70 protein-coding genes, 3 tRNA genes and 1 pseudogene (1 of these 74 running past the window's edge) are annotated in these 83275 nt (G+C 52.7%); 59 read left to right on the top strand and 15 right to left on the bottom strand.

Annotation, left to right across the window (positions count from 1 at the left end; all coding sequences use genetic code 11):
* Window positions 1–265 precede the first annotated feature (265 nt).
* From nagB to OCV69_RS04725, 5 genes are all read left to right on the top strand, one after another.
* Window positions 266–1018, top strand: coding sequence for a glucosamine-6-phosphate deaminase (nagB, locus tag OCV69_RS04745; protein ID WP_158357859.1), 753 nt, complete (start codon window positions 266–268; stop codon window positions 1016–1018).
* A complete protein-coding gene (gene nagA, locus OCV69_RS04740) occupies window positions 1009–2145 on the top strand; it encodes an N-acetylglucosamine-6-phosphate deacetylase (RefSeq protein ID WP_158357861.1) in 1137 nt (378 codons plus the stop codon). Before nagB ends, nagA begins: the two co-directional genes overlap by 10 nt.
* A 258-nt stretch (window positions 2146–2403) precedes the next feature.
* Window positions 2404–2616: a cold-shock protein gene (locus OCV69_RS04735; RefSeq protein WP_022274068.1), complete on the top strand. Its 213-nt coding sequence runs from the start codon at window positions 2404–2406 to the stop codon at window positions 2614–2616.
* Between the two features lie 172 nt (window positions 2617–2788).
* Window positions 2789–3223, top strand: coding sequence for a MarR family winged helix-turn-helix transcriptional regulator (locus OCV69_RS04730; RefSeq protein ID WP_158357863.1), 435 nt, complete (start codon window positions 2789–2791; stop codon window positions 3221–3223).
* 79 nt (window positions 3224–3302) lie between these two features.
* On the top strand, window positions 3303–3923 hold the full coding sequence (locus tag OCV69_RS04725; RefSeq protein ID WP_158357865.1) for a DUF6198 family protein: 621 nt from the start codon (window positions 3303–3305) through the stop codon (window positions 3921–3923).
* Window positions 3924–4202: 279 nt separating this feature from the next.
* Here the strand turns inward: OCV69_RS04725 and OCV69_RS04720 are convergent, their stop codons facing one another.
* On the bottom strand, window positions 4203–4775 hold the full coding sequence (locus OCV69_RS04720) for a chromate transporter (RefSeq protein ID WP_158357867.1): 573 nt from the start codon (window positions 4773–4775) through the stop codon (window positions 4203–4205).
* Entirely contained in the window at window positions 4772–5332 is a 561-nt protein-coding gene (locus OCV69_RS04715) for a chromate transporter (RefSeq protein ID WP_158357869.1), read from the bottom strand. The genes OCV69_RS04720 and OCV69_RS04715 overlap by 4 nt, the downstream gene beginning before the upstream one ends.
* A gap of 113 nt (window positions 5333–5445) precedes the next feature.
* Here OCV69_RS04715 and OCV69_RS04710 point away from each other — a divergent pair, with 113 nt between their 5' ends.
* From OCV69_RS04710 to OCV69_RS04625, 18 genes and pseudogenes are all read left to right on the top strand, one after another.
* Window positions 5446–6309, top strand: a complete 864-nt coding sequence (locus OCV69_RS04710; RefSeq protein WP_262427713.1) for a LysR family transcriptional regulator — start codon at window positions 5446–5448, stop codon at window positions 6307–6309.
* Between the two features lie 163 nt (window positions 6310–6472).
* Entirely contained in the window at window positions 6473–7555 is a 1083-nt protein-coding gene (gene uxuA, locus OCV69_RS04705; protein ID WP_158357873.1) for a mannonate dehydratase, read from the top strand.
* Window positions 7542–9176 (top strand): mannitol dehydrogenase family protein, encoded by a 1635-nt coding sequence (locus OCV69_RS04700; RefSeq protein WP_158357875.1) that lies wholly within the window; start codon window positions 7542–7544, stop codon window positions 9174–9176. The genes uxuA and OCV69_RS04700 overlap by 14 nt, the downstream gene beginning before the upstream one ends.
* A 4-nt stretch (window positions 9177–9180) precedes the next feature.
* Window positions 9181–10611, top strand: a complete 1431-nt coding sequence (gene uxaC, locus OCV69_RS04695) for a glucuronate isomerase (protein ID WP_158357877.1) — start codon at window positions 9181–9183, stop codon at window positions 10609–10611.
* The gene (locus OCV69_RS04690; protein ID WP_158357879.1) at window positions 10608–11645 is read left to right on the top strand and encodes a TRAP transporter substrate-binding protein; all 1038 of its coding nucleotides are present in this window, start codon (window positions 10608–10610) and stop codon (window positions 11643–11645) included. Before uxaC ends, OCV69_RS04690 begins: the two co-directional genes overlap by 4 nt.
* 9 nt (window positions 11646–11654) lie before the next feature.
* Window positions 11655–12131 carry a TRAP transporter small permease gene (locus OCV69_RS04685; protein ID WP_158357881.1) on the top strand — a complete coding sequence of 159 codons (477 nt, stop codon included), beginning with the start codon at window positions 11655–11657 and terminating at the stop codon, window positions 12129–12131.
* A 3-nt stretch (window positions 12132–12134) separates the two neighbouring features.
* Complete coding sequence (locus OCV69_RS04680; RefSeq protein ID WP_158357883.1) at window positions 12135–13439, top strand: TRAP transporter large permease; 1305 nt, start codon at window positions 12135–12137, stop codon at window positions 13437–13439.
* A gap of 121 nt (window positions 13440–13560) precedes the next feature.
* On the top strand, window positions 13561–13977 hold the full coding sequence (locus tag OCV69_RS04675) for a hypothetical protein (protein ID WP_262563002.1): 417 nt from the start codon (window positions 13561–13563) through the stop codon (window positions 13975–13977).
* Window positions 13978–13990: 13 nt separating this feature from the next.
* Complete coding sequence (locus OCV69_RS04670) at window positions 13991–19171, top strand: DUF4132 domain-containing protein (RefSeq protein ID WP_158357885.1); 5181 nt, start codon at window positions 13991–13993, stop codon at window positions 19169–19171.
* A 120-nt stretch (window positions 19172–19291) separates the two neighbouring features.
* Window positions 19292–20572: a DUF1576 domain-containing protein gene (locus tag OCV69_RS04665; RefSeq protein ID WP_022274083.1), complete on the top strand. Its 1281-nt coding sequence runs from the start codon at window positions 19292–19294 to the stop codon at window positions 20570–20572.
* Window positions 20573–20591: 19 nt separating this feature from the next.
* Window positions 20592–21029, top strand: a pseudogene (locus OCV69_RS16960) (VanZ family protein); the annotation flags it as partial.
* A 120-nt stretch (window positions 21030–21149) separates the two neighbouring features.
* On the top strand, window positions 21150–21602 hold the full coding sequence (locus OCV69_RS16955; protein WP_262563005.1) for a QueT transporter family protein: 453 nt from the start codon (window positions 21150–21152) through the stop codon (window positions 21600–21602).
* 144 nt (window positions 21603–21746) lie between these two features.
* Window positions 21747–23129 (top strand): UDP-N-acetylmuramate--L-alanine ligase, encoded by a 1383-nt coding sequence (murC, locus tag OCV69_RS04650; RefSeq protein ID WP_022274085.1) that lies wholly within the window; start codon window positions 21747–21749, stop codon window positions 23127–23129.
* Between the two features lie 270 nt (window positions 23130–23399).
* A complete protein-coding gene (locus tag OCV69_RS04645) occupies window positions 23400–24443 on the top strand; it encodes a DnaD domain protein (protein ID WP_262563001.1) in 1044 nt (347 codons plus the stop codon).
* Window positions 24430–25428 (top strand): ATP-binding protein, encoded by a 999-nt coding sequence (locus OCV69_RS04640; protein ID WP_022274086.1) that lies wholly within the window; start codon window positions 24430–24432, stop codon window positions 25426–25428. The genes OCV69_RS04645 and OCV69_RS04640 overlap by 14 nt, the downstream gene beginning before the upstream one ends.
* A 57-nt stretch (window positions 25429–25485) precedes the next feature.
* Complete coding sequence (locus OCV69_RS04635; RefSeq protein ID WP_022274087.1) at window positions 25486–26664, top strand: ribose-phosphate pyrophosphokinase; 1179 nt, start codon at window positions 25486–25488, stop codon at window positions 26662–26664.
* A gap of 19 nt (window positions 26665–26683) precedes the next feature.
* Window positions 26684–28012, top strand: a complete 1329-nt coding sequence (rpoN, locus tag OCV69_RS04630; RefSeq protein ID WP_158357889.1) for an RNA polymerase factor sigma-54 — start codon at window positions 26684–26686, stop codon at window positions 28010–28012.
* Between the two features lie 23 nt (window positions 28013–28035).
* The gene (locus OCV69_RS04625) at window positions 28036–29064 is read left to right on the top strand and encodes a 3-deoxy-7-phosphoheptulonate synthase (protein WP_158357891.1); all 1029 of its coding nucleotides are present in this window, start codon (window positions 28036–28038) and stop codon (window positions 29062–29064) included.
* 90 nt (window positions 29065–29154) lie between these two features.
* Here the strand turns inward: OCV69_RS04625 and OCV69_RS04620 are convergent, their stop codons facing one another.
* The 4 genes from OCV69_RS04620 to OCV69_RS04605 are packed head-to-tail and all read right to left on the bottom strand — an operon-like array spanning window position 29155 to window position 34007.
* A complete protein-coding gene (locus OCV69_RS04620) occupies window positions 29155–29463 on the bottom strand; it encodes a hypothetical protein (RefSeq protein WP_158357893.1) in 309 nt (102 codons plus the stop codon).
* Window positions 29464–29483: 20 nt separating this feature from the next.
* Complete coding sequence (locus OCV69_RS04615) at window positions 29484–30890, bottom strand: HAMP domain-containing sensor histidine kinase (protein ID WP_158357895.1); 1407 nt, start codon at window positions 30888–30890, stop codon at window positions 29484–29486.
* Window positions 30887–31597: a response regulator transcription factor gene (locus OCV69_RS04610; RefSeq protein ID WP_022274091.1), complete on the bottom strand. Its 711-nt coding sequence runs from the start codon at window positions 31595–31597 to the stop codon at window positions 30887–30889. Before OCV69_RS04610 ends, OCV69_RS04615 begins: the two co-directional genes overlap by 4 nt.
* Before the next feature lie 22 nt (window positions 31598–31619).
* Window positions 31620–34007 (bottom strand): endonuclease MutS2, encoded by a 2388-nt coding sequence (locus OCV69_RS04605; protein WP_158357897.1) that lies wholly within the window; start codon window positions 34005–34007, stop codon window positions 31620–31622.
* Window positions 34008–34150: 143 nt separating this feature from the next.
* On the opposite strand from OCV69_RS04605, the gene OCV69_RS04600 reads away from it, so the two are divergent.
* The 8 genes from OCV69_RS04600 to OCV69_RS04565 all read left to right on the top strand — a co-directional run bounded on the left by OCV69_RS04600 (window position 34151) and on the right by OCV69_RS04565 (window position 39626).
* Complete coding sequence (locus OCV69_RS04600) at window positions 34151–35482, top strand: S1C family serine protease (protein WP_022274093.1); 1332 nt, start codon at window positions 34151–34153, stop codon at window positions 35480–35482.
* Window positions 35483–35600: 118 nt separating this feature from the next.
* Window positions 35601–36557, top strand: a complete 957-nt coding sequence (locus OCV69_RS04595; RefSeq protein WP_158357901.1) for a 3'-5' exoribonuclease YhaM family protein — start codon at window positions 35601–35603, stop codon at window positions 36555–36557.
* Between the two features lie 14 nt (window positions 36558–36571).
* Entirely contained in the window at window positions 36572–37984 is a 1413-nt protein-coding gene (rlmD, locus tag OCV69_RS04590; protein ID WP_158357903.1) for a 23S rRNA (uracil(1939)-C(5))-methyltransferase RlmD, read from the top strand.
* A gap of 205 nt (window positions 37985–38189) precedes the next feature.
* Window positions 38190–38262, top strand: a tRNA-Asn gene (locus OCV69_RS04585).
* An 80-nt stretch (window positions 38263–38342) separates the two neighbouring features.
* Window positions 38343–38414 (top strand) — tRNA-Glu (locus OCV69_RS04580).
* Between the two features lie 41 nt (window positions 38415–38455).
* A tRNA-Cys gene (locus OCV69_RS04575) sits at window positions 38456–38526 on the top strand.
* Window positions 38527–38893: 367 nt separating this feature from the next.
* Window positions 38894–39235, top strand: a complete 342-nt coding sequence (locus tag OCV69_RS04570) for a nucleotidyltransferase domain-containing protein (protein WP_262563004.1) — start codon at window positions 38894–38896, stop codon at window positions 39233–39235.
* On the top strand, window positions 39222–39626 hold the full coding sequence (locus OCV69_RS04565; RefSeq protein ID WP_158357905.1) for a HEPN domain-containing protein: 405 nt from the start codon (window positions 39222–39224) through the stop codon (window positions 39624–39626). The genes OCV69_RS04570 and OCV69_RS04565 overlap by 14 nt, the downstream gene beginning before the upstream one ends.
* A gap of 220 nt (window positions 39627–39846) precedes the next feature.
* Here OCV69_RS04565 and OCV69_RS04560 read toward each other — a convergent pair whose 3' ends face one another.
* The gene (locus OCV69_RS04560; RefSeq protein ID WP_158357907.1) at window positions 39847–40713 is read right to left on the bottom strand and encodes a MurR/RpiR family transcriptional regulator; all 867 of its coding nucleotides are present in this window, start codon (window positions 40711–40713) and stop codon (window positions 39847–39849) included.
* An 848-nt stretch (window positions 40714–41561) separates the two neighbouring features.
* On the opposite strand from OCV69_RS04560, the gene OCV69_RS04555 reads away from it, so the two are divergent.
* The 9 genes from OCV69_RS04555 (at window position 41562) to OCV69_RS04515 (ending at window position 51887) form a co-directional block, all read left to right on the top strand.
* Window positions 41562–43025 (top strand): ABC transporter substrate-binding protein, encoded by a 1464-nt coding sequence (locus OCV69_RS04555; protein ID WP_262563000.1) that lies wholly within the window; start codon window positions 41562–41564, stop codon window positions 43023–43025.
* A 75-nt stretch (window positions 43026–43100) separates the two neighbouring features.
* A complete protein-coding gene (locus OCV69_RS04550) occupies window positions 43101–44093 on the top strand; it encodes an ABC transporter permease (RefSeq protein WP_158357911.1) in 993 nt (330 codons plus the stop codon).
* Window positions 44086–44955 carry an ABC transporter permease gene (locus OCV69_RS04545; protein WP_158357913.1) on the top strand — a complete coding sequence of 290 codons (870 nt, stop codon included), beginning with the start codon at window positions 44086–44088 and terminating at the stop codon, window positions 44953–44955. The genes OCV69_RS04550 and OCV69_RS04545 overlap by 8 nt, the downstream gene beginning before the upstream one ends.
* 13 nt (window positions 44956–44968) lie before the next feature.
* Window positions 44969–45952 carry an ABC transporter ATP-binding protein gene (locus tag OCV69_RS04540; RefSeq protein ID WP_158357915.1) on the top strand — a complete coding sequence of 328 codons (984 nt, stop codon included), beginning with the start codon at window positions 44969–44971 and terminating at the stop codon, window positions 45950–45952.
* A 1-nt stretch (window position 45953) separates the two neighbouring features.
* On the top strand, window positions 45954–46937 hold the full coding sequence (locus tag OCV69_RS04535; RefSeq protein WP_158357917.1) for an ABC transporter ATP-binding protein: 984 nt from the start codon (window positions 45954–45956) through the stop codon (window positions 46935–46937).
* Window positions 46934–47659 (top strand): gamma-glutamyl-gamma-aminobutyrate hydrolase family protein, encoded by a 726-nt coding sequence (locus tag OCV69_RS04530; protein WP_262562999.1) that lies wholly within the window; start codon window positions 46934–46936, stop codon window positions 47657–47659. Before OCV69_RS04535 ends, OCV69_RS04530 begins: the two co-directional genes overlap by 4 nt.
* Before the next feature lie 95 nt (window positions 47660–47754).
* Entirely contained in the window at window positions 47755–49227 is a 1473-nt protein-coding gene (locus tag OCV69_RS04525; RefSeq protein WP_158357921.1) for an MATE family efflux transporter, read from the top strand.
* Window positions 49228–49373: 146 nt separating this feature from the next.
* Window positions 49374–50873 (top strand): 4-alpha-glucanotransferase, encoded by a 1500-nt coding sequence (gene malQ / locus OCV69_RS04520; RefSeq protein WP_158357923.1) that lies wholly within the window; start codon window positions 49374–49376, stop codon window positions 50871–50873.
* A gap of 189 nt (window positions 50874–51062) precedes the next feature.
* Window positions 51063–51887, top strand: coding sequence for a hypothetical protein (locus OCV69_RS04515; RefSeq protein ID WP_158357925.1), 825 nt, complete (start codon window positions 51063–51065; stop codon window positions 51885–51887).
* 169 nt (window positions 51888–52056) lie between these two features.
* Here the strand turns inward: OCV69_RS04515 and OCV69_RS04510 are convergent, their stop codons facing one another.
* The 3 genes from OCV69_RS04510 to OCV69_RS04500 form a co-directional block, all read right to left on the bottom strand.
* Window positions 52057–53382 carry a sodium/glutamate symporter gene (locus tag OCV69_RS04510; RefSeq protein ID WP_158357927.1) on the bottom strand — a complete coding sequence of 442 codons (1326 nt, stop codon included), beginning with the start codon at window positions 53380–53382 and terminating at the stop codon, window positions 52057–52059.
* A 57-nt stretch (window positions 53383–53439) separates the two neighbouring features.
* Window positions 53440–54468: a hydroxyacid dehydrogenase gene (locus tag OCV69_RS04505; RefSeq protein WP_158357929.1), complete on the bottom strand. Its 1029-nt coding sequence runs from the start codon at window positions 54466–54468 to the stop codon at window positions 53440–53442.
* A gap of 219 nt (window positions 54469–54687) precedes the next feature.
* Window positions 54688–55641, bottom strand: coding sequence for a LysR family transcriptional regulator (locus tag OCV69_RS04500; protein WP_158357931.1), 954 nt, complete (start codon window positions 55639–55641; stop codon window positions 54688–54690).
* A gap of 201 nt (window positions 55642–55842) precedes the next feature.
* Here OCV69_RS04500 and OCV69_RS04495 point away from each other — a divergent pair, with 201 nt between their 5' ends.
* From OCV69_RS04495 to OCV69_RS04470, 6 genes are all read left to right on the top strand, one after another.
* On the top strand, window positions 55843–56544 hold the full coding sequence (locus OCV69_RS04495; protein WP_158358042.1) for an RraA family protein: 702 nt from the start codon (window positions 55843–55845) through the stop codon (window positions 56542–56544).
* A 209-nt stretch (window positions 56545–56753) separates the two neighbouring features.
* Complete coding sequence (feoB, locus tag OCV69_RS04490) at window positions 56754–59084, top strand: ferrous iron transport protein B (RefSeq protein WP_158357933.1); 2331 nt, start codon at window positions 56754–56756, stop codon at window positions 59082–59084.
* 295 nt (window positions 59085–59379) lie between these two features.
* Window positions 59380–60258, top strand: coding sequence for an SseB family protein (locus tag OCV69_RS04485; protein WP_158357935.1), 879 nt, complete (start codon window positions 59380–59382; stop codon window positions 60256–60258).
* Between the two features lie 24 nt (window positions 60259–60282).
* Window positions 60283–61686 (top strand): L,D-transpeptidase family protein, encoded by a 1404-nt coding sequence (locus tag OCV69_RS04480; protein ID WP_262562998.1) that lies wholly within the window; start codon window positions 60283–60285, stop codon window positions 61684–61686.
* Between the two features lie 113 nt (window positions 61687–61799).
* A complete protein-coding gene (locus OCV69_RS04475) occupies window positions 61800–63806 on the top strand; it encodes a M28 family peptidase (protein ID WP_262562997.1) in 2007 nt (668 codons plus the stop codon).
* Between the two features lie 9 nt (window positions 63807–63815).
* Window positions 63816–64457, top strand: a complete 642-nt coding sequence (locus tag OCV69_RS04470; RefSeq protein WP_158357939.1) for a GNAT family N-acetyltransferase — start codon at window positions 63816–63818, stop codon at window positions 64455–64457.
* Between the two features lie 140 nt (window positions 64458–64597).
* Here the strand turns inward: OCV69_RS04470 and OCV69_RS04465 are convergent, their stop codons facing one another.
* The gene (locus tag OCV69_RS04465) at window positions 64598–65623 is read right to left on the bottom strand and encodes a sugar kinase (protein ID WP_158357941.1); all 1026 of its coding nucleotides are present in this window, start codon (window positions 65621–65623) and stop codon (window positions 64598–64600) included.
* A gap of 14 nt (window positions 65624–65637) precedes the next feature.
* Window positions 65638–66597, bottom strand: coding sequence for a bifunctional 4-hydroxy-2-oxoglutarate aldolase/2-dehydro-3-deoxy-phosphogluconate aldolase (locus OCV69_RS04460; protein WP_158357943.1), 960 nt, complete (start codon window positions 66595–66597; stop codon window positions 65638–65640).
* 353 nt (window positions 66598–66950) lie between these two features.
* Here OCV69_RS04460 and OCV69_RS04455 point away from each other — a divergent pair, with 353 nt between their 5' ends.
* The 5 genes from OCV69_RS04455 (at window position 66951) to OCV69_RS04435 (ending at window position 70946) form a co-directional block, all read left to right on the top strand.
* Complete coding sequence (locus OCV69_RS04455; protein ID WP_158357945.1) at window positions 66951–67895, top strand: DUF2156 domain-containing protein; 945 nt, start codon at window positions 66951–66953, stop codon at window positions 67893–67895.
* Window positions 67892–68917: a GNAT family N-acetyltransferase gene (locus tag OCV69_RS04450; protein WP_158357947.1), complete on the top strand. Its 1026-nt coding sequence runs from the start codon at window positions 67892–67894 to the stop codon at window positions 68915–68917. Before OCV69_RS04455 ends, OCV69_RS04450 begins: the two co-directional genes overlap by 4 nt.
* A gap of 62 nt (window positions 68918–68979) precedes the next feature.
* Window positions 68980–69702, top strand: coding sequence for an NAD-dependent protein deacylase (locus tag OCV69_RS04445; RefSeq protein ID WP_158357949.1), 723 nt, complete (start codon window positions 68980–68982; stop codon window positions 69700–69702).
* Window positions 69703–69730: 28 nt separating this feature from the next.
* Window positions 69731–70723 (top strand): aldo/keto reductase, encoded by a 993-nt coding sequence (locus OCV69_RS04440; protein WP_158357951.1) that lies wholly within the window; start codon window positions 69731–69733, stop codon window positions 70721–70723.
* A 31-nt stretch (window positions 70724–70754) separates the two neighbouring features.
* Window positions 70755–70946, top strand: a complete 192-nt coding sequence (locus OCV69_RS04435; RefSeq protein WP_262562996.1) for a DUF951 domain-containing protein — start codon at window positions 70755–70757, stop codon at window positions 70944–70946.
* Between the two features lie 55 nt (window positions 70947–71001).
* On the opposite strand, the gene OCV69_RS04430 is transcribed toward OCV69_RS04435, so the two are convergent.
* From OCV69_RS04430 to OCV69_RS04420, 3 genes are read right to left on the bottom strand one after another with little or no spacing between them, the layout of a single operon-like run.
* Window positions 71002–71715 (bottom strand): hypothetical protein, encoded by a 714-nt coding sequence (locus OCV69_RS04430; protein ID WP_022272793.1) that lies wholly within the window; start codon window positions 71713–71715, stop codon window positions 71002–71004.
* Between the two features lie 17 nt (window positions 71716–71732).
* Window positions 71733–72452 carry a DUF5058 family protein gene (locus OCV69_RS04425; RefSeq protein ID WP_158357953.1) on the bottom strand — a complete coding sequence of 240 codons (720 nt, stop codon included), beginning with the start codon at window positions 72450–72452 and terminating at the stop codon, window positions 71733–71735.
* 16 nt (window positions 72453–72468) lie between these two features.
* Window positions 72469–73902, bottom strand: coding sequence for an amidohydrolase (locus tag OCV69_RS04420; RefSeq protein ID WP_158357955.1), 1434 nt, complete (start codon window positions 73900–73902; stop codon window positions 72469–72471).
* A 173-nt stretch (window positions 73903–74075) separates the two neighbouring features.
* On the opposite strand from OCV69_RS04420, the gene OCV69_RS04415 reads away from it, so the two are divergent.
* The 8 genes from OCV69_RS04415 to OCV69_RS04380 form a co-directional block, all read left to right on the top strand.
* Complete coding sequence (locus OCV69_RS04415) at window positions 74076–74990, top strand: LysR family transcriptional regulator (RefSeq protein WP_158357956.1); 915 nt, start codon at window positions 74076–74078, stop codon at window positions 74988–74990.
* Window positions 74991–74992: 2 nt separating this feature from the next.
* The gene (locus OCV69_RS04410; RefSeq protein WP_158357958.1) at window positions 74993–77002 is read left to right on the top strand and encodes a sigma-54 interaction domain-containing protein; all 2010 of its coding nucleotides are present in this window, start codon (window positions 74993–74995) and stop codon (window positions 77000–77002) included.
* A gap of 83 nt (window positions 77003–77085) precedes the next feature.
* Window positions 77086–78675: a Na+/H+ antiporter NhaC gene (gene nhaC, locus OCV69_RS04405; RefSeq protein WP_158357960.1), complete on the top strand. Its 1590-nt coding sequence runs from the start codon at window positions 77086–77088 to the stop codon at window positions 78673–78675.
* 18 nt (window positions 78676–78693) lie between these two features.
* The gene (locus OCV69_RS04400) at window positions 78694–80064 is read left to right on the top strand and encodes an amidohydrolase (RefSeq protein WP_158357962.1); all 1371 of its coding nucleotides are present in this window, start codon (window positions 78694–78696) and stop codon (window positions 80062–80064) included.
* Window positions 80065–81879: an FAD-binding protein gene (locus OCV69_RS04395; RefSeq protein WP_158357964.1), complete on the top strand. Its 1815-nt coding sequence runs from the start codon at window positions 80065–80067 to the stop codon at window positions 81877–81879.
* Window positions 81880–82188 carry a 2Fe-2S iron-sulfur cluster-binding protein gene (locus tag OCV69_RS04390; protein ID WP_158357966.1) on the top strand — a complete coding sequence of 103 codons (309 nt, stop codon included), beginning with the start codon at window positions 81880–81882 and terminating at the stop codon, window positions 82186–82188.
* Window positions 82189–82207: 19 nt separating this feature from the next.
* Window positions 82208–83041: an L-2-amino-thiazoline-4-carboxylic acid hydrolase gene (locus OCV69_RS04385; protein WP_158357968.1), complete on the top strand. Its 834-nt coding sequence runs from the start codon at window positions 82208–82210 to the stop codon at window positions 83039–83041.
* Window positions 83038–83275, top strand: the start of a protein-coding gene (locus OCV69_RS04380; protein WP_262426586.1) for an L-2-amino-thiazoline-4-carboxylic acid hydrolase. The gene runs 674 nt beyond the window's last position; only the first 238 of its 912 coding nucleotides appear in the window; its start codon is at window positions 83038–83040; its stop codon lies off the right edge, out of view. The genes OCV69_RS04385 and OCV69_RS04380 overlap by 4 nt, the downstream gene beginning before the upstream one ends.

Raw genomic sequence — 83275 nt, 5'->3', positions numbered from 1 at the left:
CTCACTGAAAAAGAAATCAACAATCTTTTTCAGAACTGTATCCTCCTGGACTCCTGAGTACTATGTTTTGAGAGAAACGACGGAAGTCAGGTAACATAATGGGACGTGCTTGTCACTGGCTTCATAAGAAAATGTGAGGTTTAGAATTGTTATGAAAGTGCCGGCCTGTTTCTGATGACACAGGGGTAAAAATGTGATACAATCCTTTATGAAAAACATCCTGTATAGGGATGGAGTATGTATAAGGAAAGGAGACTGAAAAATTATGAGAATATACCGTGAAAAGGACTACGACGCCATGAGCCGTCGTGCAGCGAACATTATTTCTGCTGAGGTGATCCGTCGTCCGGACTGCGTTCTGGGCCTGGCAACCGGTTCTACACCCATTGGAACATACAAACAGCTTGCAGCATGGAACCAGAGAGGGGATTTCAGCTTTAAGGAAGTACACTCCGTGAACCTGGATGAGTATAAGGGACTTTCCGGAGACCACGACCAGAGCTACCGCTATTTCATGCAGAAAAATCTGTTTGACCATATTGATATCCTCCCGGAGAATACATATGTGCCCAGCGGCCTGGCAGAGGATCCGGAGGAGGAGTGCAGAAGGTATGATGAGCTGGTAAAATCCTTTGGATATGCAGATCTTCAGCTTCTGGGACTTGGCAGAAACGGCCATATCGGATTCAATGAGCCATCCGATCATTTTGTAAAGGAAACCCATGTGGTGGATCTGACAGAGAGCACCATCGAAGCCAACGCCCGGTTTTTCGCCAGCGCTGACGATGTGCCGAAGCAGGCCCTGACCATGGGCATCGGCTGCATTATGGCTGCCCGCCGTATTCTTCTGATCGCCAGCGGTGCAGATAAGGCTGACGCGATCTATAAGACTGTATGCGGCCCCATCACACCGGAGTGTCCGGCTTCGATCCTTCAGCTCCATCCGGATGTTGTCCTGGTATGTGACGAGGCGGCTCTCTCCAAACTGGAGGGAACGGGGGTAGAAATATGCGGATAACCGGCGGAAGCGTGTTCGACCTGGAACACGGTTTTTGTGAAAAGGATCTTTGCACAGACGGCTCTGTATTTGCGGGGACCAGCAGCGACGGGGAAATTGTGGATGCCTCCGGCTGCTATGTGATCCCGGGGCTGGTGGACGTTCATTTCCATGGATGCGTCGGTGAGGATTTCAGCGATGCGACTCCGGAGGGACTCCAGGCCATGGCAGATTATGAGCTGTCCGAGGGCGTGGCGTATATCTGCCCGGCAGGAATGACCCTGGGCGAGGACCAGCTTTCCCTGATCTGTAAGAATGCCGCAGCCCATAAGGAGAAAAACAGCGGCGGTGCAGAGCTGGTGGGCGTCCATCTGGAAGGACCGTTCCTTTCCAGCGCAAAAAAGGGAGCCCAGAACAGTGACTTCCTGCATGATCCCGATGTGCCCATGTTAAAAAGACTCCAGGCAGACGCCAGAGGTCTTGTGAAGCTGGTGACTCTGGCTCCGGAACAGCCGGGTTCCATGGAATTCATCCAGGCTGCGGCTGAGGAAGGGATCCATGTTTCCATTGGCCATACAGTTGCCGATTACGAAACCGCCAGCGCGGCCTTTGCGGCGGGAGCTGACCATGCCACTCATCTTTATAACGGCATGCCGTCCCTTCATCACCGGGAGCCGGCAGTCATTGGAGCGGCCTTTGATAATAAGAAGGTCATGCCCGAGATCATCTGCGACGGGATCCATGTCCACGGCAGTGTGATCCGTGCCACCTTCGCCATGTTCGGGGCAGAACGCATGATCCTGATCTCCGATTCCCTGCGGGCCACAGGAATGCCCGACGGGGAATATCCCTTCGGCGGCCAGATGATCGAGGTCCATGGAAACCGTGCAACGCTTCTGGGCCATCCGGAGACGCTGGCAGGTTCTGTGACCAGCCTTATGGGATGTCTTCGCCAGGCTGTGAAGTTTGGGATCCCGGTGGCGGATGCGGTGCGTGCGGCTTCTTATAACCCGGCCAGATCCATTGGAATGGAGGACCGGATCGGAAGCCTGACAGAGGGAAAGGAAGCTACGTTTGTCCTGCTGGATAAGGAAACGCTTGAAACAAAGAGGATTGTATTCAAGGGAAAGACGGTAAGCCAGGCGTAAAAAGCCCGTAAAAACAGACTGGCTGAGGCCTGTAAAAAACTCTGGAAAATTACAGGAAAATATAATTGACAGGCAGACGGATTTGTGATATTGTTACAGTAATTCCGATGCATTATTGAACTCACATGCAATTTTGTAAGTCATTTGCACGTTAAATGAATTACAGATGCATGTGAGTTTTCTTGAATAAAGGCCGACAGAAATGTAAGGGGATTTATTGAGGGCAGTGCGGAAAATTTTATTTATGGAGGTACCAAAATGAATAACGGTACAGTTAAGTGGTTCAATTCTGAGAAAGGCTACGGATTTATTTCCAACGACAACGGCGGCGACGATGTATTCGTTCACTTCTCCGCTATCGTAGGCGAGGGCTTCAAGACTCTGGAAGAGGGTCAGAAAGTTACCTTCGATACTGAGCAGGATCCGAAGAACAGCAAGAAGCTGCGCGCTGTAAACGTAGTTAAGTGCTAATTTACCAATGAGAAAAGGCCGCTTTGTCAGGAAACTGACGGGCGGCCTTTTTAGTGGCACGAATGCGTTCTCACAGGCGGAAAGAGGGAACTGTTCCAGGGGCTTGACATTTCTATATAGTTAAGCTATAATAATTATTATGGCTAAAACAAATGAAAAATGGGGGTAGATAATGGAACTGAGAAGGGCACTGGATTCTTTTTATTACAGCACCGCCTTATGCGATCTGCGCCTGATGAACCGGCAGTTCATCGACGAAAATATTACCTACAACAGTCTTCTGTACCTGGAGCTGATCTACGCTATGGACGGACGGCTGACGGCGTCCAAGATCGCGGAGATGCTGTGCGTATCAAAACCAGCAGTAACGCTAAAGATCAATGAGCTGATCCGCCAGGGGCTGGTGGTCAAAACGCCGGATCCCAAAGACCGGCGCCAGAATCTGTTGTCCATCAATGAGGAGGCAGTTCCCAACTACAAAATATATAAAAAACAGGATAGCCTGGCGGTAAAGAAGATCGCAGAAATGTTTTCAGAGGAAGATATTGAAAAGTTCTGCCAGATGCTGAATGTGTTGTCCGACGTGAATTTTTCGGTCCTCGGGTAATGAGGGCGGGCCGTCGTGTCGGAAAGGACCAGGCCGGACGGATCACGGCGGACAGAGATCGTTGTAAAGAAAGGATATTATGGTTTCAAAGAAAAAAATTCAATTAGACAGAAGAAAAATAGCACTGTGTATGATCGGCAGCAGTATCATGGCGTTTGGCCTTTATAACGTCCATTCGCTTTCCGGCGTTACGGAGGGCGGGATCCTGGGAATGACACTGCTGTTAAACTATTGGCTGGATCTTTCTCCTGCCATTACCGGTTTTATTATGAATGCGGCCTGCTATCTGGTGGGCTGGAAGCTTCTGGGCTGGTCGTTTATTCTTTATTCCACCATTGCCGGGTTTACGTTTTCCGCTTCCTATGCGGTGTTTGAGCAGTTCCCGAGACTCTGGCCGGGCTTAGCGGATATGCCGCTGACGGCAGCCATCGTGGGAGCGCTGTTCATCGGTATCGGCGCGGGACTCTGCGTGAGGGCCGGCGGAGCCCCCAGCGGCGACGACGCCCTGGCCATGAGTATCTGCCGTGTTACAAAGAGCGATATCCGGATCCCGTACTTGGCCAGCGACCTGCTGGTGCTGGCGCTGTCCTTATCCTATCTGGATCTGAAGCGCATCGCCGTATCCCTTTTAACGGTGGTGCTGTCGGGCCAGCTGATCGGATTCGTTCAGAATGCGCGGATGCCCCAGGCGGAGGGATAAAGCGGGCAGAGAGAACCACGGCCTGGATATTTTCCCCCAGTACCCAGAACTTTTCAAGTTTGTGGGTGCTGGGGGGATTTTTTTGGCTCTGGCATCCAAAGTCTTTGTATTTTCTTGATTTTTCATGAAAAAAATCCAGGAGATCCGGGCATGGGAGAAAAAGGATACGGATGTGCTCAGAGAGGGAACAGAGAATTATAGATCAGAAACAAAAATCGCTCAGGCCGTGCGGCCGGGGCGATTTTTTGCCTGTTGGCGGGCTTTTTTTCATATCCACATCTACACTGGCAGCCCCAGCCCATAACCAGCGCAGATCCCGATGACGGCTGACAGGCAGATCAGAAGGATCGGATGGACTTTTTTGAAGGCCAGTACGGTCATCAGAAGGAAGATGGCCAGGGAGATGTAAAAGCTCATGCCGCCCAGGACGTCTGTGGAGAAGCCCTGGGGGAAGAAAACGGTCTTTCCAACGGAGAGGACGGCAGTGCCGATGAGGCCGATGACAGCGGGCTTTAGACCAGCCATGCAGCCGCTTACGATCCGGCTGTTCCGGAAGGCCTCAAAGCACCGGGCCACCAAAAGGATGATCAGGAAGGACGGGAGGACCACGCCTAGGGTAGCAAAGATCCCTCCGGGGATCCCGGCCAGCTCCGTTCCCACATAGGTGGAAATATTTACAGCAAAGGGACCGGGGGTGCTTTCGCTGACCGCCACGAAGTTCACAAGGTCAGCGGAGGCCATCCAGCCATGGGATTCCACCTCGGCCTGGATCAGGGGCAGCATGGCGTAGCCGCCGCCGAAGGTGAATGCGCCGATCTTAAAAAATGTCCAGAAAAGCTCCAGATAGATCATGATTCAGCCCTCCTTAAGGAAATGGTGGATGCAAGAAAGCCTGCGGCGGCACAGAGGATCAGCACCAGAAGCACGTTGACGTTCAGGATGGCCGCCAGGATGAAGGAACCGGCCGCAATGGCATAGGAAACCGGATTCTTCGGACACTGGCGGTACATGGACCACAGGGCCTTCAGGATCAGGGCCAGGACTCCGGCGCGGATCCCGAAGAAGGCGTACTGGACCACCTTCATGGACTGGAATTCCCGGAGCACAAAGGCGATGGCTGTGATGACCAGGAAGGACGGGAGGACGACGCCCAGAGTGGCGCAGAGGGCTCCGGTGAAGCCGCAGACCCGGTAGCCCACAAAGGTGGCCGAGTTGACGGCAATGGGACCGGGAGTAGATTCCGCTATGGCAACGATCTCCAGGATATCCCTGTCAGAGATCCAGCCGTGTTTTTCCACTGTTTCCTTCTGGATCAGCGGGATCATGGCGTAGCCGCCGCCGAAGGTGAATGCGCCGATTCTTAGGAAGGTCAGGAATATTTCCAGAAGAGTTTTGTTTCGATTCTCCATACATATCTCCTTTTCGTTGTGTTCCCTATTGTTATAACGGTTTTCTTGACATAAATCAATATATATATTAAAATAAAATATATAAATATTTATTTATGAAAGGAAGAACCAGTATGACGGTCCGCCATATGTACATTTTTAAGACCGTGTGTGAATGCCAGAGCATTACTGCGGCTGCCGGGAAGCTGAATATGACCCAGCCGGCAGTCAGTGTTGCTATAAAGGAGCTGGAAAGCTTTTACCAGGTGAAGCTGTTTGAGCGTATGAACCGCACCATCTATCTGACGGAGGCGGGAAATACCTTAAGGGAATATGCGGATTCTATCCTGGATCAGTTTGAGGAAGCGGAGGCGGTGCTGCGGGACGGAACCTCCATGGCCAGATGCCGTATGGGAGTCAATGTATCAGTGGGAGAAACGTTTCTCCCAGGGATGCTGAAGCTTTTGGAAGAAAAAATACCTGGGATCCATATGGAGGTGCTGGTGGGGAACACCGTGACCATTGAAGAGAAGCTGAATGAGAATGAGATCGATTTTGCGGTGGTGGATGGGCTGAAGGACCAGACCAGGCGGGTGATCCAGCCCTTATTCCGGGGAGAGATGGCGGCGGTCTGCGCCCCCTCCTACGGCCCCCATGGGCCGGTGACTGTGAAGGAGCTGGCGGGGTACCGGCTGCTCCTGCGGGAAAAGGGAAGCGGGAACCGGGTCTGCATTGACGCCATGTTTGAGTCCCACGGATGCAGCGCCAGGCCGGTGGTGGACAGCATCAGCGATCTGAGTCTTTTAAAGCTGGCGGAGGAGGGCTTCGGCATTACGATCCTCCCCAGGGAGCTGGCGGCGGAGCAGCTCGCCGCTGGGCGGCTTAAGGAGGTGAAGCTGACGGACGATACTCTGGAACGTCAGTATTTTATTGCATATAATAAGAAGAAATACCTGACTGGACGGATGAAAGAGGTACTCCAGGTATTGAAGCTGTAAAAATGGCTCCGGGCTCAGGCCCGGGGCTTTATTCTGTTATAAGAAAGAACGTCCTATGATATAAAAACACTCCGCGGGTCTGTGTGCCTGCACATATTTTCTTTCCCAGGCGGCATACTAATCCCAAAGCATATGAATTTTTCAAAAAGCGAGGTTGTATGGGATGGAAATGACACTGCGGTGGTATGGGACAGGGTTTGATACGGTTACTTTAAAGGAGATCCGCCAGATCCCCGGCGTGACCGGGGTCATCACGACGCTTTACGATACGAAGCCGGGAGAAGTGTGGAGCCGGCAGCGGATCCGGGCGCTGAAACAGGAGGTGGAGGCCGCCGGGCTCCATATTTCCGGGATCGAGAGCGTCAATGTCCATGACGCCATTAAAACAGGGGCGGCAGACAGGGATGTGTATATCGGCCGCTATATAGAGACACTGGAAAACCTGGGCCAGGAGGACATTCATCTGGTGTGCTACAACTTTATGCCAGTGTTTGACTGGACCAGGACGGAGCTGGCCCGGCTGCGCCCTGATGGGTCTACGGTGCTGGCCTACACCCAGGAGGCGGTGGACCGGCTGGACCCGGAGACCATGTTTTCCTCCATTGCCGGGGATATGAACGGCACGGTCCTGCCGGGCTGGGAGCCGGAGCGCATGGCCCGGGTAAAGGAGCTGTTTGCCATGTACCGGGACGTGGATGAGGAACGGCTGTTTGAAAATCTCCGGTATTTTCTGGAGCAGATCATGCCCATATGCCGGAAATACGACATCCGGATGGCCATTCATCCCGACGACCCGGCCTGGAGCGTGTTCGGGCTGCCGCGGATCATGACCAATAAAGAAAACGTGCTCCGGATCATGGACATGGTGGACGATCCCCATAATGGTGTGGCCTTCTGTACCGGTTCCTTCGGCACCAGCCGCGCCAACGATCTGCCGGACATGATCCGCGCCCTGAAGGGCAGGATCCATTTTGCCCATGTGCGGAACCTTAAGTTCAATTCCCCCACGGATTTTGAGGAGGCGGCTCATCTGTCCTCAGACGGCAGCTTTGATATGTACCAGATCATGAAGGCCCTTTATGACACCGGCTTTTCCGGTCCCATACGGCCGGACCACGGGCGGATGATCTGGGGAGAGGAGGCCATGCCCGGGTACGGGCTTTATGACAGGGCCCTGGGAGCGGCCTATTTAAACGGCCTTTGGGAGGCCATTGAAAAGGGGGAAAAGGTGAATGGAGCTCAATGAGAAAGGTTTAAGAGAGCGGAAGTGGTGGACGGAGCGGGGATATAAGCTGCCGGAGTTTGACCGGAAGGCCGTCCGGGAGGCCACCGGGCGGGGACCGGTCTGGGTCCATTTTGGTGCCGGAAATATTTTCCGGGCATTTCCGGCCAGGGCAGTCCAGGAGCTTTTGGACCAGGGGATCATGGACCGGGGGCTTGTGGCCGCCGAGGGCTACGATACGGAGATCCTGGAAAGGGTGAACCGGCCCCACGATGAATATTCGGTCCTGGTCACCTTAAAGGCCGACGGAACGGTGGAAAAGACGGTGGTGGGAAGCGTCCTGGCCTCTTACGGCCTGGACGGATTAAAGGAGATCTTCACCATGGACTCGCTGCAGATCGCGTCCTTTACCATCACAGAAAAGGGATATGGCGTTTCCGGAGCTGAGGAGGACTTTAAAAACGGGCCGGACCGGGCCAAAACCTATATGGGACAGGTGGCGGGGCTTCTGTACCGGCGGTTCCTTGCGGGGAGAAAGCCCATTGCCATGGTCAGCATGGACAACTGCTCCCACAACGGGGACCGGCTTTTGGAGGCCATGGAGACGTTTGCCGGAAAATGGTGTGAAAACGGGCTGGCAGACCGGGGCTTCCTGGAATATGTGACAGACCGGAGCCGGGTGGCTTTTCCGTGGACCATGATCGATAAGATCACCCCCAGACCAGGGCAGGATGTGCTTAAGATCCTGGAGGAGGACGGATTAACGGGCATGGAGCCTGTGGTGACGGCAAAAAATACGTATGCGGCTCCCTTTGTAAACGCAGAGGAATGTGAGTATCTGGTGATCGAGGATGATTTTCCCAATGGACGTCCGGCGCTGGAAAAGGCCGGTTTTTTATTCACAGACCGGGAAACTGTGGAAAAAGCAGAGAAAATGAAGGTATGTACCTGTCTGAACCCGCTTCACACGGCGCTGGCGGTATTCGGCTGTCTCCTGGGGTATAAGAAGATCTCCGAGGAGATGAAGGACAGGGATCTGGCCTCCCTTTTAAGGCGGATCGGGTATGAGGAGGGGCTGCCGGCTGTCACAGATCCGGGGATCCTGGATCCCAGGGAATTTCTGGATACAGTGCTTACAGTCCGGTTTCCCAACCCGTTCCTGCCGGATTCTCCCCAGCGTATCGCCACAGACACGTCCCAGAAGCTTTTTGTGCGGTTCGGGGAGACAATAAAGGCGTATATGGAGTCTCCGGATCTGGATATGGACCGGCTCCGGGGGATCCCTCTGGTGCTGGCCGGATGGCTCCGGTACCGGATGGCCGTGGACGATGATGGCAGGCTCATGGAGCTGAGTCCGGATCCCATGGCGGAAAGGCTGGGACGGCGGCTGGAACGGATACAGCTGGGAGGCTGTCTTCAGATGGAGCATATCCGGGGATCGGAGCATGTTCTCCGGCCAGAAGGTGTGCCGGGACCAGAGATCAGGGAAGCTCTCCGGCCGGTCCTGTCGGATGCGGCGGTCTTTGGAGTGGATCTTTTTAAGGCCGGACTGGCAGACCGGGTGACAGAGTATTTCACGGAAATGGCAGCGGGGCCGGGCATGGTCAGAAGGACTCTGCACGCCCTGGGGAAAGGGGAGAAGTGAGACCATGAAGCCGTTTATGGATGAAGAATTTCTTTTGGATACGGACGCGGCCAGGCGGCTGTATCATACGTATGCTGAGCCCATGCCCATCGCCGATTACCACTGTCACATAGACGCCAGGGAGATCTTTGAGGACCGGAGATTTGAAAATCTCACCCAGGCGTGGCTGGGCGGGGATCATTATAAGTGGAGGCTGATGCGGGCCGGCGGGGCGCCGGAGGAACTGGTCACCGGAAATGGAGGCGACTGGGAAAAATTCCAGAAATGGGCCGGGGTCCTGGAACTGGCGGCGGGCAGTCCGCTGTACCATTGGAGCCATCTGGAGCTGAGGCGGTATTTCGGGTACGGCGGAGTCCTCAATGAAAGGACAGCAGAAGAGGTCTGGGCGCTGACCCGGGAGAAGCTTAAGGAGCCGTCCATGGGAGCCAGGGGGCTGATCCGCCAGTCGGGAGTGAAGGTTTTATGTACCACTGACGATCCGGCCGATCCTCTGGAATGGCACCGCAGGCTGGCAGAGGATCCGGGCTTTCCTGTACAGGTCCTTCCGGCCTGGAGACCGGACCGGGCCATGAGCCTGGAAAGAACCGATTATCCGGCGTATCTGGAACGGCTGGAAGCCGCCAGCGGACGGAAGATCCATGATTTTTCGTCTCTCCTGGACGCCCTGAGAGTACGCATGGACTTTTTTGATTCCATGGGCTGTGTGACCGCAGATCACGGCCTTCCATATGTCCCTTATGCGGAGGCGTCCCGGAAAGAGGTGGAAACGATCTTTTCCTGGCGGCTTGCGGGCCGGATGCCGGAAAAGAGGGAGATGGCGGCGTTCCGGACGGCATTTCTGGCTGTGATGGGCCGGGAATACCATAAAAGGGGCTGGGTGATGCAGCTGCATTTCGGCGTGAAAAGAGACAACAGCAGCCGTCTGTATGCGGGCCTTGGGCCGGATGCCGGCGCAGACTGTATCTTAAGCCCTCTGCGGTCCGGGCCGCTGGCGGATTATCTGAACGCCCTGGACCGGACCGGGGAGCTGCCAAAGACCATCCTTTATTCCCTGAATCCGGCGGACAATGCGGTCATCGGCACTCTCATTGGCTGCTTCCAGGGAGACGGTATCCTGGGAAAGGTACAGCAGGGAAGTGCCTGGTGGTTCAATGACCACAAGGATGGCATGGAGGCGCAGTTAAAGAGTCTGGCAAGCCTGGGCCTTCTGGGGAGCTTTGTTGGAATGCTGACGGATTCCAGGAGCCTTTTATCCTATCCCCGCCATGAATATTTCCGGCGGATCCTATGCGGTGTCCTGGGGCGCTGGGTGGAGAACGGGGAGTATCCGGCGGACTGGGAGGCCCTTTCCCGGATCGTCCGGGGGATCTCTTACGAAAATGCGGTGCGGTATTTTGGGTTTTCTGTACCGGGAGCGGAGGCAGTGCAGGTATGAAGAAAGAGAAGTCTGCAAAAAGGAGACTTACGGCGGGCGCGGTCCTGGCAGCCGGGCTTCTGGCGCTTTTAAGCGGCTGCGGGTCCCGGACCGATTCCCGCCGGATCGTCCGCATCGGCCACAACCAGTCGGTGAACCATCCGACCCATCTGGCGCTGACTGCCTTCCAGGAAATGATCGGGGAAAGGCTGGGGGACCGGTTCCGGGTGGAGGTGTATCCCAGCGAGCTCCTGGGCTCCCAGACGGATATGGTACAGCTGACCCAGACCGGGGCCATGGACTTCTGTGTGGCCAGCAACGCCATTCTGGAGACCTTCAGCAAGGATTATGAGCTTTTTAACCTCCCTTACCTGTTCCAGAGCACAGAGGCGTACCATGGGGCCATGGAGGATGAGAAAGTGACGGGGCCTGTTTTTTCAGCCACCAGACAGGCAGGCTTTACGGCGGTGGCCTGGCTGGATGCGGGAACGCGAAATTTTTATACAGTAAAAAAGCCTGTGGAACGGCCGGAGGATCTGCGGGGGCTAAAGATCCGGGTCCAGCAGTCCCCCACCAATATTGAAATGATGCGGCTTCTGGGCGGGTCGGCGACGCCCATGGGCTTTGGGGACGTTTATACGGCCCTTCAGTCCGGCGTCATCGACGGGGCAGAAAATAATGAGATGGCCCTGACGGACAATGGCCACGGGGATGTATGCCGGTATTACTCCTATGACATGCACCAGATGGTCCCGGATCTTCTGATCGGGAACTATGGGTTCCTGGAGAGCCTGACAGAAGAGGAAAGAGCCGTATTTGAGGAGGGCTTTGAAGAGCTGGAGCGGGTGCAGCAGGAGGAGTGGGGGAAGGCTGTGGAGGCGGCCAGGGAGAAGGCGGAAAAGGAGCAGAAGGTGACCTTTCTCTATCCGGACCGGGAACCGTTCGCAGCGGCGGTACTGCCGCTCCATGAGATGGTCCTTGAAAGAAATCCCGCCCTCCGGCCTTTATATGAGAGGATCCGGAAATACAATGAAATGTATGCGTCCGGCCAATAGGAGGAGATCATGGAGAAGATGAGAAACGTTCTGGACCACACCCTGGAGATCCTTTCCGGCGTCAGCTTCCTGGCTATGGTGGTCCTTACCTGCTGGCAGGTATTTACCAGGTATCTTTTAAAAAATCCGTCGTCCTGGTCCGAGGAGCTGGTGTCCTATATGTTCGGGTGGATGGCCTTTTTCGGGGCGTCCCTGGTGACTGGTGAAAGAGGGCACATGAATATCCCGCTGCTGACGGAACGGCTGGGGCCAGGGTTAAAAAAGGGACTGGCTGTTTTCTCTGAGACAGTGGCTCTTCTTTTTTCTGTGGTCATTCTTTTTTATGGAGGGATGAAGATCACAGACCTGGCCATGGGACAAATGACTTCATCCCTGGGGCTTCCTGTGGGCTTCTTTTATGCGGTTCTTCCGGTGAGCGGCGTACTTTGTGTGGTGTATACAGGATTGAATCTCTGGGAGATCCTGAAAACAGGAAGGGAGGGCTGACCCATGGCATGGAACGCACTTTGGACGATCTTAGGCGTGATGCTGGTTTTTCTGGCGCTGGGGGTGCCTATTTCCTATTCCATTGGAATTTCTTCCCTGGCGGCCATTCTGGCGACGGTCTCCGCGGATGCGGCGGTGGTGACGGCGGCCCAGAGGATCTTTGTGGGAATGAGCCGGTTCAGCCTTACGGCCATTCCGTTTTTTATCCTGGCCGGGAACCTTATGAACCAGGGAGGAATCGCCGGACGGCTGGTGGATCTTGTGCTGGCAGTCCTTGGAAGACTTCCCGGTTCTCTTCTGGTGGCAAATGTGGGGGCCAACGCCCTGTTCGGGGCTATTTCCGGGTCTGCGTCGGCAGCCGCTGCCGCCGTGGGAAGCATGGTGCGGGACGGAGAAGAGGAGCAGGGCTATGATCCGGCTCTCTGCGCGGCGTCCAACGGGGCTTCTGCGCCGTCGGGGCTTCTGATCCCGCCGTCCAACGCTCTGATCACATATTCTCTGGCGGCCGGAGGCGTTTCTGTGTCGGCTTTGTTCCTGGCGGGCTATGTGCCCGGTCTTCTGTGGGCCGCCTGCTGTATTGCCGTGGCGGTGGCGGCAGCGGGGAGAAAGGGATACAGGGGAGCCGCCGGAAAATATGACTGGAAGAATCTGGGAAGAGCCGCTCTGCGGGCCATTCCCTCTCTCACCCTTATCGTGGTGGTCATCGGAGGCATCATAGCCGGGATCTTCACGGCCACAGAAGGAGCAGCCATTGCCGTATTATACGCCCTGGTCCTGGGGATCTGCTACGGGAATATCACGGTCCGTTCGTTCTGGCGTATCGTCACCGACAGCGCCAGGATGAGCGGTATGGTGGTGTTTCTCATCGGAGTGTCCAATATCCTGGGCTGGGTCATGGCCTTCACACAGATCCCCCAGGCAGTTTCCGCCGCTCTTCTGGGATTTACATCCAGTCCGGCGGCCCTGCTCCTCATTATGAACGCCGTCCTTCTTCTGGCGGGCACCTTCATGGATGTGACCCCGGCCATTCTTATTTTCACCCCGCTGTTTCTTCCGGTGGTGGAGGCCTTTGGTATGCATCCGGTCCAGTTCGGCCTGATCCTGGTCTACAATCTATGTATTGGAAATATCACGCCTCCTGTGGGGAATACCCTGTTTGTCGCCATAAAGGTGGGAAAGACCTCGCTGTCTGAGGTCATGCCCTATATGCTCTGGTACTACGGAGCCATTCTGTCGGGACTTCTCCTGGTGACGTTTGTGCCGGCTGTCTCCCTGGGCCTGCCATGGCTGACTGGCGTATTAAAATAGAAGAAAAGCGCAGGGGGAACCAGCGGCACGTTATAAAAATGTAAGAAAATAGAACTGGAGTTCGATGAATGGAGTATGATATAATGGGAACATGATAGATCGCCGGAAGGGGGAGACGTGATTGTATACCATAAAAGTTCGGATGCGGAAGCTGGGGAAAAAGAACCAGGGAGCCGTGGAGCCTGTGGAGTTTCTTCTGGAATCCAGACCGGAAACTGTGAAGGAGCTGGTGGAAGGACTGGTATGCCTGGGGGTGCGCCAGTATAACGAGAGGAAGGATACGGGGCAGATCGTTCCCTGGCTGACCAGTAAGACGATCCAGGAGCAGGCTGTGACGGGAAAGATCTCCTTCGGCCTCAGAGGAGGGAACGATGCGGATGCGGACCAGGCGGTGGAGAATGCGGTCCAGTGTTTTGAAGACGGGATCTACCGGATCTTTGCTGATGACGAGGAACTGACGGAGCTGGGGCAGGTGCTCCCGTGGCACGATGGACTTGTATTTACCTTTGTACGGCTGACGATGCTGGCCGGATGGTAAAGGGAGGGAATGTATGGGAGGATTTACCTACGAAACGAGAAAGAAGCTGACGGAGCAGCGGATCCTGGAGGCGAAGGAAGCAGGAAAGGATCTGACCGGAATGGAGAAGAAGCTGCTTCCGGATCCGTATTACTCTGTAAAGACCGAGCCTCTCCAGTGGATGACCAGGGTTCTGGAAAACGGGGAGGCCGGGACATTAAGCGAGATTTATAAGAGGGAGCTGCCGGGCCTGGTGAGGGTCTGCGTCCCGGAGGGCCAGGAAGAGGAGTTTTATTATGCCCTGGACCAGATGAACCAGTTCCAGATGACGGCCGGATGGTACAGAAGGAGTCTGCGGACAAAAGAATATATTCCCTTTGTCCGGCAGAGCGTGAGTCTTTTATGGGCGTATTCCCAGCTTAAATTTTATAAGGCCAGTCTGGCAGAGATCCTGACGGGGAAGACGGATCCTGAGATCTATGACCATGCCAGGACGGAAAGCTGGCCCTATGCCGGGATACTGGCGGCCCAGATCGACCTGGGAAGGGAGGAGACGGTCCGTGCAGTCCGGGAGATCCTGTACGGAGAAAATAATACGGCAATGCTGAGCCACGAAATGATCCGCGGCATCGTCATGAGCAGAGATACCGGGCTTTATAAGGTGCTGGGGGATTTTCTTCTGGCGGCCAGGCTCCAGGAGGGGGCCCGGCAGGCGGTCTGTGAGACCATGGATGCCGGCCGTCCGGAGGCGTTCCTTTCCCTATTCCAGGTGATCGAGGATCATGACCTGATCCGTTTTTCCTCTGTAAAGCGGGCGGTGGGCACCTGGATCGGGATCTTTGATGAGAACAGTGCAGACCGGATCAGCAATAAGCTTCTGCATCTGATGGGAAAGTGCCTGCGGGAGCCGGAGTTCTGTGAGGAGCAGCTCCGCTCAAATGATTCGGTGGCCATCAGCTGCGCCCTCTGGGCCAAAGGCTTTTACGACGCCGGAGCCGGAGTAGAGGCAGTGCTGGAGCTGATAAAGAACGGAACGAAAAACCAGAAGCTGACTGCCTCTTATTTTAACCGCTCCCTGCAGGATCAGAGACTTAGCGCCCGGGCGGCCAGAGAGGTATTTCTTACATATCCGGAGGACCTGGAGCTGATGGCGTGCTATCTTCCAGGTTTTATGGGAAGCCTGTATTCCATCATGTCGGACCTGGTCTGGGGAAAGCGGACGGGATGGTTTTCTGTGGAGCGGGAGGAGGCCTCCGAGCCGGAAAAGCTTCCGGTGACTGCGTATGGACTGTTTGAGAACGAAGAAGAGGCCAGGAAGATCTACGGGATCTTTAAGAATGCCATAGAACGCATCCCCAAAAAGGGCCTGGACCTGGATCCGTGCATCTTCCCCTGGTACCGGGTGACCATGAGCCGGTCCGACCTGGCAGCGCGTATGTGTGTGATCGCCTGGATGCTCCAGGATGAAACGTATCTGGACGAGGCGGCGGCTCTGATCCCAGTGGTGGGCCAGGGCCAGGTATATGGGGCCAGCCGTGCCATGACCGCCCGGCTGCTTTTATACAGACCAGAGAGCCGCGCCAGGAGAGATATCCTGTTTGAGCTTCTCCATAACCCGGAGGAATATACGGTGTCCTCAGCCTTCTGTCTGGCAAAGGCCCTGGAGGATCTGGACGACAGGGATTACCGGAAGCTGGAAGCGAATCTGAAATATAAAAAGGGCCGCACGGAGACCCTTTCCCTGCTGCGCCGCCAGAGTCCGGAAAAGCTCCGGGAATGTGTGGCCAGGCTCCTGGGAGAAAAATCCGAGGAGTGCCATATGGGGGCCCTGGATCTGGCTCTGGGTATGAAGAAGGATGCTCCGGAGGCGTTTGAAGCCCTGCGTCCGGCCCTTGCGGCCTTCCAGAACCCCACGGGAAGGGAGCAGGTGCTTCTGGCCCAGCTGACCGGAAAGGACGGGGATGGAGAAGATATCCTGAAAAAACCAGGCTATGGCTTTTATGATACGAAAAAGGAGTTTGTCCTTCCAGAAATAAAGACGGATATCAAAAAGGCACCGGAGCTGTTTTCATATGGGGAAAAGGAATGCATCCGGGTGCTCAAGGCTTTAAACAGCCTTGTGGAAGCCAATCAGTTTAAGGAGTATACGACAGTCTGGGGAGAGGAAAAGACCCTGGGAGCAGAGCTTGGAAGATGCCGGTGGAGGAATGCGGAGGATCCTGAAATGGGGCCGTTGGACGAGTATCCCTTCCGGGAAATGTGGGAGGAGTTTTACAGAAAAGAGATCCGGTCCACAAAGCTTCTGACGGAGCTGTACCTGTATCAGGCCTGCCGCCAGAGGAAGGGAGATTACCGGAAAAATACGGAGCTTTACAAAAAGGTGTTTGGAAAGGGGCTTTTAAAGAAGCCGCCGTTTACGGAGCTGGTGGAAGGACTCCGGTTCGGAGCCCAGGCAAGGACGGTCATCGACTGCCTGTTTTTCCAATATGTGCCCCGGGAAGAGCTGGTATCGTCGGCGCTGCCTGCCGTTGGAAAGCTGGTTTCCGTTTTAAATGATGAAAATGAGAGCTATGAGGTACAGGAAAGCCGTTGGAATGGTGAAGTGGAACGTGTCTGGAAGCGCTCGGCCGATCTTCCGGTCTTTGCAGAGCTGATCTCCTGGCTGGGGATGGCCGGAGAAGAGGACTGGGGAACTGCGTTTGCCCTGCGGTTCCAGCTAAAGGCCCGGTATGATAAAAGAAGCGGTGAACGGGCTCTGGCCGGATACCAGAGCAGGAAAAATTCCTTCCTGGAGCTTTCGGACCTGGTCCAGTGCTATGTAAGAGGGATCTGGGACAAGGATCTGTTTTATAAGGCAGTGTTTGAATTCCTGGGGATCGGAAGCCTGCTCTCTCCCATCAGCCTCGTGGAACAGAAAGGCGCAGTGGCAGGACGGGACGCCAGGCCCGGGGATCTGGACCGGTTTTTTGGCCGGGGAAAAATAAGACCAGAGGACGGGAAATACCGTTTTGATACCATTGGAGAGGAAATGCCGGAAATGACCCTGGCCCATACGCTTTATAAAGAGATCGTCCCGGCAGTGCTCCAGGTGGAGCTAAAGCGGGGAGAACAGGAGACGCCCTTTTCCAGCTCCATAGGAAGCATCCGTGTGGTTTACGGGATCCCGGTGCTGGTGCAGATCTTAACGGCCCTGGGGAAGGATACGCTGGAGCGGAGCCAGTATTCTTATTATTCGGGCGGGTCCAGCCGCCGTTCTGTCCTGAGCCATCTTCTGAAGGTCTGCCGCCCGGCGCCGGAAGAAACGGCAGCAGATCTGGGCCGCGCGCTCCAGGGGACCGACATCACGAAAAAGCGTCTGGTGGAGATGGCCATGTATGCAGAGCAGTGGATCCCCATGGTGGAGGAATATTTAAACCTTCCGGGCTTTAAGAGCGGCTGCTATTATTTTATGGCCCATACCAGTGAATGGATGGATGAGTACGCCAGGTCTGTGATCGCCAGATATACGCCCTTATCCCCGGAAGAGCTGCGCGACGGAGCCTTTGATATCCACTGGTTTTTTGAGGCGTATGAAAAGCTGGGAGAGGAAAATTTTAAGCTGCTTTACGATGCGGCCAAATATTCCTCCTCCGGAACGGCCCATGGCCGTGCCAGAAAGTATGCGGATGCAGCCCTGGGAAATACCAGGTATGAGGCTCTGGTCCAGGAGATCCGGGAGAAAAGAAATAAGGACCTGCTGATGAGCCTGGGGCTCCTGCCGCTTCCCCAGGACCGGGCGGAGAAGGATAAGATCCTTTTTGAACGCTACCGCTTTATCCAGGAGTTTAAAAAGGAAAGCCGCCGGTTTGGCGCCCAGAGGCGTGCCAGCGAAGGCAGGGCGGCAGAGCTGGCTCTGCGGAATTTAAGCTCTAACGCCGGATTTTCGGATGTGACCCGCCTGGTGCTGCGTATGGAGGCCCATCTTGCAGAGGAATCCAGGGCGTTGTTTGAAGGAGACGTGCTGGAGGATGGAACAAAGATCCGCCTTTTTGTGGCTGAGGACGGGAAGAGCTCCATTGTCTGCGAAAAGGGAGGAAAGACATTGAAGTCTGTGCCCTCCAGGTTTAAAAAGAATGAGACAGTCCTGCGGTATCAGGAGGTCCATAAGCAGCTGAAGGACCAGTACAGCCGCACCAGGCAGATGATGGAGCAGGCCATGGAGGACCGGACGGTCTTTGAAGCCTGGGAGCTTCTGGAACTTCAGGAAAACCCGGTGGCAGGTCCCATTGTGACGCCTCTGGTACTTCTGAGAGCGGACCAGGCGGACAGGGAAGCTGGGCTTTCCGGGGAGCAGCAGGAGGCGGCGCTGGGGCTTCTGACCAGAGAAGGCCTGGTGGACTGGACAGGAGCCATTACCCCAGTCCAGGAGGACACAGGATTTCTCATTGCCCATCCCTGGGATCTTTATGAGAAGGGCTGCTGGCACCAGTACCAGAGGCTGTTATTTGAAAAACAGATCCGCCAGCCCTTTAAACAGGTGTTCCGGGAGCTGTATGTGAAGCTGGAGGAGGAACTGGAAAAGACAGAATCAGCCATGTTTGCGGGAAATCAGATCCAGCCGAAGAAAACGGCGGGGACCCTGCGGACCAGACGCTGGGTGGCCGATTATGAGGACGGCCTCCAGAAGGTCTATTACAGGGAAAATATCGTGGCCCGGATCTATGCCATGGCCGACTGGTTTTCTCCCAGCGATATTGAGGCTCCGACTCTGGAAGCTGTGGTATTTTATGACAGAAAGAGCATGAAGCCTCTGAGGATACGGGAGATTCCCGACGTCATATACAGTGAGGTGATGCGGGATGTGGATCTGGCTGTCAGTACGGCTCATGCAGGAGGCGTGGATCCGGAGACCAGCCGGTCCACGGTGGAGATGCGCAGCGCCATCATCCAGTGCAGCCTGGAGCTGTTCAGGCTGAAAAATGTCCGTCTGGAAAAGACCCATGCGTTCATTGACGGAAAGCTGGGGCAGTATACGGTCCATCTGGGCAGCGGAGTTGTCCATCAGATGGGAAACGCCATGGTATTTGTGGTGCCCGTCCACTCCCAGCACCGGGGACGGATCTTCCTTCCCTTTGTGGACGACGATCCGAAGACGGCGGAGATCCTGTCAAAGATCCTGCTGTTTGCAGAAGACGACCGGATCAAAGATCCCGGGATCCTGTCCCAGATCCGCTGACCGGAAGGCAGCTTCTGGCTGTCCTGTTCGTATTTTTCCTGGAAATTTTGCCCCCGCTGTTTACAGTGGGGGCGTTTTTATAGTAAAATAAACGGGAAATACAAAGAAAAAGGAGAATGTATGGGCAGAAACAGGATATATATACGTGCAGAAAAATTTGGTCTTCTGGCGCTGATCCCGCTGTATTTTATTGTGGTGGGACTGATGATCCAGCCTCTCTCGGACATCATACCAGGACTCTGGCGGATCATAAAAGAGCCGGATTTCCTGATCACCGATTATTTCCTCGTCGGGGGGATCGGAGCGGCGTTCATCAACGCGGGTATTCTTACCCTGGCTGCCATCGGAACCATCTATTTCCTGGGAATGGAGATGGACGGCCATACGATCACATCCAGCTGTCTGATGTTCGGATTTTCCCTGTTTGGAAAGAATCTGATGAATATATGGGCGATCTTACTGGGGGTGTATCTGTATTCCAAATACCATAAGACCCATATGTCCAGATATATTTACATCGGATTTTACGGTACCAGTCTGTCCCCGATCATTACCCAGATCATGTATATCACAGAGCTTCCATACCTGGCCAGGCTGCCATTAAGCATCCTGGTGGGGATCGCCATCGGCTTTGTGCTGCCGCCTCTGGCTACCCATGTCCACTATGCCCATAAGGGCTATTCTCTTTATAATGTAGGCTTTGCCTCCGGTATCATCGCCACAGTGGTGGTTTCGGTGATGAAATCCTTTGGAGTAACGACGGAATCCCGGCTCATCTGGTCCACGGGAAACAACCGGCTCTTTCTCTTTGTGCTCTGCGGCCTGTTCCTGTCCATGATGGGAGGAGCCCTGGTCCTTGGGGGAAAAGAGGTATTTGCCGCCTATGGCCGGATCCTGAAGACCACGGGAATTTCCGGCACCGATTATCTGAAAAGCGAGGGCGGGCCGGCGACCACCTTCAATATGGGGCTGTGCGGCCTGTTCGCCACCCTGTTCGTGGCGGCCGTGGGAGGAGATCTGAACGGCCCCACCATTGGCGGGATCTTTACCATCGTGGGCTTCTGCTCCACGGGAAAGCATCTGAGAAATATTGCCCCCATTATGTTTGGAGTGGTCCTGGGCGGTTTCACCAAGCACTGGCATGTGAACCAGCCGTCTCCTCTGCTGGCGCTTTTATTCTCCACGACCCTGGCTCCCGTAGCCGGGGAATTTGGCTGGATCGTGGGGATCCTGGCCGGCTTCCTCCACTCATCGGTGGCTTTAAATGTGGGCATCGTCTACGGAGGAATGAACCTGTATAACAACGGCTTTGCCGGAGGGATCGTGGCGATCTTTATGGTTCCGGTGATCCATTCCATTGAGGACCGGAGAGCCAGGGCCCGGGGTGAGATCTCCCTGTAAAATGTTTTAGAAAGAGAGTATGCGTATTATGAAAAAATATCTGGCATGGATCCCGGCGCTGGTGATCATGACAGCCATTTTCTGGTTTTCGGCCCAGCCGGCGGACGTGTCCACGGAAATGAGCGACAGCGTTACCAGAGCGCTTTTGTGGACGGCGGAGGCCGTGGGGCTTACGGACCGGCTGTCGCCGGAGCAGGTCCATGATCTGTGCGGTCTCCTGGCCACACCGGTAAGGAAGACTGCCCATATTACGGAATTTGCGGTGCTCCATCTGACTGTTTTATTCGCCCTGTTCCAGTGGGAGCTTCCCTGGAAGAAATGGCTGAAGGCCGCCCTGGCGGTGACCGTGGCTTATGCCTGCACCGATGAACTTCACCAGCTTTTTGTACCGGGCCGGGCGGGAATGGTCACAGACGTTCTGATCGACAGTACGGGAGCGGCCCTTATTACGGGGCTTTTATGGATCGTCGGAAGACGGCGGGAAGGAACGTCTGGGGAAGACGGAACGGTCTGGGCGGCAGGGAGGCCGGAGGACAGGAGCCGCCGGTTCCCGGGGCCGGACAGCCGCGTAAAGCAGATGGTCCAGGGAGCGGCCATCGCCGCGGTCTATGTGGTCCTGACCATGGCCTTCCGTCCCATCAGCTTCGGGCCGGTCCGGTTCCGGATCTCTGAGGCCCTGTGCGTCCTTCCATACTTTACCCCGGCGGCGGTGCCCGGGGTATTTTTGGGCTGCCTGATCTCCAATCTCCTGGGCGGGGCCGCAGCCCTGGACATGGTATTCGGGAGTCTTGCAACGCTGATGGGAGCCGTGGGCTCCCGGCTTTTCAGAAAAAACCGGTATCTGGTCTCCCTTCCCCCCATTGCAGCCAATACGCTGATCATTCCGTGGGTATTAAAATACGCCTATGGCTCTGGGGACATGGTATGGTTCATGATGATCACCGTGGGTGCCGGGGAGATCCTGGCCGTTGGGATCCTGGGCCAGATTCTTCTGGGAGCGCTGGAACCATACCGGGAGGAGCTGTTTTAGCGCCAAGAGGCATCCGCCCCGGGAGAGCGGAGGTTCCTGGCGGCAGAAGCGGCCTGAAGAGCAGGGATCCAGGGCCTGGATCCTATGGATTTTCTGCTTTTTATGTGCTATGATAAAGGTGAATATACCGAGAGGAGCAGATACATGTATCATATAGATTTTGAACGTCCCTGCCATGTGCATTTTATCGGCATTGGCGGGATCAGTATGAGCGGTCTGGCGGAGATCCTGCTGGAAAGGGGATTTACCGTATCCGGTTCCGACGCCAGGGAGTCGGAGCTCACAAAGAAGCTGGAGGCCCACGGAGCAAAGCTCTTTTACGGACAGAAAGCGGAGAATATTATGGAAGGGACCGACGTAGTGGTCTATACGGCCGCAGTCCATCCCGACAACCCGGAATATGCAGCCGCAGCGGGACGGTCCATCCCGATCCTTACCCGGGCGGAGCTTCTGGGCCAGATCATGAGAAATTATAACCAGTCGGTGGCCGTGGCGGGAACCCATGGAAAGACCACCACCACATCCATGCTGACGGAGATCCTGATGGAGGCACGGAAGGACCCCACCATTTCCGTAGGGGGGATGCTGGACGCCATCGGCGGCAATATCCGTGTGGGCGGCCCGGAGATGTTCGTGACCGAGGCCTGTGAATATACCAACAGCTTCCTGTCCTTTTTTCCCACCATGGAGATCATTCTGAACATCGAGGCGGACCATCTGGATTTCTTTAAGGATATCGACGATATCCGGAACTCCTTCAGGCGGTTTGCAGGGCTTCTGCCAGAGGATGGCATCCTGATCATAAACAGCGATATCCGGGAATATGAGGAGATCTGTAAAGGACTTCCGTGCCGGGTGATCACTGTGGGAAGCGATCCGGTAAGGAGCAGGTACAGCGCGGCCCATGTGGCCTTTGACGAAAGCGCCTGCGCGTCCTATGAGCTTCTGGAGAACGGGAAGAAGGTCTGCACGGTCGTCTTAGGCGTGCCGGGAATGCACAATGTGTATAACTCCCTGGCAGCCTTTGCCGCAGCCCGGGAGCTGGGCGTGGACGATGGGGATATCTGCGCCGGCCTTCTGGCTTACCGGGGCACCCACCGCCGGTTTGAGAAAAAGGGTGTATTGAACGGCGTTACCATCATCGACGATTACGCCCATCATCCCCAGGAGATCGCGGCCACCCTTTCCACGGCGGAGAATTATCCCCACCGGGAGCTGTGGTGCGTGTTCCAGCCCCATACGTATACCAGGACCAGGGCGCTGATGGATGATTTTGCCGAAGCCCTTTCTGCTGCGGATCATGTGGTCCTGGCAGACATTTATGCGGCCAGAGAGACCGATACCCTGGGGATCAGCTCCTCCATGCTGGCGGAAAAGATCGCCGGTCTTGGAACAGATGCCTGGTATTTCCCCAGCTTTTCAGAAATTGAAGAATTTCTTCTGGAAAAATGTGGATCCGGCGACCTGTTGATAACTATGGGGGCCGGAGATATAGTAAAAGTGGGGGAAAATCTCCTTAAGAAGTAAGTTATCCACAATATCCACAGAGTTTTCAACAGTTAGCCGAAGAAAACCCTGTGGATTTTTTTATTTACATAACTGGTAAGAGACAAATGTGGAAAAGTTAGGAAATACAAGGGATACGACAATTTTCGTGGAAATTCCCCAGGATTATGCCGCAGGCTTATCCACGTTATCCACAATATCCACAATCCAGATTGTGGATGATTCCGCCTATTTCCTTTTGGGTAGAGCTGTGTTATGATGGAAACAGGAAAGTTGTGAGGGTGAAGGATCATGAATTTAGGGATGAAAAACAAAATGGCATTCCAGGGGACTGTGGTATCCAATGCATTTATCGACACATATATGACGGCGGCCAATGGGGAATATGTGAAGGTATTCCTTTACCTGCTGCGCCATGAGGGGGAGGAGGTCACCGTGTCTGCCATTGCCGACGCCCTGGACCATACAGAGGCGGACGTGAAGCGTGCCCTGGCCTATTGGGAGGAAGCCGGCCTTCTGGAGCGGGAGGGAGACGGAGGCCGTCCGGAGTCCCGCCAGAGCGCGGAAAAGGAAGCGGCGGCGGCCAGGGATGTGGAGATCCCCGAGGAGGGAAACAGCTGCGACCGTATGGAGCGCCTTTCCGGGGATGAGGAGTTTACAGCCCTTTTATACGCGGTCCAGCAGTATCTGGGCAAGACCTTTACCCAGATCGAATGTGAAAAGTTTGCTTTTTTTTACGACGGCCTTAAGATGTCCGGGGATCTTCTGGAGTATCTGGCGGAGTACTGTGCCGGAGGCGGCCATTCCAGCATCCGGTATATTGAGAAGGTGGCCTTAAACTGGTATCAGATGGGGATCCATACCAGGGAGGAGGCCAGGGATTACACCATGCGGTATTCCCGGGACACATCGGCAGTAATGAAGGCCTTCGGGATCACAGGGCGGAGCCCGGCCACGGCGGAGACAGAATTTATGAAGCGGTGGTTTAAGGAGTTTGGCTTTGACTGTAAGCTGGTGACAGAGGCCTGCGGAAGGACCATAAAGGCCACAGGAACGGCCAGCTTTCCCTATGCCGACAAGATCCTCACTGGCTGGAAGGAAGCCGGGGTAAAGACCCTGGGGGACGTGGAGGAGCTGGACCGGAGGCGGCAGGCGTCGAAACGACAGGACCGGCGGGAGCCGGGAAACGGCAGAGGCCAGGAGACGGGAAGAAAGCCCGCCGGTTCCAACCGGTTTAAGAACTTTGAGGAACGGACCTATAATTATGAGGATTATGTATGGGAAGATATGAGAAGGAGACAGCAGAAGGGAGGAAGAATGGATGGCACTGAGTAATTCCCAGTTTGACGCCATCATGCGGGTGTACAACCAGCGCCAGTTTTTAAATAAGCGCCGTCAGGATGAGCGGATCCGGGAGGTGTATGAAAGGATCCCCCAGGTGGAGGCGCTGACGGATGAGATCGCCGCCGCCATGGCCCAGGCGGCCAGGAGAAAGCTTCAGGGGGACGAGGACGGGGCCAGGGCCTTCAAAGAGGAAGCCTCTCTTTTGAAGGAGCAGAAGAGAAAATACCTGCAGCGGGCGGGCTATCCGGACGACTATATGGAAATGCAGTACCACTGCCCCTGCTGCCGGGACACAGGCTTTGCAGACGGAAAAAAATGCCGCTGCTTCCGCCAGATGGAGATCCAGGTCCTTTATGACCAGTCCAATATCCGGGAAGTGCTGGAACGGGAGAATTTCGATACCCTTTCCATGGAATACTATGACAGGGAGCGGATCGACGGCCGGGTGGGAATGACGGTGTACGATTACATGTCCATGGTCATCGGCGAGTGCAGAGCCTATGTGGAAAACTTTGGCCGGGAAAAGGGAAGTATCCTGTTCACCGGGAGCACTGGCTGCGGAAAGACCTTCCTCAGCAACTGCATTGCCCGGGAGCTTTTAAGACAGTGCTATTCGGTGGTGTACCTGACGGCCACAGACATGTTCGATATCCTGTCGGAAAGCCGCTTCGGCGGCCGGGACGGGGAGGAGGTAAGGGACCGGGCGGCCTATATCCTGGACTGTGACCTTCTGATCATTGACGACCTGGGGACGGAGCTCATCAATACCTTTACGGCCTCCCAGCTCTTTTACTGCATCAACGAGCGGCTTACAAAAAAGCTGGGCACCATTATCTCCACCAATCTGGCCTTAAGCCGGATGCAGGACGAATTTACGGAACGGGTCACCTCCCGGATCATGAGCCAGTACAAGGTCCTGCCCCTTCTGGGCGAGGATCTCAGGCTTCTGCGGCGCGGTTATGGGAAACAAGGTTGACGAAACGGCGGATTTTGTTATAAAATGTAGTTCAGCGCAGAAAAATGGAGGAAAAATATGCTTTACGAAGAAAAACAGATAGAGACGATCCCGGTGGGCCCTCTGGGGCTGATCCCCTTAAAGAGCTGTGAGACCCTGGGAAAAAAGGTAGACGCCTGGCTGACCGGGTGGAGGAACGAGCGGGAAAGCGAGCATAAGTCCACCATCGCGTTTGCAGGCTACCAGAGGGATTCCTATATTGTCGGGGCCAGGACTCCCAGATTCGGATCCGGCGAGGGCAAGGGCGAGATCCTGGAATCCGTCCGCGGCGACGATCTTTATATCCTGGTGGACGTGTGTAATTACAGCCTGACGTATTCCTTAAGCGGGATCCAGAACCATATGTCCCCGGATGATCATTATCAGGACCTGAAGCGTGTGATCGCCTCCGTAGGCGGAAAGGCGAGACGGATCAACGTGATCATGCCGTTCCTTTATGAGAGCCGCCAGCACCGGAGAACGGGCCGCGAATCCTTAGACTGTGCCCTGGCGCTCCAGGAGCTGACCAGCATGGGCGTGGAGAATATCATTACCTTTGACGCCCACGATCCCCGGGTGCAGAATGCGATCCCCTTAAAGGGCTTTGAGACGGTGCAGCCCATTTACCAGTTCATCAAGCATCTGTTAAAGCATGAAAAGGACCTGCAGATCGACAGCGACCACATGATGGTCATCAGCCCCGACGAGGGAGGAATGGGACGGGCTGTGTTCTTTGCCAACGTGCTGGGACTGGATCTGGGCATGTTCTATAAGCGCCGCGATTACACAAAGATCATCAATGGCCGCAATCCCATCGTGGCCCATGAATTTTTAGGGGCCAGCGTGGAAGGAAAAGATGTGATCATCATTGACGATATGATCTCTTCCGGCGAGAGCATGCTGGACACAGCCAAGGAGCTGAAGCGGAGAAAGGCCAGAAAGGTTTTTATCTGCACCACCTTCGGACTTTTTACCAACGGCCTTAAGAAATTCGACGAATATTATGAAAACGGCGTCATCGACCGGGTGCTGACCACCAATCTGATCTATCAGACGCCGGAGCTTTTATCGAAGCCATATTATATCGATGTGGATATGAGCAAATATATCGCTCTCATTATTGACAACTTAAACCATGACTCCTCTTTGAGCGAGCTTTTAAATCCCACAAAGAGGATCAACCGGCTTCTGGAACGGTACCGGGCCGGGGAAAGATAAGACAGGAGAGAGGGTTACATTGGAGATCAAAACAGATATATCTTTGCAGACGAAACAGGTTTTATCCCAGGTACAGATGCAGTCCTTAAACATTCTCAGCATGTCCATGACGGAGCTGGAGGAATTTTTACAGAATGAGGAGATCGAAAATCCTCTGGTGGAATATTCCTCCGGCCGCCAGGAGGGGGAGCTGCCGGTGGCTTACCGGGAGTACGACCGGTTTTATAACGGCGCGTCCAGGGACGGAGATTCCCGTGGGGAGATCTATGAGGCCGACGATACGGAGCAGTCGGTGGAGCATATGATCATGATGCAGCTCCCCTGGAAGACGCTCACGGAGGAGCAGCACAGGATCGTGAAGTTCTGCATCCATTCCCTGGACCAGAACGGGTATCTCACGGTCCCGCCGTCAGAGATCGCAGAGGCTCTTAAAGCGGAGGTTTCTGAGGTGGAGTACATCGTTTCCAGGCTGAAGGAGCTGGAGCCGGTGGGAATCTTTGCCTCAAGTCTGGAAGAGTGTCTGGTCCTCCAGGTGCTGGGAATGGAGCAGGAGGCCGCTCTCTGCACCATTATCCGGAACCATCTGCAGGATGTGGCCGACGGAAAGGTCAGTACCATTTCCAGAAGACTGAAGCTTTCCTCTGTGGAGGTGCGGAAGCTGATCCATGTGATCCGGAACCTGAATCCCAGGCCTTTAAACGGCTACGGGGGCGACCGGGCCCAGTATGTGTTCCCGGATATCATTTTGAGCTATCAGGACGGCCAGTGGACCGTGAGCCTCAATGATAAGTGGGCCGGGAATATCAGCATCAATGAGTTCTATGTACATATGATGGAGACGGCCCAGGACGAGGAGTTAAAGAATTACTTTGAGGAGAAGCTGAAGCGGGCCAGGTTCATCATGAACGCCGTGGAGCAGCGCAGAAGGACCCTGGAGGGGATCACAGAAGGGATCCTAAAGCGCCAGGCCGGGTATTTCCTGGGAAAGGAGCCCTTAAAGCCCATGACCTTAGAGGAGATCGCCGCTGAGCGGGAGATCCACAAATCCACCGTCAGCCGGGCGATCCGGGATAAATATATCCTGACCCCCGCAGGCTGTCTGCTGATCCGGGATCTTTTTACCACCGGGATCTCCGGCGGAGGGAAGACCGGGGAGGATGTGAGCCGCAATACGGTGAAGTCCCGTCTGAAGGCCCTGGTGGACCAGGAGGACAAGAAGCACCCGTGCAGCGACGAACAGCTGGCAAAGCTCCTGGAAGCCGAGGGAATGGCCATTTCCAGGCGTACTGTGGCCAAATACAGGATGGAGCTGGGGATCGGAGGCGCGTTTTCACGCCGGGAAGAATAAAGAAACGGGAGGCAATGGCCATCATGGCATTTACGTTTAAAAGCCTGCTCCCTACACCGGAGCTGATCAAGGCAGAATTTCCCCTGTCTGACGAGGCAGTGGAGTTAAAAGAGAAAAGAGATAAAGAGATCGCGGCAGTATTTACTGGGGAAAGCGATAAATTCCTGGTGATCATCGGGCCGTGCTCGGCGGACCGGGAGGACTCTGTATGCGAATACATGGAGCGGCTGGCCCGGGTCAGCGAGAAGGTGGGCGACAAGCTGATCCTTATTCCCCGGGTCTATACCAACAAGCCCAGGACCACCGGAGGCGGCTATAAGGGGATGCTCCATCAGCCTAACCCCGAGAAAAAGCCCAATATGTACGAGGGCCTGGTGGCCATCCGGAAGCTCCACATGCGGGCGATCCAGGATTACGGCTTTTCCACGGCGGACGAGATGCTGTATCCGGAAAATTACAGCTATTTATCGGATGTGCTGTCCTATATCGCCATCGGCGCCCGGTCGGTGGAAAACCAGCAGCACCGGCTCACCTCCAGCGGCGTGGACGTGCCTGTGGGCATGAAGAACCCCACCGGCGGGGATCTGGGCGTTATGTTAAACGCCGTTTATGCGGCCCAGCACGGCCATGATTTCATCTACCGCACCATGGAGGTGACCACCGACGGGAATCCCCTGGCCCATACGATCCTCCGGGGAGCGGTCAGCAAGCACGGCCAGTGCATCCCCAACTACCACTACGAGGATCTGGAACTGCTTTTACAGCTTTACGGAGAGCGGGAGCTGGTGAACCCGGCCTGTATCGTGGACGCCAACCACTCCAACTCCAATAAGCGCTACGAGGAGCAGGTGCGGATCGTGAAGGAGGTCCTTCACAGCCGCCGCTATTCCCCGGATATCCATAAATTCGTAAAGGGCGTGATGATCGAAAGCTATCTGGAGCCGGGAAGCCAGAAGATCGGCGAGCACATTTACGGAAAATCCATCACCGACCCGTGCCTGGGCTGGGAGGAGTCCGAGCGGCTGCTTTACGACATTGCAGAAGAGATCTAGAAACGGCAGAGCGCCGTCCAGCCCCGCGTCTGATGCGCGATGGGCCGGGCGGCGCTTTTTTGTCCCGGGTGCCGGAGTCGCTGTCTGCGGCTATTTCATTATGAGCTTATAGATGCGGATGATCTGGAAAATCACGCAGAAGCCGGCCACGCCAGCCATGGCCCACTGGGACCTGGCACAGTTCTGCCAGAGGAGGAGCAGTCCGGCGGCCATGCCCAGGAGATTCCAGTGGATGATGATCGTGAGCGTCCTGTCTTCGCGGGACAGATAATAAAGACCGAGGACCGCCAGCGTATACAGAAGGAGAAACGCATGGTCCTCCAGGCCCTTGACAAAGAAGACGAAAACTGTGAACATTACGATCCATAGCGGCAGCATGGGATTGGAAAATTTCTTCATATAAACACCTTCGGTCCAGATCACAGATTCACAGCCCGCGGCAGGGTGAAGATGAATTCCGAGCCCACGCCGGCGGTGCTGATCACGTCGATGTTTTCCCCGTGGGCCTGGATGATCTCCTTTACGATGGAGAGGCCCAGCCCCGTGCCCTTTTTGTCCTTTCCTCTGGAAAGGTCGGATTTGTAGAAACGGTCCCAGATCTTTTTCAGGGAATCCTTGGGGATCCCCACGCCGGTGTCCTTGACGGAAACGAAGACCTTTTCGTACCGGGGCGCAGTCTGGATATAGATCACGGAGCCGTTGTGGCTGAACTTGATGGCATTGTCCAGGAGGTTATAAAGGACCTGCTGGATCTTTCCCAGATCCGCGTAGACCATCAGTACGTCGTCGGTAAAGGTCAGGTCCAGGACGATGTCTCTGGCGCTGCAGGTGCCCTCAAAGGAGGCCGCCGTGTCCTTGATGACCCGGTTGATGTCGAAATTGCTGCGGGACAGAAAGCCCTTGCTGTCTAAGGAGTTTAAGGTGAGCATTCCTTCGGTCAGCTTATTGAGCCGCTTCGTCTCAGAGATCACGATCCCCAGATATTTTTCCTCCAGCTCCGGCGGGATGGTGCCGTCTAAAATGGCTTCCAGATAGCCCTTGATGGAGGTCAGGGGGGAGCGGAAATCGTGGGATACGTTGGCGATGAAGGATTTCTGGTATTCCTCCATCTTTCCCAGCTCGCTGGACATATAGTTTAAGGTGTCGGCCAGATAGCCCATTTCATCATTGGTCTTTACTTTTATGGTGTGGTCCAGATTGCCGCCGGCGTATTCCATGGCTCCAGCGGTGATCTTTTTCAAAGGAAAATACACAGTTCTGGTGAATACTAAAAGGATGATCAGGGACAGGAAGAAGATAATGGCCGCAGTGATGTATACAATATTCAGGATCTGGTTCTGGCTGTCCAGGATCCGCTCCATGGGCATGTGGAGCACTACATAGCCGTATGTATTGAAATTTCCGGTGATGGGGGCCAGTACCGATAAGGTCTCGCCGGGGAACATGCCGAAGAAGTCCCCGATGATATAGGACTTGTTTCCTGTGACCGTGGGATCGAAGCCCTCGATGGTCTTTCCCGAATGGGAGGCGGGAGAGGTCTCGGCCACCACAGCGCCTTTATGGTCCAGGACCCAGGCAGAGGCCCCCAGATAGGTGGATACGGCCTCCAGCTGCGGGTTGGCCGTATCCAGGGAGATGGTCTTTCCCTGGTAAATATCGCTGTATGTGGAGGCCAGGAGGTTGGCTTCATCGTACATGGCATCGGACCGCTCCCGAACCAGATATTCATGGGTCATGTGGGAGGAAAAGGTGGCGATGAGGACAAAGCCCAGAAGGCCGAACAGGAGATAGCCCAGGACAAACTTGGTGTACAGGGAATGTGTCATCGTTTTACCTCGAATTTATAGCCGATCCCCCATACAGTGGAGAGGGACCAGTATTCGTTGTCCTTGATCTTCTCCCGGAGACGCTTGATGTGTACGTCCACCGTGCGGGTGTCCCCAATATATTCATACCCCCAGATATGGTCCAGGAGCTGCTCCCTGGTAAAGACCTGGTTGGGAGAGGACGCAAGGAAGTAAAGGAGCTCCAGCTCCTTGGGCGGCATGTCCACGGAACGGCCCTTATAGAGCACGGAATAATTGGTCAGGTTTACGACGAGATCCGGATATTCCACAAACTCTCCCTGCTGCTTCGGCACAGAGGAGACGGCGGAGGAACCGGCCTGGTAGCGGCGCAGGACGGCCTTTACCCGGGCCACCAGCTCCTTGGAGTCGAAGGGCTTTATCATATAGTCGTCGGCTCCCAGCTCCAGCCCCAGGACCTTGTCGAAGATCTCTCCCTTGGCCGAAAGCATGATGATGGGGACCTGGGAGACGGTGCGCAGCTCCCGGCATACCTGGTAGCCGTCGATCCCCGGGAGCATCAGATCCAGCAGCACCAGGTTTGGCTTAAAGGAAGGAAATTCCCGGAGCGCCGATTCCCCATCCCCCACGATCTTTGTTTCATAGCATTCCTTCATCAGGTACAGTGAGATCAGCTCCGCGATATTGGCATCGTCGTCCACGATCAGGATCCTCTGTTTATCAACCATTCCATGTTCCTCCCTGTCAGTTTTACTTAAATGTCACAATGGTAACTCCGGTATCGCCTTCTCCAAAATCGCCCAGCCGGAACTCCTTCACGTATTTCAGTTTTTTCAGATGCTTATGGACCCCGGCCTTTAAGGCGCCGGTCCCCCGTCCGTGGACCACACGCACCTTGGGAAGGTGGGCCAGGTAGGCATCGTCCAGGTACTTATCCAGTACGGGAATGGCCTCGTCCACGGTCATGCCGATCAGGTTCACCTCCGGGGAAACGGAGAAGGACTTGGACATCTTGATCTTTCCGCTGCCGGTATTGTTCTTTTTCATCAGATCCATACCGGGACCGGAAATGGCCGGCTCGTTTAAAAGCTCCAGGTCCTTGATGTTCACCAGAGACCGCAGGATCCCCATCTGCACATACAGATCGCCCTTGGCGTTGGGCAGGGAGCTGACGGTGCCGTTTAAGTTCATGGTCAGCACCTTGACCCCGTCCCCGATCTTTAATTTCTTTGGAGAAATGGTCTTTTTCGGGCCTTTTTCATTTTTAAGGCTCAGGTTTTTATCGACCTTGTCCAGCTTTTCCCGAAGCTTTGTGCGCTCTGCCTCCAGCTCCTTTCCCACGCCGGAGGACTGGGCCAGCTTATTGATCTGGCGGATGGTCTGGTCGGCAGTTTCCTTGGCCTCCCGGAGGATCCTCTGGGCCTCCTCGTTGGCGTTTCGGATCAGCTTGTCCTTCCGCTCGTCAAACCGCTCCTCCTTCTGCTCCAGACGGCTCTTTAACCGGGAGATCTCCGATTTATAGGAGGCGATCTCCTCCCGTTCCTTTTCGATGGTGACGCGGCTTTCCTCCAGGCTGGCCAGCAGGTCCTCAAAGGCCTCGTCGCCTTCCTCCAGACGGGACTTTGCATCCTGGATAATGAAATCGGGAAGCCCCAGCTTCTGGGAGATGGCAAAGGCGTTGCTCTTTCCCGGAATGCCGATGAGCAGACGGTAGGTGGGCCTTAAGGTCTCCACATCAAATTCACAGCAGGCGTTCTCCACGCCGGGAGTGGTCAGGGCATAGACCTTTAACTCACTGTAATGGGTGGTGGCCATGGTGCGGCATTTCATATTGTGGAGGAAGGACAGCACGGCAATAGCCAGAGCTGCGCCCTCGGTGGGGTCTGTTCCGGCCCCCAGCTCATCAAAGAGGCATAAGGAATGGCTGTCGGCCTTTTCCAGGATCCTCACGATATTGGTCATATGGGCGGAGAAGGTACTTAAGCTCTGCTCGATGCTCTGTTCGTCTCCGATGTCGGCAAATACTTCGTCAAATACAGCCAGCTCTGACCCGTCGAAGGCCGGGATCTGGAGGCCAGACTGGCCCATGAGGGTGAAAAGCCCCACGGTCTTTAAGAATACGGTCTTTCCGCCGGTATTGGGGCCGGTGACGATGAGCAGGTCAAAGTCCTTTCCCAGATACACGTTGATGGGGACCACTTTTTTCGGGTCCAGCAGCGGATGGCGGCCGTCCTTGATGTGAATATAGCCGTTCTTATTGAATTTCGGCATGGAGCAGTTATAATGTCTGGCCAGAGCGGCCCGGGCAAAGATAAAGTCCAGCTTTGTCAGAAGCTTCAGGTTTATGAGGATGGTCTCCACATAGGGGACCAGCTCCATGCTGAGGGCAGCCAGCACCATTTCGATCTCCTTCTGCTCCCGGATCTCCAGCTCCCGCAGCTCGTTGTTTAATTTAATGATGGCCATGGGCTCGATAAAAAGGGTGGAGCCGGTGGCAGACTGGTCGTGGACCATGCCCTGGAAGCTGCTTTTATATTCGGCCTTTACGGGCAGGCAGTAGCGGCCGTCCCGCATGGTGATCACCGGATCCTGGAGCATGGTGCGGCTGGAATTTAAGATGGCATTTAACTGGGTGTGGACCCGGTCTCCGGTGATCTTCATCTGGCGGCGTACATGGCGCAGTCCCGGGCTGGCATCGTCGGCCACCTCTTCTTCGGAAATGATGCAGCGGGTGATCTCGTTGTTTACGTTGGTCAGCGGCTCCAGGGAACGGAACATCTCGTCCAGGGAGTCGTCGGGAAGCTCAGATTCCTGGCGGCGGCCATAGTTTTTGGCTCTGGCGGCACAGGTCAGAAGAGAGCTGACGGCCAGGAGCTCATGGATACTTAAGGAGCTTCCGATCTCCAGGCGCTTTAGGGAGCCGCCGATGTCGGAGATCCCGGCAAAGGAAACACTTCCCTTCTGGCGGACCCTGGCGGCGGCATCGGCGGTCTCTGCCTGGGCCTGGACGATCTCCTCAAAGTCCGAGGACGGCTCCAGCTCCCGGCACAGCCTTTTCCCTGGCTCCGAAGCGGCATATTCGGTCAGTTTTTCTATGATCTTATGATATTCTAAGGTTTTTAATACTTTCTGGTTCATAAAAAGGTCCTTTCAAAACAGCGGGCAGAGACTTTGCCCATTTACCAAAGTATAACACAAAGCAATGGAATATCCTAGAGATATTTTTGTTGCATAAACCCAGCAAAAAAACTATAATGGAAAGGAGAGGAGTTTTATGGGATATGGCCGATGCACCAGACGAAAAGAGATCCAATGAAAAACCATTCATGAGGGAAAAGATCGTAAAGCCCCCGCTCAGCAGACGGCAGACTGCGGTCCGCGTTTTCCGGCTGTTTTTAAGTGCGGTCATTTTCGGGGTCGTGGCAGCAGTAAGCTTTGCAGCCTCAAGGCCGCTGGCAGAACGGTTCCTGGGAAAGGAACCGGAGACGACTCCGGCTCCTACCATTACCATTGAGCGGGATGAACCGGGAAAAGAGGAGGAGACCCAGACGGCGGAAAGCGAATCCCTGCCGCCGGAGAGCCAGTCGGAGGCAGCCCGGGAGGAGATCGAAGGGATCGTAAAAAAAGAGCTGGAGACCTTCGACTGGACCAGGGACAAGGTGGAGGGCATGAACCAGGTCCTCCAGGAGATCGGCAGGGAGGCCGATCAGAGTGTCGTGACCGTATCTTCCGTAAAGCACCAGGTGGACTGGTTCGACAATCCGGTGGAGAGCACCGGCCAGTATGCGGGGATCATCCTGTCCATAAGCCGTGGGGAGATCATGATCCTGACAGAAGCTGCGGCGGTGGAGGAGGCGGATTCCCTCCGGGTCGTTTTTAAAGACGGCGGTACGGCGGCGGGAACCTTAAAGCAGAAGGACAGCCTGGGTGGTCTGGCGGTGGTATCAGTGGCGGAAGCCGAGGTGCAGGAAGCCGCAAGGGAGCGTATCAAAGCCGTGGAGCTGGGAAATTCGTATAGTCTGGAAACTGGAGACCTGGTGATTGCCGTGGGAAGCCCTGCGGGGATCGTCCATTCCGTAAAGCAGGGGGCTGTTTCCTATGTGGCTGGAAACGTGCAGACCGCCGATGGTCAGACCCGCGTTCTTTACACAGACTGCGGCTGCGAGACTGGAAAAGGGACCTTCTTTTTAAATATGTCTGGAGAGCTGGTGGGCTGGGCCACAGAGCTTTATGGGGCAGAGGACCGACAGGGGTTTACCATTGCGCTTCCGGTATCTGAGTATAAAGGAAACCTCCAGAAGCTGATGAATGGGATCCAGATCCCGTATATGGGCTTAAAGGGCCAGGACGTCAGCGAGGCCATGCAGGCGGAGGGGATCCCCAAGGGACTCTATATTACAGAGGCCATTGCCGATAGTCCGGCATACCTGGCCGGGATCCAGGCAGGGGATATCCTGACGAGGATCCAGGGAGCGGAGATCTGCTCCATCCGGGATTACCAGGCATGTCTGGAGGACCAGGCGGCCGGGACCGAGGCCACAGTGACGGTCCAGAGAATGGGACTGGGAGAATATAAGGAAATTGAATACAAAGTGATCATTGGAGCCAGGTGATTCGCCTGGCTCATGATGTCCGGGGCTGGGAGAACGGATCCGGCATATAAAGGGCTGCTGTCCGGTATTGAGGATACCGGAAAAGCGGCGGGAGATTGAAGAAGGGAGAAATTATAGTATGAAATATATCGAAACATTCCGGGAGGGCGCTCACATATCCGAGGTGTATCTGTGCAAGACAAAGCAGATCGCACTGACAAAAAACGGAAAGGAGTATGGATCTCTGACCCTCCAGGACAAGACGGGGACCGTAGACGCGAAGATCTGGGAGCTGAATTCTCCGGGGATCAATGAGTTTGCGGCTATGGATTATGTGTTCGTGGATGCAGACGTGACAGTGTTCCAGGGGGCTTTCCAGTTAAACGTAAAGCGGATCCGCAAGGCCGATGAGGGGGAATACAGGCCTGGGGATTATCTGACGGTGACCTCCAAGGATGTAAAGACCATGCAGCATGAGCTGACCCAGTATATCACCACCATCCGGAATGAGCACCTCAGAAAGCTGGCCGCCGGCTTTTTCATGAACGACGCTGCCTTTATGAAGGCATTCTCCTTCCATTCTGCGGCCAAGAGCGTTCACCACGGCTTTGTGGGAGGGCTTCTGGAGCACACCTTAAGCGTTGTGAAGATGTGCGATTATTTCAGTAAACAGTATCCGGCCTTAAACCGGGACCTGCTCTTAACGGCCGCCATGTTCCATGATATCGGAAAGACAAAGGAGCTGTCTGCGTTCCCGGAGAACGATTATACCGACGAGGGACAGCTCCTGGGCCATATCATCATCGGCGTCCAGATGCTGGAGGAGAGGATCGCCGCCATGCCTGGCTTCCCAAAGAAGCTGGAGCATGAGCTGATCCACTGTATCCTGGCCCATCACGGCGAGCTGGAATACGGATCTCCCAAGAAACCGGCCCTGATCGAGGCGCTGGCCCTGAATCTGGCCGACAACGCCGATGCCAAGCTGGAGACCATGACCGAGATCTTAAAGGGCGCAGGCGACAACATGGGCTGGCTGGGCTATAACCGGTTCATGGAAAGCAATGTGAGACGGACCAGCGACGGCCAGGAGAAATAACCGGAGGACGGAGCATGAAGAAAAACGACGTATTTACCGTGACCATTGAGGATATGGGCGAGGACGGGGCCGGGATCGGAAAAACCGACGGCTACACCTGGTTCATCAAGGATGCGCTCATTGGGGATGTGATCCAGGCGTCGGTGATGAAGATGAAGAAAAATTATGGTTTTGCCAGGCTGGTGAAGATCCTGGAGCCTGCGCCGGGACGGGTAGAGCCCCGGTGTCCGGTGGCCAGGGCCTGCGGCGGCTGTCAGCTCCAGGAGCTGGATTATAGGGAACAGCTCCGGTTCAAGGAGAGAAAGGTCTACAATCATTTAAAGAGGATCGGCGGCATGGACCGCCTGTTCCTGCCGGAGGACAGGGAAAAGGCCGCGGGCGTTTTGGATGCCGTGGTCATGGAGCCCATCATCGGCATGGAGGACCCCTGGCGTTACCGCAACAAGGCCCAGTATCCGGTGGGCCTGGGAAAGGACGGACAGCTGACGGCGGGATTTTACGCGGGACGCACCCATTCCTTGATCCCGGCTCCGGGTCTGGACTGCCTTCTGGGCTGCCAGGAAAATAAGGAGCTTCTGAAAATTATCCTGGATTTCATGAAAGAATATAAAATAAAGCCCTATGACGAAGCCGCCCATCAGGGCCTGGTGCGCCATGTGCTCTTAAGAAAGGGATTTTCCAGCGGCGGGCTGATGGTCTGCCTGGTCATCAATGGAGAGGAGCTTCCCCACGGCGGGGAGCTGGCGGGGCGGTTAAGGGAGGCAGGCGTCTCCAGCGTATCGTATTCGGTCAACACCGAGCGGACCAACGTGATCATGGGCACAAGGATCGTGAACCTTTACGGCCCCGGCTATATCACAGACACCATCGGTGATATCGAATACCGGATCTCCCCCCTTTCCTTTTACCAGGTGAATCCGGTACAGACGGAAAAGCTTTACGGCACGGCCCTGGAATTTGCAGATCTTTCCGGCGGCGAGACGGTCTGGGACCTTTATTGCGGCATCGGGACCATTTCATCATTTCTGGCGAAGAAGGCCGGGAAGGTCTACGGCGTGGAGATCATTCCCCAGGCCATTGAGGACGCCAGGGAGAATGCCAGGAGAAACGGCATCGAAAATGTGGAGTTTTTCGTCGGCAAGGCCGAGGAGGTGCTGCCGGAGCAGTATGAAAGGAACCATGTCCATGCGGACGTGATCGTGGTGGACCCGCCAAGGAAGGGCTGCGATCCCGTTTGTCTGGAAACGATCCTTAAGATGGCTCCAGAGCGGGTGGTCTATGTAAGCTGCGACTCGGCGACCCTGGCCAGGGATGTGAAGTTCCTGGAGGAAAACGGCTACCGGGCAATGCGTGTGCGTCCAGTGGATATGTTTCCGATGGGGGGACACTGCGAGTGCGTGGTATTGCTGGAGCGAGTGGGAAAGTAATATGTGAGAACGGATAAGGGGCGGCTTTGGGGAGCGTTTGATCCAGGCCGCCGCCTTGTCCGGCTGTCTGGTTCCGGGACTGGACAGAGAGTTTCCGTTGTTCATACAGGATCTGGAAAATCCAGGAAATGGAGAAAAGTTTAAAAAAAACCTTGACATTTCTTTACCTCTATTATATAATATCATCGTTGTTCAAAACAACTATTCCTCGATAGCTCAGTCGGTAGAGCACGCGGCTGTTAACCGCGCTGTCGTAGGTTCGAGTCCTACTCGGGGAGCTTTTTATTACTGTCCGGTTTTGCCCGGCTTAAATCGGTTGACAGAGGCAGTCAGATATGATAGTATAAATAAGCAATACGGCCCCATGGTCAAGCGGTTAAGACATCGCCCTTTCACGGCGGTAACACGAGTTCGAATCTCGTTGGGGTCACTCCTGGAATATTTAGTATTCCAGTGCATACAATAGAATATGGCGCGATAGCCAAGCGGTAAGGCGTGGGTCTGCAACACCCTGATCACCGGTTCAAATCCGGTTCGCGCCTCTTGAGGAATCACAGAAGTGTGGTTCCTTTTTCTTTTGGAAAACAGTTTAAAACCAAAAGACTTTGGAAATTCTGGTCATAACTATCAAGTATAATTGTAAATTTGTTCAGGCTGCGAATGGTCGTCTTTTTCCGGTTTAGTACAACAGAAATTCCAAATAGTGTACCAATAGTGCAGTACCTCTCTCCAGATATGTTGTAGAATGGGCCCAGATCAATAGATAAGGTCCTGGCGGAAGCAGGAACTGAAAAATAGGATTGAATGTGAATGTGAATTTCGTTATAATAATAAGAGAGAACTGTGAACAGTCTGATGGAATTTATCTGGCAGATAATTATATTTTTATTTAAGAAAGCAGGTGATCCTGTGTCGGCAGTAACAAGAGATCTACTAAAAAATTATACAGAAGGAATTCAAAGAATATATGGAAAATCTCTGGATGCTGTTATTTTATATGGTTCCTATGCCAGAGGTGATTATACAGAAGATTCAGATATTGATATTATGATTCTGGTAGACCTTTCAGAAGAGGAAATTCAAAAAAGCAGAGATCGAGTTTCGGATTTCACCTATGATTTTAATATGGATTACGATCTGCTGATCATGCCTGTGGTAAAAGGGATGGCTCATTTTAAATACTGGAGCGAAGCGTATCCGTTTTATCAAAATGTGGAGAAAGAGGGGGTGAATCTCTATGCAGCCTCATGAAATGCGAGGCGGTCCTGCGGATCTGGCGAAATATCGCTTTCAGCTTGCCATTGAGGACCTGGAATCAGCAAAGGACAATTTCCAAAATGGGCATTTGCGGACTGCGAATAATCGGGCTTATTATTCCATTTATCACTTAATAACAGCGATATTGGCGTTGGACGGGACTGCCTTTAAGCGTCATAAAGATACGTTGGCTTATTTCAATAAGGAATATGTGAAAACAGAGATTTTTCCCAGAGAGCTTGGACGAAGAATTAGTAAAGCGCAGGAGGTAAGGCATGCCAGTGATTATGACGAATTTTATATTGCCTCTAAAGAAGAGACAGAACGGCAGATCGAAAGTGCAGAATTGCTGGCAAAAGCGATCATGGATTATCTGGATCGCTGATTTTATTGGATCATGTATGAAAGAAAGTAGTTTAATTACACAGTTTAAATCCAGTTCGTGTCTTTTGAGGAATCACAGAAATGTGGTTCCTTTTTTGATACAAAACTATATATATCAAAAAATTCTAGTGATTTTAATAATAATTATCGAATATGATAATTGGAGTTTAATACTGCATCAGGATAGCCACTGCGTAGCGGCGCTGGTCATCCAGGCGCCGCTATTGGAAGAAGGAAGAAATGTGTTCAAGCCGCTTCTGGGTCTCTGGATCCTTCTGGATCTGGACTGCGAGGATTCCGGATAATATAGTGACCAGAGAGGTTGGAGTTGTCATGGAGTTATAATAAATCAGACCAGAAGTCTGGCATAGGAGCAATTTTTCTGCGTAGTAGGCAATGGGTGCTGTGGATTTATCCGTAATACAAATTGTATGGCAGCCTATGTCTTGAGCGCATTTGGCCATATTGATGGAAAAGTCTTTATAATTTGGGAATGAGAAAATAATAAACACATCCTGAGGCCCGGCATTTACAAGATAGTAAGGAAGGAGTGTCAGATTATCATTATGGATAATCTGCGCATCGAGACATAAAAATCTTAAACGGGTCAGTAAAATTTCTGTTATCGGTTCATTGAGACCAGTGCCGACAATAAATATTTTGCGGGCATTTTTTATGATCAGAGCGGTTTCTAAAAGTGTTTCGGAGGAAATTGCATCATAAGTTGCCTGCATAAGATCAAGCTCATTCTGAATGACACCATGGATGATGTCATCTGTGGGTGCATTACGCATAGTGTTGATTTTCGATTTAATGATGCGCATAGGAATCACTCTTGTCTGTATATAATTCTGAAGGTCCTTTTTAAAAGCGCCAAAGCTTTCGTATCCTATTTTTTTTACGAAACGGATTACAGTCACACTGGTCACACCAACAAGTTTGCTGATGTCCTCGAGACGCATAAAGCAGATGGTTTCTGCCTGTTCGAGGATAAGATCAGCAATTTTTTTTTGTACAGGGCTAAGCAGAGGATAAGAGTTTCGAATATTGTCAATAGGGCTGGTGTAGGTTGGTCTGTTTTGCTCCATAAAGTTCTTCCCCCTTTCGTTGTGTGTATCAGAACATAGTATATTGGACTATTGTAAAAGAGCATATGGGCTCTAGAGAGGTAAAAAAATTTAATTTATCATACCATAATCTGGAAGAAATTCCAATAAAATATTAAAGCATAGAAAATAATCCTCCTAAAACAAAAATATATTGACAAATAACGACACATTATGTATATATAAATATATATCAATCACATAAAAAGTAAATATTAAGATATAAAAAGACGTGATTGGGTTCATGTCTTTTTTTGTTTAAATGAAATAATCCATATGACATTTTGGATGGATACAGTAATGGCTGAGTAAATGAAGGGAGGAGATCGGTCACATATCTGAAGATGGCATTCGTTTTGTATATGGATTATGGGAGGTGAAAAATATGGATCATTGAACTTATTTAATAGTTTCCAGACCGGAATCTGGAAAGCATGGTAGTAGATACGCAGGCAGTCAGAAACGAGAGGAACATTTCCAGGATAAAGGAGGATTTCAAGTAAACTAAAAATAAAAAAACAAGAAAGGAAATCCAGCTTATAAGAGTAACTAGTAGTAAAAGTTTATGTAATTGGACATTTTTCATGAAGCCTCCATAGTATTGCAGCGAGTGATTTGGTGTTGAAGTTGATGATATGTGTAAACATAGCATACTTTTGCCCATAAAGCAAGTGTCAAAACGGAAAGTTTTGTGACAATACAAGATGACAGCCAAGAAAGAACGGAACAATATGAAAAATATGGAAAAGGAGAGAAACATATGAAAAAATATATTTGCAGGCTCGCAGTTATTCTGACTCTGGCATTGCTGGTATGTCTGATTCCAGGTTGTGGAAAAGAAGGGGAAGAAAAAAAAGGATACACTGACAGTTGCATTCCGTAATGAACCGGCCAATATGGATCCTACTGGAAGTTCGGCGCTGACAGCTTTTTGTATCCAGTTCCAGAATTTTGACCGGCTGATCATTAACAATGGAGATGGAACGTATTCTCCTTCTCTGGCCAAAGAGTGGGAACAGATCGACCCGCTGACATACCGGTTCCATTTGCGGGAGGGTGTGAAGTTTCATGATGGTTCTGAGATGACTGCAGAGGACGTAGTGTATACAATTGCAAGAGCGGAAAAATCCAGTTTCAGTTCTTCCTTTTTTGGATATTTCAATGGTGAAGCCTGTACGGCTGTGGATAAGTATACTGTGGATATTGTAACGTATGAACCGTTTGCTCCGTTTCTGACTTATTTGTCTTCTTCCCGTGGTTCAATTGTACCAAAAGCTTATATAGAAAAAGTTGGAGCAGAGGAATTTGGACGGAAGCCGATAGGAACCGGTGCGTTTAAATTTGATTCCTGGACAGCAGGAGATAATATCACGATGGTGAAAAATGAGGATTACTGGGACAAAGAACGGCAGATTCCCTTAAACAAAATTATCAATCGATTTGTAACAGATACATCGGCCCGTGCGATTGAAATTGAGTCCGGGGCTGTGGATATATCCTTACATGTAGCTGGTAATGATGCTTCCCGTCTTGAGACAACGGATGGAGTGAAAACCCAGATCGGACCATCATACAGTACAACATATCTTCGCTTTGACACTGTAAATAATGATACATATGCGGATGTAAACATTCGTAAGGCGCTGAGAGCAGCCATTGACATGGAAACAATCGTTAATACAGTATGGGGAAAAGGCGGAGAGCCAGCCAAAAGCTATTATTCTCCAGTTCTTCTTGGATGGAAGGATGTGACGAGTAACGATTATGATGAGGAAGCAGCAAAAAAATATCTGGCCGAGGCAGTAGCCAACGGGTTTGATCCGGAAAAAACATATACTGTGTATTGCTCAGGCGATTCTCTGGAAACAAATGCACTTCAGGCTTTCATGAATCAGTGGAAGAAGGTTCTTGGTCTGAATTTCGAGATGAATACCATGGATAACGCCACCTTGACAAGTAAGATCAACAGTGGTACTGGAGAAATCCCGTTTATGATAACGTCGACCAATGCGGCAGCAGGAGATCCGGACCATGGACTGTTTGTATATAAGGGGACAGCCTGTACCACCCATAAAGATCCGGCCCTTTTTGAACTGATCAACCAGGCGGCGGCAGAATTTGATACAGAAAAAAGAGTCAGCCTGTACGGAGAGATCCAGGATATGCTTCATGAGGGGTGCTATACAATTCCGATGGTGAACACAAATGCAATTTATGGCTTAAAAGAAGGCGTTCAGGGGCTGGAAGCACATCCGGGATATGTACCGGATCTGACGGGCGTTTATTTTGAGTGATTTTTACAGGATCCATCCCGGGGGCTGCTGGATGCAGCCAGAAGCAGCCTCTGGGAATCCGGGGAGGTATAGGATATGTATAAGTATATTATAAAGCGTCTTTTACTACTCATTCCGGTGCTGATAGGTGTTAGTCTGGTAGTATTTGTAATGCTGGAGATCACGCCGGAGGATCCGGCACGGCAGTTGGCTGGTTCAGATGCCTCTGAAGAGGCAGTGGAACAGTTACGGGAGGAAATGGGGTTAAATGATCCGGCACCGACCAGATTTATCCGTTATATATGGAATGCGTGTCATGGCGATCTGGGAAAATCTTATACGACAAAGGCGCCTGTGGTCCATGAAATCATGAGTCGATTTCCAACGACATTTACGTTGGCGTGCTTAAGTACGCTGATTGCGGGAGTGACTGGGATTTTACTTGGGATTATTTCAGCGATCCATCAGTACAGTTTTCTGGACCGTTTTGCCACTGTATTCGCGCTTCTTGGAGTTTCCATGCCGGTGTTCTGGCTGGGAATGATGCTGATTGTATTCTTTTCGGTCAAGCTGGCAATCCTTCCATCTTCCGGCTTCAGTACACCCCTTCATTGGATTATGCCAGCTGTGGCTGTGGGGTATAGAGCATCGGCAATCATTACGAGACAGACACGGTCTTCCATGCTGGAAGTTATCCGCCAGGATTATATCCGTACAGCCAGGGCAAAAGGACAGACAGAAAAGGTAGTGATTTATAAGCATGCATTAAAAAATGCGCTGATTCCAGTCATTACAGTTCTGGGACTCCAGTTTGGAGCGGGACTGGGAGGCGCAGTTGTAACTGAAACTGTATTTTCAATTTCAGGTCTTGGAAAGCTTATGGTGGATTCTATCAACGCTCGTAATTATCCCATGGTGCAGGGAGGTGTACTGGTGATTGCCTGTGTATTTACACTGGTGAACCTGGCAGTTGATGTATTGTATGCATATTTGGATCCGAGAATTAAATCACAGTATGGAGGGCGTGTAAGAGCCAAAAAGCTTTTAAAGAACGAGAGTGATACCAGGGAGGGAACCCGGAATGAGTGAACATGAAAAATCTACCAGAAAGAAAAGCATGGGTGCAGAAAAATTTCATGCCTTTATGAAAAATAAGCTGGCAGTTGCAGGAGCAGGACTCCTGATTGTTATGATATTGCTGTCAGCACTATCGCCGGTGATCGCACCATATGGCTATGATGAACAGTATTATGAGGAAGCACGGCAGACCCCATCCCTCCAGCATCTGGCCGGGACCGATGAATTAGGGCGTGATATTTTTTCAAGAATTTTATATGGAGGAAGAGTCTCGCTAACAATTGGAATCATATCGGTTGGAATCGGTCTGCTATGTGGGGGCTCCCTGGGAGTCCTGGCTGCCTATTATGGAGGGCTGGCAGAAACTGCGATTATGCGGATTATTGATATTCTTATGGCAATTCCCAGTATTATTCTCTCAATCTCAATTTGTGCAGCTTTGGGGTCGGGAATTGTAAATACTATGATTGCTGTGGGAATCAGCTCAATTCCAACTTATGCGCGGGTGTTCCGCTCTGCAGTTATTTCAGAGAAATCCAAAGAATATATTGAAGCATCCAAGGCAGTAGGCGCTGGAAATGCGCGTATCATATTGCGGCACATTCTTCCTAATTCATTGGCTCCGGTAATTGTACAGGCATCCCTGGGAGTGGCCCAGGCAATTACAACTGCCGCTTCCTTGAGCTTTATCGGACTTGGAATCCAGCCTCCAAATCCCGAATGGGGAGCTTTGCTTTCCGGCGGACGTCAGTACATTCGTGATTATCCCCATATGGTGGTTTATCCAGGAATTGCGATCATGCTGACAGTGCTGGCTTTGAATCTGATCGGAGATGGCTTGCGGGATGCCCTGGATCCACGGCTGAAACGTTAGGAGGAGGGAAAGTATGGAGCTGCTGGAGTTAAAAGATCTGACAATTCATTATTTTACAGATGAAGGTGTTGTAAGGGCGGTGAACGGACTTACGCTGTCTGTGGGAGCAGGGGAAACGGTTGGACTTGTGGGGGAGACTGGGGCAGGAAAAACAACAACTGCGCTGGGAATCATGAACCTGGTACCGGATCCGCCGGGAAGAATCGTTTCTGGACAGATTTTATATAACGGGGAAGATCTGGCGAAAAAAAGCCAGATAGAGATGCGGGATATTCGTGGGCGGCAGATATCCATGATATTCCAGGATCCGATGACAGCGTTAAATCCGGTTCTGACAGTAGGGGACCAGATTGCTGAGGTAATTCGGCTTCATGAAGAGGTTTCACGGGCAGACGCTTATGTCAAGGCGGCAAAAATGCTGGAGATGGTTGGTATCCCGTCAGAGAGGCTGGGGGAATATCCGCACCAGTTTTCAGGGGGAATGAAGCAGAGGGTAGTGATCGCCATTGCGCTTGCCTGCAATCCAAGATTGCTGATTGCCGATGAACCAACAACAGCGCTGGATGTGACGATTCAGGCCCAGGTATTAAAGATGATGAACGATCTGAAACAGAACCTGGGAACCTCCATGATCCTGATTACCCATGATCTGGGAGTTGTGGCTGAGACCTGTGATAAAGTCGCGATCATGTATGCAGGAGAAATCGTAGAGTATGGATCGTTAGAAGATATTTTTCTACACACTGCCCATCCGTATACCAAAGGTCTGTTTGAGTCAATTCCGAGTTTGAAGAGGGACACAAAACGTTTAAAACCGATAAAAGGCCTGATGCCTGATCCGCGCAGCCTGCCGGAGGGATGCTCATTTTGTCCACGTTGTCCGTATGCAAAATCGGAATGCGGGTCTCAGGATCCGGGAGTGATCGAAATTGCGAAGGGCCATCTTGTAAAATGTCCATATTGGACAGAAGTTCATCTGAACCGGGAGGAACTATAAAATGGGAAAAGAAAATGCTCTGCTTCAGGTTCAAAACCTTAAAAAATATTTTAAAACTGCGAAAGGGCAGCTTCATGCAGTAGACGATATCACATTCTCTCTTGAACGCGGGAAGACTCTGGGCGTGGTGGGAGAATCCGGATGCGGGAAATCCACGTTGGGAAGAACGATCCTCAATCTTCTTCCGGCCACTTCCGGAGAAGTGATTTTTGACGGAGTCCATGTGGAAAATGCAGACAGGAGACAGATGAGAAAGCTTCGCCAGGAGATGCAGATTATTTTCCAGGATCCATTTTCTTCGTTGGATCCCCGTCTGTCTGTGAGTGAAATTATAATGGAACCATTGGAAATATACAAGATTGGTTCTGGCAGACAGGAACGCCAGAAAAGAGTGGAGGAGTTAATGGATACGGTTGGTCTGGCCCGAAGACTGGCAAATTCCTATCCTCATGAGTTGGATGGCGGGAGGCGGCAGCGGATTGGTGTTGCGCGTGCGCTTGCCCTTAATCCAAAGTTTATTGTATGTGATGAGCCTGTATCTGCGCTGGATGTTTCTATCCAGGCTCAGATTCTGAATCTTATGCAGGACTTACAGGAACAGCATGGGCTGGCATATATGTTTATTACTCATGATCTGTCAGTGGTAAAGCATATTTCGGATGATATTCTTGTCATGTATTTGGGAAAAATGGTAGAAAAGTGCCCGGCAAAGGAACTGTTCCGGAATCACATGCATCCATATACAGGTGCTCTTTTGTCAGCAATTCCGGTGCCAGAAATTGGTGCGGCGAAAAACAGGGTTCTGCTTCAGGGGGAATTATCGTCACCAATCAATCCAAAGCCAGGCTGCCGTTTTGCCAACCGATGTGTGTATGCCAGCGAGCTTTGTTTTCAGAAGGAACCGGATTTAGAGGAAGTCGTTCCAGGCCATTTTGTGGCTTGTCACCACGTGAAGGAAATAAAAGGAAAGGAAGTAATTGGATGAACAGCAGAAGACCACTGATCCTGATCGCACCAAGTGATCATACATTTGATACAGAATATGAGAGACGTCCGAAATTTGAACTGTATAAAAATTATGCAAGGGCAGTTTATGCAGCAGGCGGAATACCGATTATGTGTGTGGAGACGGATCTGGCAGCCGAATATGCAGAAATTTGTGACGGACTGGTTGTTCCAGGAGGAGGTGGAATCCACCCAAGCTGCTATGGAGGGACATTCAAGGAGCAGTGGCTGATTCCGGGAGCCACAAATATTCCCAGAGATGAAATGGAATTTGCTCTGTTCTGCGAATTTTGTGACAGGAAAAAACCAATTATGGGAATCTGTCACGGATTTCATTTAATTAATGTTGCCATGGGAGGGAGCCTTATTCTTAATTTTCCCAAGGATGTTGGAGAGGAGCATGTCAATGGCTGCGACCATATGGTTAATGCGGTTCCAGGCTCATTGGTGGAGTGTTTATTTGGTGCCAGATTTGAGGTGAATAGCTACCATCGTAATACTCTGGACCGCTTGGGAGAAGGAATTGTTGTTACATCAAGGTCTGATAAGGGGATTATCGAATCCTTTGAGCATGAAAGCCTTCCTTTATTTGGTTATCAGTGGCATCCTGAGAGAGCCAGGGATGATCAGCAGGTTCCTAACCCTTATCGGGGGCCGGATATGACCCCGGTATTTGAAGATTTTGTACGAAGATGCAGGTGAGTTTCTGATCCGCACCATTATTTTTTCTGTTTATTCTTCCCATCCCCCCAATTTTATTTTATAATAGATGTATTGAGGGAGGGGAATACAACAATATGAAGACAAAGGAACGACTACAAACGACTCTGGACCGCCTGCCCTACGGGCCGGAAGGCGTGCCGGAGAACCAGAAGGTAAGCAAAAAACTCCTGGAGGGCGTCCGGTCCCGGGAACTGTACGAGGACATCGTCCGCATCGCCGGGCCCAGCTTTGTGGAGCTCCTGCTGACCCAGCTCACCTCCATGGTGGACCTGATGATGGTCGGCTCCATGGGAGGGGTGGAGAACCTGGAAATGGGAACTCAGGCGCTGGCGGCTGTGGGACTGACCACTCAGCCAAAATTCCTGCTGATGGCCGCGTTTGTTTCCATGAATACGGGAGTCACGGCTCTGGTCGCCAGAAACCGCGGCCGGGGAGATCAGGAAAAGGCCAACCTGGTGGTGCGCCAGGGGCTTCTGTTTACATTCTGGGCAACGGTGCTCATGTCCATCCTGGGTGTTGTATTTGCCCGTCCTATGGTGGTCTTCATGGGCTCCACCGAAGAGACCGTGACCGTATGGGCCACCCAGTACCTCCAGATCCAGATGGCCGGTTTCCTCACCATGGCGCTGACCAGTACCATAACGGCGTCGCTGCGGGCAGTGGGGGATTCAAAAACGTGTATGGTCTACAACATGATCGCCAACGGCGTCAATGTTTTCTTCAACTGGCTGCTGATCTACGGAAACCTGGGCTTCCCGGCCCTGGGCGTTGCCGGCGCCTCCATTGCGACGGTGATCGGGCAGTTCGTGGCCTTTGCCATTGCGATTTCTGTGATCCTTAAGGGGAACGGATTCCTGAAGCTGGAATTCCGGAAGGGCTTTAAGCCGGACCGGGGAGTCCTGGGAGATATCCTGAACATCGGTCTTCCGGCTATGGTGGAGCAGCTTCTGATGCGCGCGGGGATCATCATTTACGCAAAGACTGTGGCGTCCCTGGGAACTGTGGCGTATGCGACCCACCAGGTCTGCATGAATATCCAGGCCCTGTCCTTTATGACAGGACAGGCGTTTGCCGTTTCGGCCACGACCCTTATGGGGCAGTCTCTGGGAAAACGCCGCTACGATATGGCCCAGGCCTACACGAGCCGCACAAGGACCGTCGGCTTTTTGTTCTCCCTGATCCTGGCCGCCATATTTGTCCTGTTCGGCGGCAATATCGTTGGTCTCTACAACAGCAATCCGGAGATCATACGGATCGGCGGGCACATCATGCTGATCGTGGCCTTTTTACAGCCGTTCCAGAGTTCCCAGTTCATCGTTGCCGGTGGACTGAGGGGTGCAGGAGACACCAGGACCACGGCCATGATCACCTTCGTCACAGTGCTTTTGGTACGTCCTGTATTTGCCATCATCCTGATCCGCATGGGCCTTGGCCTTTACGGAGCCTGGTACGCCCTGGCGGCTGACCAGCTTCTCCGGTCGGCCCTGGTCCTTGCCAGATACCAGAGCGGAAAATGGAAGACCATACGGCTCCGGAACGAGGTGTAGACCGGATACGGCTTAAGATTTCATAAAGAGCGGGGCTGCTGCAAAAGAGAAGGTTCTGAACCTCCTTTTGCAGCGGCTCCGCTTTTCAAATCCAGCCGTGTGATGTATAATAAAACTGTTATCTGTATAGAAAGGACAGGATGAGTATGAAGACTATGTTGGACCGCGGCGCAGGCATTCTGATGCCGGTTTCCAGTCTCCCATCTCCTTATGGGATCGGTACGTTTGGAAAGGCCGCTTACGAGTTTGTGGATTTTTTAAAGAAAGCAAGGCAGAAATACTGGCAGGTACTTCCGGTGGGGCCCACCAGCTATGGGGACAGCCCCTACCAGTCGTTTTCTGCATTTGCGGGGAACCCGTACTTTATCGATCTGGATACCCTGGCAGAGGAGGGGCTGCTGACCCGGGAGGAGATCGACGCCTGCTATTGGGGAGACGATGTGACCCAGGTGGCCTATGATACCGTGTTCTGGTACCGGTTCCCTCTGCTGAAGAAGGCCCACGCCCGCAGCGAATTCCATGAGGAAGAGGGCTATGAGAAGTTCTGTATGGAAAGCTGGTACTGGCTCAACGACTATGCCCTGTATATGGCATTGAAATTCCATTTTGACAACCAGGAATGGCTGGCCTGGCCGGAGGATATCCGCTTCCGGAAAAGGGACGCGGTGGAGCGGTACAAAGAGGAGCTGAAGGAAGAGATTGATTTCTGGAAGTTCTTACAGTATAAATTTTTCCAGCAATGGAAAAAATTAAGGGCATACGCCAATAGCCAGGGGATCTCCATCATAGGAGACATTCCCATTTATGCGGCATTGGACAGCGCAGACGTCTGGAACCATCCGGAGCTGTTCCTGCTGGACGAGGAAAGCCTGACGCCCCTTAAGGTGGCTGGGGTCCCGCCGGACGCCTTCAGCGAGACCGGGCAGCTGTGGGGAAATCCCCTGTACCGCTGGGATGTACAGGAAAAAACAGATTTTGCCTGGTGGAAGGAACGGATGAAGGCATCTGGACGGCTGTATGATGTGGTCCGCATTGATCATTTTATCGGAGTGGTCCAGTATTATGCGATCCCGGCGGGCGCCGAGGATGGAAGGACGGGAGAATGGCTCAAGGGACCTGGGAAAAAGCTGACAGATGCCATCGGCCAGGTGATCGGAGACACAAAGATCATCGCCGAGGACCTGGGGATCTTTGTACCGGAGGTAAAGGCGCTTTTGGAGGAGACCGGTTATCCGGGCATGAAGATCATCGAATTTGCCTTCAGCGGAGACCGGTTCAATGAGCATCTTCCCCATATGTATACGCCAAATTCCGTGGTTTATGGAGGTACCCATGACAACGAGACGCTGGTGGGATATTTTAAGCCGGAAGAGCGCCAGTGGTGGGAGCTGCAGTATATTGCCGATTACATGGGTGTTTCCCATCAGGACCAGGTGGTGGACCGGGTCATGTTCACGGCCTACGGATCTGTGGCCAGCGTGGTGATCTTCCAGGCCCAGGACGTTCTGAAGCTGGACAACTGGGCCAGGATGAATACACCGGGAACGGTGGGAAGCAACTGGAGATGGCGGATGCGCCCCGGTGAGCTGAACCAGGGCCATGCGGATCATCTGGCCTGGCTGGTGGATACCTTCGGGCGGTTTTAGGGATGCGCCAGGAAGGGCGATGGACAGCAGGAGACTGCCGAAGAAGGAAAAACATCCTGGTTTATTGGAATTGTGAATAAAATAACGATATCTGAAAAATCTGAGGATGACTCCTTGACAAAGTGTGAATGACTTTATATAATAGGGCTTTCCCGTTGACAGAAAACTTTGTAAAAGGAGATATGAATCATGAATAAGAACACAACAGATATCACATTATCAGCTTATTTCAATGACATTGTCATCGGATATTATGAGGATGAGGCGCTGGTAAAGCAGCTTGGCAGACAGCTGGGCTTTGATGTGGACATGGATACGTTTATGGCCGTATCGTTCCAGTACCCGTCCGATATGAATGTAAAACCGGAGGACCGGGAAAGGCTTACGGATGCCGCCCAGGCGGTGATCGGGCTTTCGGAGATCAATAGAAGGATCACGGGAAAGCAGATCATCACCTGTGATTCCGGTGTATGTGTAATCCTTATTACCCATGATAAAGCAGAAATGCGCCGGATCCTGGATGCGGTGAAGACTGTGGCCGCCGAAGAGGTGGGGAGGATCGTTTCCGACCGGAGGATCCGGGTGGGGATCGGTACCATTGAAGGCGGGATCAATGGCATCCGGCATACGTACAGCAATGCCCAGGATGCAGTAAAGGCTGGAGAGATCTTTAAGAAGGACCGCGTGATCCTGGAATATATGGGCATGGAAATATACAGCAGCATCAATCAGATGGTGGTAAATTTCGGAGACCGGCTCACAAGAACGGTTCTGCGGCAGCTGGGAGAGACGGAAAAACGGGTCCTTTCCAAATATTATAAATGCAAAGAGGATGTTGCGCTGACCGCAGAGGAGCTGGGGATGACCCAGGAGGAGGTAAAGAACAGCCTGGCCCAGGTGAAGGTCAATACGGGTCTGGATGTAAACGATACCGAGGACAATTTCAAGCTCCATTTCATCACCATTGCCAAAAAAGTGCTGGAAAATGACGAGAGGATCCGGAGGAACCGCTGATCCTGGGATGGACCGTTCAGGGGCAGCCGCCGCTGGCCGGTATTTCCGGCGGCTGGCAGCGGAAACTGGCAGTGGAGGCAGAAAAGTGAAAAGGAAGCCGCCCGGCTGGGAGATCGACCCGCCGGACAGCTTCCTTTTTATATATTATGAGGTAAGGTATGAACAAGGGTTATGCGGCAGTCCGCTTGTTTTTTCTTGCAAAGAAGATAAAACCGAAGGCTGCAAATCCGAGCATCATGGCAAAGCCAACACCGCAGGTGAGGCCGATGCCGCTGGTCAGCCAGATGGGGGTCAGGCCGACGAACACGTCCTTCCAGGACATGATGGCAGAGTAAACGCCGTGGGTATCGCCTGCGCTGGACAGGGAATCCGGGTCAACGGCTCTTACTAGGGCAAGACCGGTGGAGGTGTTGCCGGTGGCGGCGCCGAAGGCCATGCAGGCCTTCTCAAACCACTCCTCACGGCAGAAGCGGTAGGCCAGATAGAAGATGAGCGGAACTGTAAGGACAGTCAGGATCACGGTGTAGATCAGCACCGGCACGATGTAGGTGGAAACAAATTCCATGTCCAGGGTGGCCATGGCCGTGAAGACGGTGATCTCCAGGCAGAAGCCGCTGGCCATCTTGATGGTCTTTAAGTCCACATAACGCTCCAGCTTTGTCATCTTTAAGAGCTGCCAAAGGATCGCGCCGCCGAAAATTCCGTGGAGTACGCTGGGAAGCTCGTTAAAGAACGGGATGTAAGCGCCCAGGAGGCCAAAGAGCTTGCGGCCGATGAAAAGGGCGGTCAGAAGCCAGGCTACCTGTAAGGCCAGATGGTTGATGCTGATGCCGGTGGTGACGGTATGGCCGGAAGCCACACGTTTTTCCTCCGGAAGAACGCCGCCGTAGAAGTAATCGGGCTGCTTTTTAGGCTCCTTTACATAGGTTCCCCAGCCCTTCCGGATACCGAAGTTGACCATGATCATGCCCACTAACATGGCGACGATGAGACCAAGGGTGGATAATACCATACCTACGGCCATGTTTCCCTCGATGCCCAGCTTTTCAAAGGCTGCGCCGGCGGCAGCGGCAGTTCCGTGGCCGCCGTGGAAGGAGAATACGCCCATGACGCCCCAGCCATCGGGAAGGCCGGGCCATATCTTCTGTAAGAGCCAGCCCAGGAATACGCCCAGGCCCAGCTGCATTCCATAAGAAGTCATAGTCATACAGGAATAGTCCAGATAGGAGCCGATCTTTTTCCGGTTGATGGTCACGCCGAATACGGTGGCGGCCATTACGATGTCGATCATGACGCTGGGAATGGAGCTGAAACTCTCGGGAACCTCAACGACGCCCAGGACCTGCTGGCCCAGTAAAAGGAGGATCAGTCCGCCGATCAGTGACGACGGAAGGAACAGCTTCTGGAGCGGCTTGCACAGCTCGCGGACAAAGAAGCCCACGAGGAGGAACACGGCCAGCACCAGGATATCATTACACAGTGATGCAACAGTCATTTCTTAAATCCCTCTGCTTTCGTATGTTCTGAATATTCATTGCAGATCAAATATTCACTAAAAATCGAACATTCCAGCCGGCTTTGTATCCGGTTTTTTTGTATCTGTATACGTTTTTGCGGTCTTATAATCCACATCGTTGATGGGCCATGTGGGAGCCTTGCCCTCGTAGACCTCCTGAATGCCCATGGCTGCGAAATAGGATGCGCGGTGGGCAGCCTCTGTGGTGTTTCCGCCGATGTGGGGATAAATGATCACATTGTCCAGGGTTAAGAGCGGGTTCTTCGGATCCACCGGCTCCTTCTGGATGGCGTCCAGACCGGCTCCTGCGATGATTCCGTCTCTGCATGCCTCATAAAGGGCCGTCTCATCCACACAGCCGCCGCGGGCGGTGTTGATCAAGAAGGCCGTGGGCTTCATCATAGCCAGCCTTTCCTTATTTACCAGGTTCTTTGTCACCGGAGTGTTGGGGCAGTGGAGAGAAACGTAATCACATTCCTTAAAGATCCGGTCCAGATCGCGGACCACCTCAACGCCTTCGGGGAAATCGCAGGCCGGCTTATAGGGATCGTAGGCCATGACATTCATCTCAAAGCCCAGAGCACGCTTTGCAACGCGGCTACCGATGTTTCCGCAGCCGATGAGGCCCAGTGTCTTACCGTTTAAGGTGCTCTTTTTTACCTTTAATTTTGCTTTGTAATAGTCGTCCACCCAGGTCTTATGGAGAACGGTCACGTTCCGGCTCATTTCCAGGATCAGCAGCATGGCAGTCTCAGCCACAGAGGTGCTGTTGGCCACTGGGGCGTAAAGAGCCTGGACGTTGTTGTCATGACATGCCTTTACGTCTAAGGCGTCAAAGCCTGCGCCATGGCGGACGATGACCTTTAAATTGGGATTGGACTCAATGACCTCTCTGGTGATCGGTGTGATACGGACGATCATGGCATCCGGCTGATATTCCTTAAAATCAGCAAGAACATCTGCGGTCTCAAAGCCGCGGCCATCGATGATGGTGTGGCCGGCGTCTTCCAAAAGCTTCCGTCCCTCGGACATGATCTCCTGCGGCAGTAAAATTTTCCAGCCCATAGTATAACCTCCTGAAATCTTTTGTATGTTTTTTAGTTTCTCACGGACGTTTGTCCTTCTGGCTGTCATTATATGGGAATGGAGATGTAAAATCAAACAAGCAGTTTTGGGAATTTTAACAAAAAAACGTTGTGAAGCTCCCCTTATTTATAGAAGAAACAGAAAACAGGATGGAAGATGGGAAATATGGATGCAGGGCCGCCGGATCCGGGAAGGGGGTTATTTTCCCGGAAGGACGGCAGCGATCTCGTTAAACACATCTTTTGTAATGGAAATGAAATCATGGGCATACTGGGGCAGGGTCCGTTCTTTATGGGATGCAATGACGATCCGGTGGCCGATGAGCTCATTTTTTAGGGTCAGGGGAAAGGCATTGGCCTCTGGATAGGCCGAAAGAAAGGCCGGGAGCCTCGTCTGGGTACAGAAAAACGCCCCGTAGTCATAAGGAAACAGGGAAATGAATAGCTCCGTGGACTGGGATTCCAGGAAGATCCTGGGCTTGATCCTGGAGGACAGGAAGCACTGGTCGATGGTCCTTCTCAGCTTCATGGAGGGATGGGGGAGCAGGAAGGGAAGTCCGGAAAAACCACTCAGATCCGTGCCCTGCTCCGAGCGGTTTTTCAGCACGCTCCAGGTATCGGGATAATACTTTTTCAGCAGATGGTCGGAGCAGACCATGTAAATATGGTCGTTGAGGAGGGGCGTGGAATCTAATTTTGGGTTGTCCTGGTACATGACGCCGATGAAGAGATCCAGCTCTCCGCTGCAGAGCATTTCCTCCATTTCGCTGGAGGATTTGCCGCACAGCTCAATGGAAATATTGGGCCATTTTTCATAAAACTGCGGGAGGATGCTGGGCAGGCAGATCTCTCCCCGGTAGGTGTGGATCCCCAGCTTCAGGCTGCCGATGCTGTTGGCGGATATATCCGTCAGGCGGTTCATAAATTCGTGCTCTTCTGCCAGGATCTTTACAGCCACGGCGTAAAGCTGCTCGCCCTCATAGGTGAGAGCCAGCTTTGGCTTCCGGTGGAACAGGGAAACACCGTAATGCTGTTCCAAACGCTGGATATGCTGGCTTAAATTCTGCTGGGAAATATAGAGCTTCTGGGCCGTGTTGGTGACATGCAGCTCCCGGGCCAGCTCCACGAAATAGTAGAGGGTCAGCAGATTCATAAAACTACCTCCGATCCGAACATAGATTTCTTCTATTATAATAGAAGAAAAGGGGGATGTAAAGCGTGACAATATTTTCTTGTGAAAGAGAAACAGATACATTGTTTGCTATTGTTGTGGTTCCGGATTACAATAGGGCCAGAACAAAGAGCGGACGCTCAGAACATGAAAAAAGAGAATGGAGAGAAGGAGAGAAACGATATGGCAGTAGGCAAGAGAATCTATTTAAAAAGAAACATGCCGGACCCGGAAGTGATGGAGCAGTTTAAAACGATCCCGGCGTCCAATACCTGTGATGTAATGGGAAGAAACGCGGCCATGAATCCGCGGGTCCGCCTGATGAGCAGTCCCAAGGCCCAGATGATGGTGGGACCGGCGCTTACAGTTAAGGCAAGAGGCGGCGACAACCTGGCCCTTCATGCGGCTTTAAACATTGCCCAGGAGGGCGATGTGCTGGTGGTTTCCAATGAAGAGGATAACACCCGTTCCCTGATCGGTGAGATCATGATGGCATACCTCCGATATGACAGAAAGGTGGCCGGGATCATCATCGACGGACCCATCCGTGATATCGATGAGATCGGCCAGTGGGATTTCCCGGTCTATGCCACCGGGACCACTCCGGGAGGCCCATATAAAGAGGGACCGGGTGAGGTGAACGTACCCGTTGCCTGCGGCGGCATCAGCGTAAACCCGGGCGACATCATTCTGGGGGACCCGGATGGCGTGATCGTCATTCCAAGAAAGGACGCAGCGCAGATCCTGGAAGATGCAAAGAAGTTCCAGGAGGCAGACGAGAAGAAGCTGGAGGCAGCAAAGAATGGAACGGCCAACAGAGCCTGGGTGGAAAAGACCCTGGCTGCAAAGGAATTTGAGATCATCGACGGCGTATACGAGCCATAAGAGTACATACAAAACCTTCCTAAAAGCGGACTGCGGCAGAATCGGTAAAAGGATCCTGCCGCAGTCTGTTTTTATATCCTAAAAGATATTGACTTTTTTCTCATTTAGATTATATTACAAATGCCTGTACAAGGCTCTTCATTTTAGAGGATAGTTAGATGATACTAATTCAAAGACCATAAACGAGAACAGACAAAAAGGAGATACAAATGAAGCTGAGCAGACTGCCGATCGGAAGCACGGCTACCATCCTCTCTGTGGGCGGGAACGGAGCGCTCCGCCAGCATTTCCTGGACATGGGACTGATCCAGGGAACAGAGGTAACGGTCGTAAAATACGCGCCCATGGGAGATCCCATTGAGCTCAGGATCCATGGGTATGAGCTGACCATCCGGCTGGAGGACGCGGAGAATATTGAGATCAGTGAGCCCCATGCGCCGGTGGATATACAGAGAAAGGCCAAGAAGACAGAAAAGCACCATCCCGGCTACGGAGAAGGAGGAAAATTCCATAACCGGAAGGAGGAAAATCCCCTGCCGGACGGAGAGACCCTGACCTTTGCCCTGGTGGGAAACCAGAACTGCGGAAAGACCACGCTGTTCAACCAGCTGACTGGATCCAGGCAGCACGTGGGCAATTTCCCGGGCGTCACTGTGGACCGGAAGGACGGCGTGATCCGCGGCCATGACGATACGCTGATCACCGATCTTCCCGGGATCTACTCCATGTCCCCGTACAGCAGCGAAGAGATCGTCACCAGGGAATTTGTGATCCAGACAAGGCCCAAGGGGATCATCAATATCGTGGATGCCACCAACATCGAGAGGAACCTGTATCTGACCATGCAGCTGCTGGAGCTGGGGATCCCCATGGTGGTGGCCTTAAATATGATGGACGAGCTCTGGGAAAACGGCGGTTCTGTCCTGGTCAATGAGATGGAGGAGGCCCTGGGGGTTCCGGTGATCCCCATTTCCGCCGCCAAGGGAGAGGGGATCGAGGAGCTGGTCCGCCATGCGGTCCATGTGGCCAGATACCAGGAAAAGCCTCTGGAGATGGACTTCTGTAAAAAGGAGGAAGGGATCCACCGGGGGATCCATGCAGTCATGCACTTGATCGAGGACCATGCGGCCCAGGCACAGATCCCGGTGCGGTTTGCGGCCAGCAAGGTGATGGAGGGCGATGAAAAGATCCTGGAGCGGCTGAAGCTGACGGACAATGAGAAACGGATCCTGGATGAGATCGCCAGACAGACTGAGGAGGAGACTGGAATGGACCGGGCGGCCGCAGTGGCCCAGATGCGGTTCGACTACATCGGAGAGGTCTGTTCCGAGACAGTGATCAAGCCCAGGGAGAGCAGGGAGCGTACCAGAAGCCGCCAGATCGACCGGTTCCTGACGGGAAAATATACGGGGATCCCGGCCTTTATCGGGATCATGGGGCTGGTATTCTGGCTGACCTTCAATGTGGTCGGCGCGTTTTTACAGGGAATCCTGGAGACGGGGATCGAAGGGCTGACCGCCATGGCAGACACGGCTATGACAGCCGCAGGCGTCAACAGCGTGGTCCAGTCCCTGGTCATCGACGGGATCTTTGGCGGCGTGGGCGGCGTTCTGAGCTTCCTTCCCATTATCGTAACACTGTTTTTCTTCCTGTCGCTGCTGGAGGACAGCGGCTATATGGCCAGAGTCGCCTTTATTATGGATAAGCTCTTAAGAAAGCTGGGCCTTTCCGGACGGAGCATCGTCCCCATGCTGGTGGGCTTCGGCTGCACGGTGCCGGGAGTCATGGCCAGCCGGACCCTTCCGTCGGAGCGGGACAGGAAGATGACCATTCTCCTGACGCCGTTTATGAGCTGTACGGCCAAGCTTCCGATCTACGCCTTCTTTACAGAGGCTTTTTTCCCGGAGCACCAGGCTCTGGTGATGATCGGGCTTTATGTGCTTGGGATCTTCATAGGGATCCTCATGGCACTGATCTTTAAAAAGACCTCCTTTAAGGGAGAGGCCGTGCCCTTTGTGATGGAGCTTCCCAACTACCGGATGCCGGGAGCAGCCAATGTGGGCCATCTTCTGTGGGACAAGGCGAAGGATTTTCTCCAGCGTGCCTTTACGGTGATCTTCCTGGCTACCATTGCCATCTGGTTCCTTCAGAACTTTGACACGGGCTTTAACATGGTGGCGGACTCCCAGGACAGCATCCTGGCTCTTCTGGCGGGCGTGCTGGCCCCGGTATTCCTGCCGGTGGGCTTTGGGGACTGGCGGATCGTCACAGCCCTGATCTCCGGCTTCATGGCCAAGGAGAGCGTGGTCTCATCCCTGACGGTGCTGTTTGGAAGCATGGAGGCGCTTCAGGGAACCCTTACGGTTCCGGGAGCCGTTTCCCTGCTGGTTTTCTGCCTTCTTTATACGCCCTGCGTGGCGGCCATCGCCTCGGTGAAGCGGGAGCTGGGCGGAAAATGGGCGGCTGCTATGGCGGCCGGCCAGTGCGTGCTGGCGTGGATCGCGGCGTTTATCGTATACCAGGCGGCACTGCTCCTTTAAATCATAAAAAGCCCTCTCCGAAGGCCGACAGGAATGCGGCGGACGGAGGGGGCTTTACAGTTTCAGGAGGCGGTTTGGGGAATGGACCGGAGAGACCAGGAGGGGGAGTCGGGAAAGTTAAAAAAGTCAGAATTTCGTAAGAGAAAATGCCGGAAATGCCGGAGTTTCGCCGGACTCTGTTTCTTGACAGCCGTTCTCCCAGACGATATAATGTCTCTGTATATAACGGCGGCGGGGCAGAAAGAGCGATTGGTTCCGGCGGCGTGTAAATAAAGAAGACAGAAGGGGAATCAATATGGATCAGGGCAAGCAGACCAAGGAAAAAGCGGAGAAACTGGCAGTGATGAAGAAACTCAGCACATCGAAGGAGCTTTTTGTGCTCATGTCCCTCTGCACGAAGATGCCGTTTGTAATGTGTGACCCGGAAACCTTTGACGATGAGGTTTTCTTATATGAGAAGGAGGAAGATATCAAGCGTGAGGGACAGCGGTTCCTGGATCAGAAGATCCCGCTCCAGATCGCAAAGATCGATAACAAGCAGTTCCTGCATTTTTACAGCAACCTGTTTACCATGGGCGTCAACTGCCTGGTATTCAACGGCTATATGGAGGACGAGTATAAGCTGCAGCTGGCGGATCTGGTGAACCGTCCGGGACAGAATTTAAAGGAGGGGCAGATCTGGGTGGAGAATCCGGGACTGCATCTGACGGCACTTTATTTTATGCAGGAGGTCCGCAGACAGAAATTTGAAAAGCTCCCCAAAGAGCTGCAGGAGCTCCAGGAGGAGATCCTGGCAGATTATGGAAAGGGAACCTACCTGGCTCCGTTCAATGAGGAAAACGGCGTGCCGCTGTTAAAGCAGCAGAACGGGGATTCCTACCAGCCGATCTTCACGGACATGCTGGAATTCAATAAGTTCAATCGGGAAAATTTCTTTAAGGCATCGGTGATGACGGCGGATAAGATCACAGGAGCCCTGGCCAAGGGCGCCAGGGGCGTGGTGGTGAACCCCATGGGAGTAAACCTCCAGCTTCCGATTACAAAGAGAGCCGCATCGGGTCCGGCAAAGCCTCTGGACCCGGCAAAGCTGGCTGAGGCGGCAGTGGCCGAGGCGCTGAGGGAGCCGGAAAAACCGGAAACTCCGCTCGGAGATATCGGAAACAGCGGGAAATGATCCCCGCAGAAGGGAATGATTCAGATGAGGAGAAATGAAAAGCTTCTGGCCGTCATGGCGGCGGCCCTTATGACCACGGCGGCCGTGTCCTTTCAGGCCATGGCGGCGGTGGATACGGATTTCCACCGGTTCGTGGTGGGGACCATTATCAACGGCGTTCCGGTGTCCGGCATGACGACGGCCGACGCCGAGGCGTATATAGAGGGATATTTTAACGGCGGCTATACCCTGGAGATCGAGGATACCGAGGGAGTCCGGGAGGTCATCACCGATACGTCCATCGGCTATACCGTGGATGTGACCGGGGACCTGGAGGCCATTCTGAAGGAGGAGAACGACGGCGGCAGAGTCAGCGGTCCCGGCGTGGAGCACCGGTATACGGTGGACGCAGAGCTTAAGTACGACGAGGCAGCCCTCCGGGCGCTTCTGGAGAACATGGCATTTGTAAAGAACGCCTCTCCCACCAGTGATGCGTATATTACTCCTTATGAGGAGGGAAAAGCATTTTCCATCGTTCCAGAGGTCCAGGGCACAGAGATCGATATGGATAAGCTCATGGCCGCGGTAAAGGAAGCCTTAAACTCCCAGACACGGCTTTTAAAGGTGGAAAATCTGGACTGCTATAAGACGGTCCAGGTCACCTCAGACAACGCAGATCTGAACCAGATGTGCGCCAATCTAAACCGGTATAAGGATATCAATATCACCTATGTATTCGGCGACCAGCAGGAGATCCTGCCGGGACTGGAGGCGGTCAAATGGATCGACGGCGTTTCCGGGTCCGCGATCCAGGTGAACCAGCAGAAGGTGGCGGAGTATGTGAAATATCTGGCCGATAAATATGATACATACGGAAAGCCCCATACGTTTACCAGTACGTCTGGACGCCAGGTGTCTGTAAACGGCGACTACGGCTGGCAGATCAACCAGGCAGAGGAAGCGGTGGCTCTGACCAGGATGGTGCAGAACGGCACCAACCAGACCAGGGAACCGGCGTACAGCCGCACAGCGGCCAGCCGGACCGGGAACGATTTCGGGACCACCTATGTGGAGGTGGATATGGGCCTCCAGCACATCTACATGTATGAGAATGGGACTCTGATCGCAGAAGCGCCCATTGTCACAGGAAACGTGTCCAGGGGCTGGACCACGCCGGAGGGACTTTACACCCTTTATTATAAGGAAAGAGACCGGGTACTGCGGGGGCCGAAGCGGGCAGACGGAACCTACTCCTATGAAAGTCCCGTTTCTTACTGGATGCCCTTCAACGGCGGCATCGGACTCCACGACGCCAATTGGCGCGGTAAGTTCGGCGGCGAGATCTATAAGAATAACGGCTCCCATGGCTGTATCAATATACCGCCAAAAACGGCAGCCGTGATCTTTGAGCATGCATACAAAGGAATACCGATCCTCTGCTTTTATTAGGCGGGAATAAGAGGGTGTCCGCAGGAAACTGTGGGCACCTTCTGTTGCAGAAGCTCAGGGAAACCTGCGGACAGCAGGTGCTTCCGGCTGACAGGATCAAAGGAGGCGGCAAGGTGAACGAAAAGGAAAAAGAGCAGGAGCAAAAATATCTGGAGGCAGTGGACGTTTCTTATTCCTATGGTCTGGCCAAGTCCATGGAACGGATAAAAAGCAATCCGGCATTGGGATTCAGGACCGCCGGCTCCAGGGCAGAGTTTGAAACTGGAGAAATGCTGAGGCAGGAAATGGAACGCATCGGCCTGAAGGATATCCATAAGGACCGGCTGTGTCTGGACGGATGGGAATTTGAAAAGGCGGTACTGCGCTTTCGGGACGCAGAGGGAGCGGAACATGTCTTTCAGCTGGGAGCCTATCAGACCCAGTTTTTGACCGGGGGCTTTCAGAAATTTCCGCTGGTCTATGTGGGGCGGGGAGGAGCCCAGGACTATGCAGGCCGGGACGTGCGCGGCTGTCTGGTTCTGGTGGACATTAACCAGAGGGACGAGTGGTGGATCAACTTCCCTGTGTACCAGGCCCATTTAAAAGGAGCGGCAGCAGTGATCGCGGTCCAGGACAACGGCTATGGGGAGATCGACGGAGAGGCGCTGAACGCCCAGGACATTGCTGGTCCTAAGGATGCTCCGGCGTTTTCCATTTCCCAGAAGGACGCGGCTGTGTTAAAAGAGGCGCTTCAGAAGGAAGAACGGCTTACGGTGGAATTTGACGCCAGTTCCCGGATCCTGGAGCAGACAGAGTCCTATAATATATGGGGAACGATCCCAGGGAGAGAGGAGGACATGATCCTTTTAAGCGCCCATTATGATTCCTATTATGACGGGTTCCAGGATGATAACTGTGCGGTGGCCATGATGCTGGGGATCGCCAGGGCTCTTCTGGAAACCGGATATCGGCCCAGAAAGACTCTGGTGTTCTGCGCCATGGCGGCGGAGGAATGGGGGATCGTCAATTCCAAATACGATTGGTCCACGGGAGCCTGGCAGCAGGTCTTCAAGCTGCGGCCTGACTGGCCGGGGAAGGTCATTGCGGATCTGAATTTTGAGCTTCCGGCCTACGCCCACAATGCCTGGGACGCCATCCGTTCTACTTATGAATATGAGGACTTTTTAAAGGAATTTGTGGAAAAGCTGCCGGTGGATCCCACGAACGTATATCCCCAGGGGCTGCGGGTCCACTGCCCCATCGAGACCTGGTCCGACGATTTTTCCATGGCTATTTCCGGGATCCCGTCCATGGTCAATGAATTCAGCAGCGCCGGATTTATGGAGACCCATTATCATTCCCAGTTCGACCGGGACGAGTTTTACGACGAGGCGGCATACCGGTTCCATCACGAGCTTTACGGACTTCTTTTGATGGCCCTGGACCGGGTGAACGTGGCTCCGGTGAACCTGGAACGGACCTTCCGGGCCTTGAGAGAAAGTGTCCGCCCGGTGACCGGGCGGGAAGACGAAAATGCATTAAAGACCCTGATGGAGAAGCTGGAGGAGGGAGAGAGGCTGGCCCGGGAGGTCTACGAGGCTGTGCGGACGGCCAATACCGGAAATGGGGAGCCGGAGCGGGACAGAAGGCTCCAGAGCCAGCTTCTGTATCTCTTTAAAAAGGCCCAGGGATATTTTGTGCGGCTCAACTGGCACGATGAGGTTTTATTCCCCCACGAGGCGTCCCAGACCAATCTGCGGTATCTGGGTGAGGCGGTCCGGCAGTTGGAGGACAAAAACGTCCGGGGCGCCCTGGAGGCCCTGTACCAGGTGGATAACAACAAATATGCCTTCCAGTTTGACGATCAGGTATACCGCTATTTCACTGAATATGTGATGAACCAGGAGAAGGAACGGCTTCAGTGGGGAGCCGGAAGGATCGTCCATCATCTGGATCTGTCAAAACAGATCCGCAGCCTTATGGAAAAGGAACGGACCAGGAATACAGGGGTGGAGCCAGAGCTGGAGGCATTGAAGGCCATGGAGCGCCAGGCACTGGGCTGTTTTGACGATGATATCCGGTATATGATCCAGGCTGTGGATACGCTGACAGAGGGCTTGAGAAAGGCGAAAGAGGAGTAGGAAAGAATTATGGAAACCAGTGCGTTGTATCGAGTACAGAGAGAGGATCTGCCCAGACTCCAGAAAATGCTGACAGAGTGCTTTGCGGAGGATCCGCTGTATCATACGCTGATCCCAGATCCGGAAACCAGGAAGCGGCTGATGCCGGAGCTGTTTGAATGCGATCTGAATGAATTTTATGAGACTTGTGAGATCTATGCGGAGAGCCCGGAGTTAAAGGGTCTTCTGGTGGTCTCTGACGAGGCGGAGGAGTACGATCCCATCCGCTTTTATCTGACAGAGGCCTGGGCCTCCTTAAAGACAGACGAGTATCTGATCAAAGAAGACAGGAGCTTAAAGACCCTCTGGAATTTCATCCGGGGACGGGACTATCTGAATTCCCGGTGGACAGCCCAGCTCCACCAGGAAAACCGCCTGCACATCATTTATCTGGCGGTGAGCCCCGGGGCCAGGCATACGGGGGTAGCGGAGATCCTCATGGACGAGGTGATCCGCTACTCAGAGAGCCACCGGATGCTGATCTCCCTGGAGACCCACAATGAAAAGAACCTGTCCTTTTACAGCCATTTTGGCTTTAAGACCTTTGGGATCGTGGAAAAGGATATGGGACTGAAGCAGTACTGCCTGGTGCGGGAGCCGCAGCAGGCATAGACCGAAGGCCTGCCCTGCGCAGACACCAGGAAGAGATAGGAAATGAAAAACCTCCGGGGCTGGCAGGCCCCGGAGGTTTTCAAGTATATATTGAGGAATAAACTTGCCCTTACTGGCAAATGGGCAGCGAAGCAGGAATATTATCTCTGAACACGGCCGGATCCGTCGCCGCCGGCTAATTTTGTAACCTCGTCCACGGAAACCATGTTCATGTCTCCCTCGATGGAGTGCTTTAAGCAGGATGCGGCAACTGCAAATTCGATGGTGCTCTGGGCGTCATAGTCGTTTAAGCATGCATAGATCAGGCCGCCGCCAAAGCTGTCGCCGCCGCCTACGCGGTCAACGATGTGCATCTTGTATTTTTTGCTGAAGTAGTAATCGGTTCCGTCATATAACATGGCAGACCAGTTGTTGTCGTTGGCAGAAAGGGACTCACGGAGTGTGATGGCGACCTTTGTGAAGCCGAAGCGGTCGGCTAACTGCTTTGCCACGTCCTTGTAGCCCTCATGGTTTACAGTACCAGTGGTCACGTCAGTATTGGCAGCCTTGATGCCGAATACGTCGGAAGCATCCTCCTCGTTGGCGATGCAGACGTCCACATATTTGCACAGCTCGCCCATTACCTCGCCGGCTTTGGCCTTGGACCACAGCTTATTTCTGTAATTTAAGTCGCAGGAAACGGTAAGTCCCAGCTCCTTGGCTTTTTTGCAGGCCTCTAAGCAGATACCGGCAACGGTGTCGTTGAGGGCCGGGGTGATGCCTGTGAAGTGGAACCAGTCGGCGCCTTCAAAGATCTTTGCCCAGTCGAAGTCCTCCGGGGAAGCCTCGGAGATGGCGGAATGGGCACGGTCATAGATGACCTTGGACGGTCTCTGGGAAGCGCCCTTCTCCAGGAAGTAGATACCCACACGGTCGCCGCCGCGGGCGATGTCCTTTGTGTCTACACCGTATTTTCTTAACTCGTTGACAGCGGCCTGGCCGATCTCATGCTTCGGAAGCTTTGTAACAAAAGCGGCGTCCATGCCATAGTTTGCCAGGGAAACAGCCACGTTGGCTTCGCCGCCGCCGTAGGTGGCGCCAAAGCTGTTGGCCTGAACGAAACGGTAGTAGCCCTCCGGAGCGAGACGGAGCATGATCTCACCAAATGTAATAACTCTCTTTGCCATGATAAAATTCTCCTTTACTTCTGAACTAAATGTACTGCGAATCCGCCGATCTCATCCTCCAGATAAATGGCGGTCAGCTTGTCGCCTTTGAATTTTGCGGTTTCTTCTTTGAATTTATAGCCCATCATTTCCAGATAATTTTTCGCACGCGCAACGGAGTTGGTGGAAACTGCGATGTGGCCCTTTGCGCCAAGGCCCGGCGCTTTCATACATTCTACGGCTGTTCCGGCAAATACGGAGCTGTTTCCGGACTTCTTTGTGAAGCCGAAGAGGCCGTCGAAGGCAGAGGCTGTCTGGTCTGCCTGCTCCTCGTTCTCGCAGTTGATGCCAATATGGGCCAATTCAAAGCCCAGCATGGTCTGGACGGCTTCCTTTGTCAGATCGCGGATCTTATCGAATTCTCCGGCTGCAACCAGATCTTTTTTCACCATCCAGCTTCCGCCGCAGGCCAGGATCTTATCGAAGGCCAGGTAGGAATTGATGTTCTTTGCGTTGATGCCGCCGGTGGGCATGAATTTCATCTGTGTATAGGGAGCGGCCATGGCCTTGATCATGTTGATGCCGCCGGCCTGTTCAGCCGGGAAGAACTTCACCACATCAAGACCGAGAGAGATGGCCATTTCCACATCGCTGGGATTGGAGGTGCCGGGTGTTACCGGGATCCCCTTATCGACACAGTATTTTACTACTGTGGGGTTCAGACCGGGGCTTACGATGAATTTTGCTCCGGCGTTCACTGCGCGGTCCACCTGCTCGGTGGTGAGGACTGTGCCTGCGCCCACTAACATATCCGGGAATCCCTTCGCCATGATGCGGATGGACTCCTCAGCGGCGGCGGTACGGAAGGTGACCTCTGCACAGGGCAGTCCGCCTTCGCAGAGAGCCTTAGCCAGGGGGGCGGCGTCCTTGGCGTCATCAAGGACCACCACCGGAACGATACCGATCTTCTGGATCTTTTCTAAAACTTCGTTCATATTTCGTTTCTCCTTTGCTTTATTTAATGGAAAGGGATATAAAAATTCGGGTCACAATTCTGTCATGCGGTACAAGGTTTCACAATATGAAACTCAGTTCCGTATTGCGATATTTACTAAAATAAATTATACTCGCCGGCCTTTAAAAGTCAATAGGAAAAAGTAATTTTGTTATCCTTCCCTTACACAGAAAAATGTGATAAAATGAACGCTGAGATAACCGGGAGGACGGGGTCGCCGCCGCGCCCGGAATATGCGGATGCCGGGGAAGGAGACCCGGCGCCGGGGATATATGGAGCTGCGGGCCGGACTGGCCGGACGCCTGGGGCCACAGCTGTCATGAAAGGACGATTATGGATCTGAAATTTGAGAATTTCCGTGCGGAGCATGTGGAAACGCTGGCAGGATATTATGGAAAGCGCCATGACCGGACCTGCGACAGCACGATCATGGACAATTTTCTCTGGGGAGGCTATTACCACATCCGTTTCTGTGAACGGGATGGAAAAGCTGTCCTCTGGATCATGAACATCGACGGAAAGGACTACGCTGCCCTTCCGGTCTGCGGCCTGGAGGACCTGCCCCATTATTTTAAAGAGCTGGAGCAGTATTTTAATGAGGAGCTCCATCTGCCGCTGGAGATCTTTCTGGCGGATGAGGAGGCGGTGGAGTATTTAAGGCTCCCAGAAGACCGGTATTCGGTGGAAGAACTTCCGGATGCCAGGGATTATATTTATAGTGCGGAGTCACTGAAGGTTTTATCCGGGAAAAAGCTGGGGAAGAAGAAAAACCACATCAACTATTTAAAAAGAGAGTACGCCGGCCGGTATGAGTACAGGACCCTGTGCTGCTCCGACGGTCTGGATGTGTGGCAGTTCCTGGATAAATGGAGAGCCCAGAAGGGACAGGAGGTGGAGGGCCACCTGGACTATGAGGTGGAAGGGATCCACGATATATTAAGAAACTGCAGTGCGTTCCATGTACACATGGGCGGCATTTACATCGACGGCCGGCTGGAGGCCTTTGCCATCGGCAGCTACAACGAAAAAGAAAAAATGGCCATTATCCATATCGAAAAGGCGAATCCGGAGATCCGGGGGCTTTATCAGTTCATCAACCAGCAGTTCCTGATCCATGAATTTCCCGAGGCGGAGATCGTGAACCGGGAGGACGACATGGGGCTTCCGGCGCTGCGCCAGGCCAAGCTGTCCTATGAGCCCATGGAATTCGCCAGAAAATTCAGGATCCGGCAGCTGTGGCCGGAGGAGGGCTGGGGGAAGGAAGAAAACAGGTTATGATCCGATATCTGGAAGCAGAAGAAAAAGGAAGGACAAGAGCGCTCTGGAACGAGGCGTTTCCAGAGGATTCCGTATCCTTCGGAGACTATTATTATAAGGAAAAAACAAAGGACAACCGGATCCTGGTCTGTGAGGAGGAGGGGCGGATCGTGGCCATGCTCCAGAGGAATCCCTACGCGGTCTCCATGCGGGGGGATGTGAGGACCTGCGACTATATCGTAGGCGTGGCAACGGCGGTCAGCGAGCGTCACAAGGGCCATATGAGGAGCCTGCTGCTGACCATGCTGCGGGACATGCAGGAGGAGCGGATGCCCTTTGCATTTTTGATGCCTGCCCGGGAATCCTTGTATTATCCGTATGATTTCCGGTTTGTTTTCGACCAGCCCCGGTGGGTCCTGGGATACAATAAGGACCTTCGGAGGATGCCCCTGGAGGGAAGCGCCCTGTATAAGGAGCTGGCCGACTGGCAGAATGCCTGGCTAAAGCGCCAGTATGAGGTGTTCGCCGTCCGGGATCCGGCTTACCTGGAACGGATGGAAAAGGAGCTGAAGAGCGAGAACGGCTTTGTAAACCTGATCTATGAGGACGACTGGTTCATTGGCATGGAAAGCGAATGGGGGCTTAAGGAACGGGAGATGCGGTACCTGTATACAGGGGAGCGCTACCGGACCCTGGCGGGCACAAAGCCGGCCATCATGGCCCGGATCGTATGTATGCCGGAATTTGTAAAAAATATCCGCCTTTCAGAGGCGTGTCCGGAGGATGAGGTGACCGTTGAGATCGGGATCCATGACCTGTTTATTCCCCAGAACCAGGGTGCATGGATCTGGAAGTTAAATAAGAGCGGCTCTGAGATCATCCAGGAATCCAGGTTCATTGCCAAGGGAAAAATGGAGGTGTTCACCATCGCAGAGCTGACCCAGTGGCTGTTCGGGTATGCCCTGCCGGAGCAGGTGGAAAACGTTCCTTACGGCCAGTATATCGAGCCGTTCCACGGAGTTTTTCTGGACGAGGTGGTTTAAGGGCTGTTCCGGGGGCTGAGGATCCATTCCGGGCGTTCGGCCCGGGGAAAGGAGTGCCAGAGATGACAGAGCGCGAAACCTTGAAGCAGTGGCTTTCTGAGAGTGAGAATATCGTATTTTTCGGCGGTGCAGGCGTGTCCACCGAGAGCAAGATCCCGGATTTCCGGAGTACCGACGGTCTGTATAACCAGCAGTATGCATACCCGCCGGAGACCATTCTGAGCCACACCTTCTATATGAGAAGACCCGAGGAATTTTACCGGTTCTACCGGAATAAGATGCTGTTCCCCGATGCAGAGCCCAACCGGGCCCATAAGGCCCTGGCGAAGCTGGAGCAGGAGGGAAGACTCCGGGCGGTGATCACCCAGAACATCGACGGCCTCCATCAGAAGGCCGGGAGCCGGGAGGTACTGGAGCTGCACGGCTCGGTGCTCAGGAATTACTGTACAAAATGCGGGAAATTTTATGGCCTGGAGGCGGTCCTGGAGTCAGAGGGCGTTCCCAGATGTATCTGCGGCGGTGTTATCAAGCCGGATGTGGTCCTCTATGAAGAGGGGCTGGACCAGCATACGCTCCAGAAGGCCGTTTATTATATTTCCAATGCCGATGTCCTGATCATTGGAGGAACCTCTTTAACGGTGTATCCGGCGGCCGGGCTCATCGACTACTATTGGGGGAAAAAGCTGGTGCTGATCAATAAATCCGTGACGCCCATGGACAGCCGGGCGGATCTGGTGATCAGCGGTCCCATTGGAGAGATCCTGGGAGACGCGGCCGGAGTTTAAGCTCCGGGACAGAAAGGAGTGACCGGGTATGTATCAGCCGTCAGAACGGCGTTACGTAGGAATGGAATATAAGCGCTGCGGAAGGAGCGGCCTTAAGCTTCCTGCCATGTCCCTGGGACTGTGGCAGAATTTCGGGACTGAAAAGACTCTTAAGGAGCAGGAGGAGATCCTGTGCCATGCGTTCGACCGGGGCATCACCCACTTTGATCTGGCCAACAATTACGGCCATCCGGCCAGGGGGCTGGCAGAGGAAAACTTTGGCCGGGCCTTAAAGGACTGTCTGGGACCGTACCGGGACGAGCTGGCCGTCTCCACCAAGGCCGGGTACGATATGTGGCAGGGGCCCTATGGAAACTGGGGCTCCAGGAAGTATCTCATGGCCAGCCTGGATCAGAGCTTAAGGCGCATGGGCCTGGATTACGTGGATATTTTTTACCATCACCGGCCGGATCCGGAAACGCCCCTGGAAGAGACCATGGAGGCCTTAAGCGATATGGTGCGCCAGGGAAAGGCTCTGTACGTGGGAATCTCCAATTATAATGCGGAGCAGACTGCTGCGGCAGTGAAGCTTTTAAGGGAGAACCATACGCCGTGCCTGATCCATCAGGTGCGCTACAACCTTCTGGAGCGCCAGGCGGAGGACGGCCTGTTTCCCGTCCTTTCAGAGAATGGCGTGGGCTGCATCTGCTTTTCGCCTCTGGCCCAGGGTGCGCTGACGGACAAATACCTCCGGGGGATCCCGGCCGGTTCCCGGGCGGCCCGGGAGGGGAGCACCGTGGCAGCCAGATATCTGGATGCGGAGACACTGGGAAAAATAAAGAAGTTAAACGACATTGCCAGAGCGGGCGGCATGACCCTGGCCCAGATGGCCCTGGCCTGGATCTTACGGAGGCCGGAGGTGACTTCTGTTCTGGTCGGGGCCAGCAGTACGGCCCAGCTGGACAGCAGCCTGGCAGCTCTGAAGCTCCCGCCTCTGGGAGAAGATGTGCGGAAGGAGATCCGTGCAGCGCTCGGGCAGTAAAGGACGGGCAGGAAACATAGGGAGGGATCCGATGGAGTATGAAGTAGGAGATATCGTCAAATTAAAAAAGCCCCATCCCTGCGGAAGCCAGGAATGGGAGGTCCTGAGGGTGGGCGCAGACTTCCGGCTGAAATGCCTGGGCTGCGGCCATATGGTCATGGTGACCAGGCGGCTGGTGGAGAAAAATACCAGGGGCCTGCGTAAGCCCGAGAAAAAGGAATAAAAAAGAGGGGCTGTTGTAAAAGCGCGGATTCGGCTTTACAACAGCCCCTTTTGCATCAGGCTTTTTTCTTCTTTTCCTTTGGAGTCATCTTAATGATCCCGGCCTTATAGAGCACAACGGCGCAGAGTACCGTGAGGACCATACAGATCAGCACCACAAAGCCCTCCATTCCTGCCAGAGGGAACACGGCGTTGACGCCGAACACCACTAAGAGCGGGAGGATCATGGTCAGCGGCTTTCCTTTGGCAACATAGTCGCCGCAGTCGTTGTTCACGAAGCTTAAAAAGATGCCGCCGAACAGAGCCGGGAGCAGATAGGTGGTGGCCGTCTGCACCGTGGGGCTAGTGAGGATGGGACGTAAGGGCACCAGGAGCAGCACGCCGCCGGCGATGATCAGGGTGGTGACGATGGAGGACACGGCTACGCCGATGGTGGCCACTGCGTCTCCTTCTTCTGTACCGGAGGCTGTGTCGGACATGATCTGGGCATTTACCACAACGGGGACCTTCAGGTTCATGACATTGCCTGTCAGAAAGGTGATATACGCGGAGGAGCCCAGGATCGGGGTATAGCTGAATACCTCGGCGATACAGGTGGGAATGAACACGGCCAGCAGGCCGCTGCCTGCGGTGATGACCTGGGCCGCGCTTTCCGGCCATACGTCGTATACGCTGGAAATGACCGCCGGGATCCCCAGCATGAGTATGATCCCGATGATGATGCCGATCCGTCCGGTCCGGTGAATACTGTCTTCGTATTTTTTATCCATATTGTGTTCCTCCTAAATTAACCAAGTATCTTGATCCAGACCAGCGAGGACGCCATGCCCAGGAGCAGGGTGTTTGCCATGACAAAGTTCCTGAGCCACAGACATTTGAACCGCTTGATGATCTGTAAATGGATCAGAACGATGATGCAGGACGTAAATACAACGGCCAGGTGTACCTTGCCCTTCATTAACTGCATGGGAAGGAAGGCCTCGATGATGGCCAGGGAAAGAACGCCGGTGATCAGGGCCCCCAGTTCTCCGTGCTTGCTTCTGGCCTTGGTCAGCCCCATCTGGATTCGCTTGCCGAATAAAAGGATGGCAATGAGGCCGCCCATGATGCAGATGCTCATAACGAACATAACGGTGCCGACCACAGAGGCATCTCCGGCGGCGTTTAAGGCTGCCACGGACTCATAGCCGGTTCCGGTGGCCACCATGTCGGCTGCCATCAGCTCGTATGTGACAGAGCCCACCACGGAAAGGCGGAACCAGGACCAGGGCACGCCCAGGACCGACGCCAGGCTGAAAAGGCCGATGACGATGGAAATGGACGGAACGACAGAATAAATGGCGGAGGAGGTGATCACCAGTTTGAGCTTTTCTTTGGTGATCCCCAGCTCCAGGGCGTGTTTGTAGGCTTTTTTCAGCGTGATCAGACAAAACAGGATAATATAGGCGATTCCCAGCCCCACTAGTCCGTAGAGCAGGGGACTGTTCATGATTTCATTAAAGGTCATCTGTGTTCCTCCTTCATTACATGGCGTCCACATAGGTAAGGTCGTCGGGGATCGGGGATACGTAAACGCCGCCGGTCTCCTCCAGCAGCTCCTTTTTGGCCTGGTCAGCCAGGGCCGGGTCGTCAAAGATCCTGGTGCAAGCCAGTCCAATGGCCTTTGCGGCTGCAAGACAGGCTTTTCCGCCGATGGAGGTGCCCACCTGGGCGGTGTACTGCCAGGTGTGGTGTCCGGTGCCGGGGATGGCTGCGGAGGCGGTAAGCTGGGCGGTGGGAACCAGGTAGCTTACATCGCCCACGTCGCTGGAGGCGGTCAGCACCTTCTGGCGCATCAGGGGGCTGTAAGGGATCACAACGGAATTTAAGGGCCGCTTTTCAAACTCTTCCGGCGTCATTTTGTGGAGGACAGCCATCTTCTGTACCATAGCCTTTTTGGCGTCCTCCGGCAGGATGGCCAGGAATTTTCTGGCAATGGCGTAATCCTCCTCGTCAAATTCGGGGCCTCCCATTTCCACATAGGCATCGGAAAGCACCTGGAAGGCGGTGGGGTTGGGGATCACGTCGCTTAAGCCGCCCAGGACTCTGACCTTGACCTCGGTCTCAGTCATAAGAGCCGCTCCCTGGGCGATCTTTTTGATCCGGGCCAGGATCTCGCTGCTCTGGGCCAGCTTAGGAGCGCGCATAAAATACAGCAGGGAGGCATGGTCCTGGACCACGTTGGGAGCTTCGCCGCCGTTGTCCAGATAGGCGTAATGGATCCTGGCATCGCTGATCACATGCTCTCTCATGTAATTGACGCCCACATTCATCAGCTCGCAGGCGTCCAGGGCGCTCCGGCCTTTTTCCGGGGCTGCGCCCGCATGGGCGGAAATGCCGGTGAAGTCAAAGCGGACCTTATAGTTGGCTACCATGCGGGTCCCCATGGGAACGTTCTGGTCTGCCGGATGCCAGGTGAACATCATGTCCACTCCGTCGAAGCAGCGGGCCTTGGCCATAAAGCCCTTTCCGAAGCCCTGCTCCTCTGCGGGACAGCCGAAAAATACCAGAGTGCCGGGCTTTTTGCTCTGCTCCAGATACGCCTTTGCAGCCATGGCGGCTCCCACGGCTCCGGCTCCCAGGGCGCAGTGGCCGCAGCCGTGTCCGGTGGTATGCCCCTCGTCCGGCTCCGGCGCGGCAACGCCGGCCTTCTGGCTCAGGCCAGGAAGGGCATCGTATTCGCCCAGGATGCCGACCACGGGAGAACCGCTTCCCCAGACGGCTTTAAACGCCGTAGGGATCCCGGCCAGCTCCTTAGTTACTGTAAAGCCGTCGTCCTCCAGGGCTTTTATGATGGCCGCCGCGCTTTTCGTTTCCTGGTAGCCCAGTTCGGCATATTCCCATACGGACCGGTTGAGCCCGGTGATAATCTGTGCCTTTTCACGGACAGCATTGCGGATGATTTGTGCATTATCCATAAGAACAACCTCCAATTCCTGTAAAGCATTGTGCCATTTTGGGTATAAGTATACTGTCTGGATGGATATATCACAAATATGTTTTATTTATAGGCGGCTATAAATTCCAGCGATGGACTTTAAAGTGAAGAAGAGATATAATAGAGAACAGCAAAAAGGAGGGGGAATGCATCATGACCATACAGCAGCTTCAATACGTTCTGGAGATCGCCCGGTGCGGCTCTGCGTCCAGGGCAGCAAAAAATCTGTTCCTGTCCCAGCCAAACCTGAGCAGCGCCATAAAAAACCTGGAACAGGAGCTGGGCTTCCCGATCTTTGAGCGGACTTCTGCCGGAATGAAGCTGACGCCTGCCGGAGCCAGGCTGGAGAAGGAAGCGTCGGTGATCATGGGACACTTAAAGGGGATCGCTGACGCGGGAAAAGAGGAAGGGACCTCCTGCCGGTTCCGGCTGGTCTATCCCATGTACCATCCGGCCTTTGAAGCCTTCCAGGATCTATGCCGGGATTACCAGGGGTATGATAAGATCGATCTGTCCTGTGCGGCAGGCACCGGGAGAAAGATGCTGGAGCTTTTGCACCAGGATCTCTGCGATCTGGTGGTTACCATCGATACCAGGGGCCATTACGCGGATTTCAACCGGTACTGCAGTCTGTTCCACCTGGAGTATCGGGATGTGGCAAAGGCGGTCTTTGCCGTACAGCTGTCCAAGGACCATCCCCTTTTAAAGGAAACTCCCTTTGACTTTTCAAAATTGAAAAACTATCCCTATGCAGCCTATATAGATGGAAACGGGGGAAACCTGAACTGGACGCCCTGGTCCAGTGTGGTGAATCCGGATAAGCTGATCCTGGTGGAATCCAGCGTTTCCAGGATTTCTCTTGTGGCCAGTACCAATGCCTTCAGCCTGGTGTTCCCCCATTCCAGGGAGTACAATGAGGCCAACGGCGTGGTAACGGTGCCTCTGCCTTTTGATCCGCTGGTCTTAAGCTATATATACTCCCGGGACCGGGGATTAGGAGAAACAGGCGAGGCGTATGTGCGGCATCTGAAGGAGCGGATACGGGAGCATTTTGGGGAGGATGGCTGAAGTTGACGAGAAAAAAGGTAATAATTGCATGTACCCGCAGGCGGGTATCGGAAACCATAAGGATTCAATTGACCGAATTGATTGGGGAATATGCGGACGTAAGCCTGCTGGTAGTCAGTGAGAATTCCATTAGTGGAATCAACTGTGATTTGGTGGTTGCGATCAGCGATGAGGTTGCCAAGTGGATTGCCCCATTCCTTATGGAGGGGACGGAGATCATCGTTTTAAATCTGACAATCCCGAGGGATACTTATGACCGTTTAATGGGAACAGAAGGGGAGTCAAGGGCGATTGTTGTAAATCACACACGCGAATTTGCAATGGAGACGGTGGCCCTTTTGTATGCCCTGGATGTGAAGAATATTGAACTGATTCCGTATTATCCAGGCTGTGCAGAGGACTATTCGGATATTACTCTGGCAATTACCCCCAACGAATTAGCCATTGTACCGCCGTATATAAAAAGAATCATTGATATAGGAGAACGCCGCCCGGATCCTTTGACACTTATTGAGATTTTTAGCCGTCTGGACTGTCTTCAGAGTGAGACGATTGAAAGGATTTTTGCATATGGAAAAAATGTGATCTCTGTAAACCGGGGAATCGCGGAACTCACAAGGAATGGACATGGATCAGGATTAAATCTCCGGCAGTTTCTTGAGGGAATACCAGAAGCGGCTTTTTTTCTGGATGAGAAAAAGGAAATTGTCCTGCTGAATTCGATGGCCCAGGAGTTTTCGGGGAGGTCATATACATACACACTTCAGAGAAATATTTATAACCTGATCCCGGAACTGGAGATGGTGTCCAGAACTAAACAGGATATAGAAGATGTGCTTCTGCTGAGAGGTGGGAAAAAATATCTGGTTACATGGAGATATTTTTCTAAAGGAGCCTTGGAAAGCAGCCTTCTGACTATTAAAAATTTTGAAAGAATCCGGGTTCTTTATGCAAAATATGGGGGAGAGAAAAGTGGCAGAAGTGAATTAAAATACAGCTTCAGCGATATAATAGGTTCCAGCAGGGCGATGGAGGCTTTGAAAAACAAGGCAGCAAGGTTTGCCAATACAGACTTCCCAGTACTGATCCAGGGAGAAAGTGGAACGGGAAAGGAGTTGCTGGCCCAGGCGGTCCATCAAGCATCCCAAAGAAAAAATGGCCCCTTTATTGCGTTTAATTGTGCTGCCCTGGCAGATTCACTTCTGGAAAGCGAGTTATTTGGATACCAGGAGGGAGCTTTCACAGGAGCCAGTAAAAAAGGCCGGGCTGGGATTTTTGAGATGGCAAGTGGAGGAACTTTATTCATGGATGAAATCGGAGATATTTCTCTGAATCTCCAGGCTAAAATTCTTAGGGTACTTCAGGAACAGGAGGTGGTACGGGTTGGAGGAAGTCAGGTGATTCCTATTGATGTACGGATCATATCCGCAACCAACTGTAATCTTCAAAAGCTGGTAGAGGAGAAAAAATTCCGATTAGATCTTTATTACCGTTTGAATACCCTGATTCTCCAGACAGTTCCGCTGCGTGAAAGACCTGGGGATATATCGGACATGCTTCTTCACTTTTTTAAAAAGAACAGGATTAAAAAAAATATTCACCAGGACGCAATACGGTTTATGGAACAATATGACTGGCCTGGAAATGTTCGGGAACTCCAGAACGTGGTTTCTTATCTTTCTATCCTGGAAGGGGAGAATATTCATGCTTCTGATTTTCCAGAATATATGATGAGAAATGGAAAGAAGAGTGGAGATGATCCGGTTGCCGGAGTGGAAACAGAAACAGTGATCCTTGAATGTCTGGACTGGTATAGAAAAGAGGGGAAAAAGATTGGAAGGAAAGGGCTGGCAGAGAAAATAAAGGAGTATGGGGTTTTTCTGACAGAAGCAGAGCTTCGCCAGTGTCTGGAACAAATGAAATCAGCAGGGCTTGTTGAGATATATAAAGGTCGTGGAGGCACACAGATTTCAGAAGGTGGAAGAGAGAAACTGGGAAGGAAAAAGATATAAATAGACATAAATGGATTAATAAAATGGTTTAATTGGTTTTTGCAATCAATTAAACCATTTTTTGCGCGTAAAAATATCTGAAAATGTCGAAAATAAAGATAGAGGCAGGAAACAGATATAATGAAAATGGCTTGGCATGGGAATTGCTGTATTTTAGATTAGCAGCAGGCACTATAAAGCAGGTGGAAAAAGGAGGACATCTGTATTGTCTGACAATGGGAAGGATTCAAAAGAAAGGATGGGTTACTATGCAGGAAGCAAAAGAGAAGGTAAGTGTACAAAAGGCGCTGCTTATGGTAGGAGTGGCCTTACTAGTGATCATTATAGGAAAGCTGTTTTTGAAGCTGGACACGACGCTGGTTTTATTTATTTCATCAACAGCAGTCAGCATAATTGCGGTTCTTTTCTGCGGAACCAGCTGGAACAAAATTGAAGAGCAGATCTCCATAGGAATTAGACAGATGGGAGTTCCTGTAATCATTCTGATGGAGATTGGAATGCTGGTGGGGGCCTGGATGATCTCGGGAACGATACCAACGATCATGTACTATGGTATGAAGATCATGAACCCCAGATTTTTTCTGGTGCTCACATGTATCACCTGTTCTGTTATGTCTGTGGCTTCTGGAACATCGTGGGGAACATTGTCTACTCTTGGAGTAGCGCTTATGGGCGTAGCCCTCGGTCTTGGTATTCCCCTTCCTTATGTGGCAGGGGCGATTGTAGTGGGATCCTTTTTTGGAGATAAGATGTCCCCGTTATCAGATTCTACAATCGTGGCAGCAGCCTCCTGCAACGTAGAATTAACAGAACATATCCGCCACATGCTATATACAACAGTTCCAGGTTATATCGTATCCCTGGTTCTTTATCTGATTTTAGGAATGCAGTTTGGCGGCGGTACGATCCAGAACGAAGAATATACAGTTATTTTAGATACTCTTCAGGCAAACTTTGTAATAAACCCGATCATGGTTGTTCCTCCGATCATTGTTCTAATTTTAATATTAATGAAAAAACCATGTTTGCCTACATTTGCAGCTGGAATTGCATCTGCAATTGTCCTGGCAATCGTATGTCAGGGGACAGATCTTTCTTCGGCTATGGCAGCAGTTGTTTCTGGTTATAAACAGGAAACAGGAACAGCACTGGTAGATGGACTTTTAAACCGCGGAGGAATCAGCAGTATGCTTTCTACCGTGGGCCTGGTTCTGGCAGCAGGCGTATTTGGCGCTCCCATTAAGGCCACAGGGGCAGTAGAGGTGATTTTTTCAAAGGTAAAAAGCTTTGCAAAGACACCCAGACAACTGATGATCCTTTGCACGATCATGCATCCTGTATTTATTCTGATCGCGGTAACTTATTATGTAACGTACCCCGTTATGGGAGAAATGGTAGGTCCGATCTACGAAGAATATGGCCTGCATAAAAAGAATCTTACCAGGACCTTTGAGGATACAGGAACGATCAGTGCTCCGCTGATCCCATGGGGAATGGCGGGAGCGTTTATTACAACTACTCTGGGTATAACGCCAGGAGAATACTGGATGTACATGCCTCTGACGTGGATGTGCGCCCTGACAGGAATTGTACTGGCAATTACCGGAATTGGTGTTGCGCGTACAGACGGAACCATGATAACGCCACTCTTTAGGAAAAAAGCGAAAAAATAGAAGGGGGACAGATGGAACATGACCAGCGAGGGAATGATATGGATCAAAGCAAATGAGAAATTTCTTGGAGAAATCAGCGACACGATATGGGGATACGCGGAAACTGGATTAAAAGAATACAGATCTTCGGCATACCTGGAGGACATATTTGAAAAAGCCGGTTTTACAGTCAGAAGAGGCGTGGCAGGGATGGAGACCGCTTTTGTGGCAGAATATGGCTGCGGTCACCCTCATATCGGGCTGTTGGCAGAGTATGACGCCCTGCCTGGACTAAGCCAGGCAGTATCCCATGAGCAGAAGATCTATGAAAAAGTCCCCTGCGCTGGCCATGGATGCGGTCATAATGCCCTGGCTGCCGCTGTGACAGGAGGTGGCCTTGCGATTGCACAGGATATACAAAAGGGACAGGTTAAAGGAAAAGTCACTGTTTTTGGGTGTCCCGCAGAAGAGCTTCTGATCGGAAAGGGACGGATGGCGGAAGCCGGACTCTTTGATGAATGTGATGTCCTTTTGTCCTGCCATCCGAATGACGTGAATTATGTATGGGCAAGAACCAGTAATGCGGTATGGTCGGGGAAGTTTTCGTTTACGGGAAGAACTGCCCACGCCGCTATTGATCCCTACAATGGCCGGAGCGCTCTGGATGCGGTAGAACTGATGAATGTTGGAGCCAATTATTTAAGAGAGCATGTTACTCCGGATGTGCGTATCCATTATGTTATTACCAACGGCGGTGAAGTGCCCAATGTGGTTCCAAAGAGCGCCCAGGTCTGGTATACCATACGCGCCCAAAACAGAGAAAGTGTTCAGACTTTAAAGGCGAGGATACAGAATCTGGCGTTGGGAGCGTCGATTATGACAGAAACCACTTTTGAAACGGAGACAGTTTCGGACTGCTCGGATGTGCTTCGGAACAAGGTCCTGGAACAAGTCCTTCTGGAATCCATGAAAGAGACGGGAGCACCTGTCTGGACGGAAGAGGAGTATCGGTTTGCAGAAAGAATTTCTGAAAATGTAGCAGAGGGATTAAAGAGAAAGGCGCATTCGGAGTATCATCTGGATGGACAGGTGTACCGGGGACTCCATACAGGAATTTACGATGGGTTCTACCGGGAAGGAGAGACAATGGCAGTTTCTACGGATGTGGGGGATGCTAGCTGGCGCGTGCCCACAGGCGTATTTTCATTTGCATCTACGGTGATAGGGTCACCGGGCCATTCATGGCTGTACACATCCTGCTGCGGTTCTTCTATCGCCCGGAAAGGTGTCAGCATGGCTGCACAGGTACTTTTGAGAACGGCAGAAAAACTGTATGAAGACCATAAACGGATCATCATGGCAGCAGAGGAGTTTAAGAAAGAACAGACGGTACGGGAGGAGATGTTCTAAATGGTAACGATTAAAGAAAAAGTTTTTACAGATGTATTGGTTATCGGCGGTGGAGGAGCTGCCTGTACAGCGGCGGTGGCTTCTGCCCGGAAAGGTGCAGACACGGTTCTGGTTTCCAAGGGAAAGATTGGAAACAGCGGAAATACAATTATGATCGGCGGCTCTTACGGCATGGACGGAGAAAGTGCTTTTTATGAATATCATATTCCAGAGGCGGATCCATCCTTCACAAAGGAAGAATTATTCCGGTCCATCTGTAATGATGGATTTAATTTAAGCGACCAGAATATGGTGGAACAGTTTGTGGAGGAAAGTCCCCGTATTGTGTACGAGGTGAGGGAGTGGGGGCGAGAGGCTGGACAGCATTATAAGTTTTACCGCCCGGGGAACTGGGATGTATCGGGAAGAGGCATGGGACGTTCTCTTTTAAAGGGAGTAGAGAAAGAAGGCTCCATTCGTCTGTATGAAGATGTTATGATCATAGGACTTTTGAAAAATGGAGACAGGGTGACCGGGGCTGTGGGAATGGATTTATATGAGGGATGCCTTCTGCAGTTTGAAGCTAAGGAAGTAGTCCTTGGAACAGGTGGGTATCAGCCCTATTCCCTGAAAAATACGAATTCCGATATGACTGGAGATGGTCAGGCCATGGCTTATCGGGCAGGAGCCCGGCTGGCAGATATGGAATTTATGCTGTTTCTGATCACTGCTGTGGAGCCCAATGAGATGCGTGGCTCAATCCTTCCAGTTATATGCACATTCAGGGATGCGTTTGATTATGATCCCGTGGACCGGTTCGGCCAAAAAATAGAAATTCCCAATCAGTTGAGAGAAATGGAAAAAACGAGCGAGATGTGCAAGCTGGTACATATTTATTATTACGGAAAGGCTATAAGGGAAGGACGGGGAACGGAGAATGGAGGCATCTATTTCGATTTCCATCGTTTTACAGACCAGGAAATTGATCGGATGTTTGATGCTCTGATGGATCACTTTGACGGTTTTTATCCCAGGGGAAAGTACCATGGAAACGATATTCTGGAATATAAAAGGCTGGTAAAAGAAAAGAGACGCATTGAGGTGGGACTTTCCAGTGAATATAGCGTGGGAGGGATTCTGGTAGACGAAAATATGGATACGGGTGTTCCAGGTCTTTTTGCGGCAGGCGAATGTGCCAGCGGTGTCTTCGGCGCAAACCGCGTAGCTGATGCGGTGACGGAGATGCTGGTGCAGGGATATAAGGCTGGTACCGTGGCGGCAGAACGCGCGGCTCTGGAAGAAAAAGTGGAGAGCAGCCGAGATTCGGTAAGCATGATAACGGAGGGGATAAAAAGAAGGCTGGAGCAAAAGGGAGGATGCCGTCTGGGGGACCTTATTGCGCAGATGGAAAGTGTTTCCGATAAGACTCTGGGGCTTTGGCGGAATGAAGAGAGCCTGAATATAGGACTCCAGGCATATGACAGACTGGAAAAAGATCTGGAAAGCGTGGAAATCGCGGATAAAACCCTGGTGTATAACAGAGAGCTGATCCGTATGCTGCAGGCGGAAAATACTCTTTTATGTTCCCGTGTGGCGGCTGGAATGGCCCGAATGAGAAAGGAAAGCCGTGGACTTCATTTACGGGAGGATTACAGCTATATTGACAATGAGCACTGGCAGAAACGGATCATCAGCCATCTGGACGGTGGAAAGGATGTTCTGGAGACAAGAACTCCGATCGTAACAAGGGTACCACTGCGTCCGGAAAAAAAGGTAGATTACGAAACGTTTATCCTGGAAGAGGATCTTGGAATGGCAAATATGGAGGAGAAATAGATGGAAGTAAAAATTTACCGGTGGAATCCAGAGACAGATATGAGTCCCCATTACGATACGTTTCATGTGGAATTTCATAAAGAAGCGAGGAAAACGGTCATGAACCTTCTGGAGGAAATCGGGGATACCCAGGATGGAAGCCTGAGCTTTTATATGCATAGTGCATGTGGACAGGGGATTTGCGGACGATGTGCTGTTAAGGTTAACGGGAAGGTACGTCTTGCCTGCAACACAGTTCTGACAGGGGAGGACATTGTGCTGGAACCGGCCAATGAAAAAGTAGTGAAAGACCTGGTGGTAGAAAATTGACAGATGTGGAGGAAAACCTATGCATAGCGAAAATGAACTTGGATATCAGACTAGGTCTGATGGGTTTGGAATTTTGTATGGGGAAATAGCTGGTGCTCTGATCGAGCGATGCGGCAGAAATGGAATGGGGATCGTGCGCAAAGCGGTAGCCGCTTATGGAAAGAAAAAGGGAAAGAGGCTTCGGGAGCAGTATATGGGAAGTGGAGTGAGGACGGATCTCCATAATCTTATGGCAGCTGAGGATGGGTGCTGGAAGGATCCCCGGACTTTAAAGAAAACTGTAAGGGATACGCCAGAAGCACAGCTATGGGAAATATACAGCTGTCCTTTAGAGAAAAACTGGAGAGACAGGGGCAGAGAGGAAGCCGGGCGGCTTTATTGCGAGGAGTATCTGCATGCTCTTATGGATGGATACGGAGAAGGGGCTGGCCAGGCGAATGTTTCAAACAGCAAAACGTGCAGGAGAGATGACAGATGTGTTATGGCTATGTATTGCCGTACAGCCAACCAGAATGAAACACAAAAGGGAACTGGCGATGGGAATGGTATCATAAGAGAAATTCCAGTTGAAGAAAGCACTCTTTTATTATACAGGTGCTTTATAGAGGTAATGAAAGAGGAAAAGGACGCAGAGGTGGTGGCTGCTGTCACGTATGGAATAAAAAATGGCGCAGAGATCATGGCAGAAACCTTAATAAAAAAGGCGGATCATGTGGGGAGAAGTCTGGATGAGGATTTCCTTATGGAATTTTTTCCGTTTTGCCGGATGGAGGAGCTGAGGGAAGATCGGATCCTCAGACAGTGTTTCCTGCATGTATTTGACGAATGTCTGCAAAAGGGAGGCTGGTTATGAAGTATACATTGAACGAAATGCAGATTATGAATCTGGCAGATCATTATACATTGCTATATGCATTTCTGGGCAAAAGTCTTTTGGAACAGTGCGGAGAAAAAGGAGAACGGGCATTAAGGGAGGGAACACGCCGGTTTGGAAGAGACCGGGCAGAGGCCTTAAGAGCACGCCATCTGGATGCGAATGTAAAGATCAATATGCATAGTCTGTTTGCCGTAGGAGCAGATCTTCCTC

This window comes from Alitiscatomonas aceti, assembly GCF_025567195.1.
Taxonomy (GTDB): domain Bacteria; phylum Bacillota; class Clostridia; order Lachnospirales; family Lachnospiraceae; genus Alitiscatomonas; species Alitiscatomonas aceti.
Note: the sequence above shows the minus strand (reverse complement) of the source record. Positions and strands in the feature narration are given on the sequence as shown.

Bases quoted from the DNA above. Each gene is read 5' to 3' on its own strand.
- nagA (WP_158357861.1), top strand. From the start codon at position 1,009: ATGCGGATAACCGGCGGAAGCGTGTTCGACCTGGAACACGGTTTTTGT.
- OCV69_RS04470 (WP_158357939.1), top strand. From the start codon at position 63,816: ATGGAAACCAGTGCGTTGTATCGAGTACAGAGAGAGGATCTGCCCAGA.
- OCV69_RS04700 (WP_158357875.1), top strand. From the start codon at position 7,542: ATGGAGCTCAATGAGAAAGGTTTAAGAGAGCGGAAGTGGTGGACGGAG.
- OCV69_RS04460 (WP_158357943.1), bottom strand. From the start codon at position 66,597: ATGAACGAAGTTTTAGAAAAGATCCAGAAGATCGGTATCGTTCCGGTG.
- nhaC (WP_158357960.1), top strand. From the start codon at position 77,086: ATGTCGAAAATAAAGATAGAGGCAGGAAACAGATATAATGAAAATGGC.
- OCV69_RS04615 (WP_158357895.1), bottom strand. From the start codon at position 30,890: ATGACACATTCCCTGTACACCAAGTTTGTCCTGGGCTATCTCCTGTTC.
- OCV69_RS04495 (WP_158358042.1), top strand. From the start codon at position 55,843: ATGGCAGTAGGCAAGAGAATCTATTTAAAAAGAAACATGCCGGACCCG.
- OCV69_RS04565 (WP_158357905.1), top strand. From the start codon at position 39,222: ATGCAGCCTCATGAAATGCGAGGCGGTCCTGCGGATCTGGCGAAATAT.
- OCV69_RS04425 (WP_158357953.1), bottom strand. From the start codon at position 72,452: ATGACCTTTAATGAAATCATGAACAGTCCCCTGCTCTACGGACTAGTG.
- OCV69_RS04455 (WP_158357945.1), top strand. From the start codon at position 66,951: ATGGATCTGAAATTTGAGAATTTCCGTGCGGAGCATGTGGAAACGCTG.
- malQ (WP_158357923.1), top strand. From the start codon at position 49,374: ATGAAGACTATGTTGGACCGCGGCGCAGGCATTCTGATGCCGGTTTCC.
- OCV69_RS04505 (WP_158357929.1), bottom strand. From the start codon at position 54,468: ATGGGCTGGAAAATTTTACTGCCGCAGGAGATCATGTCCGAGGGACGG.
- rlmD (WP_158357903.1), top strand. From the start codon at position 36,572: ATGAAGAAAAACGACGTATTTACCGTGACCATTGAGGATATGGGCGAG.
- OCV69_RS04530 (WP_262562999.1), top strand. From the start codon at position 46,934: ATGAACAGCAGAAGACCACTGATCCTGATCGCACCAAGTGATCATACA.
- OCV69_RS04515 (WP_158357925.1), top strand. From the start codon at position 51,063: ATGAATAAGAACACAACAGATATCACATTATCAGCTTATTTCAATGAC.
- OCV69_RS04640 (WP_022274086.1), top strand. From the start codon at position 24,430: ATGGCACTGAGTAATTCCCAGTTTGACGCCATCATGCGGGTGTACAAC.
- OCV69_RS04550 (WP_158357911.1), top strand. From the start codon at position 43,101: ATGTATAAGTATATTATAAAGCGTCTTTTACTACTCATTCCGGTGCTG.
- OCV69_RS04685 (WP_158357881.1), top strand. From the start codon at position 11,655: ATGGAGAAGATGAGAAACGTTCTGGACCACACCCTGGAGATCCTTTCC.
- uxaC (WP_158357877.1), top strand. From the start codon at position 9,181: ATGAAGCCGTTTATGGATGAAGAATTTCTTTTGGATACGGACGCGGCC.
- OCV69_RS04430 (WP_022272793.1), bottom strand. From the start codon at position 71,715: ATGGATAAAAAATACGAAGACAGTATTCACCGGACCGGACGGATCGGC.
- OCV69_RS04665 (WP_022274083.1), top strand. From the start codon at position 19,292: ATGGGCAGAAACAGGATATATATACGTGCAGAAAAATTTGGTCTTCTG.
- OCV69_RS04710 (WP_262427713.1), top strand. From the start codon at position 5,446: ATGACGGTCCGCCATATGTACATTTTTAAGACCGTGTGTGAATGCCAG.
- OCV69_RS04480 (WP_262562998.1), top strand. From the start codon at position 60,283: ATGAGGAGAAATGAAAAGCTTCTGGCCGTCATGGCGGCGGCCCTTATG.
- nagB (WP_158357859.1), top strand. From the start codon at position 266: ATGAGAATATACCGTGAAAAGGACTACGACGCCATGAGCCGTCGTGCA.
- uxuA (WP_158357873.1), top strand. From the start codon at position 6,473: ATGGAAATGACACTGCGGTGGTATGGGACAGGGTTTGATACGGTTACT.
- OCV69_RS04445 (WP_158357949.1), top strand. From the start codon at position 68,980: ATGACAGAGCGCGAAACCTTGAAGCAGTGGCTTTCTGAGAGTGAGAAT.
- OCV69_RS04400 (WP_158357962.1), top strand. From the start codon at position 78,694: ATGACCAGCGAGGGAATGATATGGATCAAAGCAAATGAGAAATTTCTT.
- OCV69_RS04595 (WP_158357901.1), top strand. From the start codon at position 35,601: ATGAAATATATCGAAACATTCCGGGAGGGCGCTCACATATCCGAGGTG.
- OCV69_RS04465 (WP_158357941.1), bottom strand. From the start codon at position 65,623: ATGGCAAAGAGAGTTATTACATTTGGTGAGATCATGCTCCGTCTCGCT.
- OCV69_RS04390 (WP_158357966.1), top strand. From the start codon at position 81,880: ATGGAAGTAAAAATTTACCGGTGGAATCCAGAGACAGATATGAGTCCC.
- feoB (WP_158357933.1), top strand. From the start codon at position 56,754: ATGAAGCTGAGCAGACTGCCGATCGGAAGCACGGCTACCATCCTCTCT.
- OCV69_RS04720 (WP_158357867.1), bottom strand. From the start codon at position 4,775: ATGATCTATCTGGAGCTTTTCTGGACATTTTTTAAGATCGGCGCATTC.
- OCV69_RS16955 (WP_262563005.1), top strand. From the start codon at position 21,150: ATGGTCCAGGGAGCGGCCATCGCCGCGGTCTATGTGGTCCTGACCATG.
- OCV69_RS04690 (WP_158357879.1), top strand. From the start codon at position 10,608: ATGAAGAAAGAGAAGTCTGCAAAAAGGAGACTTACGGCGGGCGCGGTC.
- OCV69_RS04625 (WP_158357891.1), top strand. From the start codon at position 28,036: ATGGCATTTACGTTTAAAAGCCTGCTCCCTACACCGGAGCTGATCAAG.
- OCV69_RS04620 (WP_158357893.1), bottom strand. From the start codon at position 29,463: ATGAAGAAATTTTCCAATCCCATGCTGCCGCTATGGATCGTAATGTTC.
- OCV69_RS04385 (WP_158357968.1), top strand. From the start codon at position 82,208: ATGCATAGCGAAAATGAACTTGGATATCAGACTAGGTCTGATGGGTTT.
- OCV69_RS04450 (WP_158357947.1), top strand. From the start codon at position 67,892: ATGATCCGATATCTGGAAGCAGAAGAAAAAGGAAGGACAAGAGCGCTC.
- murC (WP_022274085.1), top strand. From the start codon at position 21,747: ATGTATCATATAGATTTTGAACGTCCCTGCCATGTGCATTTTATCGGC.
- OCV69_RS04680 (WP_158357883.1), top strand. From the start codon at position 12,135: ATGGCATGGAACGCACTTTGGACGATCTTAGGCGTGATGCTGGTTTTT.
- OCV69_RS04485 (WP_158357935.1), top strand. From the start codon at position 59,380: ATGGATCAGGGCAAGCAGACCAAGGAAAAAGCGGAGAAACTGGCAGTG.
- OCV69_RS04600 (WP_022274093.1), top strand. From the start codon at position 34,151: ATGGCCGATGCACCAGACGAAAAGAGATCCAATGAAAAACCATTCATG.
- OCV69_RS04635 (WP_022274087.1), top strand. From the start codon at position 25,486: ATGCTTTACGAAGAAAAACAGATAGAGACGATCCCGGTGGGCCCTCTG.
- OCV69_RS04510 (WP_158357927.1), bottom strand. From the start codon at position 53,382: ATGACTGTTGCATCACTGTGTAATGATATCCTGGTGCTGGCCGTGTTC.
- OCV69_RS04545 (WP_158357913.1), top strand. From the start codon at position 44,086: ATGAGTGAACATGAAAAATCTACCAGAAAGAAAAGCATGGGTGCAGAA.
- OCV69_RS04440 (WP_158357951.1), top strand. From the start codon at position 69,731: ATGTATCAGCCGTCAGAACGGCGTTACGTAGGAATGGAATATAAGCGC.
- OCV69_RS04610 (WP_022274091.1), bottom strand. From the start codon at position 31,597: ATGGTTGATAAACAGAGGATCCTGATCGTGGACGACGATGCCAATATC.
- OCV69_RS04525 (WP_158357921.1), top strand. From the start codon at position 47,755: ATGAAGACAAAGGAACGACTACAAACGACTCTGGACCGCCTGCCCTAC.
- OCV69_RS04715 (WP_158357869.1), bottom strand. From the start codon at position 5,332: ATGGAGAATCGAAACAAAACTCTTCTGGAAATATTCCTGACCTTCCTA.
- OCV69_RS04560 (WP_158357907.1), bottom strand. From the start codon at position 40,713: ATGGAGCAAAACAGACCAACCTACACCAGCCCTATTGACAATATTCGA.
- OCV69_RS04725 (WP_158357865.1), top strand. From the start codon at position 3,303: ATGGTTTCAAAGAAAAAAATTCAATTAGACAGAAGAAAAATAGCACTG.
- OCV69_RS04415 (WP_158357956.1), top strand. From the start codon at position 74,076: ATGACCATACAGCAGCTTCAATACGTTCTGGAGATCGCCCGGTGCGGC.
- OCV69_RS04500 (WP_158357931.1), bottom strand. From the start codon at position 55,641: ATGAATCTGCTGACCCTCTACTATTTCGTGGAGCTGGCCCGGGAGCTG.
- OCV69_RS04420 (WP_158357955.1), bottom strand. From the start codon at position 73,902: ATGGATAATGCACAAATCATCCGCAATGCTGTCCGTGAAAAGGCACAG.
- OCV69_RS04645 (WP_262563001.1), top strand. From the start codon at position 23,400: ATGAATTTAGGGATGAAAAACAAAATGGCATTCCAGGGGACTGTGGTA.
- OCV69_RS04535 (WP_158357917.1), top strand. From the start codon at position 45,954: ATGGGAAAAGAAAATGCTCTGCTTCAGGTTCAAAACCTTAAAAAATAT.
- OCV69_RS04670 (WP_158357885.1), top strand. From the start codon at position 13,991: ATGGGAGGATTTACCTACGAAACGAGAAAGAAGCTGACGGAGCAGCGG.
- OCV69_RS04395 (WP_158357964.1), top strand. From the start codon at position 80,065: ATGGTAACGATTAAAGAAAAAGTTTTTACAGATGTATTGGTTATCGGC.
- OCV69_RS04605 (WP_158357897.1), bottom strand. From the start codon at position 34,007: ATGAACCAGAAAGTATTAAAAACCTTAGAATATCATAAGATCATAGAA.
- OCV69_RS04435 (WP_262562996.1), top strand. From the start codon at position 70,755: ATGGAGTATGAAGTAGGAGATATCGTCAAATTAAAAAAGCCCCATCCC.
- OCV69_RS04735 (WP_022274068.1), top strand. From the start codon at position 2,404: ATGAATAACGGTACAGTTAAGTGGTTCAATTCTGAGAAAGGCTACGGA.
- OCV69_RS04540 (WP_158357915.1), top strand. From the start codon at position 44,969: ATGGAGCTGCTGGAGTTAAAAGATCTGACAATTCATTATTTTACAGAT.
- OCV69_RS04730 (WP_158357863.1), top strand. From the start codon at position 2,789: ATGGAACTGAGAAGGGCACTGGATTCTTTTTATTACAGCACCGCCTTA.